Below are 115,343 nucleotides of genomic sequence, written 5' to 3'. Positions count from 1 at the left end.
TAACCAAACGAGCGGTTGAATCAGGTTACTGGCCATTGTACCGTTATAATCCTGAATTAATAGATAAAGGTAAAGAACCGTTGAAAATAGATTATAAGAAAGCTAATTTTGATAATCTAACAGAATTCTTTAACTATCAAACACGTTTTTCTGCTTTGGAAAATGTGCTAGAAGACGAATCAGAAGTGGCAGCATTGCTCGAAAAATCAGCAGATGATGCTATAGAAAAAGCTCAGACTTACAAAAAATTGTCAGGTAAATAAGTAAAAAGCATAGCAAAACAAGTGAAATCCATTTATATTATGTGTAGACATAGTATAGGTGGATTTTTTTTATCCTAAAAAGGAGTTTCAATATGAATCACAAAATATTTATTGTAGAAGATGATCCGGTTATTAGTCAGGGATTAAAAACACATTTATCTCAATGGGGATATGACTGTGTGGATGTGGATGATTTTGAACATGTACTAGATGAAATATTAGATTGTCAGCCAGATATGGTATTAATGGATATTTCATTGCCATATTACAATGGCTTTTATTGGTGTGAACAAATACGACAGATTTCAGAAATTCCGATTATATTCCTCTCATCAGCCAGTGATAATATGAATATGATCATGGCAATGAATATGGGAGCCGATGATTTTATAGCCAAACCATTTGATTTTTCTGTTTTAGTCGCAAAAATTCAAGCATTGCTTAGACGAAGTTATCAGTTTGGAAATGTGATGTCTTATCAAAATGGTGCGTATCAATTATTATTTCAAGATAATCGAGTAAAATATAAGAATGAGGTGGTTGATATATCGCCGACAGAGTGTAAAATTTTATCTTTATTATTTCAATATAAAAATCAAGTCGTGACTAAAGAGATGATGATGGAAAAACTTTGGGAGGGCGATGACTTTATAGATAGCAATACACTCTCAGTCAATATGACCCGTCTAAGAAAGAAACTATCTGTGATTCAACTTGATGACCATATTCAAACAGTAAAAGGGAAAGGCTACTTGTTAGATGGGTTAGATAGATGACACAGTTTTTAAAACATTATATTAAAGAAAAATGGGTTATTTATGCATTGTTTGTTATGATGAGTGGCATGTTTTTGGCGACGTTCTTTTTATATGACTTAACCTTAACTCCTTTTATGGATGGGTTATTATTTGTGTTTTTTATTTTAGTGATTTGGTCATTAGTTGATATGAGAAAAATGTATAAAGAACATAGTATGTTGCAAGACATCATCGAACAAGGATCAGTCGATAATGTGTTGTATCAGCAACTTGATATAGGTGACGATATGCTAAACAAAGATTATCAAGCATTGTTGAAAAAAGTGAGTGCCACAAACCAACATTTAGAGCATCAGTTAGTCAAAGAACAGCAATTACTATTGGATTATTATGCTATGTGGAGTCACCAGATAAAGACACCTCTAGCGGCTTTACAAGTTTTAATCGAAATAGAACCAGAGTCAACGACCAAAATAAAAAATGAAATTTCAACGATTGATGGATACTTGTCCATGATGCTTCATTATTTAAAAATGACGAATTTAGAAGATGATTTAGTTCTAAAAAAAGTAGAACTCTCAAGTGTCGTCAAAAAAGTAATCAAAAAATACCGCATGTTCTTTATACAAAAAGATTTGAGTGTTGAGTTGGTTCCATTTGAAAAAGAGGTTGTCACAGACGAAAAGTGGTTATTGTTTGTTTTAGAGCAATTAATCTTTAACAGTATCAAATATACGAAAATCGGTGGAATAAAAATTGAGATGATAAATGACACACTGACTATCACGGACAGTGGTATTGGCATTTTATCGCAAGATTTACCACGAATATTTGAATCAGGTTATACAGGATTTAATGGCCGAGGACACCAAAAAGCAACAGGGTTAGGACTTCATATGAGTCAAAATATCGCAAATCACCTAGGGATAACCTTAGAAATATCATCAGAAATAGGAAAAGGAACCGTGGTCGGTATGACTTTTTTACAGTTTGAAAACATGTATGATTAGCCAAACTTACTAAGTTGTAAGTTTGGTTTTTTATCTGTAAGTGTGCATGTGTGACGATGTTTTGTATGATAGATTTATCAAGTAACCAAGAAAAAAGGAGAACATAGATGAAAATTTTAGAAGTCAATAATGTCAAAAAAACATATCATACACGCTTAGGTGGAGCAAAAGTAGAGGCTTTAAAACAAATCAACTTTTCAGTGGAAGCTGGTGAGTATGTTGCCATAATGGGAGAATCTGGTTCAGGTAAAAGCACTTTACTAAATCTATTAGCAACACTAGATACACCTACTTCAGGTGATATTTTATTAAATGGAAAAAACATGAATGAAATCAAGGAAAAAGAAGCGGCAGCTTTTAGACGCGAGCATTTAGGATTTGTATTCCAACAGTTTAATTTGCTGGATACTTTTTCGGTTCAGGACAATATTTTATTGCCATTAGTGTTAGCTAAAACACCGCTTGAAGAGATGATGTCTAGATTAGATAAGCTAGCACCACAACTTGGGTTGAATAAATTGTTAGAAAAATATCCTTATGAATTATCTGGAGGTCAACAACAACGTGTGGCTGTTGCAAGAGCATTGATTACACAACCAGATATTTTATTTGCAGATGAGCCGACCGGAGCTCTTGATTCAAAAACATCGACTCAATTATTATCGTTATTCCAAGAAGTCAATAAACAAGGCCAAACGATCGTTATGGTGACACACAGTGTGGTAGCCGCAAGCCATGCGAACAGAGTATTGTTTATCAAAGACGGCCAAGTGTTTAATCAAATATACCGTGGCTTACAAAACAATGATGATTTTTTAAATCAAATCTCTGAAACGATGACAGTTTTGTTAACAGGGGAGGCGTAAGATGTTTTATTTAAAATTAGCCTTAACTAACTTAAAGAAAAATCAGCGAGCGTATGCCCCATTTATCTTGTCGATGATTTTTTTGGTCAACGTAAATGTAATTATGCAAATTTTGTTAAAAAATGATGGAATGAATTCTTTACCAGGAGCAGATTCAGCAAAATCATTGTTTGGTTTTGGATCAATCGTCATCTTAATCTTTACAACTATTTTTTCATTGTACACTAATAGTTTTTTACTCAAACAACGAAAAAAAGAATTAGGATTATACAATATATTAGGGATGGGAAAACGTGAACTTGGCAAGATTTTATTTATCGAGACTATATTAGTGTCATCGTTTTCAATAGTAGTAGGATTATTTACGGGGATTATTTTCTCAAAATTATCGTTTCTAATTTTGAAAAAAATGACAGGATTTGGTGAAGGGTTTACTTACAGTTTAAATGTCATGAGCTTAGGTTATGTGGTAGTATTTTTTATTGGTATATTCTTATTACTTTATGTGATTAATATGATTCAGTTAAAACTAGTCAATCCTATAGAGTTATTAAAAGGCACTCAAATAGGGGAAAAAGAACCCAAAGTAAAATGGTTAACAGGTATATCAGGCATTGTCTGTATTGGTGCTGGATACTATATGTCAGTGACTATCGAGTCCCCTTTGAAAGCAATTAGCTTATTTTTTATTGCGATTTTACTCGTGATTTTTGGAACGTATGCCTTATTTATGGCAAGTAGCATCATGATTTTAAAATGGTTGAAACGTCGTAAGAAATATTATTATCAACCAACACATTTCATCGCGATTTCAAATATGATGTATCGAATGAAACAAAATGCGGTCGGACTTGCTAGTATCAGTATTTTAAGTACAATGGTACTAGTAACACTTAGCACAACAGGTAGTCTATTTTTCGGAATGGATAATGTCATAAAAAATCGTAATCCATATGATATGAGTCTTATGGTGCCACAAGACAAAGTAAAAGAAGTGGAAACACTATTTAAGTCAGAGGCTAAGAAATATGATGTTAGATTAAAAGAAGTTGATCATGCAGATTTATCTGATGGATTAATGGTAATTAAAGACAATAATAATTATAAGTTGTTATCTAAAGACACTAAAAATTTAAATGATTTTAGTAAAGCAGAATTATTAAACTTTATGACAGAAGATGCGTACAATCGTTTGGAAAAAACTAATTTAAAACTGTCAGATGATGAAATTGCTTTGTATAGTATGAATGGTAAATTTGAAGGGAATTCGGCGTCATTTGGGAACAAATCATTTAAGATAAAACAAATTATTGATAACATCACATTTATTCCAAGAGTGAGTGGTATTTCAAATATGCTGTTTGTTGTCGTGTCAAATCAAAACGTGATGGAAGATACGCTCAAGGCTTTGGCACCAAATGACTATACAAATTATTCGGAAATGTCTCCAACCGTTTATGCTAATGTTAGTGGAGACAGTAATAAACAGTTAGTTTATGCTAAAGAGATGAAGAGTCAGCTAAAAGCAATGGGGATGACTGATAGTTTTTCTTCAGCAGCGATTGATAGAGAAGAATTACAAGCATTTACAGGTGGCTTTTTATTCTTAGGCATGATTTTAGGGCTAAGTTTTACCTTGGCAACAGGGTTAATCATTTATTACAAACAAATATCAGAAGGTATGCAGGATGAACATCGTTATGATATTATGCAAAAAGTTGGAATGAGTCATCAAGAAGTGAAACAAAGTATTAGAGGACAAATCATTATGGTATTCTTTTTCCCGATTATCCTTGCGACACTTCACTTAGCTTTTGCGTTTCCTTTGATGAGTAATTTACTGATGTTATTTGGATTGAGTGATAAAGTATTATTTATGATAATTTGTATCATTATGGTAGTAATCTTTTTACTAATTTACCTTGTGATGTATGCTCAAACATCTAAAGTGTATTATCGATTAGTGGAGAGAAAAGTGGTATAAGAAAAAACTGTCGTGCGGAAATAAACTGTTACGGCAGTTTTTTTATTTCGCCGATTGTAAAATGAAAAAGGGACATTTTTACCTAAGTATATTTACAGGATAATTTTTCTAAACTCATGGCGTTGATTACTTATGGAATCATGTTGAGAGAATAAAGTAAAACGTAGAAAACTGATAAATAGAAAGTTATGACTTGGAAATATTATGAGGAAGAAAATGATTATATTGATCCTAAAGGTATTAGAGTTTCTTTCAATAATTATCGAAAAAAACTGATAAAGAAGGATTTATAAGGGATTTTAAAGAATATGTAGCAGAAAGAAATGATAATAACAATCAAGTTATAAAGCCTGTACTAACGCCAAAAGGATATGTTAGAAAAATAAAGGTTAATCATTCTTGGGAATATTTTAAAGAAAAAAAGAACAACTTCATCTCCTTAAACTAGTAAGGTTTATAGTCAAAGAAAAATTGATGTTGAATCAGTTTTTTGATGGATAAAGGCTTCTTTAAATTCCACACGTTATCATGCCCGTGGTTTGGAGAAGGTATGAAAAGAAATTGTGCTACTAATAATGGCTTTAAATATAAGAAAATTAGAGATAATAATGAGGAAAATGGAAGATGTACTATATCAAAAAGACATCAAAAATGAAATATCGAATAGATTAATACTTTTGATGTCTTTTATTCATTATTTCAGAGACTTATGTCACAGCCCCTTATTTAGTCTAATGATGTATCAGCAGGGATATTTTTCTCCATAGAATCTATTTCTTCTTCTAAAGAGGCAACTTCTCTTTTTTTTATAGCAAGTTGTTCTTTCTTTTCCTCAAGTGTTTCTTCTTTGTCTTCCAAAGGTGATTTAATCAAGTAGTTCCAGAGAATCGCAAATAGCGTGCCTATGAACGTATCAATAACACGGTCAATCGCGTAGGTAAAAGAACTTGTTTTAGGAATCGAAAAACATAAAAATAAAAGAGTGGCAACACCACCAATAATGCCTTTTTCATTTTTTAAACGAATGGAAATGGTGATAGTGACTAAGACAAAAAATGGGACTAAAAAGATTTCACCGATTGATTGATTTGGTAAGTTTAACAGACAGAGGTAGTATAAAATTCCCGAAATACCACCAATTGTATTTCCTAAAATTCTTGATTTTCCAAAGCTCATAGTGGTAGACATGTCTTCTCTTAAAGCAAATACAGCTGCAAGTGTCGCAACCATAGGAGACCCTCGATGCGTAATATGAAAAAAGATAATACAACACATGACGGCAATCGCAGTTTTTAATGTTCGTAGACCTATTCGATATTTTCCAATAACCATTTTGACGACCATTCTCCTAGTTTATTTATGATTTGATGGAGCTGATTTTTGATAGTCATTAATCAAATCTGTTGTGTAAGAAATATTTTGCAGAGTTTCATTGGTTACGAGTAATGTCGCACCATTTGCTCTATCAATAGCTGAGAATAAGGCATCTGCCGTATCAACAGTGACATCATTATATAACTCTTTTTCTTGTGAAAGACTTGATTCTAGGTATAATTGTAAAGACTCGATGTTGTTGATTATAATATCAACGCTACTTTGTATGGCAACAAGTTTTGTATTATCCACATCAACTGCCTTTTTTGAAATAATCGCTTTTAGTTCTTTATTGTAAGACTTAATCAACTTATTATCTTTTTTCAAAGTAGAGAGTATTTCCTCACGCTCGTCATAACTTTTATTTAAGCTACTCATGTCGTTGCCTAAGATGTCTGTTAGATTTTTTTCATGAATCTCTTTGTCATAAGTTGTAGAGAAGTGCTCGATAAGTGTATTTAAAGAGGAAATAGTTTGCTTTTCTTCTTTCAGTTGATGATTGATATTCTCCGTAACGGTCACGGATTGGTCTAACTCTTGTGTAATACCACACGCACTTAAAGTGAACACAAACACAGATAATAACAAAAATGATTTAATACGCGACATAATTTATCCCTCCTTGATATACCCTTTATGATAAACGAAAGAGACAGAATTTTCTAGTATTTGACGAGAAACAAATTTTGACATTAAATAGAGTAAGAACAAAGTGTGAAAAGAGGATGACAATGAAAATAGGATTACGCACAGTAAAAACGGCTGTCACAGCATCAATTGGCATATGGTTAGCAACTATTTTAGGATTTAAATATGCCTCAACAGCAGGAGTTGTCGCAATTTTAAGTGTAACAAATACGAAACGATCGTCTGTAAAAATTGGGGTGGGCCGTATATTAGCATTTATACTAGCAACAATCATGGCCTATTTTTGGTACCATGTGATAGGATATACCCCGCTTGCTTATTGCCTCTTATTACTTTTTTACATTCCTGTTGCAGGTAAGTGGAAAATGCCAGAAATTGTTCCGATTAACTCAGTATTGATGACACATTTTTTAAATGAAAAATCCATGGCACCTTGGCTTATATTAAATGCATTTGGATTATTATTAATTGGGATTACGTTGGCACTTATTGCAAATTTACATATGCCTAGTGTGAAAGAAGACATCGAAGAAAATAAACAAGTTGTTGATCAAACCATTCAAAAATTACTGCGTCAATTTTCGGAACTATTATATCGAAAAGATGTAGCAAATGAATGTAATGCTTTACTTGAAGGATTATCAAAATCAATTAAACAAGGAAGACAACTATCAAAACGTCACATGGAAAATCAATTATTATCTCAAGACGAGTATTATTTAAGTTACTTTAATATGAGATTAAGACAATTCGAAACACTTGAAGATATGAATGAACTAATAAAACAAATTGATGTTGATAAAGATGTGGCTGAGAGTGTGGAGACTTTATTAATTAATATTGCAGACACTTATGCCGAAGACAATGATGGTTTGGCTTTAAAAGAAGAAGTATTAGAAGTATTTCAAATGTATGAAACTAAACCATTACCAACATCACGTTCAGAATTTGAAAATCGTGCTAAATTGTATCAATTGTTGTTACAAGTCCAAACTTTTATAGATATTAAAGTGAACTTTAGTCGAATACATGAAAAAATGTTGTAGTTTTTTTTAACTTATATCATCAGGTAGTGTATTTAATTCAAAAGTCTATCTAAATATAGTAAAATGATATAAGATATCATTTTACTTATTGATTTAATGTAGAAAAGAGGATGACGTATTATGCATAAAGCAATGGTTAATATTATGTTAGACCGTATAAAAGATCAATTTATTAGTGAAGAGGTGTTTTGTAAAAATATTTTAGAATTACCTGTGTCTATGTGGATGGATTGGAAAAAAGGACTAGTTCAGTTACCAAATGATAAAATGCAAAAGATAAAAAATCTATTTTCCGATTATGAATGGATGCTACTTCATAAAATTGTTAGTCAGACGATTATGTTTCCAGAAAAAAGAAATTATGCAAGTGTCGAATACAAACGATTAAAAACAGTTATTGCAAATACATGGATAAAATCAGGTTTAGCTAATGTCGAGTTGATTACCCAACAACGTTTTAGTAATCAAGAGTTGCTAAATGCACCACAAAAACATGTGGTGGTATTACGTGTTGTGATGAATTATGGTGAATGGGGTTATGATGATATTTTAGAATTCTTCATGCCAGGAATTGTCCAACAACAAATTGAAGAATCTAAAATTGATTTATTAGAATGGTTAGATGAAAATTTAACAGATACTTACGCTGAAGAAAATACTGAAGATAAAGGGAATGATTAGTCACTATGGCTAAAAAAGTATTTGTTGGGATTATAGGTTGTTTTATTGTGCTTGGAATATGGTTTAAAGTTGGGTCAAACCAAGAAGCAGTCGAAAAAACAGAAGAAAGCTCAACAAAACAAACGACAAAAATTAAGACAGATAATATTTATCCAGGTAACGCGTCAGATTGGAATTTAATCTTAGTAAACAAAGATAATAAAATTGAAAAAGAACCAACCAACTTAAAAGAATTACCTAATGGAAAGAAAATTGATAGTAGAATTTATGATGCATTTAATAACATGGTAGATGCTGCGAATAAAAAAGGTTTCAAATTAATTGTGATTTCTGGCTATCGATCTGTTGCTGAACAAACAGCTATCGTGCAACGAGATATAGAGACATATAAATCTCAAGGGTTATCTGATAAGGAAGCGAAAAAGCAGGCAATGGCTTACTTAACAGAGCCTGGGTTAAGTGAGCATCACACAGGTTTAGCTATTGATATTTTAGAACAAGAATGGTACAACCAAGGTAATATGTTAGAAGGAGCGTTTGGTGACACTCCAGCTGGAAAATGGATTGAAGAAAATGCTAGTGAGTACGGCTTTATTGTACGATATGAACATGACAAAGAAGATATAACCGGTATTAATTATGAGCCTTGGCACATTCGATATGTCGGTAAAGCTAATGCGTTATACATGAAAGAACATAATTTGTCACTAGAAGAATATGTAGAAATGATTAAGAGTAGGTAATTTATGGCAAAAAAATACGCAAGAAGGAAAAAAACTCGATATAAATTAACCTTACCTATATTGGTAGGTGCGTTGCTTTTAATGGTAAGTATGGTTGTCTTTTTATTAAGTTTAAGAGGATTAACTAGTCCCACACAGACCATTCAGTCTGAAGAAACAAATACAACAAACAAGCAGGATTTTATCGATGAGATTGTACCAGTAGCTAAAGAAATGCAAACCAGTCATGGGATTATGCCAAGTATTATTTTGGCTCAAGCCATTCTAGAATCTGATTGGGGGACAAGTGAATTGAGTGCGAAATATAATAATTTATTTGGTATTAAATCATTTAGTCCCAATGATCATTCTATCAAGCTTGAAACCAAAGAGTACAAAGATGGTAAGTGGGAAACTATTAAGGCTAATTTTAAAGTATATGCTAGTTGGTCTGATTGCATTAGAGATCATACTTTGTTATTTGTTCAGGGAGTTGACTGGGATCCTTATTTATATCAAGGTGTTCTTTTAGCAGATGATTATCAAACAGCAGCCAAAGCCTTACAAGTGGCAGGGTATGCAACTGACCCGGGTTACGCTGATAAGTTGGTATCACTTATTAAACAGTATCAATTAGATCAATATGATCATTAAAGTTGGGCTTTAATAATTTATATTAAAGTTTAGTTTATTTTGGAGGAGAAAAAGAAATGCATCGAGAAAAAGGAATTGCACCTGAAATTGTGACAAATTTACGAAAAGATTTAATTCACGTGCCAAATATTATTCGGAATTGCTCAGGTATTAAAATATATGGCAAACGTATAAAATCTATTTGTTATTCAACTGATATTGCTATTATTAGGAATATTGATGCTGATGCAGTGATTGCAGTATACCCATTTACTCCCCATCCCACTATAACAAAAGCGATCATTGAATCAGCTGACGTGCCAGTTTTTTCTGGAGTTGGTGGTGGGTTAACACAAGGAAATCGTTCAGTAAATATGAGTATGTTTGCGGAGGCAAATGGATCAATTGGCGTGGTTGTCAATGCTCCCACACCTAAAGAAACAATATATGATATCTCACAAACTATTGATATACCTATTATTGGAACCGTCACATCAGAATTTACCGATATAGATGAAAAAATTGCAGCAGGCGTTCAAATATTAAATGTGAGTGGTGGAAAACACACAGCTCATATTGTTCGTACTATTCGTGAGAGATACCCACTATTTCCAATAATGGCGACAGGGGGACCAACAGAAGAGTCAATTATGGAGACCATTGATGCTGGAGCGAATGCGATTACCTACACGCCTCCTTCAAACGGAACACTATTTAGTAAGAAAATGCAGAACTATCGTGCAGTTGAGAAAGAAGAACATCATATTGAATAATATTTTTATCATTCAAAGGAAAATCTGCATAAATAAATATTTACATTTAAATATCGTGGCATTTCGTGTAGAATATAAAAGGTAGATAATTTATTTAGTTTTTTATAGTGCTAAATAGACTTAGGAGAGAATAAAATGGAACTTAAAAGACAACAGGAATTTGTACAATCATATCATTATGATGCATTACCAGAAGATCATTCAGAAGAAACATCAATTAATGTGAGTTTAAATCCTTTTGAAATCACAGAAGAAATGGACATTGATCCAAAAAATAACTCAATTTTAGGTTTAAGAATTGAATTTAAAATTATATTAGAGAATGTTGCGATAAGCGGAGATGTAGCTCAGTTTGTTCAAACTGTAGGACGTAAAGTAGATAAAATAGAAGATTTATCTTCTGATGAAGTAAATACCTTAGTGCATCCGTTATTTGTTTTAATCGAACGTCTAACTTATGAAGTAACAGAAATTGCACTGGATAAACCTGGTGTACAACTTAACTTTTCTCAAGAAGGCTAAAAAGGCTAAAAAAGTGTTGTTGTATAACAACGCTTTTTTAGTATAATTATAATTTAGTTAACAAATAACGGAGGTAATATAATGGAAAAGGAACAGGGGAAAATCAGTCTACGTTTGTTTAAAAAAGAAAAAGTAAAGCCTCGAACTAAATCAATTATAGTGAGGTCTGATAACCCCATACCAAATAAGCTTACTAATCAATTAGAAGTATTATTTGATCCAGTTTTTACTTATCAAATTAATCAAAGATTATCAGTTTTTTTTCATAGATGGCAAACGGTACTAGCTATTTATCCGATAAAGAAAGCTTTTTATTATATTAATGATATTGGATTTATTAAATTATACATTTCATTTGGTGTAACAAGTTTATTAGATGATATGGAAATAAAACGTTTTTTCCAAACTGTTCAAGAGTTACTGACAGCACCAGACTTTGGCCCCAATCAAGCCGAGACAAGTGTATCTATTTTTTCGCCAACATTAGAAAAAAAAGTAACTCCTCAAAAAAACACCTTACTTGCTCAGGAGTCAGTAATAGAAAGTTTACATGATAAATTATTAGAGCAGGATAGAATAGTCAAACAATGGAGTGATAAACAGGATAGAGAACAACAAGCTTTAGTGGCGCAACTTGATACGATTGAAAATGAGAACCGATTATTACAAGAGAATCTAGATAGAATTCAAACGGATGATTATTTAAACCTTCAAAAACAGCATATTTTAAAGGATAAAGTAGAAAATAATGGACATCAAAGTATTGAATACAGAGAAAAATGTAAAGAGTTATCTCAAAAATTAGATCAAGCTAACAAATTAATTAGTGAGTTAGAGCATAATAATGCAGTTCTTAGTTCCTCTTTAGAACAAATGACTGAGACAAAAAATGAATTAAGTGTAAAAGAACAAGAACAGTCTAAAGAGTTGGCAACAATAAAAGAGCATTTGACTCATGCAAAAAGTGAAATTGAACAATTAAAAGAATCATTAGAGCAAGAACAATCTGAAAAAATAAGAGTTGTCGAGCAGTTACAAAATGATACAAGGGAATTTGAAGCGACAATCACTCATCAAGAACAACAATTAGTTACTGCATCAACTACTGAATTTAAAATGCAATCAACCATTAATGAGTTAACAATGGAGAAGGGCGAACAACAAGCCTTAATGCAAGCTTTAAGACTAGAAAAAGATTCTGTGAAAAATGAGTTAGATAAAGTATTAGTAGAAAAAGAGAACATTATAGACAGGCTAGAAGAGCAAAAACAATCTTATTGGGAATTGGAAAAGAAATTAAAAGAATGGATTGAAAAAAACCAAAAAATAGAATCATTGTTAGAGGAAGAACGAAATCGTTCAGAGATCAACCAATCAAATTTAATCAGTGATGTAGCACATTTAAGAGAGTTAAATGAAAAGTTAAGTGAGGAAAACTCCTATTATCAGAGTGAAATGAGTCGCATATTAAAAGAAGTTAATCGATTAAGCGATCGAGTTGTATATTTAGAACAGTTTATCGAGCGTTCTTTTTTTAATGAACAGTTAGAAGTTGTAGAGAAGAATGACACTAATGATAATGATAGACCCAAAGAAAGACAATCTGATAAGAAATCTAAAGAACATTATAATGACCAAGGTATATTAAATTTATTTCAAAAAGCAGATGATGCAGACGAGGAAGATGTTAAAGTACCCATTGAAGAATATCGAGAATACCGTTTGTCACTCAAATTTTTAGAGTATAGATGGTATCAAGCAAATATTATGCAGGCTAATACATTGAGTAAAATTGAATTATCGTGGTGTAATTTTTATGTATCAGAGTCAGTAGATTTTTATAAAGATTTAGAAAACTTGGTCAAGATGCCATTACTATCAAAAAATTATGTTATTATGGAAAAAGAGATATTACTACGCTTAAAAGCGTATCAAGCATTATCACGATTTTTAGAAAGACACTATTTTGAGTCGAGTAAGCATATTTTTGATAGGGAGAAGAATGAATAACTATGCAAGACACACAAGTATTTGACATTTTAGAAAAAGAATTACCGAATATAAAAAGAAAACAAATTGAGACTGTATTACACTTATTAAGTGAAGGGAATACGGTTCCTTTTATTGCGCGCTATCGTAAAGAACAAACAGGAAGTCTAGACGAAGTTGAAATTAGAGAAATTGAAGAACGTCATGCCTATATAGAAGGTTTGATAAAACGTAAAGAAGAAGTTATCAGACTGATTAGCGAACAAGGAAAGCTAACAAAAGACCTAGAGAAAAAAATTAATGCAGCAAAAAAAATGCAACGAGTGGAAGATTTGTATCGCCCATTTAAACAAAAACGTCGTACTAAGGCGACTATTGCAAAAGAAAATGGTCTTGAACCACTAGCCGAGTGGTTACTGATTTTTCCAGAAAATGGGTCTGTAGAAGAAGAAGCAGCTAAATACATTAACAAAGAAAAAGAAATTAAGACATCTGAGGATGCGTTAGCTGGCGCACATGAAATCATTGCTGAAATGATTAGTGATGAGCCATCCTATCGCGAATGGTTACGTGATATGACGAAGCAAACAGGTCTTTATACAACCAAAGAAAAAGATAAATCATTAGATGAAAAAAGTGTCTATGAGATGTACTATGACTTTTCTGAACCTATGAAAAAAATGGTATCTCATAGAGTGTTGGCAACAAACCGTGGTGAAAAAGAAGGTGTCCTGAAAGTTTCGATTGAAATTGATAGCAACCGAGTGTTCCAATATTTTGAACGCCATTTAATTAAGAGTGAAACAAGTGTTGCCACACCATTTATACGTGCAGCCTATGAAGATAGTTACAAACGATTTATAGCTCCGGCAATTGAGCGTGAAATACGTAATGAATTAACGGAAAAAGCAGATGAACAAGCCATCTCGATTTTTGGAGAAAATCTAAAAAATCTCTTATTGCAACCTCCTTTAAAAGGGAAAGTTGTATTAGGGTTTGACCCGGCTTATCGTACAGGATGTAAGCTAGCTATTGTTGACCCAACAGGTAAATTATTGGCTGTGCATGTCATTTATCCACATAAACCAGCTAATGCTAAAAAACGTGAAGAATCTAAACCTGAGTTTATTAAATTGTTAGATGAATACAAAGTTGAAATGGTCGCTATAGGAAATGGAACGGCTAGCCGTGAATCTGAAGCATTCGTTTCAGAGTGTTTGAAAGAAATGAAACGTCCTGTTTTTTATGTGATTGTTAATGAGGCAGGAGCATCCGTTTACTCAGCAAGTGACACAGCTAGAGAAGAGTTTCCTGAGTTACAAGTTGAAGAAAGAAGTGCTGTTAGTATTGGACGACGTTTGCAAGATCCATTAGCAGAACTTGTAAAAATTGATCCAAAGGCAGTTGGTGTGGGTCAATACCAACATGACGTTTCTCAAAAACGATTGGGAGAACAATTGGATTTCGTTGTGGAAATGGTAGTGAACCAGGTTGGTGTTAATGTTAATACAGCCAGTGCCCAATTATTGCAACACGTGGCTGGTTTAAATAAAACAACGGCTAAAAATATTGTCATTTATCGTGAAGAAAATGGTGAATTTACTAGCCGTACTAACTTGAAAAAAGTGCCACGCTTAGGACCAAAAGCATACGAGCAATCAATTGGATTTTTACGTATTCCAAATGCTAAAAATATTTTAGATACAACAGGTATTCACCCTGAAAGTTATGGATTAGTAAAACAATTATTAAAAGAATTAGCGATTGATATGTTTGAAATTGGCACTGAGGAAACAAATACGAAGTTAGAAAACGTTTCTGTTGAAAAAATGAGTGAGACATTATCAGTTGGTAAAGCAACACTTGAAGATGTGATTAGTGCATTAAGACAACCTGGACGTGATATGCGTGATGATTTAGCTGCACCACTTTTAAGAAAAGATATTCTTAAAATGGAAGATTTGAAACCGGGCATGCAGTTAGAAGGGACTGTCAGAAACGTAGTTGATTTTGGTGCATTTGTGGATATTGGAGTGAAACAAGATGGTTTAGTTCATATCTCAAAATTAAGCCAATCATACATTAAGCATCCAACAGATGTCGTGGCAGTTGGAGATGTTGTGACAGTGTGGATAGTAGATGTGGACGTACAAAAACAACGCATCACACTGACAATGATTGAACCAACTCAAAAATAAGGAGTGACACTAGGTGAACGATGGTGAATTACAGACTTTAGTAGAAAAAACGTCTCTAATGTATTTTGATAAACCATTTCTTCATCAAGCTTCTTTTAATAAAAGATTGAAAACAACTGGTGGGAGATATCATTTATCTTCTCACCAGTTAGATTTTAATCCAGCTATTTTATATGTCTATGATGAAGAGGTTTTAATCGGTATTATTAAACATGAGTTATGCCATTATCATTTACATATAGAAAATAGAGGGTATAAGCATAAAGATAAAGAGTTTAAAGAACTACTTAAACAAGTTGATGGTTTAAGGTTTACCCCGCAACTTCGTGAACCACCAGAAAGAAAAGTCTATCTTATAGAATGTTCCAAGTGTAAGAAAACATTTCAACGTAAAAAACGATTGAATTTATCAAAGTACCGCTGTCAATGTGGTGGAAAATTACATTATTTATCAAAATAACTAAAATGTAGTGGAAAAAAACCAAGGATGTATGGTAGAATAACACTACGATTAGCGAGAATGTCGGAATTGGCAGACGAGCAAGACTAAGGATCTTGTGAAGAGTATTCTTCGTGAGGGTTCAAGTCCCTTTTCTCGCATTAACTAGTATCAGGTCATATGATCTGATACTTTTTTTATAGAAAAAGGATGACATAACATGATAGAAATTGGGTTAACGACGTTTAGAGAACACGGAAAATTACTGAATAAATCATTTTTAACATTATCTGATTACGCGTCACTATTTCCAGTGGTGGAAATGAATACGTCTTTTTACGGGATAAAAGCACCAACAGTCAGTGAAAATTGGATAAATGAGACACCAAATAATTTTTCTTTTAGCATCAAGGCGTTTAAAGTCATGACAAAACATGCAAAGTTAGAAGAGTATTATCAGGATGAAAAAGAAATGGATGAAGCGTTCAAATTATTTTTAGAACCCTTAGTTCAGCAAAAACGTCTCTCTACCATTTTGTGTCAGTTCCCTAGTTACTTTATTTGTAATAAAGAAAATGTAACCTATCTTCGTCAGTTGAGAGAACGATTCAAAGAGTATCCAATGGCTGTAGAGTTTCGAAGTAGCACTTGGTACAGTGAGTCAGTGAAAAAAGAGATGATGCAATTTATGACTCAGTATCACTACACATTGGTGAGTGTTGATGAACCACAAGTTGTGCATCATTCAGTTCCTTTTTTATCTGAAGTCACAACACCAGATTACGCGTATGTACGACTTCATGGTAGAAATAAACGCTATTGGGCAGAAAAATCGAGTGACTGGCGGAAAAAACGTACGTTCTATTGTTATTCTGATGAAGAACTAAATGAGCTAGCAAAAGAGATAGAAAAAATAAAATCTAAAAAAGTGGTTGTGGTGTTTAATAATAATTCAGGTGGCGATGCAGGAGAAAACGCCTTAACACTAAAAGACAAATTAAAAATCGAGTATCAAGGACTAAACCCAACCCAATTAAATTTGTTTTAAATAGTTCACTAAAAAACAAAATTGTATGTATAAAAACTTGATACGTTATTTATAAAGTCAAGCCTAACAATCATTTAAATCGTTAGAAGAAGATGACCATTGTGTTATCTTCTTCTTTTTTTCTGATAGCTTTGCGTTTTTGTTTTAGAGCCTTTACTATGTGTGATGTCGATAAGCAGTACCGTATACGTAAAGGAGTATTAAAAGTGATTCAGTTAAACCAAGTAAGAAAAGTCTATGGGAAATTTAGTTTAGAAAATATCTCATTAACTATAAAAAATGGTGTCATCTATGGGGTTGTAGGTGAAAGTGGTTCGGGAAAATCAACGTTATTGAGTATATTAAATTTAAGTACACCAATAGATGGTGGAGAGTTTTGGATAGATGGTGTTAATTGTCGTGACTTAACAAGGAAACAAAAAGGCATTCTCAAACAGCAAATGGGTATGATCTTTCAAGATTATCATTTGCTTAATAATCTAACCGTTTTAGAAAACAGTCATTTATCACTAAAATTAAAAGGTATTAAAGATAAATCGCAAGCTCTTTTTTGGTTGGAAAAAGTTGGGTTACTAGACTATTCAACTGTTTACCCGTCAAAGTTAAGCGGAGGACAAAAACAACGTGTTGCACTAGCAAGAGCTTTAGTGACAAAACCAACATACATTTTGTTAGATGAAGCAACAAGTGCGTTAGATGAGTATAATGCCCAGCTAATCTTGCAAATTTTAAGAGACGTGCATGCTGACTACCAGCCCACCATCATTTTTGTGAGTCATGATTTAGATAAAGTGAAATCTTTTTGTGATGAATGCTTGATATTAGATAAAGGTCAAATTAGTCATATCGTTGAGGTGAATCATAGTCAAGATGAGGCAGAGGGTTATTCATACCCAAACAAAGCCTTTAGGAGGTTGAGTGAATGACATCTTTAAAAGATGCGATGATTTATTTACCAGAATTAGTGTTAGCTCTTAAACAGACGATGTATATGATCGGTGTGAGCATGGTATTTGGTATGGTGTTTGGTTTGATAATAGGGACCGTACTATTTCTATGTCGCAAAAAAGAAACATGGCAACAAAGATGTCTCTATAATATCTCATCAAGTTATGCTAATATTATTCGCTCATTTCCATTTTTATTATTGGTTGTAACATTGATTCCTTTGACACGTGTGATTGTTGGGACAGGATTTGGCCCAAAATCAGCATCCGTTTCACTTAGTTTAGTAGCAATTGCTATTTTCGCAAGACTATGTGAACAAGTGTTATTAGATATTCCTAAAAGTGTGCTCATCTTATCAGAGTCATTAGGTGTGACAAGATGGCAACATGTGTATCATTTTTTGTGGCTTGAAGCAAGAAGTGGCTTGGTATTAAGTGCGACATCGATGTTAATTAGTTTGGTATCTTATTCGACTGTAATGGGAGTAGTTGGTGGTGGAGGAATTGGAGACTTCGCCATACGGTATGGCTATCAACGTTATGAATATACCGTGATGATGCTTGCTATCGTCATCATGATTGTGTTAGTTGGATTGATTCAATTAGTAGGGTATAAAATAGCAAAAAAATTAGATAAAAGGACGTTGTCATAATGAAAAAAAGTTTTAAATATGTGATGTTGTTAGGTTTAACATTAGGGTTAGTAGCATGTGGAAAAGCAGAAGAAAGTAAAAAAGAAGAAAAACCAAAAGAAGATAAAATCATCAAAGTAGCTTCTCAAGCACCACCAATGACTGATATTGTCAATGTCGCAAAAGAAGAAGCAAAAAAAGATGGATGGGATGTTGAATTGGTTCAAGTAACAGATAACATCCAATACAATGAAATGTTAAAAAGTAAAGAAGTTGATGCGAATTTCGCACAACACAAACCATATATGATGAAATTTAACCAAGAAAAAGATGCAAACTTAGTGGTGATTCAACCTATTTATAATGCAAAAGTTGGTTACTATTCAAAAGACTATAAATCAGTTGATGAGATTCCTGATAAAGCGAAAATTGCTATTCCAAGTGACGTTTCAAATGAAGGTCGTGCATTAGCGATTTTAAATGAGCAAGGATTAATTACGTTAAAAGATGGTGTTGGCTTTAATGGTACACTGAAAGATATCGAAAAAAATCCAAAACAAATTGAATTTTTATCAGTTGATTTATTAAACTTAGCAGAAGCTTATAACGAAAAAGATGTGGCGATGGTTTACAACTATCCAGCTTACATTGCAAAAGTTGGCTTAACTCCAGATGATGCCATTTTATTAGAAAATACAGTAGATGAAAGATTTGCAATCTCATTAGTTGCAAGAGAAGACAATCAAGATTCTGAAAAAATTAAAGCTTTGAAAAAAGCGATGGCAAGTAAAGCAGTGAAAGAATATATCGAAAAAGAACATAGTAAAACAGCTATTCCAGCATTTTAAAAATTAGTTCCACTTTAATTTGTAAAATAAATTGATTAAAAATGTCATATTTTTTTATTATTTATTTTTTCAAATTAAGATAGACGAAATATCCCTGTCTATATAACTTAAAAAGATTTCTAACGGTGTTTTATAGGTTAATGATTTTCTAGAAATATTATTTCTTCTTGAAACAACAGAATGAATGAGTGTAACATCAAATTCGATTAAATCCATTTTTAGGTAATCCATCTTGACGTAGTAATCCATTATAATGTCCGTTTAAACCTCTTTGGGATGGGATTCCAGAATCAGAAAAATAGATATCAATTTAAAATAGTCAAGAATGGATTACCCACCGTTTAATGCGTTATAGACATATAGATAATCGTTTCAATTGTTTAGCAACAAACATTACTTTCTTATTTTGGTAATAATATGATTCTATTAAAATGAGTTCGTCTGTATTAAGATGTGTACAGGTCATTTGTGATCGCTCTCATTGTTTTCCTTGGTCGGAAATACAATTTGAGTGTGTCACAAATGATTTATTTAGTTGTCTAGCTTAATTTTATAATTGGCGTTATTAAAAAAATTATTAATTTATTTTAAGTGAGGATTTAGATTACTTTAAAAGATTGTATTTTGCTAAAAGTAATTATTATTTTAAATGAAAATAATAAATAGATAAAGTGAGGATAATGGTATTAAAATAATTAAATATTAAACTTGTAAAAAGTAATTATAAAAAACGTAGTAAATAAACTAATGGAAAACATTTGTACTAAAAATAAGTATTTAATTGACAGATAATAAAGTTATTCGCTATACTGTAGACTATTAAAAAATGATTAAAAGATCCTTTAAATCAATTAGTCATGTAAAAAGGAGAGATTTGATGGAGAAAAAATGGGTTTTAGGGGCAGTAGTATTAGCGACGTTTGCTTTAACAGGGTGTAAGAGCGACAATGGTACAACTAAATCAACAGAAGCAAATAGTAAAAAAGACAAAGATACGTTTACTTATGCAATTAGTGGGGATCCCACATCATTAAACCCTATAACTACGAGTGATCGTTGGGGATTGACTGTCACAAATATGATTTATTCCCCACTAGTTAGAATTGAAGGTGACGGTAGTCAAAAAATGGAACTAGCGGAGAGTTTAGAACCAGCAACTGATGGGAAATCTTTAATTGTTAAGTTAAAAGATAATATAAAATGGTCGGATGGTGAGGATTTTACTGCTGATGATGTTGTGTTTACATATGGTGAAAAAGTTAAGAAAGAGAATGGAAATTCAGATAATTTATGGGTAGGAGATAAACCCATCACCATAGAAAAGATTGATGAAGCAACTGTTAAATTTAATTTACCTTCTGTGAGTGCAGCAGCAATTAACAATATCGCAACAGAAACATATATTATTCCTGAGCATATATTTAAAAGCGAACCCGATTTTACGGCGAATGAGTTAAAAGCTAATCCAGTTGGAACTGGACCTTATAAACAAACTAAATATAAACGTGGTGAATACATTCAATTTGAAGCAAATGACTCGTATTATGGTGGCAAACCGTCAATACCTAAGGTGACTTTTAGAATAATAAGTAATGCAGATACTACCAAATTAGCTTTAAAAAAAGGTGAAATAGATGCTTCTTTTGTTTTACCTAATGATATCAAAGAATTAGATGGCGATGATTTAAAAACATATGAGTACAGTGAGAATCGTGTAGGATACATGGGGCTTAATAATGCTTCTGATACTCTGAAAGATGTTAAGGTGAGACAGGCTGTTTTATATGCATTAAATAAAGATGAATTAAATAAGGCAGGATATTTGTCGGATAAATACTATGAAAATGTGTATTCGATATTACCACCAGCAAATCCGTTTTCAACAGAAGATGTAGAAAAATATGAAACTAGTATTGAGAAATCAAAAAATTTATTAAAAGAAGCAGGGGTAGAATCGGTCAATCTTAATCTAGCTTTTTCATCAGATGATCCCGTTCAAAAAATTCAAGCTACTTTGATACAACAACAGCTTCAAAAAGCAGGTATTACTGTTGAATTAGCTGGAGGAGATGGAGCAGCTATCTTTACAGAATTAAAAAAACCAGGTTCAACTAAATATGATTTGTTTATGGGGGGATACATAATGGGAAATGACCCTGACTTATATTCAAGGTTATTTGCTTCTGATGGAGCATCTAATTACTTCCAATACAATAGTGAAGTGACCGATAAGCTATTCGATAATGGTGCCATCCAAATGGATGAAAACAAACGAAAAGAAATTTATGTAAAGTTACAACAACAAATTGCAAATGATGCAGTATTTTATCCGATTGTTGATAATCGCAAGGTTTTAGCAACAAATAAGGCAATTAGTCATGTTGAAGAAGCTGGTTTAGTTCCAATCTATACATTTGAAGACTTATCAAAATTAACAATAGAATAAAGTAATAGAAGCTTCACAGGCGCGATAATTACCTGAGACTTAGTTTCATGTCTACTCAGAAAAATTCGGCCTGTGAATTTTTTTCTAAAAATTTTTAAAATTTAAATAAGTCTAGTTATTACATAAAGGATGTGTGAATTTGGGTAAATATATTTTAAAACGAATGGTACAAGTTATCCCTTTGTTACTTATAGTTTCTTTTATTGTTTTTTCAATGATACATATAGCACCGTATGACGCTATTGATGCTATTACAACACCAAATATGTCACAAGAAACTATTGATATTATACGTGCACGATATGGATTAGATGAACCATTTATGGTTCAGTATGTACTATGGTTAAAACAAATAATTAGTGGCGATTTTGGACATTCTTTAGTTAGTCAAGCAAATATCGGAGATGAGTTAATGATCCGAATACCGAACACTATAAAACTAGTATTACCGGCTTATGTTACAGCTTTAATTCTTTCTATAGTATTAGGATTAGTTGCAGGAGCTAATAAAGGAAAATTTGTAGACCAACTAATCGATGGTATTTGTTCAATAGGAATTTCTATGCCTACTTTTTGGTTTGCGATGATTATAATATATTTTCTAGGATATCGTTTTGATTTGCTACCTCTTATTGGGATGCATACTGTTGGAAAAGAAGACTCTTTATTGGATTTTTTACAACACTTTATCATGCCATATATGGTACTTGTAGTAGCCTTTTTCCCAAATTTAACACGTTACGTTCGTTCATCAACGCTACTTCAATTATCAGAAGATTATGTAATGGTACAAAAAGCATTTGGGGCAACAAAAAAAGAAATTTTCTTTAGACATGTTAGTAAAAACGTTTTACTTCCAATTGTGACACAAGTTGGTTTAGCATTACCGATGCTAGTAACAGGAGCTATTATAACGGAAAGTATTTTTGGATGGCCAGGCATAGGACCGTTTCTTATGTCTGCTACAAAAAGTTTGGATTATCCAGTTATTATGGCAGTCATGTTACTTTCTGCAACGTTAGTAATTCTAGGTAATTTATTGTCAGATGTATTGTACACGATAGTAGATCCACGAATCAGGCAAGGAGGTATAAAATGAAAGCAATAGAAAAAAGAATGAGGGTATTAAAAAAACACCCGAGTTACTGGATATCTATTATTTTCCTTCTCTTGTTACTTCTTTTAGCGCTATTTGCTCCATTAATTCCCATTGATCCTAATCACACCGATGTTTCTAATATGTCTTCAAGTCCAAATGCTAGACATATTTTTGGTACTGATGAAATAGGTAGAGATTACTTTATTAGAGTAATATATGGTGGGAGAATTTCACTTATTGTTGGTGTCTTAGCAATGCTGGCTTCAACGACTATAGGCACAATAATTGGTCTAGTATCAGGATATTTTGGTGGATGGATTGATAGTTTATTTATGAGGTTCGTAGATATATTGTCTTCAATTCCCTGGCTAGTTTTGGTAATAGTGTTGAGCGTATTATTGAAACCTGGGTTAGTTACCATTATTTTTGTGATAGGTTGTTTTTCATGGATGAGCATAGCACGATTAATCAGAGCTGAGACACTATCAATAAAACAAAGAGATTATGTCGTTTATGCTCAATTCATTGGCGAAAAGAACGGAAAAATTATTCGTCGTCACATTTTTCCAGCTGTGTTATCTACATTAATTGTAGCAGCAACCGGTAGCATATCAGGAGCTATTATGACAGAATCGGCACTTAGTTTTTTAGGAATTGGGATTCAACCTCCAGTTGCTTCATGGGGAAGTTTATTACAAAATGCACAAAGTAGTTTACAACAATCACCTCATATGGCAATATTACCTGGATTATTTATTATAATGACTGTTTATTCTTTTAATAATTTAGGAAATTTTTTACGAGATGTCACAATGGTGGAGGAATAGTGATGAAAAAAAGTAATATACTAACAATAAAGAATCTAGAAGTCGATTTTGTAAAAAAAGATGAACCAACCCAAGAAATAATTCGTGGAATTGATTTGGAAATTCCAAGAGGAGAGATTGTTGGGATAGTTGGAGAATCTGGGAGCGGTAAAAGTATTTCGATGAAAGCCATTATGAATCTTTTACCGGATAATGCAAAATTAAAATATGATGAATTTATGTTTGATGATATATCTCTGAATAATAAAGAAAAAAATAAATTACCTATATCAATGATTTTTCAAGACCCAATGACGGCGTTGAATCCATTACGAACTATAGGATATCATTTAATAGAGGTTGTACAACGACAAAAGAAAACCTCAAAAAAAGAAGCCGAAAAAATAGCTGTGGCTAAGCTAAATGAAGTGGGAATTTTGCTACCTGAGAAACGAATGACCCAGTATCCACATGAATTATCAGGAGGTATGCGTCAAAGAATCATGATAGCTATGGCACTTTTATCAAAACCTTTATTATTGATTGCAGACGAACCAACAACTGCTTTAGATGTAACAGTTCAAGCACAAATTTTACATCTAATACGTGACTTACAAAAAGAAGAAAAATTATCAGTTATTTTAGTGACTCATGATTTTGGAATAGTTGCTGGAATGTGTCAAAGTATCATTGTTATGTATGATGGTGAAATTGTAGAAGAAGGAAAAACTGACGAAATATTTTACAATGCTCAACACTGGTACACGAAAGAATTATTAAAAGCTATACCAAATGGAAATAAAGATGAAAGACTTTACTCATTAAATAGTAAGTTAGTTGGTGGAAGTATTAAGAATAGAGGGTCTATGAAAAAAATATCTGATACTCACCGAGTACTAAGGAAAGGATAATCAATGGTTGATTTAATTAAAATAGAAAATGTACAAAAAACTTTTTTAGTAAAAAATGCATTTGGTCAAACGGATACTGTTGTTAAAGCTATAGATGATGTCTCATTGACTATTCGGAAAGGAGAAACACTTGGTTTAGTTGGAGAATCCGGAAGCGGTAAAACTACTTTAGGAAGAAGTATACTTCAACTGGAAGAAATTGATGAAGGTGAGATATATTTTAAAAATCAATCTCTTAAAAAAATATCAAAAGAAGAGAAAAAATTGATCCGTAAAGACATGCAGATTATTTTTCAGGATCCATATTCTTCTCTAAACCCAAGGATGACAGCTATTGAAATAGTTCTCGAACCATTAAATTTATTATATAGTAAAGAAGAGGCGCTAAGCAAGGCGCAAGAAATACTTGAACAAGTTGGATTGACTGGCTCAACTATTTACAAGTACCCGAGGGAGTTTAGTGGAGGTCAGCGACAAAGGATAGGTATTGCTAGAGCTGTAGCAGTCAATCCGGATTTTATTTTATGTGATGAGCCTATATCGGCGTTAGATGTTTCTATTCAAGCACAGATTATTAATTTAATGATGGATCTACAAAAGAAAAAATCATTAACTTATCTGTTTATTTCACACGATTTGTCAATGGTTCGTTATATATCAGATCGTATTGCTGTTATGTATTTAGGAAAAATTGTGGAATTAGGGCCTACAGAGGAGATTTTTAAAAATCCTCAGCATGAATATACAAAACGATTATTAGCATCTATTCCAATACCAGACCCAATCAAAGCACGTCAATCTTATCGAAGTGATAGTATACTAACTATTGATACAATTAATCCATCTAATGATATATATTGGGTAGAAGTAGATAAAGATCATTTTGTAGCAAAGGAGACTAAATAATGACTAACCAAATAATCAAATTAATTCAAGGAAAAAATGGGATAGAATTACCATTTGAGTCTGGTAACTGGGTGTTACTAAAAGAAGAAGGCTATTCACCTATCCAAATGTTGGTGGCATCTGTCGCAGGGTGTGGTGCATATGTGTATCAATCGATTTTGAATAAGTCAAACATATCGTACACCTTTAAGACAGTATCAGTAAAGTATACAAGAAACCAAGAAAAACAAAGTAAACCTATTGAAAGCATTGATATGACATTTGAGGTGAAAGTAGCTGATGAAGACCAAGAAAGAGCTCGTCGTGCTTTAAAACTGATTAGTAAAAATTGCCCAGTTATACAATCACTTGATTCGGCTATCTCAGTATCTGAGACAATCAAATTTATTTAACTATATTGACTAAGTTTATTATTCCCAACGTAATGAGTAGAAGACATCATTATGACGTTGGGATATTTTTTGTTTATTTCAACTAAATGTCTTATAAATTAAGTAAAGAAATAAAATTTGTCTTTTTAATTGCTAAAGGTTAAATAGATAAGTTATACTTAAACAGGTGCAGCAATCATATGATTAAACTTTAAAAGTCATAGAATGAAAAGATGACTTTTTTAGAATAAACTAGTGATAGAAAGTAGTGAATGTGCTATAATCTTTCTTAGATGTAAATTTTCTAATATATTGATCAATTGTATGAAAAAGAGGTTTTAAGTGTACTTGTACTAGGCATTTAGCCCTCGTATTTCTGGTGAGTCGAAAGGGTAGTGGTCACAAACATATATGGAGGAAATTTCATGAATACTAAAACCTGGTTATGGGTATTACTTTTTGTAATTATCCTAGCAGTAGCAGCTTACCTAGTTGCGTTCTTGATGAAACGCAGAAATCAAGATAAATTGGAGGAATTAGAACAACGTAAAATAGCGTTATTCGATTTACCAGTTCTTGAAGAAGTGGATGAAATAAAAAAAATGCACTTAGTAGGCCAAAGCCAAAACACGTTTAGGGAATGGAACCAAAAATGGATTGATATATCTACCATATCTTTTGCTGAACTAGAAAGCCTAATTTTTGAAATTGAAAATTTAAATGAGACATACCGATTAATGAAGGCGAAAGAAGCCATCGTTGAAGCAAATGACACGTTAGACGGCATGGAAAAAGAAGTTGAAGAAATCCGTCAAGGTCTGAAAGAATTACGTGAAAGTGAAGAACGTAACTCTGAAGCAGTCCAAAAAGCATTAGATGCTTACGAGTCAATTAGCGATACCGTTTCTGAAAACCCAGAAAAATACGGTGTATCTTATAATGAACTTGAAAAACAAATTCAAAATGTTGAACGCGATTTTACTCAATTTGTTGCATTAAATACAGCTGGTGACCCTATGGAAGCTCGTACTGTATTAGAAAATGCTGAAAAGAGAACATACGAAATTCAAGGAATTGTTGAGCAAATACCTCCTTTAGTCGATACATTAACAAATGTATTTCCAAAACAATTAAAGGAAATAAAAGAAGGTTACGAAACATTGAAAAAAGATCACTACGTGTTTGAAAATGACATTGTAGCGGTTAATGTTGAGAAATTAGAAACGAAAGTTGATGCAACATTATCTAATTTAGAAAAATTAGAAATTGAAAATGTTTCAAAATTAAATACGGAAATTGCTAAAGAAATTGATCATTTATATGACATCATGGAGAAAGAAATTTCTTCTCGAGTTTACGTAAATGATAACAAAGCAAAATTAACGAGCCTTTTAGAACATGCTGACAAGAACAATCATCTATTAATGATTGAATTGGATCACGTTTCTCAAAGTTATATATTAAATAACAATGAATTGGGAAGTGTCAGAGGCTTCCAAGCTCAGATGGAAGAAATACAAAAAGAATTTGACGAAACTGAAGAAAAAATGAAAAATAAAGAAGCAATCTTCTCACAAGTAGCTTCTTTTTACCGCGAGAGTCTAGCCCAATTAAAAGATATCGAAAATGGGCAGGTTGAGATTAGCCGCTCTATCAAGGATTTTGCTCCGAGAGAACGTAAGGCAATCGAAAAAATTGATGACTATGAATTAGAATTGCGTATGTTAAAACGTTATGTTGAAAAACAACGCTTACCTGGAATACCAAGCAGTTACTTAGAGTTTTTCTTTGTAACTGGAGAACGAATCGAAGAACTAAGCCAAGAGCTTAATAAAATTAGAATAGATATGAATCATATCGATCACTTAGTTGCTGTATGTGATGAAGACATGCGCACGCTTCGTGAAAAAACGAATGAGTTGATTGATAGTTCAACATTAACTGAACAAATGATTCAGTACGCTAACCGTTTCCGTTTCTCTCATCCAGATATAAAACACGCAATTGATCGCAGTTTGAGTTTATTCTCAAGAGAGCATCAGTACAAAGATGCTTTGGATGTTATTTCTGAAGCGATTGAACGAATCGAACCAGGAGCAACAGACCGTATTAGAAAATATTATTTTGATAATAAAGAGACAATAATCTAAGAGTTTAGAAAAACCAAGAAAGCATGTTTGTTTTCTTGGTTTTTTTTTATGAGCAAATTAGCTTAGTTGATGATTTATAAGTAGCACGTTATAATGAGTAGTGAATTTTTTTAGAAAGAGTGACGATATGATATATTTTGATAATAGTGCGACAACCATGATTCATCCACAAGTACTTGATACGTATAATAAGGTAAGTCAGCGTTTTATAGGGAATCCTTCTAGTTTACACAGGTTAGGTCAGCAGTCTTCTGTCCTTTTAGAAAAGTCACGTCAACAAATTGCGGATATTTTGGGAGTAGACTCAACTGAAATCTTTTTTACCAGTGGAGGGACAGAGGGTAATAACTGGGTTTTAAAAGGAACAGCAATTGAAAAACGTCCTTTTGGTAATCATATTATCGTATCAAATGTAGAGCATCCATCCGTGGCGAATACAGCCAAACAATTAGCAAAACTTGGCTTTAAAGTATCATTTTGTCCCGTCGATAGAGAAGGATTGATTGATTTAGCTGAATTGGAAAAACTATTATCGGATGAGACGATTTTAGTATCCACAGTGGTGGTGAATAGTGAAGTTGGAATGATCCAACGAATAAGGAAAATTAGTGAGTTACTTGAAAAGTATCCATCAATTCATTATCATGTAGACGCTGTGCAAGCTATCACTAAATTACCAGTAGAGACTTTTTTAACTAGTCGAGTTGATTTTATGACATTTTCAGCACATAAATTTCAAGGTCCAAGAGGCATTGGGTTTATTTATTGGCGTAATGGTGCTAAACTATCTCCTTTACTAACTGGTGGTGGACAAGAACGAAATAAAAGAAGTGGAACTGAAAATACAGCTGCTATTGTTGCGATGGCTAAAGCGTTGCGCATAGCAACTGACGACCAGGATATAAAGGAAAGAAATATTCGCCAACTTAAAAATGCTCTTGCTAATGGATTAAATAAATATGACCATGTCACATTATTTTCTTCATTAGATGTAGAAAAATCAGCTCCTCATATTTTAACGTTTGGTTTAACAAAAGTACGTGGTGAAGTCTTAGTTCACGCATTAGAAGAAAAAGACATCTATATTTCAACGACTAGTGCATGTTCAAGTCGCCAAAAAACAGATAGTAGCACCTTACATGCAATGGGTGTCACACATCAATTTGCTGAAACGGCTGTTCGGATAAGTTTGAATCATCAAAATACAATGGCTGAAGTCGAACAATTTTTAGTTATTTTTAATCAATTATATAAAAAGTTTTCGAAAATCTATTCGTAAGAGGGGAACTCAATGAAAGCAACAGAAATCATGATTCGCTATGGCGAACTATCAACAAAAGGAAAAAACAGACGTATATTTATCAATCAACTAGCATATAATGTCAAACAGAGTCTGCATGGTTATCCAAAGGTTAAAGTTAGATCGGATAGAGATAGAATGCATATAATATTAAACGGTGAAGATGATCGTCAAGTAATGACACAACTAGAACCAATTTTTGGTATTCAAAGTTTTTCACCAGTCGTTCGGATAGAAAAAGATCCTGAATTGATTTGTCAGACAGCAGTGGAAATGGTTAAAGATATATGGGAACCTGGAAAAACATTTAAAGTTCAAAGTAGACGATCTGACAAAGGATTTATATGGGATAGCAATGATATAAATAAAGAAGTTGGTGCAGCAATTTTTCATGGAATAGAAGGAATTCAAGTGAAAATGGTTCAACCAGATATTCGTGTAGAAGTTGAAGTACGTAATGAAGCGGCATACTTATCATGTGAAACTATTTTTGGAGCAGCAGGTTTGCCAGTCGGATCAAGTGGTAAAGGAATGTTAATGCTCTCTGGAGGAATTGATTCACCTGTAGCTGGTTATTTAGCGATGAAGCGAGGGGTAGAAATTGAAGCAATACATTTTTATAGTCCACCATACACAAGTGAACAATCACTAAACAAAGCAAAGGATTTAGCTGTAAAATTAACTCCTTACGTAGGTAAAATCCAATTTATTACAGTTCCATTTACTGAAATTCAAGAAGAAATAAAACGTAGTATCCCACAAGGTTATTGGATGACTGTGACAAGACGTTTCATGTTACGTTTGACTGACAAAATTAGAGAAATACGTCATGGATTGGCTATTGTCAATGGTGAATCTCTTGGGCAAGTAGCATCACAAACGATGCGAAGCATGATAGCGATAAATGATGTGACAACAACCCCTATTATTCGTCCAGTTATTACAATGGATAAATCAGAAATAATAGAAGTAGCAGAAAAAATTGATACATTTACCTTAGCAACGTTACCTTTTGAGGATTGCTGTACCATTTTCGCTCCGCCAGAACCTAAAACAAAGCCTAAAGTAGAAAAAGTGCGTCAATATGAGGAACGATTGGATATTGAAGGGTTAGTGTCAAGAGCATTAGAGGCTATTGCAATAGACGAAATAAAATCCGGGGATTCTTATTTACAAGCAAGAACCCAAGAAATGGATGATTTATTTTAAAAAAGTGGGCAGTTTGCCCACTTTTTTTTTTGCTCTTTGTCAACTAGTGTTGGTAAGAGTTCAAACGTTAGAAATTAGGATATAGTATATTTAAGATATCTTTGATAGTCTGTGAATATGACATGTGGTATCCTCCTTGTTTTTTTACAATTCATTCTAACGGATATCACATGTTGTTGTGTACAAAAAAACTGCTGGTAACTTTCGTTACCAACAGTAGAAATTATAGAGCCCTTTTTTTATGCCCATTCACCATTTCTGAATATTGGCACTTTAGTACCATCTGTTTTGATACCATCTATATTCATTTGATTAGAACCAATCATAAAGTCAACATGTGTTTGACTACGATTTAATCCAGCTTTTGATAGCTCTTCTTCAGTCATTTCTGTGCCGCCTTCAATATTAAAGGCATAAGCACTACCCAAAGCTAAATGATTTGAAGCATTTTCATCAAAAAGAGTATTAAAGAAAGTAATACCAGATTGAGAAATTGGAGAGCTATCTGGTACAAGAGCGACTTCACCTAAACTTTTCGCTCCTTCATCTGTTTCTAATAATTTTTTCAATACATCTTCGCCTTTTTCTGCAGTGACATCAACGACTTTGCCATCTTTAAATGTAAAGACCATGTTTTCAATCGTATTTCCAGCATAGCTTAACGGTTTTGTGCTTGATACAATACCGTCAATGCGACGACAATCGGGAGCTGTAAAGACTTCTTCAGTTGGCATATTTGCCATGAAACGTTCGCCACGAGCATTTTTACTGCCAGCACCTTCCCAATGATGATGTTCTGGAAGACCGACTACTAGATCAGTACCAGGTGCGGTATAATGTAGAGCATCAAATTGATGAGCATTTAATTCATCTGCTTTTGTTTCTAACGTCTTATCATGATGATGCCAAGCTTCAATAGGATCCGTTTCGTACATACGACAAGCTTTAAAAATAGCATCCCATAATGCATCAACTTGTTCTTCGTTAGATGTTAATTCAGGGAATACTTTTTTTGCCCAGTCACTACCAGCAGCAGCAACAACAGTCCAGCTTAATTTGTTTGCTTGTGTTGCTTGTCGTAGTGGCATCATTGCTTTTCCATTTACTGATTGGAAAGTTGCTAAACGATCTCCATCTACACCAGAGAACGCATCAGGATTTTGAGATACGACACTAATACGACTCGCTCCTTTTTCCACCCAATCATTTGCTTCTTCAATTTTATAGTCAGGAACGTTAGAGATAACGTCATCATCAGCATGTAAGAAAAACTCTCTGTTTATAAAGTCATCTGACCATTGTACAACAACTTGCTTCGCTCCTAACTTGTATGCTTCTTTAACAATATAACGAGCAAGAGGTGCTTGTTCTACTTGTATATTTAAGACAACAGTGTGTGATTTAGATACATTTACACCAACTTTAGTAATTAATTCAGCATATTTTTGTAATAAATGATCGAAGTTATTTAATACCATGTTATCATCCTCCTAGAATTATCATAACATTATATTAGCATACGATAGAGATGAGAACAAATTCGAGCATTTATAACTGTTGTGATGCCTTTCCACACTCCTGTCTTATTTTCTAAAATATCGCTTTATATCAAAAAAATGGATGCTTTTTCTGATATATTTATTTGTTTGCTCATAAGTTCATGTTATAATACATTAAATAAGTGTAGATTGACATGTATTGTTCATTTTATAAACATTTTAAGGACAAAGGAGAGGTTTTTATGGCTAGGAAAAAGACAATTACACGAGAACATATCCTATCAGCAGTGTTTGAAGTGATTTCGACTGAAGGATTTAGTGGATTTACCGCAAGGAATATTGCGAATAAGATGAAAACATCAACTCAACCAATTTATTTGGAGTTTAAAAATATGGATGAGTTACGTAATGTCTTTATCGATCAAGTGACAGCTGGTTTAAGAAATGAAGTTTACAATCAAAGCTATACAGACGATTGTATTGTTGATTTGATAGTTAACTATGTAAAATTTGCTTCTGAAAACAGTGTCTTTTACAAAGCACTTTTTGTAGATAATCACGATAGTGGGACGAAACTAAATAAGTTTACACGTAATTTGTTTTATGACAAAATTAATCAGGATGATGTGTACGCGAAACTATCTGATGAAGTGAAAGAAGCAATATTTACTAATTGTTGGGTTATGAGCGTAGGATTATCTTCATTAGCAGCTTCTAACAGGGCTAAACCCACAGTTGAAGAAATCGAAGTTATAATTAAAAATGTTATTGAAATGTCTAAAAAGCACCCTAAGGTTAGTTTAACAAAATTAAAGTGAGTTAAATGATTAAATAAATAAACCGCGTAAAGTCGATTTCGAAATCGACTTTACGCGGTTTTTATATGTTTAGATAGTGTGCTTAATCAAGTTGTTTTACTAATGCATCTGCAAATGCTTCAAGAGCAACAATATCATCTTCTTCAGCAGCTAAGTCAACTTTAACGGACTCAGCACCTTTTATCGCACCAGTTGATTGGAACGCTTTATCAAACTGATCGACTACTTGGCAGAAACATGGATAAAAGGTGTCTCCAGATCCGATGACACCATATATTTTTCCAGTTAAATCCAGTTCTAATAAATCTTCATAAAAGTCAGCAATTTCATCTGGAACTAAGACATCATCATAGGTATAACTACCGACAATACAAATATCTGCATCTAAAAACTCTTCAGCATCAACTTGTGTACATTCCTCAATCTCAACGTCTAACCCTTTTTCTTCTAAACGTTCTGCTACGATATCTGCTATTTCTTCCGTGTTGCCAGTAAGACTTGCATAAACAATTTTTGCAATAGCCATGTTTTTCCTCTTTCCTCTACATAATCATTTAAAAAAATTATAACAAATACACACCAGTTTTCAATAAATTTATCTTTTGCTAATTTTGTCGAACGGGTGTGTTTATGCTAGAATAAGAAAGCAAAGATGAAAAGGAGCGAAAATAAACATGATTACATTAAAATCAGCAAGAGAAATAGATGAAATGGAAAAATCTGGTCAATTATTAGCTAGTGTCCATGAAGCGTTAAGAGATTTTATAAAACCAGGTATAACAAGCTGGGATATTGAAGTATTTGTTAGAAATATGATTGAAGATCATGGTGGGGTTGCCGCTCAGATCGGATACGAAGGCTATGAGTATGCAACGTGCTGTAGTATTAATGATGAAATCTGTCATGGATTTCCAAGAAAAACACCATTAAAAGATGGCGATTTAATCAAAGTTGATATGTGTATTGATTTAAAAGGGGCTATGTCAGATTCTTGTTGGGCGTATGTTGTTGGAAAATCAACACCAGAAATTGACCACTTAATGGAAGTAACGGAAAAAGCTCTTTACAAAGGGATTGAGCAAGCAACAGTTGGCAATCGTATTGGCGATATCGGTCATGCGATTCAGACATACGTTGAAGGTGAAAATCTTTCTGTCGTTCGAGATTTTATTGGACATGGAATTGGGCCAACTATCCATGAAGCGCCATCTGTTCCTCACTATGGACAAGCTGGAAAAGGACTAAGATTAAAAGAAGGGATGGTTATTACGATTGAACCAATGGTAAATACCGGAACTTGGCAAATGAAAATGGATAACAATGGTTGGACTGCAAGAACACAAGATGGTGGTTTAAGTTGTCAGTATGAGCATACAATTGCCATTACTGCTGATGGACCGAGAATCTTAACTTTACAAGATGAATAGGAGCGTTTAAAGGGAATGGAAAAAACTACAGAAAAGAAGGATTGGCGATCGTTTATCAGAGACTTTTTATCTACTTTAAAACAGGCGGATGTTACTATCTACTCGATTGTCGTTACTTATTATATGTTGCTGTCTTTTTTTCCACTCCTCATTGTGATTGGTAACATATTACCTTATTTAAAAATTGATGAAACACAAATTTACCCATATATACGAGAATTATTACCACCGGATATTTATCGTATTTTAAAAGATACGATAGAGGATTTATTAACGAAAAGTAATGGTGGATTATTATCAATTTCCGCATTAGGTACATTTTGGGCTATTAGTAAAGGGATAAATGGGATACGAATAAGTTTGGATAAAGCATATGGTATTTCTAAACAAAAAACACAAGTTATCAGGCGATTATTATCATTTTTTATGGTGTTTCTATTGATGCTTGCTTTATTGGTATTAATGTTTATCATGGGATTTGGTCAAGTCATATTAGAACACTTACTGCCAATTGTTGGTATGCCTGAAGATATACTATCAACATTTCAAACGCTACGGTGGCCAGTAACAATCTCTGTTTTGTTTGTTGTTATGACGTGTATTTATTATTTTTTACCAAGTGCGAAGATTCATTTTAAAACGATTTTGTTTGGTGCCGTTTTTACCACGTTAACATGGATGTTGGTTACTCAATTATTTAGCTTATATGTGACGCATTTTTCAGGGAAAATTTCTAGTTACGGTATTATTGGAGGGTTTATTCTCTTTATGTTTTGGCTGAATATTGCCTCGTCAATTATTATTATTGGTGGCGTAATAAACGTGACGGTTGAAAAATTTTTATATGGTCCAATTAATCCTAAAGAAAGTTTTGTTAGCCATTACGTGGAAACTAGGATGAAACAAGTTAAAGCAAAGCGAAAAGAAAAAAAGAAAGAATAACTCACTGATTCAGTGAGTTATTCCTTCTTTTTTTTTTGCTCGTATTCCGTTAGTTTTCTTTTTCGATATGCTTTATTCCCAATAAATTTTAACGTGTGAAGTAGAGGTTGGCGATTTTCTCCGCTCAATTCGATTAATTCGATAAATAGTTGTAAACCTAGTAGAGAGGCGATAGTGAGAAAAACATTACCCCATGTATTGGTAAACAAATATAAAAATGAAATAAGCGAAAAGATTAATGCCATACAATAAATCATAATAACCGCTCCACGATGCGTAAATCCTAATGAAATAAGTCGGTGATGCAAATGCATTTTATCGGCTGATGAGATAGGTTTTTTATTGAGTATTCGTCTAATCATTGCAAATACAGTATCTGTTAAAGGAACGCCTAAAATAATAAGTGGTGTGATAAGCGAGATAAAGGTAGCGTTTTTTAGACCTTGTAAGGATAATAACGAGATCAAAAAACCTAAAAATAAAGCACCAGTATCCCCCAAATAAATTTTTGCTGGAAAGAAATTAAAGGGGAAAAATCCCAATGTACTCATCAGCAAAATAAAAATACTAAGAGGGACCACAATATTCACTGCTCCGGTAGAGGCCCCAATGTATCCGATAATCCCAATAGTTGTCAACGCAATAATCGACACACCGGATGCTAAACCATCGAGTCCATCAATTAAGTTAATGGCATTTGTTAATCCAGCAATCCATAAAATAGTAATAGGATAGCTTAACCAACCAAATTCAATCGTACCAAAATAAGGTAATGTAATTGAGTGCATGATAATATCGAAAACAAAACACACATAGAGTGCGGCTAATATAATACCAATCATTTTTTGTTTGGGAGTAATTTCAAAAATGTCATCAATTAACCCAGTTATGACAATAATCCCTGAAGGAATAATCAAGTGCAAGGCGTAGCTTGTTGGAATAATATCATCAAATAAAAATAAAATGGATAATGAAAATGTGATAAAAATAGCTAATCCACCTGCAGTAGGCATTGGTTTAGTATTGATTCGTCGCTTATTAGGTTGATCAACTGCTCCAATGACAAAGGCTAATTTACGAATGAAAGGTGTTATAATAAAAGAAAAGAGCATCGTTAAAACTAAACGAAATGATATTTCAAAAATAAAGTCCATTCTCTTACCTACTTTCAGAATTCAACACATATTATAGCACGGCAACTCTTTAATGCACAATTTAATTCTAAATATAAGAATTCTTTAAAAAAGTATAAAAATATTAGATTAGTACCATAAAAATTTCTTATTATGCTATACTATCTTAGATTGAAATTATGTTACTATATTATTTATTATCTAGGAGATTGATAGAGTGAGTAAAAAGAAAAATAAAAAAAATCAGAAAAAAACTGACAAAAATCTTAAAATACAAGAATTCAGTTCCTTACACTCTAGAAAAAATAATCGCAAGAAAGATTCTGGGTTAAAGAAGACACTATTGAGTATTAGCAAAATTTTGGGTGTATTGCTCGCCATCTCTCTTTTGGGAATTGTCGTATACGGTATTAAGATGGTAGTCGATGGTAATAAATTTTTAAATGATGCTTATAAGCCAAGAGAGACAAGTCAAGTAGAAAATGAGAAGATTGATGTGCAAAAAGACCCAATTTCTATTCTTTTACTTGGTCTTGATGATGATGCAGAGGATACTCGAGGAACAGGCGGTGCTAGGACGGATTCAATGATTCTATTAACAATCAATCCGTCAAATGAGCTTGTCAGCATGGTAAGTATTCCACGTGATACCTATACACATATTTCTACTAAAAATTTTGATGGAAACGATAAAATAAATGCAGCATATGCTCACGGTGGGGTAGAAGGATCTATAACGGCTGTGGAAGAACTATTAAATGTCCCAATCAATTACTACGCGACAGCAGATTTCCAGGCATTTGAAGATGTTGTTAATGCAGTTGGTGGAGTAGAAATTGATGTTCCGTTTACGTTGACAGAACAGAATTCAAAAGGCAAAAAAGTAGTGAAACTAAAAGAAGGAAAGCATAATTTAAACGGTGAAGAAGCACTAGCATTTGCAAGAACTCGTTATGTTGATAATGATATTGAACGAGGAAAACGTCAACAAGAAGTGCTTGAGGCTATTGCTCAAAAAGCCATGGAAGTAGGATCACTGGCAAAGTATAAGAGTATATTGAACGCATTAGATGGTCATGTAACAACCGATATGCCACCAAGTCGTATTTTATCAGTAGCGCAATCTGGTTTAACGAAAGACTATAAGTTTGATTCATACGTCTTTTCATGGATGAGTTATAACTATGGTGAGCAAAGTATGGTGGGGTTACATAAAGATAGTATAGACTACATTTCACATAAATTACGTCTATCTTTAGGATTAGAAAAAGCCGACGATCGTGATGACACAAGTTACAAGTTTGAAACGGATGGACTTGTTGACCCAAGAACCTATCCACAAGATGGGATGGCAATTGATGATTATTAAAAGAGTTTAGGGGATTGTCCCTTAAACTCTTTTTTTAAATGATGAAGAATGACTTAAATTTAGGATGAAACTTTGATAAAATACAGATAATAGTGTAAAATGGTGTAGTTTTAACGAACTGAAAAAGAATAGGATGGGTCAACGTGAATCAAAAAGAAAATCCAAAAGTAGAATTAGCGATGATTACCAAAGAATATGATTTATATAAGAAAAAGTCCGATAAAATCAAGGCATTGTTCAAGTTTTCAGAAAAAAGTGTACCGCATTTTTGGGGACTAAGGGGAATAGATTTGAAGGTCTATCCAGGTGAAGCAGTGGGGTTAATCGGAATTAATGGATCAGGAAAATCAACGTTATCAAATATATTAGCAGGAATCATCCCTCAAACAACTGGGCAAATGACAATCAAAGGCGAAACATCTATTATTGCCATTGGAGCTGGATTGAAACCACAATTAACAGGTCTTGAAAACATTCGATTAAAATGTTTGATGCAAGGGTTAACCAATGAAGAAGTCGACGAAATACTACCAGATATTATGGAGTTTGCTGATATTGGGGATTTTGTTAACCAACCAGTAAAAAACTACTCAAGCGGGATGCGATCACGCTTAGGTTTTGCGATCGCCGTACACAATAATCCTGATGTTTTGATTATTGACGAGGCGTTATCAGTAGGGGACGATACGTTCTATCAAAAATGTGTGGATCGTATTTTACAATTTAAAAAAGAAGGAAAAACAATTTTCTTTGTGTCACACTCTCTTAACCAAGTAAAAAAACTATGTGATAAAGTGGCATGGATTCATTACGGTGAATTACGTGAATATGGTGACACAGAAGAAGTTGTTACCAACTACAATGACTTTATTAAATGGTTTAGAGCCTTATCAGAAAAAGAGAAAAAAGAGTATCAAAATGGCTACAAAGAAAAGCAAAAAAACTTTAATGTTAATGAATTAAAAGAAATAGCCGTTGAAAGAGGGCACGGTAAATCTGTCTTAAGAGGTCCGGCCATTGGAACGATGTCAATGCTAACTAAAGTTGTTTTACTCGCAATGATTGCCGCGTTAGTAGTATTTGGTACATTACACGTTAGAGGAAGATCGTTTAAGTCTTACTTTGCCAAAGATACCACACAAAAAATCGAACAAACAGTGATAGACAAAACCTCTATGGATAAATTGTATGACACATATATTGGTTAGTTACTTAAAAGAGCTATATAGTGTTGTCGTTAGACGATTATCTAAAAAAAATAAATTGAAACCAGTAATCAAAAGAGTCTGTTACTTGATGAGTTTTCCTAATAATAATCAAGGTCTGATTGAAGCTGTATCATACGAGCAACAAGTGATTGTTTTATATAAAAAAAATTGCTTAGAAGAAGTGAAACAACTTGAAAGTTTTGGGATTGAGTGTATCAATCTAGACACAGTTAGTGGTTTCATCAAAGGAATTAATTGTCTTTGTCAAAGTCAGGTGATAATAGCTGATAATTATTTTGCGTTTTTAGGAGATATTACCTTTAAACAAAATCAAACAGTTTACCAACTTTGGCATGCGACTGGAGCAATCAAACAATTTGGCTTAGAAGATAAGTCAGCTGCTAAACGCTCTGAAAAAGATAAAAATCGTTTTATACGAGTGTATGAGTCCTTTGATTATGTCTTTGTTGCGTCAAAAAAAATGGCCGATGTATTTAGAAGAAGTTACGGCTTTTCTAAAGAACAAATACTTTTTACTGGCTTTCCAAGAACAGATAGATTATGTCAAAGAATAGCTAAACAAAACAGTAACAAAAGACGTGTTCTATATTTACCCACTTACCGTGAAAATGAACCTGTTGAAACATGGTTATTAGATATCAAAAAAGTAGCTGATAGCTTAAAAGATGAGGGATTGCTTCAAGTGAAGCTACATCCCCACGTTGAGTTAGAACATATTAATCAAACAAATGTCGACTGGATATCGTCACACGAATCGGCTGATGAGTATATCATGCAAGCGGATGTCTTGATTACCGATTATTCTTCTGTAGCGTTTGATTTTACTCTAGCCAATCCGACTGGTCAGCTAATCATGTATTGGCCGGATGAAACGAAGTATCGTCAAGTCACTGGTATTCAACCAAATATTGAAGCCGATTTTCCGCAACCTGTGACGCATACAACAGACGACGTCATTAAACAACTAACTAATAACCTGATGCTTGAGGGAAATAAGCAGTTTAATGCATTATGGAATACATATAACGACGGACAAGCAACAAACAGAGTATTAGATGAAATCAAAGAAGTATTGGATGGAGAAAAATGACTAAAAAGGTAGAATATATTTTAAATACGCCTATTGACTATTTGACCATGACAGATATTAAACAAGATTTATCCTGGTATTTTGACCATCATCAAAAAATGGTGCTTGCAAGTATCAACCCGCAAATCATTTTAATATCTGAAAAAAATAAGTGTGTCAAATCATTTATTGAGCATGCGACTCATCGCTTTGCTGATGGCATTGGTATTGTCAAAATGTCGCAATGGACAAACGGACATATCAAAGAACGGGTTGCAGGGATTGACGTAATGGCAAGTGTGTTAGAATTTTGTCATGAAAATAAAAAATCAATCTTTTTATATGGAGCAAAACCAAAAGTGGTCGCACAAGCCGCACGTAACATACAAAAAGACTACTCAAACATTCGAGTGAGTGGATGGTTAGATGGTTATGACAAAAAAAGCAGTGGTGAAATTATTGATATAATTAATCAACATCATGCCGATGTGTTATTTGTTGCATTAGGATCACCTAAACAAGAGGAGTGGTTACAACGCTACATGCCACAACTCAATCCAACTATCTTTCAAACAGTTGGAGGAAGTTTTGATGTGTATAGTGGTGAAGTGAAACGAGCTCCTGAAGTATTTATCAAAACAAATTTAGAGTGGTTATATCGCTCGGTAAGTAACCCGAAACGCTTTAACCGTATTTTTCAAGTACCTTTGTTTGTCACAAAAGGATTAGTGTGGCATTTAAAACAAAGTAAACAGTAAGGAGAGCTAAAACGTGAATGACGTAAAGAACGTAATTACGGAACAATTTAAAAATTTTGGGATTATTCGTCGTATTTCGAAATATGAAGAAAAAGCCACTTATCAAAGTCACTATCTGGGCCTGTTGTGGCAAGTATTAAATCCAGCAATTCAGATTGGGATTTATTATTTAGTCTTTGGTTTGGGAATGAAGAGAAAAGACATAGATGGTGTGCCGTATATTATTTGGATGCTTGTAGGGATTATTGCGTGGTTCTTTATTAATAGTTCAATATTAGGAGAATCAAATAGTATCTACAAACAAATTGGAATGGTATCGAAAATGAAGTTCCCAGTCAGTATTTTACCGACTGTTAATATGGCAAGTAACTTTAAAAGTTATCGATGGATGATGTTCATTTTATTTGTGTCCATGTTTACCGTTGGAATTTATCCTAATATCTATTGGTTACAGTATTTTTATTATCTATTCTGTATGTTTGCCTTTCTGTTTGCTTTTGGCATATTGAATTCAACTATTTCAGTGTTGGTGCGAGATTACCACATCATGCTTCAATCGATTTTACGTTTATTATTCTATCTATCAGGACCTATTTGGGAATTCCAACGTATTTTTGCAGGAACGAAACATGCTTGGGTAACACGTCTACTTGAATTGAATCCTATCTACTATATTATAGATGGGTTTAGAGATTCGTTGCTTTACGGTCACTGGTTCTGGGAAAAAGGCGTACAAACTGTCTTTTTCTGGTTAATTGTTGGCGTCTTATTGATTTTAGGATCACACATTCACATGAAATTTAGAGCACGCTTTATGGACTTTATCTAAAAGGGAGATTACCATGAAAAAATTGATAGAAAAATTGATTTCAATCTGGTTTAGTATGCTAGGCCATTTGCCGAAAAAAAATATTGTCTACTTTGAAAGCTTTCATGGTAAGCAGTTTAGTGATAATCCTAAAGCAATTTACGATTATCTAAAAGAAGAAAATACAACACTTGAACTAGTGTGGGGAGTAACAGCTGGATATGAGGAGACCTTTAAAGAAAAAAAGGTCCCTCATGTTCGACGTTTTTCTTTACACTGGTTTTTTATGATGCCCAGAGCTAAATTTTGGGTGATTAATACGAGAACACCATTATGGTTAACAAAATCAAAAAAGACAACTTATATCCAAACATGGCACGGAACCCCACTAAAACGAATTGGTGCAGATATAGAAGAGGTCAATATACCTGGTTACACCAAAGAAAGTTATGACAAAGAATTTTTAGCAGAAAGCAAGAGATGGGATTATTTAACCACGTCAAGTCGATACACTACCACACATTTTAAACAAGCATTTGGCTATTCTGGAAAAATCATCGAAAAAGGATTTCCAAGAAATGACCAATTAGTTAATCTGAAACAAAATAATGATAAGGCTGATGATTTAAGAGCTATACTAGGCATTTCACCAGATAAGAAAATAGTTTTGTATGCACCTACTTGGCGTGAGACAGATAACAAGACATCAGAGGGCTATGAATTTAATATCGATTTTCCTTATACAAACTTTCTGAAACAGTTCAGTGATGAGATGGTATTGTTAGTCCGAATGCACTATTTAGTGGCACAAACACTTGATTTTTCAAGTTGGCCAACTGATCAAGTCATTGACGTATCAACCGGGTATGATATGAGTGATTTGCTACTAATCAGTGATGTGTTGATTACAGATTATTCCTCATGTCTATTTGATTTTAGTTTAACCAACAGAGCAATGCTGTTCTTTATGCCAGATTCAACCCAATATGAAGAAGACATTCGTGGCTTTTATCTGCCAATTCAATCATTGTTGCCAGGACCGATTATTAAAGAACCTGATGCCTTAATCGAGCAATTAAAGCAACTAGATGATATTGTGGTGGATAAACAATACGAAGAGTTTAAACAAACATTTTGTGACCATGAAACTGGTAAGTCAGCACAAGCAGTCGCAGAGATAATAAAAAAAGAAATGAGTGAAACACGATGAGTATACTATCTCCAGTCAAAAGACTAGCTCAACCGTTTGTAAAAACTAAACTGTCACCAACCGGAAAACGTGTTGAGACTTATACACGTTTTTATATAAATGAACCCGTGCAACAAGATACCATCCTTTATGAAAGTCGAGATGGTAAATCTCTGACGGATTCACCGTTTGCTATTTTTAATTACTTATTAAAACAAGATATAGAGAAAAAGTATACACATATATGGAGTATTCAGTCATCTGACGAGATGACTTATTTTATAACGCGGTTTAAAGACCTTAGTAATGTCTTATTTGTCGAGCGAAACTCAGAAGAGTATTTGAAATGGCTAGCAAAAGCAGAGTATTTGATAAACAATGCGACCTTTCAATCGTTTGTTACGATTAAAGATGAGCAAACATATATTAATACGTGGCACGGGACACCACTTAAAACAATGGGATTTGACATTCCAGGTAATCCAAATGGTGCACGCAATGTGGTTCGTAACTTTTTTATGGCTGACGTGTTAATCAGTCCAAATGAACATACCACCAATATGTTTTTAGATAGTTATCGTTTGCGACATAATTATCAAGGTGTGATTTTAGAAGGTGGCTACCCTCGTATGGATGCAACCTTTAATAACAATCACGATACAATCATTCGTACACTTCATGAGCGAGGTGTGGCACTTGATTTGGGTAAAAAAATCCTGTTATACACGCCAACATGTAAAAGTGGTGAAGTGGCTTATACAGAACAAGAACTTCGCCAAATCATCAGCGAGACATCTGTTTTAAGAGAAACATTTGGTGACACATACAATATCTTAATCAAAGTTCATCCTTTTATTTATGACAAAGCCAAAAAAGAAGAAAGCATCTTACCGTACCTGATTCCTGATGGGATTGATACCAATGCTTTACTTGCTTTGGTAGATTGTTTGGTGACAGATTATTCCAGTATCTTTTTTGATTATTTAGTGACTGATAAACCAATTGTCTTCTATTGTTGGGATGATGATTTATATAGTCACGAACGTGGGAAATACTTTGATTACGATGAGTTACCAGGGCCTGTGGCATTTAATCTTGATGAGTTGATGACTATTTTAAAAGAGTTGCCGAAAAAAATGGAGGAAACACGCTGGAACTATGAGCGGTTCAAACGATTATATGTGCCATATGAAGATGGACAGGTCACACAGCGATATGTCGACTATCTCTTTTTCAATCAGCCACTTCCTGAGAAAATAAAAGAAGTCAGACAATCAGAAGCCAAAGAGACACTGCTCATTTATCCTGGTGGGTTAAGAAAAAATGGGATTACCAGTAGTTTCCTAAATCTACTATCTAATATAGACTATGAAAAATATGCTGTAACGTGTCTTTTAGATAATCCAAAATCACTCGAACAAATTGATTCGATTCACCGTATTCCCAAAGAAGCATCTATCTTATTTAACTTTGGGGAGCCAATTTATACCTTTAGTGAAAGCTATCAAGATTTGTACTATCACATAAAAGGAGTCAATCAATCTAAAAAAGAAAAGTTTCCACTTAATATCTATCAAAGAGATGCAAGAAGACTACTTGGAAAAACTGCTTTTGATGTGAGTATTGATTTTAGTGGTTATAGTTTGTATTGGACTAAAACGATTCTAGGTACCACCTCAGAAAAGAAAGTGTGTTACTTACACAGTGACATGCTTGCTGATATGGATCGCGAAGTAAATGGCAAAAAAATCCACAAAATGAATGTTCAAGGAATCATCAGTGTGTATGATTTTTACGATAAATTAGTGTCAGTATCCAGTGTGATTAGTGACATTAATAAAGAAAACTTATCTCAGTATGCTGATGCATCCAAATTTGTTTACTCAGAAAACTTGTTAAATATTAATGACATCCTATCAAAAGAACAAGATGTACCTAAGCAGACAGCTAATTACACGATACGTTTGTTTAGAGAAGGTAAACTTACAGGTGAAGAAGACGTCACAATCTATGACACTAGACCAGATAGTCGCTATGCAAAAGCAACGATAAAATCATTACTTGATAGTTCAGTCACTGTTTTAGGCGAGTTTAGTTATCAAGAAGAAACGTATTTGAAAATCAGTCAGTCAGATTGCTATATTGGTTGGATAAATGCAGCACACATTGATATTATGCCAGACAGTATCCAATCAGAGACAGATGTCTATGATTTATCAAAATTGATAGTAGGTAAACACTCACAGCTCTTTACAGCACCTATTGGGTTGGATCATTCTAAACCAATATGTTCTCTAGCTAGATTCGATGAATTATATGTGTTGGTGACGAAAAAAGTTATCACGAATACAGGAACGAGCTTTTTAGTGTCCAATGGATCTGAAGATTTAGGCTGGGTAACACCAAACGTCTTGCGCGAGATGAGTTCAGTGGCAGTATTTAAACATCAAGTAGCTAAAAAAATGCTAAACAAGCTGTTCTCATCATCTAATCGCAAACAACTTGCTAAACTGACGGAAAAAGCTGCCAACCATCCAATCAACGAGCTCGTAAAAGTGACAGCACCGATGATTGTATCAGATAGAGCGAGTGAAGAAGCAATCAAAATAGCTCTACCAGTTGGAGTAAAAGTTGTGTTGATTTCAAAAAATACGAGCACACATTGGATGACTATTCTTTTAGATGATGGCAAACATTATTTTGTCAAAGATTCTGAATTAACAGTTGAAAAACTTGATGAGAGATTTGTATTAGAAGTTAAAGATGCACAATTTTCTGCGATCTTTACCCAATCAAAAGCGGTAATCTACGCCTCTATTGAGGATGTCCTCGGTGAAAAGGGACTACTATCTAAAGTACCTAAAGAAATTACCGTGACAAAATCCATCGTGAGAAATGACGGACAAGAATACTATCAAGTCTTACTCCAAAACAAACGTGTGTGGGTAAAAAAAGAGGTGGTAGCCTTTGATTTTACGAAAGGTGTCTTGAATAAAGATGGCATCTTTTTTGATTACCCTAAATCAAATGAACCAACTTTTGTCACAGTGGGAAGATTATCTCAAGAAAAAAATCAGTCTTTACTGATAGAGGCTTTTCATCTTTACAGAAAAACTTACCAAAAAGGTCATTTATATATTATTGGTGATGGACCTGAGAGAGGAAATTTAGAGAAAAAAATCAAAGAGCTGTCACTTGAAAATGACATAACGATGGTAGGTCAATTAAATAAACCATACATATTTATGTCATATTGTGATATATTTATTTTAACGTCTTCATATGAGGGACAATCACTCGTATTACTTGAAGCGCTGACTTTAAAAATGAAAGTAGTATCGACAGATATACCAGCGTGTCGCAACGTGTTAGATGGTGGTAAATACGGAATGTTAGCAAAAACAAATGATGCAACAGGGGTTTTCCAAGCGATAGAATCTACACTTAAAAAGAAGAAAAATTTTAAAACTTTTAATCCAATCCAGTATAATAAAAAAGCAATGTTTGATTTTTATGATAGGATAATGATATAAAAAATCAACTTTTAATGTAAATTAGGTTATGATATATTATTAGTTAGGTATAAATAGAAAATAAAAAATAGTTATTATGGAGGAAATAATGGAAGAGACAGTTAGTTTAGATGAGATATTTCAACTTTTGAAGAAAAAGTGGGCGTTGATTGTAAGCATGATGATATTAGGGATAATAACTTCAACAGCAATCACGTTATTTCTCATGACACCTAAATATAGTTCGGAAACACAATTAATCGTACAAACAAAGAATGCAGATGCTAATATTAATACAGATAAAATTAATTCAAATCTGTTGTTAATTAATACTTATAAAGATTTAATAAAAAGTCCAAGTGTCATAGAAAAAGCTAAAGATAAGCTAGAAAAATCTGGCATGGCAAATATTACAGAAGATTATTTAACAAGTGCTGTATCAGTCGAGCAAAATCAAAACTCACAGTTATTTTCTATTAAAGCTGTGACTAACGATCCAACTGAATCAGCTGCAGTTGCCAACACAGTTTCAGAAGTCTTCCAAGAAGAAGCAGTCAAAATGACCGAGACAAGTAAAATATCGGTAGCATCAAAAGCAACGCCAAATAATAAAGCAGTATCACCAAATAAAAAGGTTAACATTGCGATTGGAGCAGTATTAGGGTTAATCGTTGGTGTGATGTTTGCACTTTTAGGTGAATTACTTAATCGAACTGTTCGCTCAGAAGAATTCGTAACCGACACACTAGGATTACCAATTTTAGGCGTATTACCACTTGTTGCTGAACGTGAGATGTCTGAAATTAGAAAATTACAAAAAAACGCATTAGTCAATGAAGACCTATTTCTTGATGTCAGTAATGTATATGAAAATTCATTACACACAGAAATTGACGGTTTAGATTTAGATTTGAGAATGACGGAACAACTCGAGGAAAGATAATAAGGAGACTGACATGAGTAAACGAAGCCAACAAGTAAAAAAAAAGAACAAAACAAAACATAGTAAATTAGAAGCGTCAAAACCATCGACGCTTTTTACAGTCATAGAACCTAATTCACCAATTTCGGAACAATTTAGAACCATTCGTACGAATATTATGCATGCAAATTTTGATGTTCGTACAAAAAGTATAGCTATAACATCGGCAGCACCAAGTGAAGGTAAATCAACAACAGCTGCCAATTTAGCTGTCATGTTTGCTAAATTAGGAATGAAAACATTATTAGTTGATGCGGATATGCGACGTCCAACCGCTCATATGACGTTTGAGTTAAATAATACAATGGGGTTAAGCAATATATTAAGTGTGAAACAACTATCAGTAGGAGAAATTGTTCAAGAAAGTAATATCCCTTATTTAGATGTCATAACAAGTGGTGTTAAAGCACCGAATCCGTCTGAACTTTTGGCAAGTGCGAGAATGAAAAAACTCATTAACGTATTAGAAAATCTGTATGATTTTGTCGTTTTTGATATGCCACCAGCTTCAACGGTTACAGATGTCCAGTTAGTTGCTGGGGAATTAGATGGTGTCGCAATCGTTGTTAGAAATAATGTCACTGATAAAAAGCAACTTAAACGAACTATTGAATTACTAGAAAAAGTAGACGCTAACATTATGGGATGCATTTATTTTTCTGAAAATGATTCAAGTTACACAGACTATTATTATACTTAAAGAGGAGGAAACGTACAGTGTTTGTTGATTTACATTGTCATATATTACCAGGAATAGATGACGGCGCTCAGACAATAGAAGATTCATTATTTATGGCAAGAGCAGCAGTGTCAGAAGGTATTTCTCATATACTTTGTACGCCTCACTATAATAATGGAAAGTACTTAAACAAAAAAAATGATATCATTTCATCCGTCGCCAATTTACAGACAGTGCTTGACGAACAAAAGATTCCACTGACACTATTTGAAGGACAAGAAATACGTATTTCTGCGGACTTATCTCGACGAATGTTAAATGGTGAATTATTATTTGCAGATTTAAACGACACCTATCTATTGATAGAATTCCCTTTTTCTACAGTGCCAGAGTATTCGCATGACGTGTTATCAGAGCTTTGTCGCAATGGTCATCAGCCAATCATCGTTCATCCAGAGCGAAATAATATGTTTTTAGAGCAGCCTAAACGTTTGGATCCGTTCATTGAGATGGGATGTCTCACACAGATAACTAATGGCAGTTATATCGGCCAATTTGGGAAAAAAATTCAGCGTGTCACAAAACAAATGATTAAGAACAATCAAGCACATATGCTCTCGTCAGATGCACACAATGTATCGTCTCGAGGGTTTTATACCAAGCAAGCATACGAGTTATTAGAAAAAGAGTTTGGAAAAGAAAAAAGGAATGCTTTTGAACAAATCACAAAAGACATTGTCAATGGTGAAGAAGTAAAAGTAGAACCCATTCATTATAGTAAAAAACATTGGGTATTCTCTTAAAAAAGTTAGGTGGGTTTTGTTGTGAGTCGTAAAGTAAAGATGTTTATATTAATCGGCGTAGACACTAGTATCATCATATTAACTAATATATTAGTTAATATATATACTAATTTCGTATATGATTTAAATGACCCTATCTCGCCAAAAGTGATAGGGCTACAAGTTGCATTGTATTTAGTATTTGGTACGTTTTTTAAAGTGTTTAATAGGTTAACTAGGTATACTAGTATAAATGCTCTCGTCTCGATATTTTTTGCGGTCAGTGCATCAAGTGTATTAGAGTATATTATGTTAGGATTTTATATTTCTTTAGATACTGTCCACTTACAATTACTATTGTCGTACTTTATGGTTTTATTGATAATTATTAGTTCTCGTATTGTATGGCGCTGGATTGTTGATTGCTTACATATGTACAATAATAAAGGAAATAAAACGTGTGACAATGCCTTTATTATTGGTGCGGGAGACGGTGGCGAGCTACTTTACAATACCGTGAAGTATAAATCCGGACAGTTAGGATTGAACTTTAAAGGGTTTATAGATGATGATATTAATAAAAAAAATACTTACCTATCTGGTTTAAAAGTCGTTGGGACAATTGATGATTTACCAATTTTAGTAAAAGAATATAAGGTTAATGTCTTGACGGTAGCGATTCCATCAATGACTGCTAGTCAGTATGAGCATTTACTCGATGTGACACGCGACTTGGATGTGACCATCAACTCGATTCCGTCAATTGAAGAGTTGGCGATGGGTGAGGTTGCCGTCACAAAACTTCGCGAGATTGATGTCGTTGATTTACTCGGACGTGATGAAGTCAAACTTGATATGGATGCTATTAAAACACAACTAACCAATGAAACCATCCTTGTCACAGGGGCAGGTGGCTCGATTGGATCAGAAATCTGCCGACAAGTCATGGCATTTTCACCCAAAAAACTCGTACTACTTGGTCATGGTGAAAACTCGATTTATTTAATAGAAAAAGAATTACGACAAACGTATGCGGATAAAATTACTGAAATAGTGCCAGCCATAGCGGACGTAAGAGATGCTAAACGAATGTTTGATGTGATGCATGAACACAAACCGTCAATAGTCTATCATGCTGCCGCTCATAAGCATGTTCCTTTGATGGAGTACAACCCATCAGAAGCCTTAAAAAACAATATTTATGGTACAAAAAACGTAGCTGAAGCTGCTTTAGCTAATGATGTTGATAGTTTTGTTATGGTATCAACAGATAAAGCAGTCAAACCACCAAATGTGATGGGCTCAACTAAACGCATTGCTGAGATGATTGTGACTGGTCTAAATGGCAAAGGAAAAACAAAATTCTCTGCCGTTCGTTTTGGTAATGTATTAGGCAGTCGAGGAAGTGTGGTCCCACTCTTTAAAGAACAAGTCGCAAAAGGCGGACCAGTAACTGTGACAGATTTTCGTATGACACGCTACTTCATGACCATACCAGAAGCGAGCCGTTTGGTTATTCAATCAGGTGCTTTAGCAAAAGGTGGCGAAATCTTTATCTTAGACATGGGAGAACCAGTGAAGATAGTTGATTTAGCTAAAAAAGTTATCAAGTTGAGTGGGTATAGTGAAAATGAAATCCAAATAGTAGAAAGTGGTATCAGACCAGGCGAGAAACTTTACGAAGAGTTACTAGTCGATAAAGAACGCTCGAAAGAACAAGTTCATGAAAAAATCTTCGTAGGAAATGTCAATGGATTTACCTATGATGAAGTGATGACAAAACTGGACGAGTTGCCAGAAGACTATACAGAGTTAGCAAAAGAGTTGGTACTATTTGCTAATCAATCAAGTGAGGAATAAAGGTATGTATACTAATTTTTTAAAACGAATCATCGATTTTATTCTGTCATTAGTGGGGATTATTGTTTTATCCCCACTGCTACTGATACTTGTAATAGCAATAAAAGTTGATTCGAAAGGGCCGGTTGTTTTTACTCAAAAAAGAGTTGGGAAAAATAAAAAACTATTTTCAATATATAAATTTCGTACCATGAAAATTGATACACCAAAAGAAATGCCTACTCACCTATTAAAAAATCCAGATGAATTTATTACAAGAGTTGGGAAGTTTTTAAGAAAGACTAGTTTGGATGAACTACCGCAATTATTTAATATCTTAAAAGGTGATATGGCAATCATAGGTCCTAGACCAGCTTTGTGGAATCAAGAAGATTTGATAGTAGAAAGAGATAAATATGGAGCAAATGATATTCGTCCTGGTTTAACAGGTTGGGCTCAAATCAATGGTCGTGATGAATTAGAAATTGATATAAAAGCATCATTAGACAGATACTATGTAGAGCATGAATCATTTTGGATGGATGTTAAGTGTTTTTTTGGCACGATTGTATCAGTATTTAAGTCAGACGGAGTAGTTGAAGGTGGAACAGGGATTAAAACAAATGTAGAGGAGGAGTAACCATGAAACGAGTGCTTATTACTGGAAAAACAAGTTATATTGGTACCTCCTTTGCTTCTTATATAAAAGATAATCCTGAGTATCAAGTCGACACTATCTCTGTTAGAGGAGAGGACTGGAAGACTCAGGACTTTTCTGTGTATGATGTTGTGTTACATGTAGCAGGGATAGCACATGCTGATGTTGGTAAAGTCAGTGAAGAAGAAAAGAAACGATACTATGATGTTAATTGTGATTTGTCATATGATGTGGCAAATAAATACAAGATTGATAGAGGTGATAAATCATCTCAGTTTATCTACATGAGTTCAATCATTGTTTATGGTGAAGATGTTAGTATTAGAAAAAAACGAGTTATTACTCCTGATACAGTCCCTACACCTTCAAATTTTTATGGAGATAGTAAGCTTCAAGCAGAAATCAAGTTGAAAAAACTAATGACAGAAAAATTTATTTTATCTATAGTTAGACCACCAATGATTTATGGTCCAGGTAGTAAAGGTAATTATCCAATGCTACGGAAAATTGCGTTAAGCTTGCCAGTTTTTCCTGATATACCCAATGAACGCTCGATGCTTTATGTAGGTAATTTGAATCTATTTCTGAAAGAATTGATAGATAAATCTAAAGAAGGTGTTTTCTATCCTCAGAATAATGAGTATGTTAGAACAAGTCATATTGTAAAAGAAATTGCACAGGCACATGGAAAGAATATTAAACTATTTAGCTTTATGAATTGGTCAGTATACTTACTATCTTATGTGCCAGGTAAAATTGGAGATTTAACCAATAAAGCATTTGGTAACTTGGTGTATGAAGAAAAAAAACAAAACCATTTTTTTACGACGCTAAAAAAAACTATTGTATTATCAGAATTGGAGAGAGAGTAGTCATGGAAGAGTCATTAGTTTCTATTATAATGCCAGCTTATAACGCAGAAAAGTATCTGCATATTTCTATAGAAAGTGTTTTGAACCAAACTTATAAGAGTTGGGAATTATTGATATGTGACGACTGTTCCACTGATAACACATTTTCAATCATTACTAAGTACTCTAAGTTAGATAAACGAATAAAAGCATATCAACTATCTACAAATCAGGGAGCTGCAAGTGCAAGAAATTTTGCAATTGAAAAGGCCAGTGGAGATTATATTTCTTTTTTAGATAGTGATGATATGTGGAAAAATAATAAATTGGAAAAACAGATTAGTTGGATGCAACGTAATAATATTAATTTTTCTTGTACTTATTATGGGAAAATTGATGAGAATAATAGAGATTTGGGTCAACTGGTATTATATGATGAAAGAGTGGACTATTTTGGCCTAATGAAAAATTGTCCTGGAAATTCAACGGTTGTGTATGATTCAAAAAAACTGGGCAAATTTTATATTTCAAATATAAAAAAAAGAAATGATTATTTAATGTGGTTACAAGTTATAAAATCATCAACATACTTATATTGTTTAGAAGAAGAATTATCATACCATCGAATTGTTGAAGGAAGTTTATCTAGTAGTAAGAAAACACTACTTAAGTATCATTGGTACATATATAGGAATCATGAAAAAATATCTTTGTTAAAATCTACATATTTAATAAATTACTGGGTATGTAAAGGTATTAAAAGTAAAATTATATCATATTATAAGAGAAAGGAATACTAAAGTGATTAAAGTTGAGATGTTAATATCTACAATGAATTGTTTAGATTTTTATGATTTATATAGAAAAATGAATATTAAAACAGATGCAATTTTTATTAATCAATGTGATAAAAATTCTTTTTTTGAGTTTACAGTCGGTAAGTCTAAGGTGAGATGTTTTTCTTTTAAGGAAAAGGGTGTGGGGTTAAGTAGAAACAATGCTTTAATGAGATCTAGTGCGGATATATGTATTATGTCTGATGATGATATGATATATAAAGATAACTATTTAGAAATCATAAAGAAACAGTATGATTTAAAACCTATGGCAGATATGATATTATTTAATTCTTTAGTAAAATCAAATGAAGGTGTGAGAAATAATGTAACTAGAAATGGTAGAGTACGTCATTATAATTGTTTGAAATATGGTACTGTAACCTTTACTTTCAAACGAGAGTCTATAATTAAGAACAATATATATTTTTCTTTACTATTTGGTGGTGGTACCCGTTATGGATCGGGAGAGGATTCTTTATTTATATGGTCTATTTTAAATAAGCGTCTTAAAGTATATTCAAGTACTGAAACAATAGCTATAGTTAATAACTATGTATCCTCTTGGTTTGAAGGATATACGTACTCTTATTTTTATGATAGAGGAGCATTGTTTAAATCATTAATGCCATATAATTATAGAATTTTAATTATTCAGTTTTTATTACGACATAGAGATCTATATAAAAAAAATAATTTTAAATTTAAAGATGTTTATAAGATAATGAGGGAAGGAGCGGAAAATCTTTAATTATGAAGAATATTGCATATTTTTTACCACAATTTCATGAAACTGAAGAAAATAATGAGTGGTGGGGGGAAGGCTTTACTGAATGGACAAATGTAAAGAGTGCCAAGCCTCTTTACAAAAAACATAATCAGCCTAAAAAACCATTAAAGTATTATAATTTACTTAATAAAGAAACCGTAGAATGGCAAACAAATTTAAGTAAGGAAAATGGAATATACGGTTTCTGTTATTACCATTATTGGTTTTCGGGACGTAAAATTTTAGAAAAACCAGCTGAAAATCTTCTGAACTGGGTTGATATACCTCAAAAATTTATGTTTTGTTGGGCAAACCATTCATGGAAAAAAACATGGAATGGAACAAATGAACTATTAATAAAACAAGAATACGGACATGAAGACGAATGGGACGAACATATTACTTATTTACTTAATTTTTTCAAAGATGACAGGTATATAAAAAAAGATAATAAGCCTGTATTTATGTTATATTCTGCTAATACCATAGATGATTTAGACAAAAGAATAGCTTATTATAATGATCGATGCATAAAAGAAGGTTTCTCTGGTATTTACATAATAGAATCAATGAATAACATAAAATCTACGGTATCAAGTGATCTGTCAGATGCAATTACGGTAAGAGAACCTGCTGTTGTTTTGAGTGCTGAACCGAAATTAAAGAAGATTCAAAGGTACATTTCTTCAAAGTATAAAAAAAATTATTTGTATTTTGTAACAAAATATAAATATGAACGTTTGGTTACTAAAAGTATTGATATAGCAAAATTATATACAAAAAAAATAGATAAAAAAATTTATTTTAGTGTTTTTACTGGTTGGGATTCTACGCCAAGACACGTTAGAAGAGGATATGTTGTTGTGAAAAATGATGAAGAAAATCAGCTTTATAGATATATAAAAGATATACAAAAGTTGGGATTGGACGATGATTATCTATTTATAAATGCTTGGAATGAATGGTCCGAAGGTATGTTCTTAGAACCTGAAAGTGATGGGAAAAATGGGATGTTAGAAGAAATAAGGAATAGTCAATATGATTAAAAAATTAAACATTCTTTTATTAATCTTCTGCTTAGTGCCAAGACCGCCATTTGATGCAGGGTCTAAACTATCTTATCCAATAATCGCAATGATATTGGTAATGATTATCTTAACTAAGAAGTATAAAAAAGTAAATATAGATTTACGGTTTATCTTAATTTTCATATCATTTATAGCATTAATCCTACTTTCTAGTATTAGTATTTTAGTAAACAATACAGCTATTTCAAGTTTATCATATATTATGAGAGTGGGGTTCATACTACTAGCATTCATTTATGGATATATAGACTTTTATAATAAAGATATTGAAAAGTTTAAAACATCGATTTTGAGAACTATTAATCTAGTATTAGTAGTTGAGATTGCTATTGTTATTACTCAATTGTTTGATATCAGAGTATTTCACTATTTTTATAGTATGAATAAAACATTGCCTCTTGGAACATTAGTAAGAGTTGCAGGCACTTTTGGTAATCCAAATCTATTTGGGTGGGTAATAATTCAATTTAGCATACTATTTTTATTACTAGAATCTAATTTAAAAAAAAGAATTCTTAAAATATTTATTTGCCTTATATTAGTATTTTTATCAGGTTCGAGGGTTAGTTTATTAGTATTTTTTGCTGCTCAGTTCGTTGTTCTGCTAAAGCAACAAAAAAAAGATATAGTCTTTCTTATAACCAAATTTCCCTTTATTATTATTATGGGAGTTATTTCAGTATCGACTTTATTTTTATTTTTATATCGTTATCAAGAATATTTTCCATATATGGGACAAATATTTTCTGTATTTACAACTAAGAATTTATCAAGTGTTAATTCCTTTTCTCTTCGTCAGGAAATGTGGCTGGAAGCCAGCATGAAATTTGATTCTTATCAAAAGTCTACAAAATACTTACTAGGTATGGGACCTGGAACAATGAAAGTATTAGATAATGATTATCTATTTTCTATGTACAATTATGGTTTTCTTTTTAGTTTAATTCAATATTCGCCATATATTTATATGACAATTAAGGGGCTTTTTACAAGGAAAAGTAGTTGGTTAGTGCTAATATTATTCGAATATGGATTGTTTTCATTGATAACTGGTTATCAATCAGAAACAATGTCAGGATGGGAATATCCAATTATTTTCTTTTACCTTTTTGGGGTGTATTTGAGTTACTCATTTCGTGAAAGGAGAAAATCATGATAATTTTTTTTATAAAAAAAGTAATGTTACGTCTAAATAAAAGTATAAAACTAATGGTATTTCAGTTTAAATGGAGAAAACAAAATAAAGATAATTTTACAGAAGCTATTAACTATTTTAATCCTAATAAGGTTTCTGTTGGGAAAGGAACCTATGGAAAATTAAAAGTTATCATGTATAATAATCCAGATGAAAACCTAGTTATAGGTTCCTTTTGTTCGATATCTGATAATGTTGAATTTTTATTGGGTGGAGAACACCATCCATATTTATTGTTTAATTATCCATTTTTAATAAACTATATAAAAAATGATACAAATTTTATAGATAATACTTCTAAAGGAGCTATATTAGTTGGTGATGATGTTTGGATAGGGAGAAATGTCTTAATTACTTCAGGTGTAAAAATAGGAAATGGAGCTATTATTGCTGCAGGAAGTACTATAACAAAAGATATACCTGCCTATTCTATCGCTACCACTAATAGGATTATTAAATATAGATTCTCAAATGAAATATGTAATATACTAGAAAATTTTAATTATTCATCAATTTCTGAGAAATGGATTTCAGACAATATCCAATATTTATATGAAAAAGATATCTCTATTGATTTGATTGAATCATTAATGAGAGGAGTCGATAAAAATAATTAGATTAAAGAGTTTGTTTATTAATATGGGGCATTCCATTTTTTCAAATGGAATAAACCTTTTGATTTCTTTATTGTTAGTGCTAATTGTTCCCAAAGCATTGGGTATTACTAGTTATGGCTATTGGCAACTTTATGTATTCTATACAACTTTTTCAGGTTTTGTAAATCTTGGGTGGGTAGAAGGCGTATATTTAGACTATGGAGGAAAAGATAGTCAATCAATTAATAGTAATGATATTACATTAGAGTATAAATTATTCTTATTATATGCTTTAAGTTCATCTTTTCTTTTATTTTCTTTTGGAACTTTTTTTGCTGATAGTACAAATGAGAGGTTTATATTCCAAATGTTCGCTATTGCAACTTTTCTTACAGTATCTAGAGGTTTTTTACAATATCTTTTTCAAAGTATAGATGAAATAAAGAGGTATAGTAAATCAATACTTTTAGATAGATTTGTATATGCTACTATCGTTACTGTACTACTATCAAATGGATATAATGATTACAAAGGTCTGATAATATTAGATATATTATCAAAGTTGGTTGGATTTATTTATACATTACTTTTATCTAGAGACATCTTAGTAATAAAAACTAACTTTGATATTGGTATTTTGAGAATTATAAAAGGGCATTTTTTAATAGGAATTAGTTTATTTTTATCAAATATAGCCAGTCAATTAATTATGAGTGTTTCAAGAATAATGATAAAGAATAAATGGAGTATAGAAATATTTGGTAAAGTATCATTAGGGTTAAGTTTGATAAGTTTTTTCATGGTGTTTATCAATGCTATTGGTGTTGTAGTCTTTCCATTTTTGAAAAAAATGAATTCGAATAATTATGCATGCATCTATATTAAAAGTTATAATATTTTTTCAATTATAATGTGTTTAATACTAATTTTTTATTACCCTGTAAGTGCTTTCGTTAGTTTATGGCTACCTAATTACTTAGAAAGTATAAAATACATGGTCTTTTTATTTCCCATATGTATCTTTGAGTCGATAACTTTGATTTTAACAAATTCTTTTTTAAAAGCAGAAAGACAAGAAAAAAAAATGTTTAAAATAAACTTTATTTCATTGATACTTTCTTTTATTATAAATGGTATTGCTTATTATTTGTTTAATAGTGTTGATATAATGTTATTTGGTTTATTGTTTTCTATAGGATTTAAGTCTATGTATTCGTCAACAATTTTGAGAGGGTCATTGAATATATCTGGTGTTATGACTATGGATTTTATATTAATTTTTTCTACATTGTTTTTCATAGGATTGAATCAAACATTTGTATTGTGGCATGCTTTTATTTTTTATTTAGTTTATATAATTGCTTTATTATTCGTTGGGAGGAGAAAAAAATTTATAAAGGTATAATTTTAGCAGGAGGAAGTGGAACGAGACTATATCCACTTACTAAATCAGTATCAAAACAGTTAATGCCTATATATGATAAGCCAATGATATATTATCCATTGTCTAGTCTTATGTTAGCAGGAATTAAAGATATTTTAATTATATCAACACCAACAGATACACCTAGATTCGAGGAGCTATTAGGAGATGGGCATGATTTAGGTATCAATATTGAATACGCTATTCAAGAAAGTCCTGATGGCTTAGCGCAATCCTTTATCATAGGAGAAGATTTTATAGGTGAGGATTCTGTTTGTCTGATATTAGGTGATAATATTTATTATGGAAGTGGACTATCAAAAATATTACAACGTTCAGCACAAAAAGAATCAGGCGCAACAGTATTTGGTTACCATGTAAATGATCCTGAAAGATTTGGAGTAGTTGAATTTGACGACAATATGAGAGCAATCTCTATCGAAGAAAAACCAGAAAAACCAAAATCTAATTATGCAGTTACGGGACTTTATTTTTATGATAATAGAGTAGTAGATATAGCGAAAAATATAAAACCGTCAGATCGTGGAGAATTAGAAATTACGGATGTTAATAAGGAATACCTACGACTCAATGAATTAGAAGTTGAATTAATGGGGCGAGGGTTTGCATGGTTAGACACAGGAACACATGAGTCACTATTAGAAGCTTCGACATTTATTGAAACGATAGAGAAACGACAAAATCTAAAAGTTGCTTGCTTAGAAGAAATTGCTTATCGCATGGGATATATAACAAAAGAAGAATTAAAGGTTTTAGCGAAACCATTATTGAAAAATCAATATGGCCAATACTTAAAAAGGTTATATGAAGATTAATTTTATTTTGGAGGTATATAGGTGAAGATTTTTAATACAAAATTACAGGATGTTAAAATTATAGAGACACCCGTTTTTGGAGATAATCGCGGATTTTTTACAGAATCTTACAATAAAGAAAAATTTTCTGAAATAGGAATCACAAATGATTTTATACAAGATAACCACTCACTTTCAGTTGAGGTTGGAACGTTACGTGGTATGCATTATCAATTATCACCAAAGGGACAAACTAAGTTAGTTCGTTGTACTACTGGAGTAATATATGATGTATTAGTAGATATGAGAAAAGGTTCTCCAACTTATGGACAATGGGAAGGATATATTTTAAGCGAGTACAATCACAGACAGTTGTTTGTACCAAAAGGATTTGCACATGGTTTTTGTACACTTACTCCGGATGTGAATATTCAATATAAAGTAGACGAATTGTATTCACCTGAGCATGATAGAGGGATTGCTTATGACGACCCTAGTATTGGTATCGAATGGCCGATGAATGCAACAGTGTTATCTGAAAAAGATAAAAATCATCCTAATCTAAATGATGCTGAAAATAATTTTGTATGGGGTAAAATATAATATGAAAAATATTTTAGTTACAGGTGGAGCAGGTTTTATAGGAAGTAATTTTGTACATTATATACTAGATAAACATCCTGACTACACTATTATAAATCTTGACTTATTAACATATGCTGGGAATATCCATAATCTGGATGATGTCATTAATAATCCAAGACATGTTTTTGTTAAAGGAAATATAACTAATAGAGAGTTAGTTAGTTATTTAGTAGAAAAATATTCAATTGATGCGTTTGTAAATTTTGCTGCAGAATCACACGTGGATAGAAGTATATTAAATCCATCTATCTTCGTAGAGACGAACGTACAGGGAACATTAGCCTTATTAGACATAGCAAAAAAATATGAAATACAAAAATATTTACAAGTATCAACAGATGAAGTTTATGGAAGTCTAGGTTCTACAGGATACTTTACGGAGGAAACGCCATTAGCACCAAATAGTCCTTATTCTGCTAGCAAAACAAGTGCTGATTTATTAGTTCGTTCATACTATGAAACATATGATATGAATGTAAATATTACTAGATGTTCAAATAATTATGGACCATATCATTTTCCTGAAAAGTTAATTCCATTAATGATTTCTAATGCATTAGATGGGAAAAATTTACCAATATATGGTGATGGAATGAATGTAAGGGACTGGTTACATGTTTATGATCATTGCCAAGCTATAGATTTAGTCCTACATAAAGGTAAAAAAGGTGAAGTATATAACGTTGGTGGGCATAATGAACGAACTAATAATGAAATAGTAGATATTATCATTGAAAAACTACAAGTGTCTCCTGATTTAAAAGTATATGTTGAAGACAGATTAGGCCATGATAAAAGATATGCAATTGACCCTACGAAATTAGAAACTGAGTTAGGATGGAAACCTAAATATACATTTGAAACAGGTATTGTAGAAACAATAGATTGGTATTTAGCAAATGAATCATGGTGGAGACCATTGCAAGAAAAAGCAAAATTGAACTAGTTCTATAGATTGGACAGGGGGAATTGTAGTGACTGTATTAGTTACAGGTGCAAAAGGCCAATTAGGTAGAGAGTTAACTAATCTTCTAAAACAACAAAATATTGATTTTATTGCTTATGATAGTCAAGAGATGGATATTACAGATTTTGATAAGACGCTTTCTATTATTAAAGATATTAAGCCGTCAGTAGTTTATCATTGTGCAGCCTATACAGCAGTTGACTTAGCTGAAGATGAAGGAAAAGAGATGAATTATCTTGTAAACGTGGACGGTACTAAAAATGTTGCTCAAGTATGTAAAGAAGTTGGTGCTACATTGGTTTATATCAGTACTGACTATGTATTTGATGGAAAAACAAGGGAAACTCCGTACATGGAAACGGATAAAACATCTCCAATTAATGAATATGGAAAAGCAAAATTATTAGGAGAACAAGCGGTTCAGGAGATTTTAAACAATTATTATATTATAAGAACATCTTGGGTTTTCGGTGAGCATGGAAATAATTTTGTCTATACAATGAAAAAGCTTGCTAAAACTCATGATAAATTAACGGTAGTAAACGACCAAGTAGGCAGACCAACCTGGACAAAAAGTTTAGCAGAATTTATGACTTACTTGATACAAAATAAGTGTGACTATGGAATTTATCACTTTTCCAATGAAGAAACGTGTACATGGTATGAATTTGCACAAGAAATATTAAAAGATGATAATGTAACTATTTCTCCTGTTACATCTGATCAATTCATTACTAAAGCAACAAGACCAGAGTATTCAATTATGGATTTAGAAAAAGCGAAATCAACTGGATATGAAATAATTTCGTGGCAAACAGCATTACAACTTTTTTTGGAGGGAATTAAATGAAAGTCTCAGTTGTAGGTTTAGGTTATGTTGGTTTAGCTAATGCATTATTATTATCACAAAATAATGATGTAATAGCATATGATATAGTAGATGAGAAGATTGAGTTGTTGAATAAAGGAATCTCACCATTAGTAGATAATGAAATTGAGGAATTCTTAACAGATAAATCTATATCTATAGAATTCACAACAGATTTTGATAAGGCAATCAATCATGGTGAGTATTGTATTATTGCAACACCAACAGATTATGATGAAAAGAAAAATTATTTTAATACATCAACAGTTGAAAGTGTGATAGAAAAAGGATTAGCAATCAATTCAGATACTATCTTTATTATAAAATCAACCGTTCCTGTGGGGTATACAAAAGAGCTAAAAGAAAAATACAACACAGAAAATATTATTTTTTCACCAGAGTTTTTACGTGAAGGAAAAGCCTTGTATGATAATTTACATCCATCAAGAATTATTGTGGGTGAGAGAAGTGAAAGAGCAGAAGTATTTGCTAAAGCATTGTTGGATAATTCTTATGAAGAGGATGTACCTGTACTGCTAACTGATTCAACAGAAGCTGAAGCAATTAAACTATTTTCAAATACATACCTTGCTTTAAGGGTGTCATATTTTAATGAGTTAGATACCTATGCAGAAGTGAGAGGGCTAGACACTAAACAGATTATCGAAGGTGTTGGTTTAGATCCTCGTATAGGAAGTCATTACAACAATCCTTCATTTGGTTATGGTGGTTATTGCTTACCAAAAGACACCAAACAATTATTGGCTAATTATGACCAAGTACCTAATAATATTATTGGGGCAATCGTTGAAGCCAATAGAACGCGAAAAGATTTTATCGCTGACCAAATCATTGCTAAACAACCAAAAGTTGTAGGTATCTATCGTTTAACGATGAAAGCTAACTCAGATAATTTCAGATACTCGTCTATTCAAGGGATTATGAAACGATTAAAAGCTAAGGGAATAGAAGTGATTGTTTACGAGCCAACATTAAAAGAAGACACGTTTTTTAATTCAAAAGTCTATACTGATTTAGATGAATTTAAAAAAGTATCAGAAGTTATCGTAACAAATCGTATCGAAAAAGAATTAGCCGATTCATTGGATAAAATTTATACAAGAGATATATTTAATCAAGATTAACAAAATCCCCCCACAAGAATTCAATTTGATTTCTCGTGGAGGGTTATTTTTTTATCCTAATCTATCTTTCTAACATAATCCTTGTGAAGTGTAACAAATACCTTGCGATGATTATAGAGTATACAAGCATGCGTTGTTGTTTTGGTGTGGCAAATTTGCTCAATATCAAAGACAGTACTTTTGGAAAAGTGCATGCCAGATGCTTTTTTAAATGATTCATCTGCTTGAATGACGAGTGTTCTTAATGCTTCAAATCGTGTTCCTGTTGTGTGATAAGCGTCCTTTTGTTGGGTGATGGTCTTTTTGGGTGCAGCATATTGTTGCCAAGCAAGTTTATCTCCGTAAAAATAGCTTGTATCAACAGGTATACTAGTATATTGCCACATAGCATAGCTTGGCCATTGTTTAACGACAGGTGTGTTTTGAGAGTATTTGGCGACCCATAAACCATAATCACCAGCTACCACATCCAACCAATCATCAGAGTTTGCATCACTTTCATTCATATAGATGAGAGGTTTTACGCCAGTTTGTTTGTAGACATAATCTAAAAATTCTTTGGCTTTTTGTGCCCCTTGTTTGCCATAATCTTCATAATCAAGAACTAAGATGGCTTCACCTATATAGCCTTTGATATGTGTTAAGAAAAAGTCTGCTTGTTTAATGACATCATTTTGATCTAAAAAATGATACACACCATAAGGCTTGTTTAATTTTTTGGCTTGTTGGACAAAGGTGTCACATGTATCATCAATAAAATAAGTGCCTTCTGTTGCTTTAAAGATAAAGGCATCCGCTTTTAGTGTATCAAGTGACATCCCTCGTTGGTGGTTTGATAAGTCAATAACTTTTAGCATATAAAAACTCCTTTCTGATATAAGAAAAGACGACGTTTGTGGTAAACGTCGCCTAAATTGTTAGAACAACTCTGTAATAATCGTTTCACTATAGTGTGCTGATTTTGGTGTCACATAAAGTTGTTTGCCGTTTGCTTCAAAGATTCCTAAAGCTGAGATAGCCATCATCGCATTTTTTACTTCATCTTTTGTTAGTTCTTGACTGGCTACTTTTGGTACTAATGTTGTTTTTTTGTTTTCCTCGTTTAAAAAGTTTAAGTTTAATTTTTTCATGGTTATGTCCTCCTAGTATAGTTGTCTGATTGATTACATATCGTAGTGGTGAGTGTTTACGATTGACAGTCTTTCTAATGGTTCATCTTTTGGAGCAAGTGAGTCGAAGATATCACCTAAGTCTAAAATGTTTTCATCAGTGGCACTTTCTTTTAAGTTAGCTAATGTTTGTTTACGTGGTTTGTCGTCACCTACTGCTTTGAATGTTAAGATTGATTTTTTACTGTCGAAGATTTTTTCCATGTTTGTCACGTCCTTTTGTTAGTTTAGTAAGTTGCGCGCCTTACACTTATATAAACGTTTCCCAAATCAAAAGTGTTACCCCCTTTTTTCAAATTTTTTATATTTTTTTCTCACACCATCTCGCCAGCGATAAACTGTTTTCCTAGAAACCTTATATTTATCAGCTATTTGGCTCATAGTGAGTTGGTCAAAAAAACGATCAGCCAAATATTTTGTTTCGCAAGGAGTCAGTGTTTGAGCAAGTTGATGATACAAATCGGTCGTTGCTAAAGAAGAAGAGATATCATTATCCTCAGTAAGTAAGTCTAGTTGAGTATCTTCTATGATATCTTTGTCATATCGTCGTTGTTCTTTTCTGATTTTATCGACTGTCGCCCAACAGATTTTTTGATACACAAACGGTCTAAAGGGAGCTCTGTTATCGGGCTGTTTTTGATAATCTCGATGTGTCAGTAGTAACTCTATACGAGCATGCTGTAAATAATCATCAAACTCTGGGTGTGATGGGGTAATGTGGTATTTTTTCAATGCGCCTAAGATAAGTGAACGATAGGTTGTAAATAGTGTCTCTTCCATAAAAATTATCCTTTCAAGTTATCATTTGGCTAGCCACTGTGAGTATAGATAATTTTTGACAATCAGGAAAAAACCAAAATTTGAATTTTCTGCGTAAAATTAATTATTTTTGTATGAAAACGCTTTTAAAATAACTTGGATATGTTAATATAAGGTGTAATTAAAAAACACAAACTTAGGAGTGATAATCATGGATATCAATGCAAGAAAACTTTTAATTCACGAGGATTTAGTACATGGAGATGCGATTAAACTAGATGATTTATATAACAAGTTTTTACCTTGTTGTGTGAAGACAGGAAACACGTCGTTAACACGTGATGTCTATTTTATACATGATATATCTGAATTGGGCATAAAGTACAAAGCAATGCTATTAATGTCTAATCATCTACCTATTTTAACGACCTCCACAACACGTGAACTAATGAGTGAGTACAATCAATCTCATAATCGGATTTTTGAAAGGGTATACAATACGATTGAACTATATAATGGCTTTAAGCAAAAAAAATTATAAACAAGCCATGATTGACAAGCAGTTGATCTTTATGCCGCTAAATGGCACCGTTAGAAAAAATACAAGTTTTATTAATCCAATGTATATCACCAATTTTCATAAGATTGGTCAAGGACAAATGACGGTAAACTTTACTAATTTTTTAGGGATTGATCTGGTTTATGGATGTCAGGCGTTTAATCAACGAGTAAACAAAGCTGTGAATCAATATATGTTATATTTTTTCCCTGAAACGTTTGACGTATTAGAGCAAGTTATTTCATGGAAAGGAGATTACTTAATGAGTGAACTAACAAAAACAAGAAAAAAACGTCATAGTATTGATAGTGAAAAGTTAACTATATGTCGAAAGAAAGTGGACTATTTTTTAGTGATTCAGCAGTTTAATCAATCGCTTACGATTCAAGAGTTTATTGAGGAGTTTGATAGTTATTGGGATAAAATTTAGTTAAAATGTGATATAGTAAAAAGATGCAAGGGGGCTGAAAGAAAATGGAAGTCATTCAAAGCATCAAAAAAGAAAAAACAGGGTACTTGTTGGTGACAAAAAGTGGGATAAAGATTCCATTGTCTGAGGATTCTCTGGTGAAGCATCGTCTACTTAAAGGTAGTGAAGTATCAGAAGAATTATTAAACCAAGTAAAAGAAGAAGCCAGTTTTGATATTGGGTATCAAAAAGCACTAAACAATTTGAGCTACCAGCTTCGTAGTGAAAAAGAGATAAAAGATTATCTCAAAAAACAAGAGATTAACAACCTTCAAATCAGACAAATTATTGATAAATTAAAAGAGTTATCACTTCTTGATGATAAGATATTTGCTGAAAGTTATGTTCGTACGGCTATTCGTACGACTGATAAAGGGCCACAAGGTGTCAAAGAATTTTTGATGAAAAAAGGCGTGCCAAGTGACTTCATAGATGAAGCACTTATTTTATTTGATGACACGCATCAATTAGAGTTAGGTCAAAAGCTTGGCGAAAAGATGGCAAGAAAGTATCAAAAGAGTAGCCAAAAAGAACGTATCAATAAAATTCGTCAGCAATTATTTATAAAAGGGTTTAAATCGGATGTTATCTCTAGTGTCATAGATGGATTAGCTTTTGATGATGATGAGGACGAGTATGATTTATTAGTCAAACAAGGTGATAAATTATGGCATCGACATGAAAGAGTGGAGACACGTAAGAAACATCAAAAGATAAAACAAAGTTTGTATCAAAAAGGGTTTTCTATAGATGATATTAACCGTTACATAGAAGAAAAAGAGATGGAGTTAGAGTAAGAGATGAGTGAAGAAGTAACTTGGACGCAAGAGAAGATAGAGAGCTTTCAAGATGATTTGTTGGCATGGTATCATCATGAAAAACGAGATTTACCGTGGCGAGAGTCGACAGATCCATACCGAGTATGGGTGTCTGAGATTATGCTACAACAAACGCAAGTCGTAACGGTGATTCCATATTTTAATCGGTTTATGGAGTGGTTTCCCACGATAGAAGATTTGGCAAATGCTGAAGAAGATAAACTACTAAAAGCATGGGAAGGTTTGGGATATTACTCTCGTGTTCGCAACATGCAACATGCGGCAAAAGAAATGGTCGAAACGTTTGATGGGAAAATGCCACAGACGATAGAAGACATATTATCATTAAAGGGAATAGGTCCTTATACAGGTGGAGCGATTGGAAGTATTGCTTTTTCGTTGCCAGAGCCGGCAATTGATGGAAACGTGATGCGAGTATACAGTCGCTTATTTTGTTTGTCTGATGATATCGCGTTACCTAAAACACGAAAAGTTTTTGATAAGTATGTGAGAGAAACCATGTCACAAACTGAACCTGGTGATTTTAATCAGGCGTTGATGGATTTAGGTGCCACAATTTGTACACCGACTAAACCATCATGTGAGACGTGTCCAATAAAACATTATTGTGAGGCTAAAAAAACAGACACAGCATCTTCTTATCCAGTGAAGAAGAAAAAAGAAAAAGCGAAGCCACTTTACTATGTGGCAGATGTGATTAGAAATAAAACGGGTGCTTTTTTATTGGAGAAAAGACCAGAAGATGGTTTGCTTTCAAACATGTGGACATTTCCCATGCGTGACGTCACAAAAGAAGACTATGATCGTTTAGTGGCATCTTATGGCTCTGTTGAAAAAAAAGAGTTACAAGTAGCAGAGCAATTGAGCTTGTATGAAGAAGAAAAAATAGACATCAAAGAAAAACAACTTTTAGGCATTGTGACACATATTTTTAGTCATAGAAAATGGCATGTGTTAGTAGTTGAGGATTTATTGAGAGACACAGATCGTGAAATGTTAGAAAAACAAAAATGGGTCTATCAAGAAGAGTTTGATCAGTATGTTTTTCCAAAACCACAGCAAAAGATGGTCGACTTACTAAAGAAAAGTATGAATAATTAGTGATATCATAGGCTAAGATATGCTATAATAATTCTGATATTGGTGTTAAAGGTTAAATTTAATACCCATGTGAAAAATTGACACAATTTGTCAAGGAAAGCAGGATTAGATAGTGATGCGTGTTCCTAAAGAAGGAGAGTTTATCACGATCCAAAGTTACAAGCATGACGGAAGTTTACATCGAACTTGGCGCGACACAATGGTCTTAAAAACAAGTGAGTGTTCGATAATTGGTATGAATGACCACACACTTGTGACAGAGTCAGATGGACGACGATGGGTGACGCGTGAACCTGCTATTGTATATTTCCATACAAAATATTGGTTCAACATAATTGCTATGATACGAGAGAAAGGAGTTTCCTACTATTGTAATCTTGCCTCACCTTATGTTTTAGATGAGGAGGCTTTAAAGTATATTGATTATGATTTGGACATAAAAGTGTTTCCTGATGGAGAAAAACGCTTGTTGGATGTTGACGAGTATGAAGATCATCGAAAACTAATGAACTATCCAAATGAAATTGATATTGTTCTTAAAGAAAATGTGAAGATTTTAGTAGACTGGATTAATGAAGGAAAAGGTCCTTTCTCTGATGAGTATGTCGATATTTGGTATAAACGGTATCAACAATTATCAAGAAAATGAAATAACTGTGTGTTTCGTAAATTCAGGGTTTGATAAGCACTACAAAAAAATAGCGAGAGATTTTAAATGTTTGAAGTCTTTCGTTATTTTTTGTCATTTTGAAACGAAAAAAATAACGAATTTGTTTGAAGAAATTATGTTATAATTTTTACAAGATGAATAAAGGAGGGTATTTAAGTGAAGAAAAAACTATCTATCCTATTTTTAGTAAGTGCTGTATTGTGTATTGGTTTGATGCTATTGAAAGTGTACGAATCAAGAACAACTGCCTCAGAAAAAGTGATTAGAGAAGTCATTGAACCTGAAAAAAAAATCCTTACAATACCAAAAAAAGCATCTATTAATTATAGTAAAGAAAAACAAGTGATGTCGATTAAAGAAATGTAATTATTCGAATAAAAAAACAGGAAACTTCACTAAAAAGTATCCTGTTTATTTTTATACCGTTTTTTTCATGTTTTGGTGCTGGATATTTGCTTCGATGTAGGGATTCCCAAAAGGCTCATACCCTAAAGAGTGATAGAAACCTAACGCGTGTTGTTGTGCCCCTAAAATGAGTGTGTTTGCCTGGTATTTTGTTGCTACTTGCTCTGCGTAGTTCATGAGTTGTATACCAATTCCTTTTCCACGAGCATCTTTAGCAACTGCCATGCGTTGGATTTTCATTGTTGTCTCATCAATAGGAAGTAATCTTACAGTACCTAAAGCCTGCTGGTTGTCATCATATAATACACAATGAATTGCTTGATCTTCATCAGCGATTTCAATCGATTCTGGTACGTGTTGTTCTATAACAAATACGTCTAGTCTAATGCGTTTAGCATCTTCATATACTTTTGACGTAAGATCTTGTGTATGAATTAAGTTTGCCATTTGTGTATCTCCTTTGTTATGCTTTTAATAAGTTTATCAAATTAACAGTTTTTTTAAAACAAATAGATTATAATAAGAATACGTAAAAGTTAGATAAAGTGAGGGGAATTTATGCTACAAAAAATTAAGGCTTCTAAATTAATGTTTTGGTCACTAGAGCTATTGATTATTGCAACATTAATTTTAGTTGGAACGAAAATCAATTTTATCTTTAAACCAATTGGAACACTATTTACAACAATGTTTGCACCGATTATTATATCCGGTTTTTTATTTTATTGTGTCAACCCAATTTTACAGTTTATGATTAAAAAAGGGATTAAACGGACATGGGCTGTGTCAATTATCATGATTTTTTTGATAGGTGTCGTGTTATTACTTATTATGTCGGTCATTCCGAATTTGATTAAACAAATGACCATGTTAACAAAAGCTGCACCAGACTTTTATATAGCAATAGAAAAAACAATCAATGAATTAGCGCACCATCCTGTTATGAAAAATGTTGATATTCAACAATATTTAGAACAGTGGAATGTGTCATTTGGAAATATTATTAAGACGACAATATCTAGTTTAGGAAATGGGTTAGGATCATTTATTTCTTCTATAGCTGGAATTGTTATGATTATCTTTACGGTGCCGTTTATTTTATTTTATATGTTAAAAGATGGGGAACGTTTTTTACCAAATGTGGCACGTTTTTTCCCAGAAACGCATCGTAAAGAAATGACAGAATTACTGATAAAAATGAGTCAAACAATTTCAAAATATATTAGTGGACAAATGATTGAGTGTCTGTTCGTTGGGGTTGCAACAAGTATTGGATACATGTTGATAGGTGTCAATTATGCCTTTTTATTTGGTGTAATAGCAGGTCTTTCAAATATGATTCCATACATTGGTCCCTATATCGGGTTAGCTCCTGCTTTATTTGTGACGATATTTACGGATCCAGTTAAAGCTGTTCTGGCATGTATTGTTGTATTAATTGTCCAACAGATAGATGGAAATATTATTTACCCAAATGTGATAGGGAAGAGTTTAGATATTCATCCATTAACTATTATTATCATTTTACTGGTTGCTGGAAATATTGCTGGACTACTTGGAATGATTTTAGGTGTGCCATTTTATGCAGTATGTAAGACGATTGTTGTTTATGTCTATGATATGGTTCAGCTTGATAAACGAATTAAAAAAGAAAATACTCCCGTTAAATAATTTGTTTAGCTATATCTTTTATATTGAATTTAATTGATGTTTATGATACGATTTTTGGAGGAATATTAAAAAGAACGAAAAAGTTAGGAGAGAAAAGCTTATGAACGCTGACCCCGAGAGTCAGTCTATTTTTATCAATATTATTATTTTGATTGTGTTAACATTACTAAACGCCTTTTTTGCAGCTGCGGAGGTTTCCGTTATTTCGGTAAACCGTAACAGACTGGAAAGTAAAGCAGAAGAGGGAAATAAAACGGCGATAAAATTACTGGCATTGATTAATGATTCAAGCAATTTTTTGTCTACGATTCAAGTAGGAATTACTTTAGTGACTATTTTATCAGGGGCTTCATTAGCCAATTCGTTTGCTAGAGAGTTAGCACCTGTTTTTGGTGGAGCTCCTTGGGCGAAACAAGCTTCGCAAGTCATTGTTTTAATCTTATTAACGTATATCTCAATTGTGTTTGGTGAATTATATCCTAAACGAATCGCTTTAAACAATCCTGAAGCTGTGGCAGGATTTGTAATGGGACCTATCACATTATTAGGTAAGGTAATGAGACCATTTGTATGGTTGTTGTCAAGCTCGACTAATTTATTGAGCCGTATCACCCCAATGACATTTGATGATGAAAATGAACGAATGACACGTGAAGAGATGGCCTATCTTTTGACGAATGAAGGTGTATTAGATTCTGACGAATTAGAGATGGTTCAAGGGATTTTTGATTTAGATACAACGATGGCAAGAGAAGTAATGGTACCTCGTACAGAAGCTTTTATGATAGATATCCATGATTCTGCAGAAGAAAATATTGATAAAGTATTAGCAAACAATTTCTCACGAATCCCAGTTTATGATGATGACAAAGACAAAGTCATTGGGATATTGCATCTTAAAAATTTACTAAAAGAAGCTCGAAGTAAAGGATTTGAAAATTTAAACTTATTAAATGTGATTCATGAACCACTTTATGTTCCTGAAACCATATTTATTGATGATTTATTGTTAGAGCTGAAAAAGACTCAAAACCATATGGCAATTTTATTAGATGAGTATGGTGGAGTATCTGGCTTAGTAACATTTGAGGACTTGTTAGAAGAAATTGTTGGTGAAATAGATGATGAATCTGATGAATTAACGATTGACCACTTATTAAAACAAGTGAGTGACAATGAATTCTTAATCGAAGCTCGTATGCCAATCAATGACTTTAATGAAAAGTTTGGTACGAATATCTCTATGACAGATGTTGATACGATGGCAGGTTTTATGATTACAGAGCTTGGTGTAATTCCTGAAAAGGACGAACGTTTAACCATTCATGTTGATCATATTGATTTAACGACGTATAAAGCAGAAGGCACTCGCTTACTAGAGATATTAGTGACGATCAATGAAGTAGAAGATGAAGAAGAAGATAAATATTACAAATCACGCGATGATGATTAATAGATAGCGAGGTATAACAGTGAGAAAAGTTATTACATATGGTACATTTGATTTATTACACTACGGACATATTAATTTATTACGTCGTGCAAAAGAGCAAGGCGATTATCTGATTGTTGCCTTGTCTACTGATGAATTCAACTGGGACGAAAAGCAAAAGAAATGTTATTTCTCATATGAAAAGAGAAAGATGCTTTTAGAAGCGATTCGTTATGTTGACTTGGTCATACCTGAAGAGAGTTGGAACCAAAAGATGACAGACATTGAAGAGTTTAAAGTTGATGTGTTTGTCATGGGCGATGATTGGAAAGGTAAATTTGATTTTGTAAAAGAAACAGGTGCTGACGTTGTTTATCTTGAACGCACACCAGAAATATCAACAACACAAATCAAAAAAGATTTGAATAAGAGATAAAAAATAAAAAGATAAATGATAAAATAGTTCTATCATTTATCTTTTTTCTTAAATTTAATATATTTAATTGAGAGAGTGGTAATAAAAGTGAAATTAATTACAATTTGTACTGCAATGTATAATGAACGAAGTAATATTTTTCCATTATATGATGAGCTTGTGAAAATTGCAGATTTATATAGAGAAAAGTATCATTTTGAATTTCTTTTTGTTAACGATGGTAGTATAGATGATTCTTTAGATAAAGTAAAAGAGCTTACAAAAATAGATACAAGAGTTAAGTATGTTGACTTATCTCGTAACTTTGGAAAAGAAATTGCAATGTTGGCAGGATTTGATTATGCTAAGGGAGACGCTATTGTTATGATGGATGCGGATTTACAACATCCACCAGAAACAATTCCATTAATGATTGCTGGCTGGGAAGAAGGGTATCAAGATGTATATGGTAAACGTGTTACTAGAGAAGGAGAATCTTTTTTTAAAAAATTTACCTCTAAACTTTATTACAAAATATTAGGTAAATTTTCGACAGTACCTGTTTTACCTGCTGTTGGCGATTTTAGATTGTTAGATAGAAAATGTATAGATAGTATAACAAGGCTGAGAGAATCACAAAGATATACTAAGGGAATGTATATGTGGATAGGCTTTAGAAAAAAAGAAATAGAATTTGTAGCACAAGAAAGACATGCTGGAGAAACAAAGTGGGAACTTAAAAGTTTAGTTAAATTAGCGATAGATGGTGTTATATCAGATTCGACTACACCGTTACGTATATCTTTGTATTCAGGAATGATAATATCTTTAATATCTTTTATTTATATGATTTATGTTTTTATTAAAACTTTGATAGTAGGAAGTTCAACACCAGGATTTCCGACTCTTACGATATTGATTCTATTTTTAAGCGGATCTCAATTAATTTCTTTGGGTGTGATTGGTGGATATATTGGTAAAATTTATAAAGAGGTTAAAAATAGACCTCCCTATTTAATACAAGAATATTTTAGTCAAGATAATCCAGAGTAAATGAAAATAAAATAGAGTTTATTAGTTAAAAAGTATGTAGATTATTGATTTATTTTTCTAATTTATTTATTAAGAAGGTTATATGTATATTTTTTTAATGTAGCTTTTTTAAATAATGTAATTAAGGTATAATAATTAAAAAGATAAATAAAACTTATTTATCTTTTTTTATTATTAATAATTTAATTTATGGGGGTAAAAATGAAAAAGAATATTAATATAGGTCTATGTTTATTACTATTTAGTTCACCAATATTATCTTTGGCTTCTGAAACTACAACAGAATCCAGTGAGGTAAAAATGAGTGAGAAGTCAAGTACCCAAGTATCTTCTGATTCTGACACAAATACATCATCAGATGTTAGTAACCACAATAATGAAAATCAAAGTAAAGAGTCTAAAGAGAGAATCTATCTAAATGGAGAGGTCATTGAAATTGATTCAGAGCCAGATGCTTTAAAAAATGTTGAAGAACAAGTTGTTACCGAAGATAATCAAAAAGCTATGGGAGATACTTTTAAAAGTATAATGAGATCTTTTAATAGTACAGCTTTTTCTTCAAATAATAAAGATTTACCAAGAATGGATTTTGTTGATGTTTCTTCACATCAAGGTGAAATTACAGTAAATGATTATTTGAGTATGAAAAAGCAAGGAGTAACAGGTGTTGTTGTTAAATTAACAGAAAGTACCTCTTATACTAATCCTTATGCCAAATCACAAATAAATAATGCAAAAGCTGCTGGCTTAAAAGTGAGTGCCTATCATTATAGTTGGTTTAAGAATAAACAAACTGCAGAAGCTGAGGCGACTTATTTTGCAAATACTGCAAAAAGTTTAGGTTTAGGAACAGATGTCATTTTAGTTAATGATGCAGAAGAATCTTCTATTAATAATGGAAGATTAACAGAAAATTCCTTATATTTTGCATCAACTTTATCTAATAAATTTGGTTATAAAAATGTTCACCACTACAGTATGGCTAGTTGGTTTAAACCTGGTACTATTGATATGACTAAACTTGGAGGAGAACAGTTTTCATGGAAAGCAAATTTTGTAAATAATCCTTCTAAGAATAATCTTTTATATCAATCTTCATCAGCGTGGCAGTGGAGTAGTCAGTTACAATTTGTTAACGATAGAGTGTCCGGAAGATTATTTGATATAAATATTGATTATAAAGGTAATTTTTCTAATCCGTCATACATTGAAGATTTTGAACAGACACCTATTACAAAGAGAAAGTATATTAATAAAAATAATGGTGTGATTTATGAAAGACCATATACATCAGGTGTTTCTCAAATAGATACTACACAAGGTATGAAGGGACAATTGATTTATTTAACAGCTCAATCTCAAACAGATTATGGATTATGGTATAAATTTTCTTATACAAAAAATGGTATAAATTACAGTGGATGGATAAAATCAACAGATTTAGACGATGTAATTGAGCAACAAAGTATTAATAAGACTTTTATTATCAAAAATAATAATGGAGCCGTTTATGATAGACCATATACTGAAACCACTCAAAGAATAGATACAACAAATGGTACCTATGGTAGTAGTTTTAAAGCTACTAAATCAGCTACAACTGGCTATGGATTATGGTACTATGGAACATATATAAAAAATAACCAAACTAAAGCAGGTTGGATAAAATCAACGGATTTAGGTAATTATAGTAATCATGAATTTACAACAGGCTATAAGTATGTAAATAAAGATTATGGTGAAGTATATAATGAACCGTATGAAGGTAGTGGAACAAAAAGAATAGAGCAGTTGACAAATATGCAAAATGTCATTTTTTCATATACGGAAAAAGCAACAACTGATTTTGGTATATGGTATAAAGGAACATTTTATAAAAATGGAAAAGAAGTTATAGGATGGATAAAGAGTACTGATTTATCAGATAATTATTATTCTAAAAAAGATGTTGGCAAGCGTTATGTTACAAATAACAATGGTGTGATTTATGATACGCCACATAACTATGGACATACAAAAGAAATTGGAAAAACTTCTAATTTAAATGAAAAATATATTGAAGTAACTAAATCAGTCAAAACACCTAGTGGATTATGGTATGAAAGTACATTTAAATTAGCTGATAAAAAAGTTAAGGGATGGATAAAATCGACAGACATTACTCTATACCATGATTATGAAAATGTTTCTGGAAAATTTTACGTTAATAAAGATGTTGGAGTAGTATATGATCGAGCATATGATGGAGAGAATACCAGAAAAGTAAATGACTTAAGAAATATGCAAAATGTCATTTTTTCATATACGGAAAAAGCAACAACTGATTTTGGTATATGGTATAAAGGGACATTTATAAAAAATGGACAAAATGTTACTGGCTGGATAAAAAGTGTTGATTTAGATCGAACATATCGGTCAGTAAAAATAAATCAAATAAAAACAATTAATGTAGCAAAAGGAGTTATTTATGACTCACCATATAATGAGGGGTATACATCGAGATTAGGCAATTTGTCAGATTTAAATACTTCTAAAGTACGAGTGAGTAATTCTGTAAAAACACCATACGGAATATGGTATGAGACTACATTTAATAAAGGTAATACGCAGGTTAAAGGTTGGATAAAATCTACTGATTTTAAATAACTATATTATACTGTATGTAATTTAAAGAACTGATATACTTTGATTAAACTAGTATATCGGTTCTTTCTTTATAAATGTACTATCTTTTTTTTTTTTATTCATTTAAAATACTAATGAGTAAAATAAATTATTATTAAAAATCGCATTTTAAGGAGAATAGCAATGAGTAAAATTAAAGCTATATGGATATATGGAGTGTTCATATTGATACTATCAATGATTGTTATAGTATCATGGGACGATTTTTTTTGGGGAGGAAATTCTGGAGGACAGCTTTTAGTTAATTATTTTGAAGGCTATAATGGTAGATATATAGGTAACTTAATTATAATTATAATGACTCGTTCAGTTTTGTTAAGAATTTTAATCTATACTTTTACTAATGTAGGGTTAGCTATAGTCATGTCTAAAATTATTGGACATCGAGTTAAAATGGAATATATTATATTAATCCTACTTACTATACCTATTGGAATTTTCAGACAAACTTTTGGTTGGTTTTCAGGTTTTGCTAATTATAATATTTCTGCTTTATTTGTATTAGTAATCTTATATTTAGTATATGTTCATACTCAAACATGGTATACTCCAATAATCATACTTTTTTTATCTTTTTTAGGTCAGTTTTTTGTAGAAAATGTTTCAATGGTTAATATTGTAATCAGCTTTTCTGCTTTCATTATAAGTTTATTCATTAATAGAGATAGATTATTTTCTACAATTACGTGGTTAACAGGTTCTGTTTTTGGATTTTACCTCATGTTTCAAAATAGTGCATACCACTCAGAAACATCGAGAGGCGTTTCTAATATTTTTATAGCAGAATTACCTAAGCATCTATTACAAGATTGGTCAGAGTTAGTTATTAAAGATAATATATTTTTAATTTTTTTATTTTCTATTGTTATATATTATATATTAAATAAACCTCTATTGATTGGAAGTTACTTATTGATATTTAACATTTATTTTATCAGTAGAAATTATTTAAATATAACTTTTAATACTGAACCATTGTATATGCTTCTAGTTGAGTTGGTCATGATTTTTTTATTTTTCTTTATATTGATATATGTTGGTTTTGTTAGCTTGGAAAAGGAAGATAAAAAATTATATTTTATCTTTTTATTCTCTGCGGTACTAATGGTTGCACCATTTCTGATGGTCACTCCTTTTGGACCTCGAAATATTTTATTAACTTATCTGATGTTAAGTGTTTCTTTAGGAATACTATGGGCTAATTTATCAAAAAATATCGAGAGTAGTCATGTTAACAAGTTAAATAAACTAGTTAAAGGAATGATAATATGCTGCAGTTTGTTCTATGTTTCATTGTATGCAATTAACGCTTTTGAGAACAATCGTAGAATCAAGCTTATAAAACAGGCAGATGAATCTAATCAATCAGTTGTAGAAATCAGAAGACTACCTTTCTCATTTTTAGGTCAACAGCTTGATAATATACCTATGGGAAATAGACAAGATGAGTATAAAGAATATTATGATATTTCAAAGAATATTGAAATAAAAATTGTAAATAGAACAATGCCATTACCATGGAAACAGACAAATAATTAAAAACTAGTTACTTTTTGTACTAGTTTTTTCTTGTTTAATCTGTAAATAAGTATTAAAAATTAGATGCTGATTAACACGTTTAAAGTATATTTTATATAGGTAAAAAGAAAGTATCATTAGATTAATATGTATGGTACAATTTATTAATGACAATGATTAAATCAGTAAAAGATAGTCTATTAATGTCTTGTTTTAATTGTGTAAGTTTGAGAAAAGAATTAATAAATTATATCAATACAAATTTATATTTATTATCAACAAATTTGTTAAAAGTAAAGCCCAACCTAATAGATAAGGGAGGCTTATTTTATTGGATATATTGTGAGGAGAATATATAGATGAAGGTTTTAATTATAATACCTGCATATAATGAAGATGCAAGCATTTTATCAACGATTAGATCAATTGATAAATATAAAAGTGAGAATCATTCTTTGGTTTTGGATTATGTTGTTATTAACGATGGCTCAACCGATAATACAGCTCGTATTTTGTCAGAACATGGCATTTCTAGCATTCATTTAATTAGTAACTTGGGTATAGGTGGAGCAGTTCAAACGGGCTATCTTTACGCATTTTACAAAGATTATGATATAGCTGTACAATTTGATGGAGATGGTCAACATGATATTAGTTCCCTTAAAACTTTGATTAACCCGATTATTAATGGAGATGTCGACTTTACGATTGGGTCGAGATTTGTAGAAGGATCACCATCAAAATTTAAAACATCATTATTTAGACGTATGGGAATAAATTTAATTTCATTTTTTATTAAATTTAGAACAGGAGAAAAAATTTTAGATGTTACATCAGGTTATAGAGCTGCTAATAAGGAAATTATTGAATACTTTTCTAAAAATTATCCAAGAAAATACCCAGAGCCTGAAACAAATGCCATTTTAATAAAAAAAGGTAAACGAGTAGAAGAGGTTGGTGTTAATATGTTTGAACGTAAAGAAGGAAAATCTTCTATCACTCCGTTTAAATCAGTGCGATATATGGTTGAAGTATTAACATCAATAATACTATTATCAGATAAGGGGGAATAAATAAAGTGGAAGCTTTATATTTATCAATGATCTTTTTTTCTTTACTTTTTTTATTTTTTGTAATTAGGTCTATAAGAAAATCGACATTTAGTTTAGAGTATTCTTTACTGTGGTTAGCTGTTGCAATCATTATGGTAGTATTCGCAGTTTTTCCTAAATTACCTGAATATTTAAGTAGTCTATTAGGATTTGAAACAATGTCTAATTTTATATTAGTTATGGCTGTATTATTTAGTCTACTGCAGCTAATTTCAATGACGAAGCAGATTACAAAACAAAGTAATCAAATAAAAAAATTGATACAAGAAGTATCAATTTTAAAAGAAGAATTTAAAAATAAGGAGAGAGATAAATGATACTTTTTTTTATTTATGTTATTTTATCATCATCAGGAATAATTTTATTTAAATTAGGTTCTACAGACTTATCAATTAAAATTATTAACAATCAATTGAATATGAATTTTCCAGGGTTAAGTATTTTAGGGTTATTTTGTTATCTTATAAGTTTTGTTTTATGGATGATTATTATTTCAAAATCTGATGTTAGTTTTATAGTTCCCTTGGGGTTAGGACTTACTAATATTTTAATACTAGTAGGATCTTCTGTGGTATTAAAAGAGGAAATAAGTCTTTATGGTATCATAGGTATTGTATTAATACTTGCAGGAACGTTACTGATTAATAAATAATCAAAAAAAGTGAAGGAGAAGGTAAAATGATTGAAAAAACACCACAATTTTTCATTAATTGTTTGTGGAAGAATAAATATCTTATTTTGATATCAGTTATCATAACTATAATAGGAACTAGTTACTCTACAAATTTCAATAATATTTACTGGAAATTTGTTGTGGTAATATTTGGGGTTTCAGTGATTCCACTTTTACTAATATCTAATGTAAAGATTGAGAAAATAGTGTTTGTAACTATCCTTTTTTTTGGTTCTTTCTTAGTTATTTTTTCCCCAGTTTTTGATAGTTTGGACGAACCAGCACATTATGGTAGAGCATTATATATATCTGAAGGAAATTTTAAGCTTTATAATGACAATGATAAATTAGCTATTTCAAAAGATTATGATAAACTGACAAAGATGACAAAATACAATGGTATTAATCGACTAGATCCCAAGGTAAATTTTTTCCATAGTAATTTATTCAGCATGAAAAGTGATACAAGTAAAAAAGTTGAATCGAAAATAAAAGCAACTAGATCATATAGTTCATTTGTATATTTTCCAGGAGCTTTTGGATTATGGTTCGGAAAAATAATTTCGAATGGTAATTTAGGAGTTATGTTTTATTTAGGGAGATTCTTTAATCTTTTGATGTATGCTATTATGGCTTTCTTTGCTATTCGAATAGCAAGTAAGTGGAAAATACTATTATCAGTCTTTGCTGTGCAACATTTTCCAATATATTTATCCGCCTCTTACAATCAAGATGCATTCTTTTATGGACTATCGTTATTAATTGTTGCTAAGTATATTCAGCTATTTGATAAAGAGGAAACAATAAGTTATAAAGATGTTGTGACAATATCGATTATGTGTGGACTTATGGCTTTTACAAAGCTACCATCCATCATGCTTATAGGCTTAATGCTTTTTATTCCAATAAGTAGATATGAATCTAAAAAAGTTTATTTCAGTAATTTCGTTGCTATATTTATTATAATTATTGAAGGATTGTTGTGGAGTAGGCATTATTCTAGTATAATGCCTACAGATTTGCCTAAATCTGTTAATGAAGCACAACAACTGCAGGTTATATTAAGCCAACCTTTAATGTTTTTAAAATCACTTTTATCAAATAGTATGAAAACGGTCCTTCAACTTAAACAATATTTTACATTTGGTTGGTCATTTAAATATTCGGAACTTGCGTATATACTGTATTTATTATTTATAGGATCTGTTGTATTTATGTACCCAATAAGATTAAGGCACAAAATTGGTAATTGGTTTAAACTAGCAATTGTTGGTGTATCCACAGGTATTATTTTGTTGACTAATATTATTATGTATATATCTTTTACAGGCGTTGGTGAAACAGAAATTAGAGGAGTACAAGGAAGATACTTTTTTGGGATATTTGTTTTGAGTATATTTGTTTTTAATTTATCAGAAAAATTATTTACAGTAGATGAATTTGGTAGGCAACCATATTTTAATGAAGAAAAGTATAATAGAATTGTATTATTTATTTCAATATTATTTTTAGTATGGATGTGCACAATGCGAGTTGGAGCATATTATTAAAAATCTAAATAAAGGTATTAATGTGGAAAGGATTTAAAAATGGCTTTATATGGACTAAAAAGACAATCTAAGAGTGATTTTAATAAGAAAAAAAGTGAGTATTATGGTGCCAATTATGAGTCGACAACTGTTGATGAGTACTTAATTGTTTATGAATCAAGAGATGGAAAATCGATAGTTGATTCGCCTTATGCAATCTTTTTATCATTAGTTAATGATAAACGTTTTTCAAATTTTAAACATGTTTGGGTCATTAATCCTAATGTTCCATTTATTAAAGAAAGCATTCCAAAAAATTTACAAAAAAAAGTGATATTTGTTGAACGGAATAGTTTGGAGTACGTAAAGGTATTGCTAACAGCAAAATATTTAATTAATAACTCAACATTTGAATCTTTTTTTGTTAAGAAAAAAGAGCAAGTGTATATTAATACATGGCATGGAACACCATTAAAACATATGGGGTTTGATATTCCTGGAAATCCTAATCATTCACAAAATGTTTTAAGAAATTTCTTAATGGCAGATTATATTTTGTCACCTAACGCTCATACATCAGAAATTTTTATAAAAAGCTACAAATTAGAAGGTATTTATCCAGGGATAGTTCTAGAAGGTGGCTATCCAAGAATTGATTTTACTCTTAATTCTAATAGGAGTGAGATTGTAAGAAAAATTGAAAACTATGGTGCAAAATTAACTGAAAAAAAAATCATCTTATTTTGCCCGACGTGGAAAGGAAGTTCTGTTCACAATACCACAGATGATATTGATCAAATTGTTGAAGAAACATTACAGTTAGCTAATCAATTTAAAAATGAATATGATGTATTAGTTAAAGTTCATCCCTTTATTGCAAACAAGGTCTTAGAGGATGGAAGGGTAAGTCAACATTTAGTGTCAGATTTAATTGATGCCAATGAAGTATTGGCTATTACGGATATTTTAGTGACAGATTATTCTAGTATATTTTTTGATTTTTTAGTGACAAATAAACCAATTATTTTTTATGCGTGGGATAAAGATTTGTATCAAAGAAACCGAGGAATGTATTTAGAAGAAAGTGAATTACCAGGGCCAACTGCAGAGACTTTACCAGATTTATTTGATTGTATCAGTCATGTGAAAGACTATTTTAAGGACTATCAAAATGCTTATAAAATGTTGGCAAAAAAAATGGTATCTTATGACGATGGAAATGTGACAAAAAAATATATTGAGCGAATTTTTGAAAACAAAAAGATAGAAGATATGAAAGAATATCACGTTGACTCCGACAAGAAAAAGATTTTACTATTTCCCGGAGCAATGAAAAGTAATGGAATTACATCGAGTGCATTAAATTTAGTTAACAATATTGATTATGACAAATATGATGTCACAGTTATATTAAATTCTAGAAATCCGATTGAATCGGTTAAAAATATTGAAGAGATTAATAAAAATGCTCGATTGATTTTTAGATTTGGTCATGCTATTTTCAGTAAGGAAGAAGAAAAGTTAGATAGTAACTTTAATGTCAATGGTTTACCGAAAAATAATAGAAATGCTTATCCTAAACAGGCTTATGTACGAGAAATGGCTCGATTGACAGCTAATCTTGAGTTTGATGTATCAATAGATTTTAGTGGATATAGTTATTTCTGGGGGCGTCATATTTTATCGGCAAATGCAGAAAAGTATGTGGCATTTATGCATAATGATTTGGTAGCTGATTCAATGAGGGAAGTTGATGGCAAAATGCCACAGTACAATGACTTGAATGCACTATTTTCTATTTACTTTATGTTTGATAAATTATTAAGTGTGTCACCCATGACAAGAGATGTTAACTTTAAAAAATTAGGCGGCTATGTAACTAAAGAGCAAATGTCTTATGTATACAATACAATTAATATCAATCAGATATTGGGGAAAGAAAACTCATCGGTTAAATCAGATGGTGAAAAGTTAATAGTTAAAAGGAAGCGGCTTAAAGTCTTAAATAATACTACTATTAAAGTTTATAAAAATTTATCTGATTTAGAGCTAGAAAAATCATTTGAACTATCATTGCGATTAGATGATAAAATAACACAATACGCTAGCTATTTATTTCATGACAAGATTTACGTCAAAATTAGTGTAAATGATATATACGTAGGCTGGATTGATCAAAATTATGTTAAAGAAGAGGAATTCGAATTATATAATGTTAAACCGTATCATACTATTTCAACTGCATCATACCCTTTAAAACAACCAATTTGGAATCAAATTCGTAAAAATAATGAAACAGATGAAATAATAACCTATATTGGATATTTTAAAGATAGATATATTGAAACTGATAAAATAGCCAAGACTAGTGGAGGACGTTATGTTAGAGTAAAATATAACGGAAAAGTAATCGGTTGGATGTCTCCTCGTCCTTTGAAAAGAACGCATAAACTAACGTCTATATCACCTTTAAAATTTTATTTCAATGGTAAATTGAAGAAAAAAGAGTTAGTTTCTCCTGTTGGTTATACGTCAAAAATAGAAAGAACAACATTATATGGTAAGTTCAATACGAATGTGTCAGTAAATATTTATGGTGAACCAAAAGGAACCACAAATAGTATGATTATTAGCACATCAGAAAATTATGTTGATGAGATTTTTTTAATCGATAAAATTGCATGGGTAGGAGAAGACAAATATTATCATATTTGTCTTAGTCTTGAAGAAAGTATAGGATATGTTCAAGCTGATTTTATTGATACTGTATCAGAAGATGTCTATTTTAATTTTAAAGAAAAAGAAAAACAAAATAATACAGAAGAATTTAGATTACCTAGGGTTGATTTGAGTTATCAAAAAGTCCCAAGTTTTGATTCAAATTATTATAATATTGTAAATATGGGAAGGCTATCACCTGAGAAAAATCAAACACATTTAATTCAAGCTTTTGCTAGATTTAATCAAGATGTTCCAAACAGTCGATTGTTTATTCTAGGAAAAGGACCTCTGGAAGCCTCATTAATCGAAACTGTTAAGACTGAGAAAATGCAAGGTAAAGTATTTTTATTAGGACATATTAAAAATCCTTTTAATTTTATCAAAAAAACAGATTTATTTATTTTACCCTCATATTATGAAGGGCAACCAATGGTATTGCTAGAATCTATGGTTTTGGGTTTAAAAATATTAGGTTCTAATATTCCTGCAAATATTAATGTTATTGGAAAAAATGAAGAATATGGTATGTTAACTGAGGGGATAGAAGTAGAAGATATATATCATGGTTTGCATCGTATTTATCAATTTGAAGGTAATTTTAAATCATTTGATTATATACAATATAATGAAAAAACAATTCAACGATTTTATCAAGAAATAGATCCGCTAAATAAATGAATTATTTTAAGAAGTTGACCCAAAAGCAACTTTTTAAATAAAAATCACTTAACTATCAAAATATAAATCCTATGAAATCAACGTTGTAATTAACGGATTTCATGGGATTTTTCTCTTATAATACTTTTGAGTCGGCCTCTTTTTTATTTTTATTGATTAACCCTCCAATAAAAAAATAATTGAATGTAAGCCTATTCTTTATAATGTCCTCATTGACAGTGCTTTGAGTGAGCTATAAAATGGGTTCAGACGTTTAGTAAGTATGGATGTGTAGCGTCAAGAATTGGGGGAAAATAAGTTGGGAATGACCGTGTTCAATGAAACAATTGTATTAATTTTTTTTATGTTTGTAGGTGTTTTGTTAAATAAACGAGGTAAGTATTCACCAGGAGCCAATATTTATATTGGTCATTTACTGACAACAGTTGCTTTACCTGCGGCCATTATTAATAGTTTTCAAGTAGATAAAAGTGACCGGTTATTAATTATGATGAAACAAACGGCTATTTATACATTTATTATGATTGTGGCGACATTACTTATTACGTATTTAATTGCAACTTTATTTAAGAAAAAAGATATGCTACGAAGTTTATGGGTAGTTAGTTTAACTTTTTCCAATATATTATTTATCGGAATTCCGATTGTTGGAAAATTATATGGTGAAGTTGGATTGATTGTCTTAGTTGTGTGTAATACAGTAACAAGCTTGTTCTTATTCACAGTAGGGATTATGTTTTTATCAAATAGTCGAGAAATCAGAATTCGAAGTATTTTGACCACACCAGCTATTCTAGCAGCTGTAGTAGGTTTTGTGTTGTTTATGTTTGGTGTAAAATTACCAAAACCAATTCATACTTTTAATGTTGATTTGTCGATTATGACGGCATCTTTATCAATGATTATCAATGGTAGTTTGTTCTCACAAGTAAAACTAAAAGAGTTGTTCTTTGATAAAGATAATTTACAATTTCTATTTGTTAGAGCGATTATTATACCCATTATTTTTATTCCAGTATTGAAATTCTTTATCACAGATCCAACTATTTTAGGTGTTTTAGTGCTGCTTGCTTCAATGCCAGTAGGTTCACTGGATGCTATTTTGGCAGAAGAATATGCTGGTGCAGGAACAAAAGTATCACAATATATTGCATTGACAACTGTCACCAGTATGGTAACATTACCAATTATTATGTCATTAATATAAACGAAAAAAGTATCTGAGAGGATGCTTTTTTTGTTTATATGGTATAATTTTTAAAACTAAACGTAGAGGAAGAGTGACGTGATTTATACACGATTAGCGAGAAAAGAAGATGTACCACAAATAGTGACCATCATTGAAGAAGCAAAGGAAGTATTAAAAAAAAGTGGAAGTTCACAATGGCAAGAAGGTAGCCCAAATGAGTCAATGGTTTATGACGATATTGATCATCATTATGGCTATGTCTTAGTTTATGATAACCAAGTGGTTGGTTATTTAGCTATGATTAATCAAGAGGATGAAGATTATAAAATCCTATCCAATTGGCAGCAAACGTCTGATTATGTTGTGATTCACCGAGTAGCCATTTCATCTAACTATCAAGGATGTGGGTTAGCAAATTATTTTTTCTCTAATATATTGAGCATTGCATTAAGTAAAGGTTACTCAGCTGTGAGAATCGATACGCACAGAGTGAATTTAACCATGCAAGCTTTATTAGAAAAGTTTGATTTTGTTTACCGAGGGATAGTATATGTTGCCTCTGATATCGATGGTGAACGTTTTGCTTATGAGTTAGTAATTGAAGACTAATAAAAAGATGTGAAAACAGTTAAATATTTGCTAGAATCGATTTATAAAGCATGTGTTTTAAGATACTAAAGAAATCGATTTTTTATTGGTGTTGGAGGTGGGTAGAAATGAAGGTAATAATCGTTGGTGGCTCATTTGCGGGCATTCATTGTGCGATTAAGGTAAAAGAGTTGTATCCGTCATTTGATGTGGTACTGATAGAAAAAAAGGCAAAAATAGGTTATATCCCTAGTGGGTTATCTATGCTGTTGAATGGTGAAATTGATTCATTAGAAGAAGCCTATTTTATGACAAAGAAAGAATTAGAAAAGACTGGGATTAATGTATTAACGGATACAGAAGTTTTATCCTATGACTTTACGGGTAAAACAATCGATACAACAAAAGGATTGATGTCCTTTGATAAATTAGTGTTAGCAACTGGCTCATCACAAAAATCATCAAAAATGGAAGATGATTTTGATCGTATTAAAACGTATAAAGATAAAGAATCAGCTGAACAGATATTAAACACATTAAGTAATGTTGATGAAGTTATAGTTATAGGAGCTGGACAAGCTGGAATGGAGCTTGCGAGTGGGTTAATCTATCAAGGAAAAAAAGTCCATATCATTGAGACGATGGATTATCCGCTATATAAGTATTTCGATAAGGATTTTTTAGAATCTTTTTACACTACAACAGGAGACATTCCCAATATGACGTTTCATTTTAGTGAGACAGTAAAGGAAATTGATGAGTCTAGGTTAGTACTATCAAATGGAAAAACGATGAACATCACTGATAAGATGGTACTTAGTGCAAATAGTGTACGACCTGAATTATCTATTTTTAATCAACAACTACGAGCTAATAGTGATAATACACTTTATGTTGATGATTATTTAGAAACATCTATTCCTGACGTTTATGCGATAGGGGACTTGATACAAGTGCCAAGTTTTCTATTTCATGCACGAGTTTATGCCCCATTGATTGTCAATGCGGTACAAACAAGTATGATGTGTGCCAAAAATATTGTGGAAAAAAAAGAAACCCTTAGACCAATGTTAAAAACAGTTGGAATTAAATTATTTAATCATTATTTGGCGAGTACTGGTTTAATGGAATCAGAAGATTTTTTATATGATGCGGAAGTTAAAAGTGTGATTATTACCTTGCCAATATCAACAGTTAGTAAAAAAGAAGTGAGTATTAAATTAGTTTATGGCGGGAAAAATTATCACTTGTTGGGTGTGCAGCTTATTTCTAAAGAACCAATTTTAGATAAAATAAATACCTTTGCCCTAATGATAAAAGAGAGGATAGATATAAGGAATCTTAGTCAATTACCTCATTTCTACAATGCTGTTTTTGCGAATACATCGTTAGGTCTGCCGGATGTGTTTGGAAAAGGAGATGATATGAGTGAGATTTGATGAGTTACTTGAAAAAAAAGAAGCCAAACAATTACAACTTCTAAAAAGTCTATTACTTCGTGGTGGGACGTCGAAGATTAGCTCATTAGCCAAGGAGCTTGGTATTAGTAAATCATCTCTTGAAACGTACATTGACGATTTGATGTGGATCAATGATACATATAAAAAAGAAGCAACTTTGTTTTATGATGGGGCACTTGTCATGTTAGAGTTAGCTCCCAGTTTTTCTTTAGAAGTGATTGAAACACATTTGTATAAAGACTCCATTAAATATCAAATTATGAACTATCTGTATCATCATTTTGATTATTCAACAGTTGCATTGACTAATAGAATAGGAATCAGTGAGTCGACACTTTTTCGTAAAATTAAAGAGTTGAATGTGTCGCTGAAAGAGTTTGGATTGACTATTTGGCAGGGAAAGTTAGTTGGAGAAGAAAGTCAGATTCGTTACTTTTACTATTGCTTTTATTGGTATTTAGATAATTATGCACAAAAAGAGATATCATTTAAACAACAATCATTGATTGACGCAATAGAGCGAGGATTAGGTGTTAATTTTTTACTTGAAAACATGAAACGTATTAATCTATGGCTGATTATTTCAAAAAAAAGGATTAGTTACGCCTCACCAATCTATACAGAACTAAAAAAAGCAATAGAGCCTTACGAGCGAGACACACTTTATCTTGAGTTAAAATCAATTGTTTTACGTGTTTTAGGGCACTACGCTGTTGAAGTAGACGAGGAAGAAGCAATGATTCATTTTTGCTTTTTAATGAGTTTTCAAGCGATGCCTCAAAATGATTTTTATAAGTATGAGATACTTCGCTCCAAATTTACACCAGTCGGATTAGTGGATACCTTTATTTTAGAGTCGTTGATTTTATACTATGCACCACTAAAGCTATCACATCAATTGGAAAGCCAAGTTAATTATTATTTGTCACGTGTGCATTATAGATTATATTTTTTTAGAGGAATTATTGAAGTATTATCACGTGAATACATTATAGAAACCGAAAAAGAATGGTCAGGGCATGTAATTTCACCATTAATTGAAAGACTTTTTTCGTCAGTCGAAGGAGACTATGAAGGGTTAAGCTTAGACCATAATAAGACGCTAATTGACTACTCAAAATTACAGTATCTTCATATTATTGCGTTAATCGATAGTCAAATTAATCGCACTGTAACAATTGGTGTCAAACTTGTATTAGAAGATGTGTATCAAGAAGTATCAACCACCCGCTTGATTAAAGAACTAAATTGTTTAAATGGTGTGAGATGTATGGAGTATGATGCGTCTAAATCATTTGATTTAGTGATAAGCAACAAGCCAATTAATCACGCTAAAGCTCAAACGTATCTTTTATCAGAATTAGGTACAACGTATGATGTGATTCATATTACTCGACTCATTCGAGATATTTCTACAAATAAAATGACAAAAGAAATAAACGTTAAAAAAATCCAATTATAATTGGTCTAAGTAGTGTATGACTTAATAAACAACACGAAACAGTCAATTATTTGTAAAAATAAATAAATATTGACTGTTTGTTTTATAAAAAAAAGGGTAGAATGAATCTATCAAAAAGAAAACGCTATCTTAAGTGTTTGGGAGGAATTATCATGACAGAAAAATCTTATATTATGGCGATAGACCAAGGTACAACAAGTTCTAGAGCAATTATTTTTGATAAAGCAGGAAATAGTGTTGGAAGTTCTCAAAAAGAATTTACACAAATCTTCCCTGAATCTGGTTGGGTAGAACACAATGCAAATGAAATTTGGAACTCGGTACAATCTGTTATAGCCGGCGCATTAATCGAGTCAGGTGTTCGTCCAACTCAAATTAAAGGTATAGGTATTACAAACCAGCGTGAAACAACAGTTATCTGGGATAGAAAAACTGGAAAACCAATTTACAATGCTGTTGTGTGGCAATCAAGACAATCTGCTCCTTTAGCTGAAAAGTTAAATGAAGACGGTTACGCAGATATGATTCATAAAAAAACTGGTTTAGTCGTTGATGCTTACTTCTCAGCTACAAAAGTTCGTTGGATTCTAGATCATGTAGAGGGCGCTCAAGAACGTGCAGAAAAAGGCGAATTAGCTTTTGGAACAATTGATACATGGTTATTATGGAAATTAACAAACGGAGCAACTCACGTAACAGATTACTCAAATGCTGCTAGAACAATGATGTATAACATTCATGACTTAGAGTGGGATGACGAGATTTTAGAGTTATTAAACATTCCAAAATCATTATTACCAGAAGTAAAAAGTAACTCAGAAATTTACGGTTACACACAAAGTTACCACTTCTATGGTAGTGAAGTGCCAATCGCTGGTATGGCAGGGGACCAACAAGCAGCATTATTTGGTCAATTAGCATTTGAAGAAGGATCAATAAAAAACACTTATGGAACTGGTGCATTTATCGTCATGAACACTGGTGAAAAACCTCAATTATCAGACAACAAATTATTAACAACTATTGGTTACGGAATTAACGGTAAAGTTTATTATGCGTTAGAAGGTAGTATCTTTGTTGCTGGATCAGCTGTTCAATGGTTAAGAGATGGTTTGCGTATGATTGACTCCTCTGCTGAATCAGAAAAATTAGCAAATGAATCAACAAGTGATAATAGTGTTTACGTTGTACCAGCATTTACTGGATTAGGCGCACCTTATTGGGATTCAGAAGCACGTGGCGCAGTATTTGGCTTAACTCGTGGAACAACTAAAGAAGATTTTGTTAAAGCAACACTACAAGCAATTGCTTACCAATCGAAAGATGTTATTGATACGATGCAAAAAGATGCTGGTGTGAAAATTCCGTTAATTAAAGTAGATGGTGGAGCGGCAAACAATAATTCTTTATTACAATTCCAAGCAGATATATTAGATATTAATGTTCAACGTGCGTCTAACTTAGAGACAACCGCTTTAGGAGCAGCTTATTTAGCTGGTTTAGCAGTAGGATTCTGGAAAGACTTGGATGAATTAAAAGAATTTACACAAGAAGGCGAAATCTTTACTCCTCAAATGAGTGAAGAAGAACGTACAGAATTGTATGAAGGATGGACAGAAGCTGTTAAAGCAACACAACTATTCAAGAGAATTAAATAATATAAGGACTGATAAAAATGAGTTTTTCTTTAAAAACGAGACAAGAAAGTATTAACTATCTAAAAGATCATTCCGTTGATGTATTAATTATTGGTGGCGGTATCACAGGAGCGGGTCTGGCTTTACAGACCGCTGCTTCTAGTATGAGTACAGCTTTAGTTGAAATGCAAGATTTTGCTGAAGGAACATCTTCACGTTCGACTAAGCTAGTTCATGGTGGTATTAGATATCTGAAAACCTTTGATGTTGAAGTTGTATCAGATACAGTGAGCGAGCGAGCAAATGTCCAAAAAATTGCTCCACATATTCCTAAACCAAATCCAATGTTATTACCAATTTATGATGAGCCTAATAACACATTTTCATTATTCTCATTGAAAATTGCGATGGATTTATATGATCAATTAGCTCACGTCACAGGAACCAAGTATGAAAATAGAGTATTGAAAAAAGAAGAAGTGCTTGAAGTAAGTCCATATCTAGCTAAAGAAAATCTTTTAGGTGGCGGGATTTACCTTGATTTTAAGAACAATGATGCCAGACTTGTTATTGAAAATATCAAAAAAGCTCATGAAGATGGTGCTCATCTGTTAAGTAAAACTAAAGTAACTGGATTTATTTACGATGAAAACAATAAAATTTCAGGTGTTCATGTAGTCGATGTGTTAACGAATGAAACATATGATATTCATGCTGATGTCGTAGTGAATACAACTGGACCTTGGAGTGATACGATTCGTGGCTTATCAAATGATGAGACAATTGTTGGTCAAATGCGTCCGACAAAAGGTGTTCATTTGGTGGTTGATTATGACAAGTTACCTGTGACTCAACCAGTTTATTTCGATACAGGTTTATCCGATGGGCGTATGGTTTTTGTGATTCCAAGAGAAAATAAAACATACTTTGGAACAACAGATACTGATTATACAGGAGATTTAATGCATCCAACGGTGACACAAGAAGATGTTGATTATTTACTAAAAGTGGTTAATAATCGCTTCCCAGATCGTGATATTCGTTTATCTGATATTGAAGCAAGTTGGGCAGGATTAAGACCTTTATTATCTGGTAATGCTGGTTCAGATTACAATGGTGGTTCTAAAGACTCATTATCTGAAGAAAGTTTGGACTTAGTTATTCAATCTGTTAAAGAATTTGAAGCAGGAAATGGTTCTAAAGAAGTAATTGAGCAAACTATTAAAGATGCTAAGACAAGTAGTGGTGAAAAACAAGTATCTTCTTCATCTGTGTCACGTGGTAGTAGTTTAGATGTGACAAAAGATGGCCTTGTGACGTTAGCAGGTGGTAAAATAACCGACTATCGTTTAATGGCTGAAGGTGCTCTTAAAGTGATTGCATCATTATTAAAAGAACAAAAAAATAAAAACTATAAGTTAGTGGATTCTAAAAACTATCCAGTGTCAGGTGGCGAGTTTGATGCAACGAAAGTTGAAGAGATGACACAGGAATTTACAAAACTTGCAATAGCTAGTGGTTTAACTGAAGAAGAAGCGGCAGATATTGCAAACCTTTATGGGGCTAATACGAAAAAAGTACTAGCTTATGACACAACAGAATTTAATGGTTTAACTAAAGCAGAATCAATGAGTTTAATGTATTCACTTGAAGAAGAAATGACATTAACTCCCGTTGATTATAGTTTACGACGTACAAATTATTTATTATTTAAACGTGATCGCTTAGAAGAAATAAAAGATGCATTAGTGAATGCTATGTCACATTATTTTGAGTGGACACAAGAAGAAGAAAGCAATTATAAAAATGAATTAGAAAAAGCAATGTCTGAATCTTTCTTAGAAGAATTAAAGACAGAAGGGTGAGTAAATAATGGATGCAAATAATTTACAGATTTTTAGTGAGTTTTTGGGAACATTGATTTTAGTGTTACTTGGAGACGGAGTTGTTGCTGCAGTTAGTTTAAATAAAAGTAAAGCACAAGGTGCTGGTTGGGTTGCTGTCACTTTAGGTTGGGGTGCAGCTGTAACTATGGCCATTTATGTATCTGGATTTATGGGTCCTGCTCATTTAAATCCTGCCGTAACACTAGGTTTAGCTATAACAGGTAATTTTTCTTGGGGCTTAGTAGTACCATTTATGATTGCTCAAGTCTTAGGAGGAATTGTGGGAGCTATTTTAGTTTGGATTACTTACTTACCACATTTTGCTGCAACAGAAGATGAAACAGCTATTTTAGGAACTTTTGCAACAGGACCAGCAATTCGTGATTATAAATCAAACGTTGTGACTGAAGCAATTGGAACATTTGTATTAGTATTTGCTTTACTAGCATTTGGCCAAAATGCATTTGCTGATGGATTTAACCCAGTAGTTGTTGGATTATTAATTTTAGCATTAGGTCTATCTTTAGGAGGACCAACAGGGTATGCGATTAACCCAGCACGTGACTTAGGTCCACGTATTGCTCATCAAATTTTACCAATTGCTAACAAGGGTGGTTCTGACTGGTCTTATTCATGGGTGCCAATTGTAGGCCCATTAGTAGGTGGTGCTTTAGCTGCTGGTTTATGGATGATGATTCCTTTATAGAATAAAAAGTATAAAAGTTGTTAGATTGAGCTTATCTCATCTAACAACTTTTTTAGTAAAAAAACCCCCTTTTTTGTGTTGTTAGCTTGTATTATTTTTCTAAATAACTCATAATATATAATAAAAGTATTATTTATGAGATGTGATAGATCTCATATGAAAATAGATTTTTAAGGGGATAGGAAAATGAAAAAAGTTACACCGTATTTATTATTATCGACTTTAGTATGCCAAAGTTTAACTGTAGGGACCATCGTCCAAGCGACGAGTCTTAATAAGGCAGATAGTGAATTAATAAATCAAGAAGTAGTAGAAATGAATGATAGTACAACTGACATGGTATCAAGTCGTGACGCTGATACTGTGATAGAGAATGTAACGGAAAATACACCAGAAGTAACACCAGAAACAAAACCGGAAGAAACGCCAGAAACAAAACCGGAAGAAACGCCAGAAACAAAACCGGAAGAAACGCCAGAAACAAAACCGGAGCAAAAACCGGAGCAAAAACCAGAGCAAAAACCAGAAACAAAACCGGAGCAAAAACCAGAGCAAAAACCAGAAACAAAACCGGAGCAAAAACCAGAGCAAAAACCAGAAACAAAACCGGAGCAAAAACCAGAGCAAAAACCAGAAACAAAACCGGAGCAAAAACCAGAGCAAAAACCAGAAACAAAACCGGAGCAAAAACCAGAGCAAAAACCAGAAACAAAACCGGAGCAAAAACCAGAGCAAAAACCAGAAACAAAACCGGAGCAAAAACCAGAGCAAAAACCAGAAACAAAACCGGAGCAAAAACCAGAGCAAAAACCAGAAACAAAACCGGAGCAAAAACCAGAGCAAAAACCAGAAACAAAACCGGAGCAAAAACCAGAGCAAAAACCAGAAACAAAACCGGAGCAAAAACCAGAGCAAAAACCAGAAACAAAACCGGAGCAAAAACCAGAGCAAAAACCAGAAACAAAACCGGAGCAAAAACCAGAGCAAAAACCAGAAACAAAACCGGAGCAAAAACCAGAGCAAAAACCAGAAACAAAACCGGAGCAAAAACCAGAGCAAAAACCAGAAACAAAACCGGAGCAAAAACCAGAGCAAAAACCAGAAACAAAACCGGAGCAAAAACCAGAGCAAAAACCAGAAACAAAACCGGAGCAAAAACCAGAGCAAAAACCAGAAACAAAACCGGAGCAAAAACCAGAGCAAAAACCAGAGCAAAAACCAGAAACAAAACCAGAGCAAAAACCGGAAATAAAACCAACAGTTAATTATCCATCACAAGCCAAAGATACATACTTTGCTGATACTAGTCAACTGACAACAAATAAAGCCAACTCTCCAATTAATTTTTCAGTGACAAAAACGACACAAGAATTTATTAATGAAATTGGAGAAGCAGCACGAAAAATTGGGCAGGAATATGATTTGTATGCTTCTGTCATGATTGCTCAAGCCATACTTGAATCAGGTAGTGGACAAAGTTCTTTATCGACACATCCTAACTACAATTTATTTGGCATTAAAGGTGAGTATAAAGGAGAATCAGCATCATTCTATACATTAGAAGATAATGGTACTGGTCAGCTTTATGGTATACAAGCTAAGTTTAGAAAATACCCATCAGTGAAAGAATCCCTAGAAGATTATGCTGAGTTGATGAAAAAAGGCATTGCATCAAATGAAGATTTTTATAAAGGCGTGACTAAAAAAGAAGCTAAAACATACAAAGAAGCTAAAACATACAAAGAAGCAACAGCTTATTTAACTGGTAGATATGCAACAGACACTAGATATGACGAAAAACTAAATGCTTTAATCGAAACATATGATTTAACTTATTTTGATCAAGCAGTAAAAAAAGGGAAACGTGTAACAAAAGGTAATGTTGAAGTAGATACCTATGAAATTATGAATCCAGAAACGAAGAAAACAGCTATCTTTACACTGCCGTTAGAAGAAAAATATGTAATTTCTAGTCCATTTGGTTATAGAGGGAATGAACATCACGATGGTATCGATTTAGCCATCGCAGCCAATACGCCAGTACTTGCTTCAAGTGATGGTGTGGTTGTAGGTACAGGATTTGCCCCATCAGCAGGTAATTATGTCATCGTCAAACATTCGAATGATTTGTACACAAATTATTTCCATTTAAATTCAATTAGTGTGTCACTAGGAGAAAAAGTAACAAGTGGAAACATCGTAGGTCTTGTAGGAAGTACTGGGAATTCAACAGGAAGTCACCTACATTTTGGTATTAGCACAGATATGTGGCGTAACTATTTAAATCCAGCATCTTATTTTGAATTTTAGTAGATTTAAGTATAATTAAAAGAATCCCCATTATAATTATTATTGATGGGGATTCTTTTAATTTAATGGCTTAATATGTTTCGAGGCAAGTTCAAACGCCAATTCTTTATCTACTGTTGATAGCAATCCAATGGCAGATAGAATATAATCGTAATCAATAAACAAACGACTTTTTTCTGGAGTCAGCGTTAACTCATCTGTTGGGGTAAGGGCAGAAGCTAAAACATTTGTAGGTTGGTCGTTGTGTACAAGGATACCTCCAGTACCAATAATCGTTTGAAATTGTCTTAAGTCTTTACCATATTGATGATAAATGGTTCTTGAAGGAGTTTGCTCTTTTTTATAATAGCCAGCATGCCGGGCAATAGCAGTTTTAATCGCTAATTTAGCGATGGTATTATCTAATTGCTTTTCTTCCATAGTATCTGCTATATAGCCAGGATGTTGACTTCTGAATTCGCATTTACGTGTTAAGTCACTTTCGTTAAGGTTGATATAATCGTAAAATGCTTGAGGGGTGACACTCTCTAGAAGACTTTTAGCAGAATATCTCATGCCTAAGTCACCTTCAACAGTCCGTTTGCTGTAAGGTTCAGCCAATCCATCAAACTGTACATTTTTCTTTTCTTCTTTTCCACTTCCAATAGAATGAATATCAGTTGTTGCACCACCAACATCAACAATCAACGTATTGCCAAATCCTTTTTGAGTTGTTGTTCCTTCTGATAAGAGTTGTGCGGCATATAAAACAGCTGTTGGAGTGGGAATAATTTCCGCTGCTACTTGAGTTTGGATATCGCTCATCCCTTTTGCTTTGATAATATTATTAATAAAAATATCTCGTAATATTTTTCTAGTAGGTAAGGCATTTAATTGATTAATTTGAGGCATAACATTTTCTGTTAAATGGTAATTAATACAATATTGGTTAAAAAGCGCTTTTATTTTAGGGTAAGTTCCTTCATTTCCGGCCACTACAATAGGTATGTTTAAAGATAGTTCGGTTAATTGTTTTGCATCTTTTAAAATATTTTTATCATTTCCTCCATTTGTTCCTCCACTTAACAAAATGACGTCAGGATGTAGCACTTCTATTTCTTTGATATTATCAGATGTTAGGCCATAACTGTATACTTTCAGAATTCTCGTTCCAGCACCAAGAGCGGCACGTTTAGCTGCCTCAGCAGTTAGAGTAGGAGATAAGCCAATTGCTACCATCTTAAAGCCACCTTTAGCAGATGAGCAAGCAAGGACTTGATCAAATGATTGTTGAGTAAGTTGTTTGGTCAAATCATCATAAGACTTATGATAACCATCAAGTACATTTGTTTCGATAGTTGTGTATGATTTACTAGTCGCTAATATCCTTCTTTCTTCATCATCAACTGCTGTTAATTTAGTGTAAGTACTACCAAAATCTACTAATAAATAAGTTGTCATGTTTATCACCTCAAAAAAAAATTTTGTTATTTAATTATTTTTTTATTCGTCTTTTATTATCTAATAATCGTCAAAATCAGTTTTGACATTTTAAACTTTCATTTTAAAAATGAGAATATATCGTTGTTGAATAAATAATGTTTTGTTCAAGTGATTTTCTATTTATAAAACAAATAAGTTAGTAGATTCATCGCAATAATGGCTGTTCTATGTTTTTAATATCAATGTTTTTCCACTATCTAATAGTATTGAAAGTTAGATTTGTCAAAAAAAGGTCAAAAGATTAAGATTAGAAAAAATGGTTTTTTTAACTTGGTTTTTGTTAGCAAATAAAATAAAAAAATAGGATAAAAAATGACTATTATTAATTGTTTCACAAGTTGTCTTTTTATATAAAAGTGGTGTTGACTTGTTATTTAAAGGATGCTATTCTTTGGGTGTCGATTGAAAGCGCTACCTAATAAGTTGTGCTTTATTTTAACAAAAGTAAGGGAGTGAAAAAAAGAAGTAAATTCTTACTTTTTATTATAAAAGTAGGTTATAGTATCTGTACATAGTTTTTACGTGTATCAAACCATAAATTGAAAGGATGTTGTTTATAATGGCAAAAATTATTGAATGTGTCCCAAATTTTAGTGAAGGTAAAAATGAAGAAGTAATTAACGGATTAGTTTCAGTGGCAAAAAGTGTCGGTGGAGTGACGTTGTTAGATCATTCTTCAGATAAAAGTCATAACCGTAGTGTGTTTACACTTGTTGGGGATGAAGATGGTATTCAAGAAGTTGCTTTTCAATTAGTTAAATATGCAAGTGAAAATATTGACATGACAAAACATACAGGAGAACATCCTAGAATGGGTGCAACCGACGTTGTTCCATTTATCCCGATTAAAGATGTAACGTTAGAAGAATGTATCGACATTTCGAAAAAAGTAGCAAAACGCATCAACGATGAATTAGATATCCCAATTTTCTTATATGAAGAATCAGCATCTGCCCCAACCCGTAAAAACTTGGCAAAAGTTCGTAAAGGTCAATTCGAAGGTATGCCTGAAAAACTTAAAGAAGAAGAATGGGCACCTGACTTTGGTGAAAGAGCTATCCATCCTACAGCAGGAATTACAGCAGTTGGAGCAAGAATGCCATTAGTAGCTTTCAACGTCAACTTAGATACTGATAACATTGACATTGCTAACAAGATTGCTCGTATCATTCGCGCTTCTGGTGGTGGATTTAAATATTGTAAAGGTATTGGGGTTATGTTAGAAGATAGAAACATCGCTCAAGTTTCTATGAATATGGTTAACTTTGAAGGAACACCACTTTACCGTACATTTGAAACAATCCGTTTTGAAGCAAAACGTTATGGTGTAAATATTATTGGTAGTGAAATCATTGGTTTAACACCAGCAAAAGCATTGATTGATTGTGCTGAATACTACTTACAAGTAGAAGACTTTGATTACGGTAAACAAGTATTAGAAAATCATTTATTAAATTAAGGAGCTGCTAAATATGAAATTAGTGGAATTAACAGTGAGTGAATTTGTTGAAACATTGGGATCAGATGCTCCCGCTCCTGGAGGAGGATCAGCAGCGGCATTATCTGCAACAATGGGAATTTCTTTAACAAAAATGGTTTGTGAATTAACAATTGGTAAAAAGAAATATGCTGAATATGAAGATGAAATTAAACTAGTGTTCGATGAAACAAAACAACTCCAAAAGAATTTACTTGAAGCAATAGATAAAGATACAGAAGCATTTAACGCAGTTTCAGCAGTGTTTAGTATGCCAAAAGAAACAGATGATGAAAAAGCAGCTAGACGTGCGGCTATGCAATCAGCTTTAGAAGGAGCAGCTAAATCACCACTAGACATGATGAAATTAATGTTAGAAGCACTTGAAGTGACAAAACGTGCTATTGGAAAATCAAATACTAATGCAGCAAGTGACTTAGGTGTTGCAGCACTTAGCTTAAAAGCTGGAATTCAAGGCGCATGGTTGAATGTTTTAATTAATTTATCAGGTATCAAGAATGAAGAATTTGTCGCGTCTTATCGACAAGACGGTGAAGCATTATTAGCTAAGGGTTGTTTATTAGCAGATGAAATTTATGAGGAAACATTAAAAGTCGTTTAAAAAAGATGTTAATTAATTAAATGGAAGGGTTGAAGAAAAAGTTATGGCACATTTATCAGATATCGAAATCGCAAATTCAGTTGAAATGAAACCAATTAAAGAGGTAGCGGCTCCATTAGGATTAAAAGAAGAGGATTTAACACTTTATGGTAATTATAAAGCGAAATTAGATGCTCGTGAATTAACTAGGCTAGAAAATGAAAAAGACGGTAAATTAATTTTAGTAACAGCTATTACACCAACTCCAGCTGGAGAAGGAAAAACAACAACATCTGTTGGGTTAGCTGATGCCTTTACTAAATTAGGTAAAAAGGCAATGATCGCTTTACGTGAACCATCATTAGGACCAGTATTTGGTGTTAAAGGTGGAGCAGCAGGTGGTGGACATGCTCAAGTTGTCCCTATGGAAGATATTAACTTACATTTTACAGGTGACTTTCATGCAATAGGCGCAGCAAATAACTTATTAGCTGCTTTGATTGATAACCATATTCATCATGGTAATGCGTTAGGTATTGATAGTCGTAACATCACATGGAAACGTGTTGTTGACATGAATGACCGTCAATTACGTCATATTGTGAATGGATTACAAGGACGCGTCAATGGTGTTCCGAGAGAAGATGGTTATGATATTACTGTAGCATCAGAAATTATGGCTGTGTTATGTTTATCAAATGATATTGATGACTTAAAAGAAAAACTTAAAAACATGGTAGTAGCATATAATTTTGAAGGAAAACCAGTTACTGCTGGCGATTTGAAAGCAGAAGGTGCAATGGCAGCTTTACTTAAAGATGCGATTCATCCAAACTTAGTTCAAACATTAGAACACACACCAGCCATTATTCATGGTGGACCATTTGCCAATATTGCGCATGGATGTAACAGTATTATCGCAACAAAAATGGCGATGAAATACGCAGATTACGCGATTACAGAAGCTGGCTTTGGAGCAGACTTAGGTGCTGAAAAATTCATCGATATTAAATGTCGTTTAGGAAATATCAAACCTGATGCCGTTGTATTAGTCGCAACAATTCGAGCTCTTAAAATGCACGGTGGCATTCCTAAGAAAGAATTAGAACCAGAAAACGTAGAAGCTGTTGTTAAAGGATTAACTAACTTAGACAAACATATTGAAAACATTCAAGACGTTTATGGTTTACCTGTTGTTGTAGCAATCAATAAATTCCCATTAGATACAGATGCTGAAATCGAAGCAGTTGAAAAAGCATGTAAAGAGCGTGGCGTAGAAGTTGTTTTATCTGACGTTTGGGCTAATGGTGGCGAAGGTGGTATTGAGTTAGCTGAAAAAGTCATGGAATTAGCAGAACAAGATAATAGTTTCAGCTACGTATATGACTTAGAAGATTCAATAGAAGAAAAATTAACTAAGATTGTACAAAAAGTTTATGGCGGTAAAGGAATTGAATTAACTGGACCGGCTAAAAAACAATTGAAACAATTAGAAGAATTGGGTTACGATAAGTTGCCTATCTGTATGGCGAAAACGCAATACTCATTCTCTGATGATGCGACACTTGTTGGTGCACCAAAAGACTTTACGATTACGATTAAAAATCTCAAAGTATCTGCTGGAGCAGGTTTTATCGTAGCGTTAACTGGCGCAGTTATGACAATGCCTGGACTACCAAAATCACCTGCATCTGAAAGAATTGATATCGATGAAGAAGGTAACATTACTGGATTGTTCTAAAAGGTAGAGGCAAAAATATGTTGTATCATTTATTTAAACAGAATGATTATCAAACATCTCGTTGGAGTGGGGGAGAAACGACCCAAGTGTTTCTCTACCCACCAACGGGTAAGTATGAGCCTGGAAAATTTGACTACCGCATTTCTACGGCTTCAGTAGAAATCGAAGAAAGTACATTTTCAGCGTTACCTGGCTATAAGCGTTTGTTGATGTCATTGAATCATCCATTAGAACTGACACATGAATCAGAATCGTTTACTGTTAATAAAAAAATGAAACCGTTTGAAGTTGATGAGTTTGATGGAGCAGATAAAACAAAAAGTGTCGGGAAATGTCAAGACTTTAACGTTATCTTTAAACCAACCTACACTAGTGAAATGTCTGCTGTTTCAACTATTCGTGATAGACAATTATTACCTTGTGTTCGATACTTTTACTATATGTTAGTTGATGGAGTCATGACGTATATAGACCAAGAAGAAAAACATGTTGTCAAGTTGGAAGCCGGAGATTGTGTCATGGTAGAAGAGGGTCGTACGATTTCGATGATTAGTATAGAATCTCATCAACCACAACAATCACCAGCAGTTGTCGAAGTTGTTGTTTGGAAAAATGAAAAGTCGCTCTAATAAAAATAATTTGGATAGGAAGCATTTTTATATATTAAAAATGAACAAATTATGTTAACGATCAGATGATCGGAAAGGGGCCCCTTATGATTACCGAAACAAAAACACCGGTTGATGAGATTAAATTAACCGAAATAAACTCAGAAAGTTCAAAATTTAGTTTAGGTGGTGCAACGCTTTACGGTATTAATGCAGTAGTTGGTTCAGGTATTTTCTTATTACCACAAACAATTTATCGAGATTTAGGACCAGCTTCTCTATTAGCCATGGTATTTGATGCGGTGTTGGTGTTACTTTTGGCAGTATGTTTTGCTGAAGTGGCGTGTTATTTTGACAAAAATGGTGGTGCGTTCCAATATTCTAAATCAGCTTTTGGTGATTTAGTTGGGTTTATCGTTGGACTATTAGGTTGGTTTGTAACGATTATCGCTTGGTCAGCAATGGCAGCAGGATTTGCCAAATTATTAATTGTTACAATACCTGCATTAGAAGGGCATAATAAAGCGATTAGTGTTATTTTAGTGATATTATTATCTATTATTAATAGTACCGGACTTAAAACATCCAAAATTTTTACCATCAGTATCACGATCGCAAAATTGATTCCTATTATTGCGTTTACCTTTATGAGTATTTTCTTTATTAAAAATGGTTTTGACGCTGGTAACTTTACACCATTCCTACAACTAAAAGAAGGTATGACGTTATCTAAGGCTATGGCCGGAACATCAATGACAGTATTCTATGCGTTTATTGGATTTGAAGCTTTACCAGTTGTAGCTGGTGAGATGAGAAATGCGAAGAAAAATGTTCCAAAAGCAATTATTGGCTCAATTAGTATCGTATCAATTCTTTACTTCATGATTATCGCTGGAACCATTGCGATGCTTGGAGTGGGGATTTTAGAAACAAATGCGCCTGTACAAGATGCCTTTGCTATGATGATAGGACCTGCTGGTAGATGGATTATTTCCATCGGGGCACTTATTTCAATTCTTGGATTAAACGTTGGGGATTCAATGATGATTCCTCGTTATGGAGCAAGTATTTCTGATGAAGGTTTACTACCAAAAATCGTTTCTAAGAAAAATAAAAAAGACGCACCTTATGTAGCCATTATCATCTCTTGTGTATTGACTTGTTTATTATTATTAAGTGGAAGTTTCGAACAATTAGCAGAATTAAGTGTGGTATTTAGATTTATTCAATATATTCCAACAGCAATCGCCGTTATTTCCTTACGTAAGAAAAATCCTGGTGTGGAAACAGCCTTTAGATTACCATTTGGTCCAGTGATTCCACTACTTGCTGTCGCAGTTAGTGTGTGGATGCTTGTCATGGGAGCAAACAGTAAGAGTTTAATTGCTGGAGGTATTGGTATTGTGATTGCTGCAATTTTCTATTTCGTATTGAATGGTAAAAACGCTAATAAAGTGAAATAAAGGGTTAAAAAGTATTGAATGAGTGAAGTGAGTTGTTAAGTTGAAAATGAGTTTAGGAGGAAGCAATAATGACTGAAGTAATTACATTAACAGGTAATGATTTAACATTGGAACAAGTGGTAGAGGTAGCAAGAAAAGGTGCAACAATTACGTTGTCACAAGAAGCAATCGAGGCAGTGAATGCTTCAAGAAAAATTATTGATGATATTGTCGACAGTAAAAAAGTAACTTATGGTGTCAATACTGGATTTGGTTCCCTTGTTAAAGTAAGTATTCCACAAGAAGAAACTAGACAATTACAAGAAAACTTAATTCGTACTCACTCAAGTGGATTTGGTGATCCTTTAGGAGAAGATGAAGTACGTGCTATTATGTTAATCCGTATCAACTCTTTATTAAAAGGCTATTCAGGTATTCGTTTAAGTACCATTGAAACCTTAATGGCTATGTTAAATAATGGCGTTGTACCACATATTCCAGAAAAAGGATCTTTAGGAGCTTCAGGAGATTTAGCACCATTATCACATATGGTGTTACCAATGTTAGGATTAGGACGTGCTTATTACAATGGCGAATTATTAGAAGGTAAAGAAGCAATGGCTCGTGCTGGTGTTGAAGTGATTCACTTAGAAGCAAAAGAAGGTTTGGCTTTAATTAACGGTACAACAGTTTTAACCGCTATCGGAGCATTAGCAACACATGATTCAATCGAGTTATTAAAACTTTCAGACATTGCCGGAGCATTATCATTAGAAGTACACAATGGTATTGTAAATGCCTTTGATGAAGAATTACATATTATTCGTCCTCAAAGTGGGCAACTTGCAACAGCGAAAAATATTCGTCACATGTTAGAAGGAAGTACCTTAACAACGCAAGCAACAGCTGAACGTGTACAAGATCCTTACACATTACGTTGTATGCCTCAAATTCATGGTGCAAGTAAAGATACTGTGGCTTACGTGAAGAAAAAAGTGGAAATCGAAATTAACTCTGTAACAGATAATCCAATTATCACTCGTAGTGGAGATGTTATTTCAGGAGGTAACTTCCACGGTGAACCAATGGCACAACCATTTGACTATTTAGGAATTGGTTCTGCTGAAATTGGTAACGTGTCTGAACGTCGTGTGGAACGTTTGGTAAATACTAACTTAAGTGGTTTGCCTTCATTCTTAGTGAAACATCCAGGCGTTAACTCAGGATTTATGATTACACAATATGCTGCAGCATCATTAGCATCAGAAAACAAAATCTTATCACATCCAGCAAGTGTGGACTCAATTACATCTTGTGAAAACCAAGAAGACTTTGTAAGCATGGGAACAACAGCAGCTAGAACTGCTAGAGATATTACGAAAAATTCTCGTCGTATCGTTGCAACTGAAATGATGGCAGCATGTCAAGCTATTGACTTCATTAAAGACCGTGGTGTATTAGGTAAAGGAACTCAAGTAGCGTATGATGTCTTTAGAAAATATGTAAAATTCATTGATTTAGATAAAGATATTGAAATGTATGACGAATTAGAAAAAGCCACAGATGTATTAATCAATGGCGAATTATTAAAAGCTGTTGAAGAAGTTGTAGACTTAGATATCGAATTTGATTTTGGAAAATAAATAAACCACTTATAAAGCTCTGAATTGATTAAGATTCATAGCTTTATTTGTAAATAAGTCGTGATAACTATTGAGTATCGAATCAATATTATGTAGTATGAATATAACGAGAAAAGGATGGTGTATGACGATGAAATATCAGAAACCAAAAGGAACAAACGATATTTTACCAGGTGAATCAGAAAAATGGCAGTTTGTAGAATCAACTGCACGTGACGTATTAAAAAAATATGACTTTCATGAAGTCAGAACGCCAATGTTTGAGCATATTGAAGTTATTACACGAGGTGTTGGTGAGTCAACAGATATCGTGACAAAAGAGATGTATGATTTTAAAGACAAAGGTGATCGCCATATAACGCTTAGACCTGAAGGAACTGCTCCATTAGTTCGTTCATACGTTGAGCATAAATTATTCGGACCGGAACATCAAAATCCGTTTAAAGCTTTTTATATTGGCCCAATGTTTCGCTATGAACGCCCTCAAGCAGGACGTTTACGTCAATTTAACCAAATGGGGATTGAAGTATTAGGTAGCAGTAATCCAGCAACAGATGTTGAAGGGATTTTAGTCGCACTAGATTTCTTTAAACGTTTAGGCGTGACACATACTCAATTAGTGATTAACTCACTTGGAACAAGAGAAAATCGTATGGTTTATCGCCAAGCATTAATTGATTATTTAGAGCCTTTAAGCGGCCAATTAAGTGATGACTCAAAACGTCGTTTACATACTAACCCACTTAGAGTATTAGATAGTAAAGATAAAAAAGATAAAGAAATTGTCGAAAATGCACCGTCAATTTTAGATTATCTAGATGAAGAGTCAAATGCTTTCTTTACTGAAGTGAAATCATTACTTGATGCAATGGGTGTGGAATACGTAGTCGATCATAGAATGGTTCGTGGTCTTGACTACTACAACCACACAGTATTTGAAATTATGAGTAATGCGCCAGGATTTAATGGTGCGATTACCACAATTTGTGCTGGTGGACGATATGATGGATTGGTTTCAGAATTTAATGGACCAGATAGTCATGATTCAGGATTTGGGTTTGGTATGGGAATTGAACGTGTCTTAATCACAATGGATGCTGAAGGAGTGGAAATTCCTGCAGCAAATAACGTGGATGTATATGTTGTTGGTCTAGGTGAAGAGACAAACTGTGAAAGTTTAAAATTAGCTCAAGCAGTAAGACAAGCAGGATTTGTTTGTGAACGTGATTTCCTAAATCGTAAAGCAAAAGCTCAGTTCAAGTCTGCAGATAAATTAAATGCTAAACTTGTTTTAATTATTGGTGAATCAGAATTAGCAGAAAAAGTTGTTCGTGTAAAAAATATGGTGACAGGTGAAGAGACAACCGTTTCATTAGATGATGTTTATACATCCTTTAGCAATGTTTACAACAACATAATAGGGGAGTAAACGTATCTTTGGAGGAGACTTACCATGAAACGATTTAGCAAGGACTCTAGTACCATTGCTGATAATACTCGTAAATTAACGGTTATATTTTTATACGCGTTATTATACGCGATTGCTTTAAACATGTTTTGGCACCCAGCTTCAATCTATACTGGTGGAATCACTGGTTTTTCTCAAATAGTAAACACTGTTTTTGACAAATGGTTTGGCGTGAGTTTGTCGATATCGGTCATTTATTATTTGATGAATGTACCATTTTTAATTTATGGTTGGAGAAAAATGAATAAAGAAATTGTCATTTTTACTTTAATAAGTGTGACAGCCGCATCCCTTGCAATTAGCATTGTACCTGAAATTGTACTAACTAAAGACCCAATTATTTGTGCACTTTTTGGTGGGGCCATTGGAGGAAGTTCTCTAGGTTTAGCGTTAAAAAATGGTATTGCTACAGGTGGACTGGATATTGGGATTATTGTGATTCGACGTAAGACGGGTCGTAGTATCGGCTCAATTTCGATGGTAATCAACGGGATTATTGTAATAGCAGCAGGCTATCTATTTGGTTTTCCGTATGCTTTTTATAGTTTGCTATCAATTATTGTGAGTGGAAAAGTGACTGACTTTATTTTTACTAAACAACAAAAAATGCAAGCTTTAATCATTACTAGACAGCCTGAAAAAGTGATAGCTGAACTTAAGGTGCGATTACTTCGAGGTGTGACGATTTTAAATGAAGCAGAAGGAGCGTATGATCACCGTGAAAAAGTGGTTCTTTTGACGGTTATTACACGTTATGAAATGTCGTTATTGGAAGAAGCAATCAAAGAAGCGGATAATGAGGCATTTGTTAGTATCTCAGAAAATGTCCACACAATTGGAAAATTTGATGATTTTGAATTTTAATCAATAGAAAAGCCACTTAGCAATTTGCTAGGTGGCTTTTTATAAACTCATTTTCACATGACAGGTAAAAATAAGACTTACACAAGTTGTCAATTTTTTGAAACCAATTCTCCATTTTTATAAACATCTTTGACTAAGTTTGTTGCAAAGAAATATAATGGATAATCAATATTTGGTGCATCAAATACGGCAATGTCAGCACGTTTTCCTTCTGTGAAACTTCCGATTGATTCCCCTAAACCAACTGAGTAAGCAGCATTGATTGTCACGGCATTAAATACTTGGATTGGTGTTAAATGCATTTTGAAACAACCAAGTTGCATAATAAATTGGATATTAGCTGTCGGGCAGCTTCCAGGGTTTGAGTCAGTGGATAATGTAATAGCCATACCAGCATCTAACATTTTTTTGGCAGGAGCGTAAGTATCAGCCATTAAACTGAACGTTGTTCCTGGTAATAAGTTACCAATAACACCTGCTTCACTCATTTTTTTGATCCCTTCATCAGTAGCAGCCATTAAATGTTCCGCACTCACTGTTTCAAGTTCTGCCGCCACATCAACTCCACCGATTGAATCGATTTCATCAGCATGAATACGCAATTTGAAGTCTAAGTCTTTTGCTGCTTGAAGTAAGCGACGAGATTGCTCCGCTGTAAATACACCAGTTTCACAGAATATATCACAGAAGTCTGCTAAATTTTCTTCTTTTACTTTTGGTAGCATCTCAATGATGATTTGATCGATAAACGCATCCCCATCGCCATTAAATTCTTCAGGAATAGCATGAGCTGCCATAAATGTTGACACTAAATCAATTGGATGAGTATGATTTAATTCTTTTACCACATTCATTTGTTTTTTTTCTGTTTCCCAATCAAGACCATAACCACTTTTTGCTTCAACTGTTGTTACACCGTGGATTAACATCTCATCTAATAAATGACTTGATTTATCGTAAAGGGTGTCAAAAGAAGCACTCTTTGTCGAGCGTACAGTACTTAAAATACCGCCACCTTCTTTTAAAATATCTAAGTAAGAGACACCATTTAATTTTTTGGCAAATTCATTTTCACGGCTGCCACCATATACTAAGTGAGTATGACAATCAATCAATCCTGGTGTTGCAAGTTTTCCTGTATAATCATGGATTTTAGTATGATCACCAATTAGAGAGTCGTCAGGAGTCCCACTACCAATTTTTAAAATTTTACCATTTTTAATGGCAATGTAACCATCTTCAATAATGGTTGCTTCAGACATTTCTGCTCCCTTTAATGCTCGTTGTTTATCTATCGGTGAAAAAATTTGACTAAAGTGTACTAATAGTTTATCTGCTTTCATGAAGATTCCTCCTTTTATTCTTACACTAATTATAACCATTTAATGAGTATAATGTAGTCTTGTATCATCTAAAAAGGGTCAAAAAATTTTTTTTAGAAAAAAAAGAGAAAAAAAGAGACTTTTTGCTGTAAATTGACCCATAATAGACTATGGGAGGATAAACTAAAGCCATAACTTAATGATTCATTCACTTATGTCTACAGGAAAAGAGATAAGTAACTCAAGATAAACTAAGGAGGAAGTAACAATGATTAAAAATACTGATATTAGTAAAGCAATGACGATTAAATTGCCAGATGTGTTACCAGATATGCCGAAATTCGAAGAAGGCATTCGTCGTGCCCCAGACAGAGGATTCCGTTTAACTGAAGCACAAACTGAATTAGCATTAAAAAATGCGCTTCGTTATGTACCAGAACAATTTCATGATCAAGTGATTCCAGAATTCTTAGAAGAATTAAAAACAAGAGGTCGTATTTATGGCTATCGTTGGTATCCAGAAGAACGCATCTATGGTAAACCAATAGATGAGTATAAGGGAAAATGTACCGCAGCTAAAGCAATGCAAGTTATGATTGATAATAACTTAGACTTTGACATTGCACTATATCCTTATGAATTAGTGACTTATGGTGAAACAGGCCAAGTCTGTTCAAACTGGATGCAGTATCAATTAATTAAACGTTACTTAGAAGAGATGACTGATGAACAAACATTGGTTCTTGAATCTGGTCACCCATTAGGCTTATTTGCTTCTAAAAAAGATGCTCCAAGAGTCATCATCACAAATGGTTTACTTGTTGGGGAATATGACAATATTCACGACTGGGAAATTGCAGAACAAATGGGTGTCACAAACTACGGACAAATGACTGCTGGAGGATGGATGTACATTGGTCCTCAAGGGATTGTACACGGAACATTTAATACATTATTAAATGCTGGTCGTTTGAAATTAGGAATTCCAGACGATGGAGATTTAACTGGAAAGCTATTCATAACATCAGGTTTAGGTGGTATGAGTGGGGCTCAAGGTAAAGCTGGTGAGATTGCTAAATCAGTGACAATTGTAGCTGAAGTTGACCGCTCTCGTATTGATACTCGTTTAGAACAAGGTTGGATTAGTCATGTGACTGAAACACCAGAAGAAACAATGAGATTAGCTAAAGAATACTTAGATAACAAAGATTCAACATCTATTGCGTATCATGGTAATGTTGTTGATTTGCTTGAATATGTTGACAAACATGATATTCATGTTGATTTATTATCAGATCAAACATCTTGTCATAACGTATATGAAGGTGGATATTGCCCAGTTGGTATCACATTTGAAGAAAGAACTCGTTTGCTTGCTGAAGATCAAGATACATTTAGAAAAATGATTGATGATACATTAGAGCGTCACTTTAACGTGATCAAATCACTAACAAGCAAAGGAACTTACTTCTTTGACTATGGTAACTCATTTATGAAAGCGATATATGATACTGGTATTAAAGAAATTTCTAAAAACGGTGTGAATGATAAAGATGGATTTATCTGGCCATCATATGTAGAAGACATTATGGGACCTATGTTATTTGATTATGGTTATGGTCCATTTAGATGGGTATGTTTATCACGTAAACATGAAGACTTAATGGCAACAGATAGAGCAGCTATGGAAGTAATCGATCCAACTCGTCGTTATCAAGACCGTGATAACTACAACTGGATTCGTGATGCTGAAGATAACAAATTAGTTGTTGGAACAGAAGCTCGTATATTATATCAAGATGCAATGGGCCGAGTGAATATTGCGCTTAAATTTAACGAAATGGTTCGCCGTGGGGAAATTGGCCCTGTGATGATTGGTCGTGACCATCATGACGTATCTGGAACAGACTCACCATTCCGTGAAACATCAAATATTAAAGATGGGAGTAATGTAACTGCTGATATGGCAACACAATGTTACGCAGGGAATGCTGCTCGTGGTATGAGTTTAATCGCTTTACATAACGGTGGTGGTGTTGGTATTGGTAAATCTATCAACGGTGGCTTTGGTCTAGTATTAGATGGAACTGAATTAACAGACGAGATCATCAAATCTGCGATTGCATGGGACACTATGGGTGGAGTTGCTCGTCGTAGTTGGGCAAGAAATGACCATGCGATTGAAACATCAATGGAATACAATGAAATGAGAAAAGGATCAGATCATATCACGATTCCATATTTAGCTGATGATGAAAAAGTAAAATCAGCAGTAAGTGAATTATTTAAATAACGATTAGAGTGGACTTCCTATCCAAATCTCTAAACCCTCTCGTTTTTACAGCGAGAGGGTTTTATTGTCTCAATTTGCCGAAAACGATTTCTTTTACTATAACAAAATAGTATAATTATGGTGACAGGGTATATGTGTATGTCATTAATATACAAAAAATCGTGATTTGTTAAAGTGGGGAGAGTTTTTACGGTATGGGAAATTATTTAAATTGTCGATTGTTTGGAACACCGGAAGTAAGTTTAGATGGTGAGATTGTTTTGTTTTCTTTTTCTAAAATCAATGCCATGCTTTATTATTTATTAATTAATAAAACCGTTAGTCGTGATGAATTATCAGGATTGTTATGGCCAGATAAGAGTGATAAGAATGCAAAAAAGAATCTTCGAAACGCCATTTATCAAGCAAATAAAAGTTTAGGCATGGAGCTAATTATTTCTCCAAATAAATCATTGTTAATGTTAAATGACACAATAAACTTCACAAGTGATGTGGCACAATTTACTCAGGATCCTGAAACATATTATTATCTTTATAAAGGTGAATTTTTGAAAGGGTTTTATTTAAAAGAATGTGAAGGATTTGATTTTTGGGTTGTTAGGATGAAAAGCTTTTTTGAGAAAAAGTTCGTTGAGACCGTTCATCGTCGAATAGAACAAGATATTACCAATGGTGTGAATAAACATGTAGAAGAAGCGATTGAACAATTAATGTTTATTGATGAATTTAATGAAATTAACTATCAGTATTTGATGACTTTTTATCAACAACAAAGCCGAGATAATAAAGTAGTAGATGTTTATCATAAGTTATCTAATTTGTTCAAATCAGAGCTTGGAGTTACACCAAATAAACAAACAAAAGCCATTTATGAAACGTCACTTGAGAGGATTTTGTCAGAAAATACGACTAACAATCAACGTTTTTCATCACTATTTTATGGTCGTTCAGAAGAGTTACAACAATTATCAGTGAATTTTGCGGCTTTTAAAAGTCGTCAGTCTTATCAATCTGTGGTGGTTCGCGGTGAAGCGGGTATTGGAAAAAGTGCGTTGATAAATCGGGCAATAGATAGCGTATCAGATGAGTTTAAAGTCATCGAAACACAGTGCTATCAAGCAGAAGAAAATCATTTGTTACGTCCATGGAAAAAAATTATTGATCAATTGACGGTTATAATAGAAAATCAAGAATTAATCGATCCACTTGTTTGGCAAAAAGTGATTCGAAAAGTCTTTCCTAGTTTTACTCAGCCATTTCTTGAAGTGATTTCGCATGGAGAGACAGAACCTTACAAGGAAAAGATGTTGTCAGATTTGATGATAGAAGCTATTAATAAGTTATCTCAACAACAACAACTTATTTTCTTATTTGATGATATTCAGTGGATGGATGAATCCAGTTTAGATTTGTTGACGACTGTTATACTACATTGCCATACAAATGCGATGTTTATGATGTCCGCTAGAAGTGTTGAGCGTTATCCATTGGACAAATTTATCAATACATTAAAACAGAGTGGTAAGTTAGCAGTTATCAATCTAGAACCTTTCTCATATGAGGAAACAGATGGATTTATTCGCAAAAAATTGCCGCATTTTGATGTGACCACTACAATAGTCGATAATGTGTATCAACATACGGAAGGAAACTTATTTTTCCTAATTGAGTACGTGTCCCTATTAAATAGCAATATGAATTTAAATACCATGACAGTGAAGATGAAAGATGCTTTACGAAATCGCTTTTTATATCTAACAGAAGAAGAACAAGAACTAGTGTCTATTATTTCTTATTTTTATGATTATGCCTTAATTGATAGTCTGGTGTTTTTAACCAATAAATCAAGTTATGATATCGTGGCGATGATTGAAAGCCTCGTATCAAAAAACATCTTAGTTGAAAAAGTGGTTAGAGATAAAATTGCGACAAGTTTTACTCATGTGAAGTTACGGGAGTTTGTTTATATGAATCAATCTCTTGCTAAAAAACGTGTACTTCATCACCGCATTGCTGAATTTTTAGAATCGCAACTTAAACCTGGAGGCAATGATATTCTTCAGTATGACACGATAGCTTATCACTACAAACATGGAAAAGATGAATTAAGTGGTTTGAAATATCGTCTAAAATATTTTGAAGGGTACCTTGGTTTTTATCATGAGTTATTCCCAGTTGAAGGACAATACGGTGTGGATCCATTTAGTTTCAACAAAGAATGGGCAACAGAGCAATTTGCAAAAATTAATCAACGATTAACACAATTAAGTCCAGATGATAAACAAACAAATGTATATAACTTACTCAAACTTCAATATTTGTACCTGGAAGGTCGTTTTTTGATAAAATATGGAGAGTATGAGCGAGGTGTGGCAAACATTCAAAGCGTGTTGATTAGAGCAAAAGAATTAAACGAGAGCTCTTATTTATTAAATGGGTATAAGCAAATGATTTATTATTATATTCAGATAAATGAACCTAAAGAGATGATTTATTACATAGAACTGGCTTTGGATTTGTCGATTCGAGAAAACAATCATCAATCAATCGGTATTTTATTACGTCTTAAGGGACTTTATCATATGATGAGCGGTAATAATACGGTGGCTGAGAAGTTACTAAAAGAGTCCATTAATACGTTTATGTTGACTGATGAAATCAGTAAAAAGTATTCAGTGAGCATTGCAGCAGCCTATAACTACTTAGGTGAAATACGGATGAATAATGGAGAGTACCAAGATGCTGTGGGTATGTTTGAAAAAGCCATTGATTTGTGTCAAAGTAATCAAGCACTTTCAAGTTTAACAATATTCTATATTAATGTTGGCGTGGCATTGTTTGCTTTAGGAAATTATGAAGAAGCAGAAATTTATTTCTTAAAAGCAGAAGAAATTTTTTCTAGTTTAAATTTTTACTGGAAACGAGCTAAATTAGATGCATATCTTTCTATTTTGTATGCACAAAAGAATCATATGCAGAAATCTCAATTTTATTTAACTCAAGGTGAAAAACATGCAAAACGGATGGGGAATTGTCGTGATACAGGCATGATAGAATACGCAAAATATATCAATTACCATGTGTACCATCATGACGATATAGATGATTTTTTACCAGTTGAAACGATTTGTGAGTATTTAAATGACTACCAAGATGCTTATGAAATTAGTAAATTAAAAGAAATTAGATAATAAATTCAAGTCTCAATAAGAGGCTTGAATTTTTTTATCTTTAATCATCGAAGATATTTAGTGAAACCAGTGATTTGATGTTAAAATAAAACTATAAAGAAAAAGAAGGGTGGATATGGGATGTATCCTTTAGCGATTGACGTTGGGACAACCAATATTAAGTTACAAATTTTTGAAAAAGACACGATTATAGAAGAATTAGTCTTACCGATAGAAACATTTACAGATAGAGGAAGTAGAGTTTTCCAAAGTCCAGCTCACATTTATCGTCAAATTGTACGAGGTATTCGTACCATGACACAAGAGGGTTACAACATTGATTCAATCGTTTTGACAACAGCTATGCATAGTATTATGCCAATAGTTGAGGGACGAGACGAAGAGATGTATATTTGGCTAGATGCACAAAGCAAGCCATTTGTTGAAACAATAAAATCAGAAAAAAACTATCTAAATTATTATAAAAAAACGGGGACACCCATTCACGAGATGTCACCTTTTGCAAAAATTGGGTATTTCCAAAAAGAAAAATGGTTTAACGATGTTATTCGGTGGGTTGGAATGAAAGATTACTTAATGGAACGATTGACAGGAGAATTTGTCGTAGATTATTCCATTGCCTCAGCAACAGGCTTATTTAATATCTATGATAAGAAATGGGATGAAGCCATTTTGAAAAAAGTTGGAACAGATGAATCAATGTTAGCTAAGTTAGTTGATACGGATTATTCTGCCCCACTCCTTGAAGATGTTGCGGATGAATTATTCTTAACACCAAATATCCCAGTTTATATTGGTGCAAGTGACGGTTGTTTAGCGAGTTATGCTAGTTATGTCGCAAATGGTACGCTTAATACCATCACGATTGGAACGAGTGGCGCGGTGCGTAAATTATCTAAAACAATTGAGTTAGATGATAAAGGACAGACGTTTTGCTATTACTTAAACGATACTTATTGGGTCATTGGTGGTGCGACAAATAATGGCGGACAAATTATGACATGGGCTGAAAATGTCTTTTTTGAAGGTCAGTCTATTTATCAAGAGCTAAATCATTCTCTTAGTCAATCACCAATCGGAAGTGATGAGCTACTATTTTTCCCTTATTTAACAGGAGAACGTGCCCCAATTTGGCAATCAACTCCTCAAGGAAAATACATTGGACTAAGTTTACAACACACTAAACATCATATGGTTAGAAGTATAGTCGAAGGTATTTTTTATAATTTACGCTATATCAGTGAATTAATTGAATTAGAGCCACGAGAGATTACTGTGAATGGCGGCTTTTTTGCGAATGAGTTATTAGCCATGATGGCAGCTGATATTTTTGGTCAAAATGTTGTTCAATCAGTTTACAATGAACCAAATTTTGGAGCAGTGAGTCTAATTCATCCAGTTAAGTCGTTTTTATTATCAGACCACCGTCGAACATTTTATACGGAAGATAATCATCATTTATACAATCATAGCTATGAATCATTTAAAAAAGAGTTAGAAGCGAACGTTATAAACAAATAACTTTTAAAACTTACGTATATTTTTGACAGATTTTTTATCACTTGTTACAATGAAAAAAAAGACAGAATGGAGAGTAGTCATGAGTGATATTGCTGTTATTATGGGTAGTAAATCTGATTGGGATACGATGAAAGAAGCATGTGATGTCTTAGATGAACTAAATGTAACGTATGATAAAAAAATTGTGTCAGCTCACCGGACACCAGAGTTAATGTTCGCTTTTGCTCAGGAAGCAGAAGGTAAAGACTATAAAGTCATTATCGCAGGAGCAGGTGGTGCGGCTCATTTACCAGGAATGGTGGCAGCTTTAACGACGTTACCAGTCATTGGTGTACCAGTTGAATCAAAAAGTTTAAAAGGAATGGATTCACTTTTATCAATTGTTCAAATGCCAGGGGGAATTCCTGTCGCAACGACAGCGATTGGTAAACCTGGCGCTAAAAATGCCGGTTTATTAGCAGCTCAAATTATTGGCATCACAGATAAAAATATTAGAGAAAATCTGCATCAATATAGACAGCAGT

General features: G+C 32.7%; 103 protein-coding genes, 1 tRNA gene and 1 pseudogene (2 of these 105 only partly in view). 92 read left to right on the top strand and 13 right to left on the bottom strand.

The features are described from left to right. From nifJ to DW196_RS03595, 5 genes are all read left to right on the top strand, one after another. Positions 1 to 263: the 3' end of a pyruvate:ferredoxin (flavodoxin) oxidoreductase gene (gene nifJ, locus DW196_RS03615; protein ID WP_187363568.1), read on the top strand. 3,271 nt of this gene lie to the left of the window's left edge; only the last 263 of its 3,534 coding nucleotides appear in the window; its start codon lies beyond the left edge, outside the window; the stop codon is at positions 261 to 263. A 92-nt stretch (positions 264 to 355) separates the two neighbouring features. Beyond that, on the top strand, positions 356 to 1,039 hold the full coding sequence (locus DW196_RS03610) for a response regulator transcription factor (RefSeq protein ID WP_118250148.1): 684 nt from the start codon (positions 356 to 358) through the stop codon (positions 1,037 to 1,039). Beyond that, the gene (locus DW196_RS03605; protein WP_118250146.1) at positions 1,036 to 2,031 is read left to right on the top strand and encodes a HAMP domain-containing sensor histidine kinase; all 996 of its coding nucleotides are present in this window, start codon (positions 1,036 to 1,038) and stop codon (positions 2,029 to 2,031) included. The genes DW196_RS03610 and DW196_RS03605 overlap by 4 nt, the downstream gene beginning before the upstream one ends. A 107-nt stretch (positions 2,032 to 2,138) precedes the next feature. Further along, on the top strand, positions 2,139 to 2,897 hold the full coding sequence (locus tag DW196_RS03600; protein WP_118250144.1) for an ABC transporter ATP-binding protein: 759 nt from the start codon (positions 2,139 to 2,141) through the stop codon (positions 2,895 to 2,897). Position 2,898: 1 nt separating this feature from the next. After that, positions 2,899 to 4,881: an ABC transporter permease gene (locus DW196_RS03595; protein WP_118250142.1), complete on the top strand. Its 1,983-nt coding sequence runs from the start codon at positions 2,899 to 2,901 to the stop codon at positions 4,879 to 4,881. Between the two features lie 726 nt (positions 4,882 to 5,607). Here the strand turns inward: DW196_RS03595 and DW196_RS03590 are convergent. Together DW196_RS03590 and DW196_RS03585 are read right to left on the bottom strand one after the other, a co-directional pair. Beyond that, entirely contained in the window at positions 5,608 to 6,225 is a 618-nt protein-coding gene (locus DW196_RS03590) for an aromatic acid exporter family protein (RefSeq protein WP_233541903.1), read from the bottom strand. Between the two features lie 9 nt (positions 6,226 to 6,234). Then, on the bottom strand, positions 6,235 to 6,864 hold the full coding sequence (locus DW196_RS03585; protein WP_071457379.1) for a lipoprotein: 630 nt from the start codon (positions 6,862 to 6,864) through the stop codon (positions 6,235 to 6,237). A gap of 122 nt (positions 6,865 to 6,986) precedes the next feature. Here DW196_RS03585 and DW196_RS03580 point away from each other — a divergent pair, with 122 nt between their 5' ends. The 14 genes from DW196_RS03580 (at position 6,987) to DW196_RS03515 (ending at position 19,381) form a co-directional block, all read left to right on the top strand. Continuing rightward, positions 6,987 to 7,949 carry an aromatic acid exporter family protein gene (locus DW196_RS03580; RefSeq protein WP_071457378.1) on the top strand — a complete coding sequence of 321 codons (963 nt, stop codon included), beginning with the start codon at positions 6,987 to 6,989 and terminating at the stop codon, positions 7,947 to 7,949. Positions 7,950 to 8,069: 120 nt separating this feature from the next. After that, positions 8,070 to 8,630 (top strand): hypothetical protein, encoded by a 561-nt coding sequence (locus tag DW196_RS03575; protein WP_071457377.1) that lies wholly within the window; start codon positions 8,070 to 8,072, stop codon positions 8,628 to 8,630. Positions 8,631 to 8,635: 5 nt separating this feature from the next. Beyond that, complete coding sequence (locus DW196_RS03570; protein WP_118250140.1) at positions 8,636 to 9,373, top strand: D-alanyl-D-alanine carboxypeptidase family protein; 738 nt, start codon at positions 8,636 to 8,638, stop codon at positions 9,371 to 9,373. A gap of 3 nt (positions 9,374 to 9,376) precedes the next feature. Beyond that, positions 9,377 to 10,006 (top strand): glycoside hydrolase family 73 protein, encoded by a 630-nt coding sequence (locus DW196_RS03565; RefSeq protein WP_118250138.1) that lies wholly within the window; start codon positions 9,377 to 9,379, stop codon positions 10,004 to 10,006. A gap of 56 nt (positions 10,007 to 10,062) precedes the next feature. After that, positions 10,063 to 10,758, top strand: coding sequence for a hydrolase (locus DW196_RS03560; protein WP_071457374.1), 696 nt, complete (start codon positions 10,063 to 10,065; stop codon positions 10,756 to 10,758). Between the two features lie 135 nt (positions 10,759 to 10,893). Then, the gene (locus tag DW196_RS03555) at positions 10,894 to 11,280 is read left to right on the top strand and encodes a DUF1149 family protein (RefSeq protein ID WP_071457373.1); all 387 of its coding nucleotides are present in this window, start codon (positions 10,894 to 10,896) and stop codon (positions 11,278 to 11,280) included. Positions 11,281 to 11,361: 81 nt separating this feature from the next. Continuing rightward, on the top strand, positions 11,362 to 13,290 hold the full coding sequence (locus DW196_RS03550) for a hypothetical protein (RefSeq protein ID WP_118250136.1): 1,929 nt from the start codon (positions 11,362 to 11,364) through the stop codon (positions 13,288 to 13,290). 2 nt (positions 13,291 to 13,292) lie between these two features. After that, positions 13,293 to 15,467 (top strand): Tex family protein, encoded by a 2,175-nt coding sequence (locus DW196_RS03545; protein ID WP_118250134.1) that lies wholly within the window; start codon positions 13,293 to 13,295, stop codon positions 15,465 to 15,467. Positions 15,468 to 15,480: 13 nt separating this feature from the next. After that, complete coding sequence (locus DW196_RS03540) at positions 15,481 to 15,927, top strand: SprT family protein (RefSeq protein ID WP_118250132.1); 447 nt, start codon at positions 15,481 to 15,483, stop codon at positions 15,925 to 15,927. 54 nt (positions 15,928 to 15,981) lie between these two features. Further along, a tRNA-Leu gene (locus tag DW196_RS03535) sits at positions 15,982 to 16,067 on the top strand. 59 nt (positions 16,068 to 16,126) lie between these two features. Continuing rightward, on the top strand, positions 16,127 to 16,954 hold the full coding sequence (locus DW196_RS03530) for a DUF72 domain-containing protein (protein WP_118250130.1): 828 nt from the start codon (positions 16,127 to 16,129) through the stop codon (positions 16,952 to 16,954). Positions 16,955 to 17,160: 206 nt separating this feature from the next. Further along, complete coding sequence (locus tag DW196_RS03525) at positions 17,161 to 17,880, top strand: ATP-binding cassette domain-containing protein (protein ID WP_118250128.1); 720 nt, start codon at positions 17,161 to 17,163, stop codon at positions 17,878 to 17,880. Further along, positions 17,877 to 18,554, top strand: coding sequence for a methionine ABC transporter permease (locus tag DW196_RS03520; RefSeq protein WP_118250126.1), 678 nt, complete (start codon positions 17,877 to 17,879; stop codon positions 18,552 to 18,554). The genes DW196_RS03525 and DW196_RS03520 overlap by 4 nt, the downstream gene beginning before the upstream one ends. Next, the gene (locus DW196_RS03515; protein ID WP_118250124.1) at positions 18,554 to 19,381 is read left to right on the top strand and encodes a MetQ/NlpA family ABC transporter substrate-binding protein; all 828 of its coding nucleotides are present in this window, start codon (positions 18,554 to 18,556) and stop codon (positions 19,379 to 19,381) included. The genes DW196_RS03520 and DW196_RS03515 overlap by 1 nt, the downstream gene beginning before the upstream one ends. A gap of 69 nt (positions 19,382 to 19,450) precedes the next feature. Here DW196_RS03515 and DW196_RS11540 read toward each other — a convergent pair. Continuing rightward, positions 19,451 to 19,691, bottom strand: a pseudogene (locus DW196_RS11540) (IS30 family transposase); the annotation flags it as partial. A 567-nt stretch (positions 19,692 to 20,258) separates the two neighbouring features. Here DW196_RS11540 and DW196_RS03510 point away from each other — a divergent pair. The 9 genes from DW196_RS03510 to thiI all read left to right on the top strand — a co-directional run bounded on the left by DW196_RS03510 (position 20,259) and on the right by thiI (position 30,579). Continuing rightward, the gene (locus DW196_RS03510; RefSeq protein WP_118250122.1) at positions 20,259 to 21,827 is read left to right on the top strand and encodes an ABC transporter substrate-binding protein; all 1,569 of its coding nucleotides are present in this window, start codon (positions 20,259 to 20,261) and stop codon (positions 21,825 to 21,827) included. 139 nt (positions 21,828 to 21,966) lie between these two features. Then, positions 21,967 to 22,926, top strand: a complete 960-nt coding sequence (locus DW196_RS03505) for an ABC transporter permease (protein WP_118250120.1) — start codon at positions 21,967 to 21,969, stop codon at positions 22,924 to 22,926. Next, positions 22,923 to 23,753 carry an ABC transporter permease gene (locus DW196_RS03500; protein ID WP_071457365.1) on the top strand — a complete coding sequence of 277 codons (831 nt, stop codon included), beginning with the start codon at positions 22,923 to 22,925 and terminating at the stop codon, positions 23,751 to 23,753. The genes DW196_RS03505 and DW196_RS03500 overlap by 4 nt, the downstream gene beginning before the upstream one ends. A gap of 2 nt (positions 23,754 to 23,755) precedes the next feature. After that, positions 23,756 to 24,643 carry an ABC transporter ATP-binding protein gene (locus tag DW196_RS03495; RefSeq protein WP_118250118.1) on the top strand — a complete coding sequence of 296 codons (888 nt, stop codon included), beginning with the start codon at positions 23,756 to 23,758 and terminating at the stop codon, positions 24,641 to 24,643. Between the two features lie 3 nt (positions 24,644 to 24,646). Next, on the top strand, positions 24,647 to 25,549 hold the full coding sequence (locus tag DW196_RS03490; RefSeq protein WP_071457363.1) for an ABC transporter ATP-binding protein: 903 nt from the start codon (positions 24,647 to 24,649) through the stop codon (positions 25,547 to 25,549). Continuing rightward, complete coding sequence (locus DW196_RS03485) at positions 25,549 to 25,941, top strand: OsmC family protein (protein ID WP_118250116.1); 393 nt, start codon at positions 25,549 to 25,551, stop codon at positions 25,939 to 25,941. The genes DW196_RS03490 and DW196_RS03485 overlap by 1 nt, the downstream gene beginning before the upstream one ends. 404 nt (positions 25,942 to 26,345) lie before the next feature. Beyond that, the gene (locus DW196_RS03480; RefSeq protein ID WP_118250114.1) at positions 26,346 to 28,070 is read left to right on the top strand and encodes a septation ring formation regulator EzrA; all 1,725 of its coding nucleotides are present in this window, start codon (positions 26,346 to 26,348) and stop codon (positions 28,068 to 28,070) included. 127 nt (positions 28,071 to 28,197) lie between these two features. Further along, the gene (locus DW196_RS03475) at positions 28,198 to 29,349 is read left to right on the top strand and encodes a cysteine desulfurase family protein (protein WP_118250112.1); all 1,152 of its coding nucleotides are present in this window, start codon (positions 28,198 to 28,200) and stop codon (positions 29,347 to 29,349) included. A gap of 12 nt (positions 29,350 to 29,361) precedes the next feature. Beyond that, positions 29,362 to 30,579 carry a tRNA uracil 4-sulfurtransferase ThiI gene (thiI, locus tag DW196_RS03470; RefSeq protein ID WP_118250110.1) on the top strand — a complete coding sequence of 406 codons (1,218 nt, stop codon included), beginning with the start codon at positions 29,362 to 29,364 and terminating at the stop codon, positions 30,577 to 30,579. A gap of 239 nt (positions 30,580 to 30,818) precedes the next feature. Here thiI and DW196_RS03465 read toward each other — a convergent pair whose 3' ends face one another. Further along, a complete protein-coding gene (locus tag DW196_RS03465; protein WP_118250108.1) occupies positions 30,819 to 32,057 on the bottom strand; it encodes an aminopeptidase in 1,239 nt (412 codons plus the stop codon). Between the two features lie 263 nt (positions 32,058 to 32,320). On the opposite strand from DW196_RS03465, the gene DW196_RS03460 reads away from it, so the two are divergent. Then, a complete protein-coding gene (locus tag DW196_RS03460; protein WP_071457357.1) occupies positions 32,321 to 32,896 on the top strand; it encodes a TetR/AcrR family transcriptional regulator in 576 nt (191 codons plus the stop codon). Between the two features lie 82 nt (positions 32,897 to 32,978). Here DW196_RS03460 and DW196_RS03455 read toward each other — a convergent pair whose 3' ends face one another. Further along, positions 32,979 to 33,422: a flavodoxin gene (locus DW196_RS03455; protein ID WP_071457356.1), complete on the bottom strand. Its 444-nt coding sequence runs from the start codon at positions 33,420 to 33,422 to the stop codon at positions 32,979 to 32,981. 148 nt (positions 33,423 to 33,570) lie between these two features. Between DW196_RS03455 and map the strand changes: the two genes are divergently transcribed. Together map and DW196_RS03445 are read left to right on the top strand one after the other, a co-directional pair. Continuing rightward, positions 33,571 to 34,323 (top strand): type I methionyl aminopeptidase, encoded by a 753-nt coding sequence (gene map, locus DW196_RS03450; protein WP_071457355.1) that lies wholly within the window; start codon positions 33,571 to 33,573, stop codon positions 34,321 to 34,323. 15 nt (positions 34,324 to 34,338) lie between these two features. Beyond that, entirely contained in the window at positions 34,339 to 35,265 is a 927-nt protein-coding gene (locus tag DW196_RS03445; RefSeq protein ID WP_118250106.1) for a YihY/virulence factor BrkB family protein, read from the top strand. Positions 35,266 to 35,282: 17 nt separating this feature from the next. Here the strand turns inward: DW196_RS03445 and DW196_RS03440 are convergent, their stop codons facing one another. Next, a complete protein-coding gene (locus DW196_RS03440) occupies positions 35,283 to 36,419 on the bottom strand; it encodes a glycosyltransferase family 4 protein (RefSeq protein ID WP_071457353.1) in 1,137 nt (378 codons plus the stop codon). Between the two features lie 196 nt (positions 36,420 to 36,615). Here DW196_RS03440 and DW196_RS03435 point away from each other — a divergent pair, with 196 nt between their 5' ends. The 24 genes from DW196_RS03435 to DW196_RS03320 all read left to right on the top strand — a co-directional run bounded on the left by DW196_RS03435 (position 36,616) and on the right by DW196_RS03320 (position 62,470). Beyond that, positions 36,616 to 37,767 carry an LCP family protein gene (locus DW196_RS03435; protein WP_118250104.1) on the top strand — a complete coding sequence of 384 codons (1,152 nt, stop codon included), beginning with the start codon at positions 36,616 to 36,618 and terminating at the stop codon, positions 37,765 to 37,767. A 179-nt stretch (positions 37,768 to 37,946) separates the two neighbouring features. Beyond that, on the top strand, positions 37,947 to 38,975 hold the full coding sequence (locus tag DW196_RS03430; RefSeq protein ID WP_118250220.1) for an ABC transporter ATP-binding protein: 1,029 nt from the start codon (positions 37,947 to 37,949) through the stop codon (positions 38,973 to 38,975). Continuing rightward, the gene (locus DW196_RS03425) at positions 38,956 to 40,086 is read left to right on the top strand and encodes a CDP-glycerol glycerophosphotransferase family protein (protein WP_118250102.1); all 1,131 of its coding nucleotides are present in this window, start codon (positions 38,956 to 38,958) and stop codon (positions 40,084 to 40,086) included. Before DW196_RS03430 ends, DW196_RS03425 begins: the two co-directional genes overlap by 20 nt. After that, positions 40,083 to 40,823, top strand: a complete 741-nt coding sequence (locus DW196_RS03420; RefSeq protein WP_118250100.1) for a WecB/TagA/CpsF family glycosyltransferase — start codon at positions 40,083 to 40,085, stop codon at positions 40,821 to 40,823. Before DW196_RS03425 ends, DW196_RS03420 begins: the two co-directional genes overlap by 4 nt. A gap of 13 nt (positions 40,824 to 40,836) precedes the next feature. Continuing rightward, a complete protein-coding gene (locus DW196_RS03415; protein WP_071457348.1) occupies positions 40,837 to 41,652 on the top strand; it encodes an ABC transporter permease in 816 nt (271 codons plus the stop codon). Positions 41,653 to 41,665: 13 nt separating this feature from the next. Further along, complete coding sequence (locus DW196_RS03410; protein ID WP_071457347.1) at positions 41,666 to 42,841, top strand: CDP-glycerol glycerophosphotransferase family protein; 1,176 nt, start codon at positions 41,666 to 41,668, stop codon at positions 42,839 to 42,841. Continuing rightward, positions 42,838 to 46,353 carry a CDP-glycerol glycerophosphotransferase family protein gene (locus DW196_RS03405; protein ID WP_118250098.1) on the top strand — a complete coding sequence of 1,172 codons (3,516 nt, stop codon included), beginning with the start codon at positions 42,838 to 42,840 and terminating at the stop codon, positions 46,351 to 46,353. Before DW196_RS03410 ends, DW196_RS03405 begins: the two co-directional genes overlap by 4 nt. An 88-nt stretch (positions 46,354 to 46,441) precedes the next feature. Continuing rightward, on the top strand, positions 46,442 to 47,275 hold the full coding sequence (locus DW196_RS03400; protein WP_071457345.1) for a YveK family protein: 834 nt from the start codon (positions 46,442 to 46,444) through the stop codon (positions 47,273 to 47,275). A gap of 13 nt (positions 47,276 to 47,288) precedes the next feature. Then, complete coding sequence (locus tag DW196_RS03395) at positions 47,289 to 48,014, top strand: CpsD/CapB family tyrosine-protein kinase (protein WP_118250096.1); 726 nt, start codon at positions 47,289 to 47,291, stop codon at positions 48,012 to 48,014. Between the two features lie 17 nt (positions 48,015 to 48,031). Further along, positions 48,032 to 48,796: a tyrosine-protein phosphatase gene (locus DW196_RS03390; protein ID WP_118250094.1), complete on the top strand. Its 765-nt coding sequence runs from the start codon at positions 48,032 to 48,034 to the stop codon at positions 48,794 to 48,796. A gap of 39 nt (positions 48,797 to 48,835) precedes the next feature. Then, positions 48,836 to 50,635: a nucleoside-diphosphate sugar epimerase/dehydratase gene (locus DW196_RS03385; protein ID WP_118250218.1), complete on the top strand. Its 1,800-nt coding sequence runs from the start codon at positions 48,836 to 48,838 to the stop codon at positions 50,633 to 50,635. 4 nt (positions 50,636 to 50,639) lie between these two features. After that, entirely contained in the window at positions 50,640 to 51,254 is a 615-nt protein-coding gene (locus tag DW196_RS03380) for a sugar transferase (protein ID WP_118250092.1), read from the top strand. A 2-nt stretch (positions 51,255 to 51,256) separates the two neighbouring features. Next, positions 51,257 to 52,144, top strand: coding sequence for an NAD-dependent epimerase/dehydratase family protein (locus DW196_RS03375; RefSeq protein ID WP_118250090.1), 888 nt, complete (start codon positions 51,257 to 51,259; stop codon positions 52,142 to 52,144). A gap of 2 nt (positions 52,145 to 52,146) precedes the next feature. Continuing rightward, on the top strand, positions 52,147 to 52,923 hold the full coding sequence (locus DW196_RS03370) for a glycosyltransferase family 2 protein (protein WP_118250088.1): 777 nt from the start codon (positions 52,147 to 52,149) through the stop codon (positions 52,921 to 52,923). Between the two features lies 1 nt (position 52,924). Next, positions 52,925 to 53,710: a glycosyltransferase family A protein gene (locus DW196_RS03365; RefSeq protein ID WP_118250086.1), complete on the top strand. Its 786-nt coding sequence runs from the start codon at positions 52,925 to 52,927 to the stop codon at positions 53,708 to 53,710. A gap of 2 nt (positions 53,711 to 53,712) precedes the next feature. Continuing rightward, positions 53,713 to 54,774 (top strand): glycoside hydrolase family 99-like domain-containing protein, encoded by a 1,062-nt coding sequence (locus DW196_RS03360; RefSeq protein WP_118250084.1) that lies wholly within the window; start codon positions 53,713 to 53,715, stop codon positions 54,772 to 54,774. Further along, positions 54,767 to 55,972, top strand: coding sequence for an O-antigen ligase family protein (locus tag DW196_RS03355; RefSeq protein WP_071457339.1), 1,206 nt, complete (start codon positions 54,767 to 54,769; stop codon positions 55,970 to 55,972). Before DW196_RS03360 ends, DW196_RS03355 begins: the two co-directional genes overlap by 8 nt. Continuing rightward, positions 55,969 to 56,628: a CatB-related O-acetyltransferase gene (locus DW196_RS03350; protein WP_084657223.1), complete on the top strand. Its 660-nt coding sequence runs from the start codon at positions 55,969 to 55,971 to the stop codon at positions 56,626 to 56,628. The genes DW196_RS03355 and DW196_RS03350 overlap by 4 nt, the downstream gene beginning before the upstream one ends. Before the next feature lie 22 nt (positions 56,629 to 56,650). Beyond that, positions 56,651 to 58,012, top strand: a complete 1,362-nt coding sequence (locus DW196_RS03345; protein ID WP_118250082.1) for a hypothetical protein — start codon at positions 56,651 to 56,653, stop codon at positions 58,010 to 58,012. Beyond that, on the top strand, positions 57,997 to 58,866 hold the full coding sequence (gene rfbA, locus DW196_RS03340) for a glucose-1-phosphate thymidylyltransferase RfbA (RefSeq protein WP_071457866.1): 870 nt from the start codon (positions 57,997 to 57,999) through the stop codon (positions 58,864 to 58,866). Before DW196_RS03345 ends, rfbA begins: the two co-directional genes overlap by 16 nt. 21 nt (positions 58,867 to 58,887) lie before the next feature. Next, positions 58,888 to 59,448, top strand: coding sequence for a dTDP-4-dehydrorhamnose 3,5-epimerase (gene rfbC, locus DW196_RS03335; protein ID WP_118250080.1), 561 nt, complete (start codon positions 58,888 to 58,890; stop codon positions 59,446 to 59,448). A 1-nt stretch (position 59,449) separates the two neighbouring features. After that, positions 59,450 to 60,436 (top strand): dTDP-glucose 4,6-dehydratase, encoded by a 987-nt coding sequence (rfbB, locus tag DW196_RS03330; protein ID WP_118250078.1) that lies wholly within the window; start codon positions 59,450 to 59,452, stop codon positions 60,434 to 60,436. Positions 60,437 to 60,464: 28 nt separating this feature from the next. Next, positions 60,465 to 61,307, top strand: a complete 843-nt coding sequence (rfbD, locus tag DW196_RS03325; protein WP_118250076.1) for a dTDP-4-dehydrorhamnose reductase — start codon at positions 60,465 to 60,467, stop codon at positions 61,305 to 61,307. Beyond that, positions 61,304 to 62,470: a nucleotide sugar dehydrogenase gene (locus DW196_RS03320; RefSeq protein WP_118250074.1), complete on the top strand. Its 1,167-nt coding sequence runs from the start codon at positions 61,304 to 61,306 to the stop codon at positions 62,468 to 62,470. The genes rfbD and DW196_RS03320 overlap by 4 nt, the downstream gene beginning before the upstream one ends. Positions 62,471 to 62,526: 56 nt before the next feature. Here DW196_RS03320 and DW196_RS03315 read toward each other — a convergent pair whose 3' ends face one another. The 4 genes from DW196_RS03315 to DW196_RS03300 form a co-directional block, all read right to left on the bottom strand. After that, positions 62,527 to 63,327 carry a GH25 family lysozyme gene (locus DW196_RS03315; protein WP_118250072.1) on the bottom strand — a complete coding sequence of 267 codons (801 nt, stop codon included), beginning with the start codon at positions 63,325 to 63,327 and terminating at the stop codon, positions 62,527 to 62,529. 60 nt (positions 63,328 to 63,387) lie between these two features. Further along, entirely contained in the window at positions 63,388 to 63,600 is a 213-nt protein-coding gene (locus DW196_RS03310; RefSeq protein ID WP_118250070.1) for a DUF2922 domain-containing protein, read from the bottom strand. A gap of 33 nt (positions 63,601 to 63,633) precedes the next feature. After that, a complete protein-coding gene (locus DW196_RS03305) occupies positions 63,634 to 63,843 on the bottom strand; it encodes a DUF1659 domain-containing protein (protein WP_071457329.1) in 210 nt (69 codons plus the stop codon). Positions 63,844 to 63,918: 75 nt separating this feature from the next. Beyond that, positions 63,919 to 64,419, bottom strand: coding sequence for a sigma-70 family RNA polymerase sigma factor (locus DW196_RS03300; RefSeq protein ID WP_118250068.1), 501 nt, complete (start codon positions 64,417 to 64,419; stop codon positions 63,919 to 63,921). 190 nt (positions 64,420 to 64,609) lie between these two features. Here DW196_RS03300 and DW196_RS03295 point away from each other — a divergent pair, with 190 nt between their 5' ends. The 6 genes from DW196_RS03295 (at position 64,610) to DW196_RS03270 (ending at position 68,402) form a co-directional block, all read left to right on the top strand. Continuing rightward, a complete protein-coding gene (locus DW196_RS03295) occupies positions 64,610 to 64,939 on the top strand; it encodes a hypothetical protein (protein WP_118250066.1) in 330 nt (109 codons plus the stop codon). Further along, on the top strand, positions 64,914 to 65,387 hold the full coding sequence (locus DW196_RS03290; RefSeq protein WP_118250064.1) for a competence protein ComK: 474 nt from the start codon (positions 64,914 to 64,916) through the stop codon (positions 65,385 to 65,387). The genes DW196_RS03295 and DW196_RS03290 overlap by 26 nt, the downstream gene beginning before the upstream one ends. 44 nt (positions 65,388 to 65,431) lie before the next feature. After that, positions 65,432 to 66,223, top strand: coding sequence for a recombination regulator RecX (gene recX, locus DW196_RS03285; RefSeq protein ID WP_118250062.1), 792 nt, complete (start codon positions 65,432 to 65,434; stop codon positions 66,221 to 66,223). A gap of 3 nt (positions 66,224 to 66,226) precedes the next feature. Next, the gene (mutY, locus tag DW196_RS03280; protein ID WP_118250060.1) at positions 66,227 to 67,366 is read left to right on the top strand and encodes an A/G-specific adenine glycosylase; all 1,140 of its coding nucleotides are present in this window, start codon (positions 66,227 to 66,229) and stop codon (positions 67,364 to 67,366) included. A 115-nt stretch (positions 67,367 to 67,481) separates the two neighbouring features. Beyond that, complete coding sequence (locus tag DW196_RS03275) at positions 67,482 to 68,015, top strand: DUF402 domain-containing protein (RefSeq protein ID WP_071457324.1); 534 nt, start codon at positions 67,482 to 67,484, stop codon at positions 68,013 to 68,015. Positions 68,016 to 68,192: 177 nt separating this feature from the next. Next, on the top strand, positions 68,193 to 68,402 hold the full coding sequence (locus tag DW196_RS03270; protein WP_118250058.1) for a hypothetical protein: 210 nt from the start codon (positions 68,193 to 68,195) through the stop codon (positions 68,400 to 68,402). Positions 68,403 to 68,453: 51 nt separating this feature from the next. Here DW196_RS03270 and DW196_RS03265 read toward each other — a convergent pair whose 3' ends face one another. After that, positions 68,454 to 68,888 (bottom strand): GNAT family N-acetyltransferase, encoded by a 435-nt coding sequence (locus tag DW196_RS03265; protein WP_071457322.1) that lies wholly within the window; start codon positions 68,886 to 68,888, stop codon positions 68,454 to 68,456. Positions 68,889 to 68,999: 111 nt separating this feature from the next. On the opposite strand from DW196_RS03265, the gene DW196_RS03260 reads away from it, so the two are divergent. The 19 genes from DW196_RS03260 to DW196_RS03170 all read left to right on the top strand — a co-directional run bounded on the left by DW196_RS03260 (position 69,000) and on the right by DW196_RS03170 (position 95,166). Further along, complete coding sequence (locus tag DW196_RS03260; protein WP_071457321.1) at positions 69,000 to 70,112, top strand: AI-2E family transporter; 1,113 nt, start codon at positions 69,000 to 69,002, stop codon at positions 70,110 to 70,112. Positions 70,113 to 70,212: 100 nt separating this feature from the next. Continuing rightward, positions 70,213 to 71,565 (top strand): hemolysin family protein, encoded by a 1,353-nt coding sequence (locus DW196_RS03255; RefSeq protein ID WP_071457320.1) that lies wholly within the window; start codon positions 70,213 to 70,215, stop codon positions 71,563 to 71,565. A gap of 19 nt (positions 71,566 to 71,584) precedes the next feature. Continuing rightward, on the top strand, positions 71,585 to 71,980 hold the full coding sequence (gene tagD / locus DW196_RS03250; protein WP_071457319.1) for a glycerol-3-phosphate cytidylyltransferase: 396 nt from the start codon (positions 71,585 to 71,587) through the stop codon (positions 71,978 to 71,980). Positions 71,981 to 72,067: 87 nt separating this feature from the next. Further along, positions 72,068 to 73,012 (top strand): glycosyltransferase family 2 protein, encoded by a 945-nt coding sequence (locus DW196_RS03245; protein WP_118250056.1) that lies wholly within the window; start codon positions 72,068 to 72,070, stop codon positions 73,010 to 73,012. Between the two features lie 201 nt (positions 73,013 to 73,213). Beyond that, positions 73,214 to 75,658, top strand: a complete 2,445-nt coding sequence (locus DW196_RS03240; RefSeq protein WP_158563505.1) for a GH25 family lysozyme — start codon at positions 73,214 to 73,216, stop codon at positions 75,656 to 75,658. A 162-nt stretch (positions 75,659 to 75,820) separates the two neighbouring features. Then, positions 75,821 to 77,236 carry a DUF6056 family protein gene (locus DW196_RS03235; protein WP_118250052.1) on the top strand — a complete coding sequence of 472 codons (1,416 nt, stop codon included), beginning with the start codon at positions 75,821 to 75,823 and terminating at the stop codon, positions 77,234 to 77,236. Between the two features lie 338 nt (positions 77,237 to 77,574). Further along, the gene (locus DW196_RS03230; protein ID WP_118250050.1) at positions 77,575 to 78,288 is read left to right on the top strand and encodes a glycosyltransferase family 2 protein; all 714 of its coding nucleotides are present in this window, start codon (positions 77,575 to 77,577) and stop codon (positions 78,286 to 78,288) included. Between the two features lie 5 nt (positions 78,289 to 78,293). Beyond that, positions 78,294 to 78,644: a DUF2304 domain-containing protein gene (locus DW196_RS03225; protein ID WP_118250048.1), complete on the top strand. Its 351-nt coding sequence runs from the start codon at positions 78,294 to 78,296 to the stop codon at positions 78,642 to 78,644. Next, the gene (locus DW196_RS03220) at positions 78,641 to 78,979 is read left to right on the top strand and encodes an EamA family transporter (protein WP_117972605.1); all 339 of its coding nucleotides are present in this window, start codon (positions 78,641 to 78,643) and stop codon (positions 78,977 to 78,979) included. Before DW196_RS03225 ends, DW196_RS03220 begins: the two co-directional genes overlap by 4 nt. A 26-nt stretch (positions 78,980 to 79,005) precedes the next feature. Then, positions 79,006 to 80,550, top strand: a complete 1,545-nt coding sequence (locus DW196_RS03215; protein WP_118250046.1) for a DUF2142 domain-containing protein — start codon at positions 79,006 to 79,008, stop codon at positions 80,548 to 80,550. Between the two features lie 39 nt (positions 80,551 to 80,589). After that, complete coding sequence (locus tag DW196_RS03210; protein WP_118250044.1) at positions 80,590 to 83,928, top strand: CDP-glycerol glycerophosphotransferase family protein; 3,339 nt, start codon at positions 80,590 to 80,592, stop codon at positions 83,926 to 83,928. A 304-nt stretch (positions 83,929 to 84,232) separates the two neighbouring features. Continuing rightward, on the top strand, positions 84,233 to 85,135 hold the full coding sequence (locus DW196_RS03205) for an AEC family transporter (protein ID WP_147408665.1): 903 nt from the start codon (positions 84,233 to 84,235) through the stop codon (positions 85,133 to 85,135). Between the two features lie 78 nt (positions 85,136 to 85,213). Beyond that, entirely contained in the window at positions 85,214 to 85,726 is a 513-nt protein-coding gene (locus DW196_RS03200; protein WP_118250040.1) for a GNAT family N-acetyltransferase, read from the top strand. Positions 85,727 to 85,833: 107 nt separating this feature from the next. Next, positions 85,834 to 87,144, top strand: a complete 1,311-nt coding sequence (locus tag DW196_RS03195) for an FAD/NAD(P)-binding oxidoreductase (protein WP_158563504.1) — start codon at positions 85,834 to 85,836, stop codon at positions 87,142 to 87,144. Then, on the top strand, positions 87,134 to 88,627 hold the full coding sequence (locus tag DW196_RS03190; protein WP_118250036.1) for a helix-turn-helix domain-containing protein: 1,494 nt from the start codon (positions 87,134 to 87,136) through the stop codon (positions 88,625 to 88,627). Before DW196_RS03195 ends, DW196_RS03190 begins: the two co-directional genes overlap by 11 nt. A 152-nt stretch (positions 88,628 to 88,779) precedes the next feature. Continuing rightward, positions 88,780 to 90,285, top strand: a complete 1,506-nt coding sequence (gene glpK, locus DW196_RS03185) for a glycerol kinase GlpK (protein ID WP_118250034.1) — start codon at positions 88,780 to 88,782, stop codon at positions 90,283 to 90,285. Between the two features lie 17 nt (positions 90,286 to 90,302). Next, entirely contained in the window at positions 90,303 to 92,129 is a 1,827-nt protein-coding gene (gene glpO, locus DW196_RS03180; protein ID WP_118250032.1) for a type 1 glycerol-3-phosphate oxidase, read from the top strand. Positions 92,130 to 92,136: 7 nt separating this feature from the next. Further along, positions 92,137 to 92,856 carry an MIP/aquaporin family protein gene (locus DW196_RS03175; RefSeq protein WP_071457299.1) on the top strand — a complete coding sequence of 240 codons (720 nt, stop codon included), beginning with the start codon at positions 92,137 to 92,139 and terminating at the stop codon, positions 92,854 to 92,856. A gap of 186 nt (positions 92,857 to 93,042) precedes the next feature. Next, positions 93,043 to 95,166, top strand: a complete 2,124-nt coding sequence (locus DW196_RS03170; protein ID WP_118250030.1) for a glucosaminidase domain-containing protein — start codon at positions 93,043 to 93,045, stop codon at positions 95,164 to 95,166. A gap of 57 nt (positions 95,167 to 95,223) precedes the next feature. Here DW196_RS03170 and glmL read toward each other — a convergent pair whose 3' ends face one another. Further along, positions 95,224 to 96,606 (bottom strand): methylaspartate mutase accessory protein GlmL, encoded by a 1,383-nt coding sequence (gene glmL, locus DW196_RS03165; protein ID WP_071457296.1) that lies wholly within the window; start codon positions 96,604 to 96,606, stop codon positions 95,224 to 95,226. A 601-nt stretch (positions 96,607 to 97,207) separates the two neighbouring features. Here glmL and ftcD point away from each other — a divergent pair. The 8 genes from ftcD to DW196_RS03125 all read left to right on the top strand — a co-directional run bounded on the left by ftcD (position 97,208) and on the right by DW196_RS03125 (position 106,492). Then, positions 97,208 to 98,107, top strand: coding sequence for a glutamate formimidoyltransferase (ftcD, locus tag DW196_RS03160; RefSeq protein ID WP_118250028.1), 900 nt, complete (start codon positions 97,208 to 97,210; stop codon positions 98,105 to 98,107). A 13-nt stretch (positions 98,108 to 98,120) separates the two neighbouring features. After that, complete coding sequence (locus tag DW196_RS03155) at positions 98,121 to 98,747, top strand: cyclodeaminase/cyclohydrolase family protein (RefSeq protein WP_118250026.1); 627 nt, start codon at positions 98,121 to 98,123, stop codon at positions 98,745 to 98,747. 43 nt (positions 98,748 to 98,790) lie between these two features. Continuing rightward, complete coding sequence (locus DW196_RS03150) at positions 98,791 to 100,467, top strand: formate--tetrahydrofolate ligase (protein WP_118250024.1); 1,677 nt, start codon at positions 98,791 to 98,793, stop codon at positions 100,465 to 100,467. 17 nt (positions 100,468 to 100,484) lie between these two features. After that, the gene (locus tag DW196_RS03145) at positions 100,485 to 101,096 is read left to right on the top strand and encodes a HutD family protein (RefSeq protein ID WP_118250022.1); all 612 of its coding nucleotides are present in this window, start codon (positions 100,485 to 100,487) and stop codon (positions 101,094 to 101,096) included. An 86-nt stretch (positions 101,097 to 101,182) separates the two neighbouring features. Then, a complete protein-coding gene (locus tag DW196_RS03140) occupies positions 101,183 to 102,538 on the top strand; it encodes an APC family permease (protein ID WP_118250020.1) in 1,356 nt (451 codons plus the stop codon). Between the two features lie 68 nt (positions 102,539 to 102,606). Then, positions 102,607 to 104,160 carry a histidine ammonia-lyase gene (gene hutH / locus DW196_RS03135; RefSeq protein ID WP_071457290.1) on the top strand — a complete coding sequence of 518 codons (1,554 nt, stop codon included), beginning with the start codon at positions 102,607 to 102,609 and terminating at the stop codon, positions 104,158 to 104,160. Positions 104,161 to 104,290: 130 nt separating this feature from the next. Further along, positions 104,291 to 105,589, top strand: coding sequence for a histidine--tRNA ligase (gene hisS / locus DW196_RS03130; RefSeq protein ID WP_118250216.1), 1,299 nt, complete (start codon positions 104,291 to 104,293; stop codon positions 105,587 to 105,589). A 24-nt stretch (positions 105,590 to 105,613) separates the two neighbouring features. Beyond that, positions 105,614 to 106,492: a YitT family protein gene (locus tag DW196_RS03125; protein ID WP_071457288.1), complete on the top strand. Its 879-nt coding sequence runs from the start codon at positions 105,614 to 105,616 to the stop codon at positions 106,490 to 106,492. Between the two features lie 89 nt (positions 106,493 to 106,581). On the opposite strand, the gene hutI is transcribed toward DW196_RS03125, so the two are convergent. Next, positions 106,582 to 107,835 carry an imidazolonepropionase gene (gene hutI, locus DW196_RS03120; protein WP_118250018.1) on the bottom strand — a complete coding sequence of 418 codons (1,254 nt, stop codon included), beginning with the start codon at positions 107,833 to 107,835 and terminating at the stop codon, positions 106,582 to 106,584. A 247-nt stretch (positions 107,836 to 108,082) separates the two neighbouring features. Between hutI and DW196_RS03115 the strand changes: the two genes are divergently transcribed. From DW196_RS03115 to purE, 4 genes are all read left to right on the top strand, one after another. Then, positions 108,083 to 110,107 (top strand): urocanate hydratase, encoded by a 2,025-nt coding sequence (locus DW196_RS03115; RefSeq protein ID WP_118250016.1) that lies wholly within the window; start codon positions 108,083 to 108,085, stop codon positions 110,105 to 110,107. Positions 110,108 to 110,301: 194 nt separating this feature from the next. Beyond that, positions 110,302 to 113,298, top strand: coding sequence for an AAA family ATPase (locus DW196_RS03110; protein ID WP_118250014.1), 2,997 nt, complete (start codon positions 110,302 to 110,304; stop codon positions 113,296 to 113,298). A 120-nt stretch (positions 113,299 to 113,418) separates the two neighbouring features. Continuing rightward, a complete protein-coding gene (locus DW196_RS03105) occupies positions 113,419 to 114,819 on the top strand; it encodes a gluconokinase (protein ID WP_118250012.1) in 1,401 nt (466 codons plus the stop codon). A gap of 79 nt (positions 114,820 to 114,898) precedes the next feature. Beyond that, positions 114,899 to 115,343 carry the 5' portion of a 5-(carboxyamino)imidazole ribonucleotide mutase gene (gene purE, locus DW196_RS03100; RefSeq protein WP_199566557.1) on the top strand. The gene runs 41 nt beyond the window's last position, so the window shows 445 of its 486 coding nt (coding positions 1–445); it begins with the start codon at positions 114,899 to 114,901; its stop codon lies beyond the right edge, outside the window.

The organism is Vagococcus sp. AM17-17, assembly GCF_003471765.1.
GTDB lineage: Bacteria > Bacillota > Bacilli > Lactobacillales > Vagococcaceae > Vagococcus > Vagococcus teuberi.
This window is presented reverse-complemented; position numbering and strand designations above follow the sequence as displayed.

What these genes read in the sequence shown, in the direction of transcription:
- DW196_RS03610 (WP_118250148.1), top strand. Translation starts at nt 356, where the DNA reads ATGAATCACAAAATATTTATTGTAGAAGATGATCCGGTTATTAGTCAG.
- DW196_RS03605 (WP_118250146.1), top strand. Translation starts at nt 1,036, where the DNA reads ATGACACAGTTTTTAAAACATTATATTAAAGAAAAATGGGTTATTTAT.
- DW196_RS03600 (WP_118250144.1), top strand. Translation starts at nt 2,139, where the DNA reads ATGAAAATTTTAGAAGTCAATAATGTCAAAAAAACATATCATACACGC.
- DW196_RS03595 (WP_118250142.1), top strand. Translation starts at nt 2,899, where the DNA reads ATGTTTTATTTAAAATTAGCCTTAACTAACTTAAAGAAAAATCAGCGA.
- DW196_RS03590 (WP_233541903.1), bottom strand. Translation starts at nt 6,225, where the DNA reads ATGGTCGTCAAAATGGTTATTGGAAAATATCGAATAGGTCTACGAACA.
- DW196_RS03585 (WP_071457379.1), bottom strand. Translation starts at nt 6,864, where the DNA reads ATGTCGCGTATTAAATCATTTTTGTTATTATCTGTGTTTGTGTTCACT.
- DW196_RS03580 (WP_071457378.1), top strand. Translation starts at nt 6,987, where the DNA reads ATGAAAATAGGATTACGCACAGTAAAAACGGCTGTCACAGCATCAATT.
- DW196_RS03575 (WP_071457377.1), top strand. Translation starts at nt 8,070, where the DNA reads ATGCATAAAGCAATGGTTAATATTATGTTAGACCGTATAAAAGATCAA.
- DW196_RS03570 (WP_118250140.1), top strand. Translation starts at nt 8,636, where the DNA reads ATGGCTAAAAAAGTATTTGTTGGGATTATAGGTTGTTTTATTGTGCTT.
- DW196_RS03565 (WP_118250138.1), top strand. Translation starts at nt 9,377, where the DNA reads ATGGCAAAAAAATACGCAAGAAGGAAAAAAACTCGATATAAATTAACC.
- DW196_RS03560 (WP_071457374.1), top strand. Translation starts at nt 10,063, where the DNA reads ATGCATCGAGAAAAAGGAATTGCACCTGAAATTGTGACAAATTTACGA.
- DW196_RS03555 (WP_071457373.1), top strand. Translation starts at nt 10,894, where the DNA reads ATGGAACTTAAAAGACAACAGGAATTTGTACAATCATATCATTATGAT.
- DW196_RS03550 (WP_118250136.1), top strand. Translation starts at nt 11,362, where the DNA reads ATGGAAAAGGAACAGGGGAAAATCAGTCTACGTTTGTTTAAAAAAGAA.
- DW196_RS03545 (WP_118250134.1), top strand. Translation starts at nt 13,293, where the DNA reads ATGCAAGACACACAAGTATTTGACATTTTAGAAAAAGAATTACCGAAT.
- DW196_RS03530 (WP_118250130.1), top strand. Translation starts at nt 16,127, where the DNA reads ATGATAGAAATTGGGTTAACGACGTTTAGAGAACACGGAAAATTACTG.
- DW196_RS03520 (WP_118250126.1), top strand. Translation starts at nt 17,877, where the DNA reads ATGACATCTTTAAAAGATGCGATGATTTATTTACCAGAATTAGTGTTA.
- DW196_RS03515 (WP_118250124.1), top strand. Translation starts at nt 18,554, where the DNA reads ATGAAAAAAAGTTTTAAATATGTGATGTTGTTAGGTTTAACATTAGGG.
- DW196_RS03510 (WP_118250122.1), top strand. Translation starts at nt 20,259, where the DNA reads ATGGAGAAAAAATGGGTTTTAGGGGCAGTAGTATTAGCGACGTTTGCT.
- DW196_RS03500 (WP_071457365.1), top strand. Translation starts at nt 22,923, where the DNA reads ATGAAAGCAATAGAAAAAAGAATGAGGGTATTAAAAAAACACCCGAGT.
- DW196_RS03495 (WP_118250118.1), top strand. Translation starts at nt 23,756, where the DNA reads ATGAAAAAAAGTAATATACTAACAATAAAGAATCTAGAAGTCGATTTT.
- DW196_RS03490 (WP_071457363.1), top strand. Translation starts at nt 24,647, where the DNA reads ATGGTTGATTTAATTAAAATAGAAAATGTACAAAAAACTTTTTTAGTA.
- DW196_RS03485 (WP_118250116.1), top strand. Translation starts at nt 25,549, where the DNA reads ATGACTAACCAAATAATCAAATTAATTCAAGGAAAAAATGGGATAGAA.
- DW196_RS03480 (WP_118250114.1), top strand. Translation starts at nt 26,346, where the DNA reads ATGAATACTAAAACCTGGTTATGGGTATTACTTTTTGTAATTATCCTA.
- DW196_RS03475 (WP_118250112.1), top strand. Translation starts at nt 28,198, where the DNA reads ATGATATATTTTGATAATAGTGCGACAACCATGATTCATCCACAAGTA.
- thiI (WP_118250110.1), top strand. Translation starts at nt 29,362, where the DNA reads ATGAAAGCAACAGAAATCATGATTCGCTATGGCGAACTATCAACAAAA.
- DW196_RS03465 (WP_118250108.1), bottom strand. Translation starts at nt 32,057, where the DNA reads ATGGTATTAAATAACTTCGATCATTTATTACAAAAATATGCTGAATTA.
- DW196_RS03460 (WP_071457357.1), top strand. Translation starts at nt 32,321, where the DNA reads ATGGCTAGGAAAAAGACAATTACACGAGAACATATCCTATCAGCAGTG.
- DW196_RS03455 (WP_071457356.1), bottom strand. Translation starts at nt 33,422, where the DNA reads ATGGCTATTGCAAAAATTGTTTATGCAAGTCTTACTGGCAACACGGAA.
- map (WP_071457355.1), top strand. Translation starts at nt 33,571, where the DNA reads ATGATTACATTAAAATCAGCAAGAGAAATAGATGAAATGGAAAAATCT.
- DW196_RS03445 (WP_118250106.1), top strand. Translation starts at nt 34,339, where the DNA reads ATGGAAAAAACTACAGAAAAGAAGGATTGGCGATCGTTTATCAGAGAC.
- DW196_RS03440 (WP_071457353.1), bottom strand. Translation starts at nt 36,419, where the DNA reads ATGGACTTTATTTTTGAAATATCATTTCGTTTAGTTTTAACGATGCTC.
- DW196_RS03430 (WP_118250220.1), top strand. Translation starts at nt 37,947, where the DNA reads ATGATTACCAAAGAATATGATTTATATAAGAAAAAGTCCGATAAAATC.
- DW196_RS03425 (WP_118250102.1), top strand. Translation starts at nt 38,956, where the DNA reads ATGACACATATATTGGTTAGTTACTTAAAAGAGCTATATAGTGTTGTC.
- DW196_RS03420 (WP_118250100.1), top strand. Translation starts at nt 40,083, where the DNA reads ATGACTAAAAAGGTAGAATATATTTTAAATACGCCTATTGACTATTTG.
- DW196_RS03410 (WP_071457347.1), top strand. Translation starts at nt 41,666, where the DNA reads ATGAAAAAATTGATAGAAAAATTGATTTCAATCTGGTTTAGTATGCTA.
- DW196_RS03405 (WP_118250098.1), top strand. Translation starts at nt 42,838, where the DNA reads ATGAGTATACTATCTCCAGTCAAAAGACTAGCTCAACCGTTTGTAAAA.
- DW196_RS03400 (WP_071457345.1), top strand. Translation starts at nt 46,442, where the DNA reads ATGGAAGAGACAGTTAGTTTAGATGAGATATTTCAACTTTTGAAGAAA.
- DW196_RS03395 (WP_118250096.1), top strand. Translation starts at nt 47,289, where the DNA reads ATGAGTAAACGAAGCCAACAAGTAAAAAAAAAGAACAAAACAAAACAT.
- DW196_RS03385 (WP_118250218.1), top strand. Translation starts at nt 48,836, where the DNA reads ATGTTTATATTAATCGGCGTAGACACTAGTATCATCATATTAACTAAT.
- DW196_RS03380 (WP_118250092.1), top strand. Translation starts at nt 50,640, where the DNA reads ATGTATACTAATTTTTTAAAACGAATCATCGATTTTATTCTGTCATTA.
- DW196_RS03375 (WP_118250090.1), top strand. Translation starts at nt 51,257, where the DNA reads ATGAAACGAGTGCTTATTACTGGAAAAACAAGTTATATTGGTACCTCC.
- DW196_RS03370 (WP_118250088.1), top strand. Translation starts at nt 52,147, where the DNA reads ATGGAAGAGTCATTAGTTTCTATTATAATGCCAGCTTATAACGCAGAA.
- DW196_RS03360 (WP_118250084.1), top strand. Translation starts at nt 53,713, where the DNA reads ATGAAGAATATTGCATATTTTTTACCACAATTTCATGAAACTGAAGAA.
- DW196_RS03355 (WP_071457339.1), top strand. Translation starts at nt 54,767, where the DNA reads ATGATTAAAAAATTAAACATTCTTTTATTAATCTTCTGCTTAGTGCCA.
- DW196_RS03350 (WP_084657223.1), top strand. Translation starts at nt 55,969, where the DNA reads ATGATAATTTTTTTTATAAAAAAAGTAATGTTACGTCTAAATAAAAGT.
- DW196_RS03345 (WP_118250082.1), top strand. Translation starts at nt 56,651, where the DNA reads ATGGGGCATTCCATTTTTTCAAATGGAATAAACCTTTTGATTTCTTTA.
- rfbB (WP_118250078.1), top strand. Translation starts at nt 59,450, where the DNA reads ATGAAAAATATTTTAGTTACAGGTGGAGCAGGTTTTATAGGAAGTAAT.
- DW196_RS03320 (WP_118250074.1), top strand. Translation starts at nt 61,304, where the DNA reads ATGAAAGTCTCAGTTGTAGGTTTAGGTTATGTTGGTTTAGCTAATGCA.
- DW196_RS03315 (WP_118250072.1), bottom strand. Translation starts at nt 63,327, where the DNA reads ATGCTAAAAGTTATTGACTTATCAAACCACCAACGAGGGATGTCACTT.
- DW196_RS03310 (WP_118250070.1), bottom strand. Translation starts at nt 63,600, where the DNA reads ATGAAAAAATTAAACTTAAACTTTTTAAACGAGGAAAACAAAAAAACA.
- DW196_RS03305 (WP_071457329.1), bottom strand. Translation starts at nt 63,843, where the DNA reads ATGGAAAAAATCTTCGACAGTAAAAAATCAATCTTAACATTCAAAGCA.
- DW196_RS03300 (WP_118250068.1), bottom strand. Translation starts at nt 64,419, where the DNA reads ATGGAAGAGACACTATTTACAACCTATCGTTCACTTATCTTAGGCGCA.
- DW196_RS03295 (WP_118250066.1), top strand. Translation starts at nt 64,610, where the DNA reads ATGGATATCAATGCAAGAAAACTTTTAATTCACGAGGATTTAGTACAT.
- DW196_RS03290 (WP_118250064.1), top strand. Translation starts at nt 64,914, where the DNA reads ATGGCTTTAAGCAAAAAAAATTATAAACAAGCCATGATTGACAAGCAG.
- recX (WP_118250062.1), top strand. Translation starts at nt 65,432, where the DNA reads ATGGAAGTCATTCAAAGCATCAAAAAAGAAAAAACAGGGTACTTGTTG.
- mutY (WP_118250060.1), top strand. Translation starts at nt 66,227, where the DNA reads ATGAGTGAAGAAGTAACTTGGACGCAAGAGAAGATAGAGAGCTTTCAA.
- DW196_RS03275 (WP_071457324.1), top strand. Translation starts at nt 67,482, where the DNA reads ATGCGTGTTCCTAAAGAAGGAGAGTTTATCACGATCCAAAGTTACAAG.
- DW196_RS03265 (WP_071457322.1), bottom strand. Translation starts at nt 68,888, where the DNA reads ATGGCAAACTTAATTCATACACAAGATCTTACGTCAAAAGTATATGAA.
- DW196_RS03260 (WP_071457321.1), top strand. Translation starts at nt 69,000, where the DNA reads ATGCTACAAAAAATTAAGGCTTCTAAATTAATGTTTTGGTCACTAGAG.
- DW196_RS03255 (WP_071457320.1), top strand. Translation starts at nt 70,213, where the DNA reads ATGAACGCTGACCCCGAGAGTCAGTCTATTTTTATCAATATTATTATT.
- DW196_RS03240 (WP_158563505.1), top strand. Translation starts at nt 73,214, where the DNA reads ATGAAAAAGAATATTAATATAGGTCTATGTTTATTACTATTTAGTTCA.
- DW196_RS03235 (WP_118250052.1), top strand. Translation starts at nt 75,821, where the DNA reads ATGAGTAAAATTAAAGCTATATGGATATATGGAGTGTTCATATTGATA.
- DW196_RS03230 (WP_118250050.1), top strand. Translation starts at nt 77,575, where the DNA reads ATGAAGGTTTTAATTATAATACCTGCATATAATGAAGATGCAAGCATT.
- DW196_RS03220 (WP_117972605.1), top strand. Translation starts at nt 78,641, where the DNA reads ATGATACTTTTTTTTATTTATGTTATTTTATCATCATCAGGAATAATT.
- DW196_RS03215 (WP_118250046.1), top strand. Translation starts at nt 79,006, where the DNA reads ATGATTGAAAAAACACCACAATTTTTCATTAATTGTTTGTGGAAGAAT.
- DW196_RS03210 (WP_118250044.1), top strand. Translation starts at nt 80,590, where the DNA reads ATGGCTTTATATGGACTAAAAAGACAATCTAAGAGTGATTTTAATAAG.
- DW196_RS03205 (WP_147408665.1), top strand. Translation starts at nt 84,233, where the DNA reads ATGACCGTGTTCAATGAAACAATTGTATTAATTTTTTTTATGTTTGTA.
- DW196_RS03195 (WP_158563504.1), top strand. Translation starts at nt 85,834, where the DNA reads ATGAAGGTAATAATCGTTGGTGGCTCATTTGCGGGCATTCATTGTGCG.
- glpK (WP_118250034.1), top strand. Translation starts at nt 88,780, where the DNA reads ATGACAGAAAAATCTTATATTATGGCGATAGACCAAGGTACAACAAGT.
- glpO (WP_118250032.1), top strand. Translation starts at nt 90,303, where the DNA reads ATGAGTTTTTCTTTAAAAACGAGACAAGAAAGTATTAACTATCTAAAA.
- DW196_RS03175 (WP_071457299.1), top strand. Translation starts at nt 92,137, where the DNA reads ATGGATGCAAATAATTTACAGATTTTTAGTGAGTTTTTGGGAACATTG.
- DW196_RS03170 (WP_118250030.1), top strand. Translation starts at nt 93,043, where the DNA reads ATGAAAAAAGTTACACCGTATTTATTATTATCGACTTTAGTATGCCAA.
- glmL (WP_071457296.1), bottom strand. Translation starts at nt 96,606, where the DNA reads ATGACAACTTATTTATTAGTAGATTTTGGTAGTACTTACACTAAATTA.
- ftcD (WP_118250028.1), top strand. Translation starts at nt 97,208, where the DNA reads ATGGCAAAAATTATTGAATGTGTCCCAAATTTTAGTGAAGGTAAAAAT.
- DW196_RS03155 (WP_118250026.1), top strand. Translation starts at nt 98,121, where the DNA reads ATGAAATTAGTGGAATTAACAGTGAGTGAATTTGTTGAAACATTGGGA.
- DW196_RS03150 (WP_118250024.1), top strand. Translation starts at nt 98,791, where the DNA reads ATGGCACATTTATCAGATATCGAAATCGCAAATTCAGTTGAAATGAAA.
- DW196_RS03145 (WP_118250022.1), top strand. Translation starts at nt 100,485, where the DNA reads ATGTTGTATCATTTATTTAAACAGAATGATTATCAAACATCTCGTTGG.
- DW196_RS03140 (WP_118250020.1), top strand. Translation starts at nt 101,183, where the DNA reads ATGATTACCGAAACAAAAACACCGGTTGATGAGATTAAATTAACCGAA.
- hutH (WP_071457290.1), top strand. Translation starts at nt 102,607, where the DNA reads ATGACTGAAGTAATTACATTAACAGGTAATGATTTAACATTGGAACAA.
- hisS (WP_118250216.1), top strand. Translation starts at nt 104,291, where the DNA reads ATGAAATATCAGAAACCAAAAGGAACAAACGATATTTTACCAGGTGAA.
- DW196_RS03125 (WP_071457288.1), top strand. Translation starts at nt 105,614, where the DNA reads ATGAAACGATTTAGCAAGGACTCTAGTACCATTGCTGATAATACTCGT.
- hutI (WP_118250018.1), bottom strand. Translation starts at nt 107,835, where the DNA reads ATGAAAGCAGATAAACTATTAGTACACTTTAGTCAAATTTTTTCACCG.
- DW196_RS03115 (WP_118250016.1), top strand. Translation starts at nt 108,083, where the DNA reads ATGATTAAAAATACTGATATTAGTAAAGCAATGACGATTAAATTGCCA.
- DW196_RS03110 (WP_118250014.1), top strand. Translation starts at nt 110,302, where the DNA reads ATGGGAAATTATTTAAATTGTCGATTGTTTGGAACACCGGAAGTAAGT.
- DW196_RS03105 (WP_118250012.1), top strand. Translation starts at nt 113,419, where the DNA reads ATGTATCCTTTAGCGATTGACGTTGGGACAACCAATATTAAGTTACAA.